The organism is Streptomyces hyaluromycini, assembly GCF_002217755.1.
Classification (GTDB): Bacteria; Actinomycetota; Actinomycetes; order Streptomycetales; family Streptomycetaceae; genus Streptomyces; species Streptomyces hyaluromycini.
The window spans coordinates 114,591-228,715 of sequence record NZ_BCFL01000016.1 but is presented as its reverse complement, the minus strand read 5'-3'; the positions used below and the strand labels follow the sequence as shown (position 1 = coordinate 228,715).

The following is a 114,125-nucleotide window of genomic DNA, read 5'->3' as shown; positions in this document are numbered from 1 at the left end:
TGGGCGGGGTCATCGTTCCTCCGGGCGGGACAGCAAGTCGGTCAGTCGTGCCGTCGGACGTGGCCGGTGGGGGGAATGTGGCGGCCGGACGGTGATTTGGTGAGGTGGGTTGGATCCGGGCGGTCAGTGGAGCAGACTGCCTTGCAGTTCGGCACGCAGGTCGGGCGTGAGTACCGCGCCCGCGCGGTCGACCAGCAGCGCCATCTCGTAGCCGACGAGGCCGATGTCGCACTCGGGGTGGGCCAGCACGGCGAGGGACGAACCGTCGGAGACGGACATCAGGAAGAGAAATCCGCGTTCCATCTCGACGACCGTCTGCGCCACGTTGCCGCCCTCGAAGATCCGGGAGGCCCCGGCGGTCAGCGAGGTGAGCCCGGACGCGACGGCCGCCAGCTGGTCGGCACGGTCGCGCGGGAAGCCTTCGGACATCGCCAGAAGGAGACCGTCGGCGGACACGACGACGGTGTGGGACACACCTGGGGTGTTGTCCACGAAGTTGGTGATCAACCAGTTGAGGTTCTGTGCCGCCTGGCTCATCGGACTCAACTAACGCTCCTGCTGGTGAGTGGGGCTCGGGAAGCTGCCGGTCTGCGGGCCGGTGCCGGCCTGCCTACCCTGCGCGATACCCCGACGGAGATTGGTCAGCCGGCCGCGGACGTCATCAGGCGCACGCGAGACCTGCGGACCGGTGTGGTGCTGTTGCTGCTGAGCCGTGCCCGGGACGAGGTTCGCCCGGGGCACCCGGCGCGGCAGACCGGAGGTGGTGACACCGCCCGCCGCCGGCTGCCGTACACGCTCCGCCTGCCGGACGAGGTCGTCGTTCGGGGAGGTGCGCCAGGCTGCCTGGGCGGGACGCTGGGGGGCCGCGGCGGCGGGGGCCGGCGGCTGGGAGGGCACCGGCGGGACCGGCGGAATCGACGCCGCCGAGCCGTTGCCGTTGCTCTGCTGGTGCTGCTGCTCCTGCTGGCCGCCGTGGAACCAGTTGGTCTCCAGCGTGTCGTACAGCGGGGTACGACCGTCACCGGGACCGCTGGCCGGCGGCAGCGCCTCCGGCTCCTGGCGGACCGGCGGCGCGGGCGGGACCGGCGGACGCTGCGGCGCGCCGAAGTCCATGCCGCGGCCGTTGGTCCCCGGACGCTCGAACTGGCCCGTGCCGTACTGACCGTTGCCGTTCTGGCTCTGGCCGTTGCCCGGGTAGCCGTTCTGCCGGCCGGGCAGGGAGTGCTGCCCGGTGGAGCCGCCGTCGAAGGACGGCGCGGCGAACTGGCCGGTGGAGCCGTTGTCGTAGGCCTGCGGGGCCGCGAACTGCCCGGTGTTCTGGGAGCCGTTCTGCGGCCCGGTCGGTCCGCCGAAGACATCGGAACGCACGAACTGGCCGTTGTCCTGCTGGCCGTTCACGTTCGGGCGGGGGAACGACCCGGTGTCCTGCGGGCCCGTCGTACCCGGCCGCGGGAACGAGCCCGTGTCGTGCTGGCCGTTGACGTTCGGGCGGGGGAACGAGCCGGTGTCCTGCGGGCCGGTCGTACCCGGCCGCGGGAACGAGCCGGTGTTGTGCACGCCGTTCGGCGCGTTGAAGTCCGGGCGCGGGAACTCGCCGGTCGACGGAGCCTGGGGGATCGCCGGCATCTGCGAGGTGGCGCCGAGTCCCTGCCGGTCATCGATGCGGGGCATCGGCGCCGTGTGGGTCGGGTCCTGCTCGTCGTGGCCGCGCGGGGTGTCCAGCGAGGCACGGGAGAGCGGCGGCTGGGCGTTGTCGTCGCTCCAGCTGGGCCGGCCCGCCGGCGGGTTGCCGCCGGGCAGCTCGGCCCGCGGGCCGCCGCGCGGCGGCAGCTGGGGCTGACGGCCCTGGTCGGAGGGGTTCGCGGAGCGCTGCGGCGGAACCGGGGCGCGGTTGCCGAAGGCGTCCTGGCCGCCGAAGGGGTCCTGCGAGTTGCCGAACGCGTCCTGGTTGCCGAAGGCACCGGCACCCGGGTTCGGCCGGCCCTGCTGGCCGCGCGCACCGCCCGGCGCACCGGGACGGCCGCCGTTCTGGCCCGCGCCGGGCAGCGCGGCCCGGGGACCCTGGCCGGCGCCGACCTGGCCGCGCGGACCCGCGCCGGCACCGAGCAGCCCGCCACCGGAGGGAGCGCCGGAACCGAGGGCACCACCGCGTCCGCCGGGCGCACCGGCACCGCCGAGCGCCGGGGCGGGGGCACCCGCACCGAGCGAACCGGGACCGCCGCCCTGGCCGTTGCCCCGCCGGGCCGCGGCCGCACCGGCCGCGGCCTGCGCGGCGGCCGGACCGCCGGACGGCGCCGGGGCACCGGGCTTGCCGGGAGCGGGCTTCTTGCCGCCCTGGGCGACGTCGACCGGCAGCATGACCAGCGCTGTCGTACCTCCGGAGTCGGACGGGCGCAGCTGGATCCGGATGCCGTGGCGCTGCGACAGACGACCGACCACGAACAGACCCATGCGGCGGGAGACGGAGACGTCCACGGTGGGCGGCGAGGCGAGCCGCTCGTTGATCGCCGCGAGGTCCTCGGGGGAGAGGCCGATACCGGTGTCGTGGATCTCGATCAGGACGCGGCCGTCGGGCAGCGCGTGACCGGTGACCTTGACCTTGGTCTGCGGCGAGGAGAACGAGGTGGCGTTCTCGAGGAGCTCGGCGAGCAGGTGCACGAGGTCGTTGACCACGCGGCCGGCCACTTCGGTGGTCGGCACGGCGGCCAGCTCGATGCGCTCGTACTGCTCCACCTCGGACGCGGCGGCGCGGAGCACGTCGACCAGCGGGACCGGGCGGGTCCAGCGGCGGCCGGGCTCTTCACCGGCGAGGACGAGGAGGTTCTCACCGTTACGGCGCATACGCGTCGCGAGGTGGTCGAGCTTGAAGAGGGAGGACAGCTGGTCCGGGTCGGCCTCGCGGGACTCCAGCTCGGAGATGAGCGAGAGCTGACGCTGGATGAGGCCCTGGGAGCGGCGCGAGAGGTTGGTGAACATCGCGTTGACGTTGCCCCGCAGGAGGGCCTGCTCGGCGGCGAGGCGGACGGCCTCGCGGTGCACGTCGTCGAAGGCCGCGGCCACCTGGCCGATCTCGTCCCGGGAGTGCACACCGACCGACTCCACGGACGTGTCGACGTCCTGCGGGTCGGACTCGGAGAGCTGCTTGACCAGCTCGGGCAGGCGGTCCTGGGCGACCTTGGTGGCGGTCTCCTGGAGGCGGCGCAGCGAGCGGATCATGGAGCGGGCCACGATGAAGGCGCCGACCAGCGACACGCCGAGGACCAGCAGGATCAGCGCGCCGGAGATGATCGCGGACTGCTCGGAGGAGGCGCGCAGCTCGCGGGCCTTCTGCTCCATGTCCTCAAGCAGCGTGTGCTCGATCTTCTGCATCTGCTCGATCTTGGTCGAGCTGTCGTCGACCCAGTCGAGGTACGAGCGCTTGCTGAGCTCGTTCAGACCGTTCTGGGCGCCGAGCGCACGCTTGGCGTAGGTGTCCGCGGCCTCGATCGTCGGGTTGTTGCCGTCGATCGGGCTGAGCAGGTCGGCCGCGTTGCCGGCGTAGATCTTCCGGAAGATCGTCAGCTCGGAGGTCTCGCTCTCCTGGGCGGACTCGCCGTACAGGCGGTCGTTCTCGGAGAGGTCGCCGGGGCTCGTGCCGTTGGCGGGCAGGGCCGCGGCGATGACGGCGCGCTGCACGGACGCGTACTCCTTGGCGGTGGAGAACGCCGCCAGGGCGCGGGTGCGCTGGATCATCTCCGGGTTGCTGGAGGCCTGCGCCATGTCCTGGGAGAGGTCGATCAGCTGGGTGATCAGCCGGTGGTAGGCCTCGACCGTCTGGGTCGAGTTCTCCTTCTGCTGATAGGCGTCCTTGCGGATCTTCGCCAGGTCGTCCAGCTGGCCGGCCAGACCGACGAGGCTGTCGCGGACGCCCTGGAGCTGACCGTTCTTGCTCGCGGTGTCGATTTCCTCGGAGGCGTTGAGGAAGTTCTCGCGGGCGCGGTCGGTGTCGTTCTCGAGGCCCGTGACCGCGGGGCTCGTGGCCGACCCGCCGTGCGCCAGCGGACCGGCCGTCTTGTCGCGCTCGGCCTGGAGCGCGGTGGCCAGCTCGGTCGCCTGCGTGGTCATGTCCGTCAGCAGCTGCATGTTGTCGAGCTGCTGGATGGAGTCGAGCGACTGGTTGATGCGCACCGCGCCCAGCGTCGTCGCCGCCACCACGGGGAGCGCGAGCAGCGACACCAGACGCGTGGAGATGCGCCAGTTGCGCAGGGCTATGCGCGAGCCCGGGTTGGACGGACCCTTCGCGGGCTTGACCGTAGGAGTCGGTGTGTTGGCCGGTTGGGGGCCCGAAGACGCCGACACGGCGGGGCGCCCGGAGCGCTCACCGCCGTCACCACCACCGCCGACCGGGGTCGGGCCCGGGTTCTGGGCGTGCTGGGGCGAGGAACCGCGGTCGGTCCCGCCGTGCGCCTCCGGCTCCGCCGGAGCGCTGCCATCCCTCTTGAAACGTCCCTGCACTAGCGTCGCAACCTCTGGACCAGGCGCCCCTCCGGGAACGGAAGGACACGGTGTCGGCGTTGTACCGGGAGCGCCCTGAATGCGCCCCCTGTTGGTCGTGAGTGTGACCGGCGCTGGCTCCCCCTGTCTCGCCGCCACTCGGCGCTGCGTTGCGCCCCCTGCGCGCCGGCTCGATCCTGCGGCGGTTCCGTGGAATTCCAGCACAGTGCCGGATCTCCAACAAGGGCCGTGGACCGAGCTGTGACCTGTGTGACAGCGTGTGAGTGACACGTTACGAGATGTGGAAGCCGATCGCGTACATAAAGGGCGTATCCCTGTCAGCTGCCGGTGAGCGGGCCGTGTCCCAGTCGCCATGATCAGGAGCGGAATGACAGGTTCAGTTCGTCAATGTCCGTTTCGTTGCGGTGAGTTGTCGGCCGGATATGACCGGTTTGCCCCTGACTCCGTGAGCAAACTCACATGTGGATCCAGGCCTCTTGGCGGCTTCGGCCGGGAATTCGATGTTTAGCCTGGCGCTTTACAAGAGGGAAGTCTCTGCCAACCCACACACGACGGGGTCCACTGCAACCGTGAAGACGACGATGATGTTCCGCAACATAGCCAACCCCCGCCGCACCACCCTCGCCCACCTCAAGGACGCCGAGGAACTGCAGACCCCCGAGCTGCCCGAGCACTCCCTCGACCTCCCCGCCCAGACCGCCAACCCCCGGCGCACCATCCTCATGGAGCTCCCGGCCGGGGCCTCGGTCGCGGAGTAGTACGGGACCCGGCCGCCGTTCACTCACCCACCCGGTCACCGGGTTATTCCGCGGCGGCCACCCCTTACCGCGTTAGCCTGGAGCGTCAGACTCCAGCCGGCTCAGTGAGGGGCGCAAGGATCCCGTGCGCATCGCCAGGTTCTCCATCGACGGGAACGTCGCCTTCGGCGCCGTCGAGGGCGACAAGCAGGACGAACTCGTCCTCGACATCATCAAGGGCATTCCGTTCGCGGACTTCGAGCTCTCCGGTACGAAGGTCCCGCTGAGCAAGGTCCGCCTGCTCCCGCCGGTGCTCCCCAACAAGGTCGTCGCCTACGGCCGCAACTACGCGGAGCACGCGAAGGAGCTGGGCAACGAGGTCCCGGACGCCCCCTTCGCCTTCTTCAAGCCGTCCACCTCGGTGATCGGCTCCGGCGACGACATCCAGTACCCCTCCTTCTCCCAGGACCTCCACCACGAGGCCGAGCTGGCCGTGGTGATCGGCCGCATGTGCCGCGAGGTCCCGCGCGAGCGTGTCGCGGAGGTGATCCTCGGCTACACCTGCGCCAACGACGTCACCGCCCGCGACGTCCAGAAGCGCGAGAAGCAGTGGGCCCGGGCCAAGGGCTTCGACACCTCCTGCCCGCTCGGCCCCTGGGTGGAGACGGACCTGGACCTCGCCACCGCGTCCGACCTGACGATCCAGCTCACGGTCAACGGGGAACAGCGCCAGCTCGGCCGGACGAGCGAGATGATCCACTCCATCGCGGACCTGATCGTCAACATCACCGAGGCCATGACGCTGCTCCCCGGCGACGTGATCCTCACCGGCACCCCGGCAGGGGTCGGCCCCCTCAGCGTCGGCGACGAGGTCGCCGTCACCATCGAAGGCATCGGCACTCTCACCAACAAGGTTGTCAAGCGTGGCTAGCGCACCCTCCCCCAGGCACTCGACTTCGCTCGCGCTGGGGGTACCCCCACGCGTACGTTTCTGTCCCTCGCCCACCGGTAACCCCCATGTGGGCCTGGTCCGCACCGCCCTGTTCAACTGGGCGTTCGCCCGGCACCACCAGGGCACGCTCGTCTTCCGCATCGAGGACACCGACGCGGCCCGCGACTCCGAGGAGTCGTACAACCAGCTGCTCGACGCGATGCGCTGGCTGGGCTTCGACTGGGACGAGGGCCCCGAGGTCGGCGGCCCGCACGCGCCGTACCGCCAGTCGCAGCGCATGGACATCTACCAGGACGTCGCCGCCAAGCTGCTCGACGCCGGCCATGCCTACCACTGCTACTGCTCCCAGGAGGAGCTGGACACCCGCCGCGAGGCCGCCCGCGCCGCCGGCAAGCCGTCCGGCTACGACGGCCACTGCCGCGACCTCACCGCCGAGCAGGTCGAGGAGTACAAAGCCCAGGGCCGCACCCCGATCGTCCGCTTCCGGATGCCCGACGAGACGATCACCTTCACCGACCTGGTCCGCGGCGAGCTGACCTTCACCCCGGAGAACGTCCCGGACTACGGCATCGTCCGCGCCAACGGTGCCCCGCTGTACACGCTGGTCAACCCGGTCGACGACGCCCTGATGGAGATCACCCACGTCCTGCGCGGCGAGGACCTCCTCTCCTCCACCCCGCGCCAGATCGCCCTCTACAAGGCGCTCATCGACCTCGGCATCGCCCAGCAGGTCCCGGCCTTCGGCCACCTCCCCTATGTCATGGGCGAGGGCAACAAGAAGCTGTCGAAGCGGGACCCGCAGTCCTCCCTCAACCTCTACCGCGAGCGCGGCTTCCTGCCCGAGGGCCTGCTCAACTACCTCTCCCTGCTGGGCTGGTCGCTCTCCGCCGACCAGGACATCTTCTCGATCGACGAGATGGTCGCGGCCTTCGACATCGGCGACGTGAACCCCAACCCGGCCCGCTTCGACCTGAAGAAGTGCGAGTCGATCAACGCCGACCACATCCGTCTGCTGGACGTGAAGGACTTCACGGAGCGCTGCGCCCCCTGGCTGAAGGCCCCCTTCGCGCCCTGGGCCCCGGAGGACTTCGACGAGTCGAAGTGGGAGGCGATCGCCCCGCACGCCCAGACCCGTCTGAAGGTCCTCTCGGAGATCACCGAGAACGTCGACTTCCTGTTCCTGGCGGAGCCGGTCGAGGACGAGGCGTCCTGGACCAAGGCGATGAAGGAGGGCAGCGACGCCCTGCTGGCCACGGCCCGCGAGAAGCTGGAGTCGGCCGACTGGACCTCCCCGGAGTCCCTGAAGGAGGCCGTGCTGGCCGCCGGCGAGGCCCATGGCCTCAAGCTCGGCAAGGCCCAGGCCCCGGTCCGGGTGGCCGTCACCGGCCGTACGGTCGGCCTGCCGCTCTTCGAGTCCCTGGAGATCCTGGGCAAGGAGAAGACCCTGGCACGGATCGACACGGCACTGGCGAAGCTGAGCGCGTAACACGCGGACGTACGTGAAGGGGCGCCCCGGAGTCTCCGGGGCGCCCCCCGCGCGTCCCCGAGCCGTCCCCGAGCCGCCCCCGAGCCGTCTCCGGGAGTTAACCCCTACGGCCAAGCCCCGCTTGCTGTGTGACCGTTGGATGTCCCCTGTGCGCGTGATGTGCATGCGCATCCGGTACAGGGGGTGGGGGACGTGACCCGTTCACGGCACGAATCGATCCGTTCGCGGAGACTGGCCACGGCCGTCGTCGCCGGAGCAGCGGCTCTGACCTGCGTCGCGGCGACCTCGCCCGCGCAGGCCGGGCCCGCGGTCCCCCTGCCGGTCGGGTTCGTCACGCTCAGGTCGTGGGAGCCGGCCTACGTGTACTACATGTGGGCGGGGGCGTCCGGGTTCCAGTGGGAACCCCGGACCTCCATCGGCCCCGGCACCTGGGTCGGCTACCCGGACTTCGTCCCGCCCGCGCACGCCGGCCCGGACGATCTGGCCACCGGCACCGACGTGGTCAGCACCTGGGACGAGGGTGCCAAGGTGACCCAGCAGCACCGTTCCACCGGCGTGACGGCCACCGTCACCATCCCGGCGGGCCAGACCTACCGGACCACGTCCGGCTGGAGCGTGCTCACCCAGGACACCTCCGGCACCCCGCACGTCCTGCGCGCCGCGGCCGACGGCTCCACCACCGACCTCCCCGTGACCGGACTCCCCGCGGGCGCCCGGCCCACCGGTTACGTCCCGGGCGGCTCGGTCCGCCGCGCCGCGATCGTCTACACCCTGGACGGCACCACCTCCGTCGGCCTCGTGGACCTGAGCGACGGCACCTTCCGCACCTACGTCACGGGAGTGGCCGCCGAACCGCCGGTCCGCTTCAACGACCGCTGGCTGGTCGCCGACTGGAGGTACATCCGCGTCGACGCGGCCTCGGGCACCCAGCCCACCGGGATGACGCCCTGGGGCGCCGAGCTGGTGGCCGTCGTCGGTGACCAGCTCCTCACCGGCAACCCGGCCTTCGTCCTGGGCGGCACCAAGCCCGCGCTGACGGCCCGCTCGCTGACCACCGGAGAGACCCGCACCGTCCTCGCGAACTCCTCCGGGGGAATGGGCCCGACCCCGGACGGCGGCGCGCTCGCCACCGCCGGCACCTCCAGCTTCGACTGGTACGTCCACCGCATCACCCCCACCGCGGACGGCGGTACCGCCACCAGGAAAGTGGCCCAGGTCCCGGCCGAGCCGATACGGGCCGAGGGGCTGGCCATGGCCGGCGGCGAGCTGTTCCTGGACGGCAGGCAGGGCAACGGCCACGTGATCTCCAGCTTCGCGCTCAACGCCGTCGGCGCGCCGGCCGGGCCCCAGACCCGGCGCAGCCCCACCCTGGCCGACCCCACCTGCCTCCCGGGCGACGCCGCCTGCCCCCAGCTGGAGGCCCTCGGCGACGGACACGTCACCCACCTGTTCACCGACTCCTCCGGCCGGGAGTACGTGATCGAGACCGGCCTCGACACCACCTCCCTGCAGAACGTCCCGACCGGCGACTCCAGGGGCCGCATCGCCGGCGGCACCGGCCGCTACGTCCTCTACAACGGCGGTACGCCCGGCGTCCAGAAGATCGTCGACTTCCCGCGCGGCGCCACGGCAGGCAAGATCCTGCAGAGCCGGAACCGCACCACCGCGGCCCTGTGGGGCCAGGTCCTGTGGACGCCCGGCAGCACCGAGGGGTCCATCACCGGCCACGACCTGAAGACCGGTAGGACCACGACCACGGTCACCACCGGCTCCCGGTGCGTCCCCACCGACATCCAGGCCGTCAACAGCCGCCTCTACTGGAGCTGCGGCGCCTCCGGCCCGGCCGGGGTCTACGACCGGGCGGCCAAGCGGAACATCCCCGTCCCCGCCGGCCCCTCCCCGGCCCGCCTCGGCGACGGCTTCCTGGTGCGCGAGAACCGGACCACCCACCAACTGCTGCTCACCGACGTCCACACCGGGACCGCGCAGACCCACGTCGTGGCCGTGCTGCCCACGACCGACCAGAACACCGGAACCAGCAACGGCCGTTGGGCCGTGGACCGGTTCGGCGGCCAGATCGCCTACCTCGGCTACTACAAAAAGGTGTGGATCGTCCCCAGCGGCGTCCCCACCTCGCCGCTCGCCCAGATGGACGCGCAGATCTACTCGCCGTCCGTCATCACCAGGTCGGCGCCCTGGTCCCCGGTGTGGCAGCTGAACAAGCCGTCCACCTGGACCCTGACCCTCGCCACCCCCTCGGGCACGGTCCGGCGCACCCTGACCGGCGCCTCCACGGGCGCGGCCGTCCGCCCGGCCTGGGACGGCACGACCGACAGCGGGGCCGCCGCCCCGACCGGCAGGTACACCTGGAAGCTCACCGCCCGTCCCCGCGACGGCCAGGGCCGGACCCTGACCCTGACCGGCACGATGACCCTTGGCTGACGGCGTCCGCGGAGTACGGTCGGTGTCATGACGATCAGGGCCGTGGTCTGGGACGTGGACGACACTCTCTTCGACTACACGAGTGCCGACCGCGAGGGCATGCGGGCACATCTGGTGGCGGAGGGGCTGCTCGCCGGCTGGGCGAGCGCGGAGGCGGCGCTGGTGCGGTGGCGGGAGATCACCGACCAGCAGTGGGCGCGGTTCGCGGCGGGCGAGCTCTCCTTCGAGGACCAGCGCCGCGACCGGGTGCGGGTGTTCCTGGAGAGGGAGCTGACCGACGCCGAGGCCGACGACTGGTTCCGCCGGTACCTGACGCACTACGAGTCCGTCTGGTCCCTCTTCCCGGACGTCGTGCCCGCCCTGGACGCACTCGCGGCCGGCTACCGGCACGCCGTGCTGTCCAACTCCAGCCTGCACGTCCAGGACCGCAAGCTGCGCACGCTCGGGGTGCACGACCGCTTCGAGGCCGTCCTGTGCGCCGCCGAACTGGGCGTCTCCAAGCCCGCGGCCGGCGCCTTCCTGGCCGCCTGCGAGGCGCTGGAACTCGCCCCGCACCAGGTCGCGTACGTCGGCGACCACCCGGAGATCGACGGGCGCGGCGCCGCCGACGCCGGGCTGCTGTCGGTGTGGATCGACCGCCGCGGACCGGCCGCCGCACCGGCCGCCGCACCGGCCACCGGGGCCGACGCCCCCGTCGGCCCGCACCGGATCGCCTCCCTCGCCGAACTGCCCGCGATCCTCCGCGCCGATACCCGTTTTGGAGCCCCGTCCACCTTCAGGTAATGTTCTTCCTGCGCCGCCGGGGAGCGGGCCGAAAGGCCGGAACCGGAGGCGCGAAACTAGAACAAGATCCCCTCAGGGGCTTGCGTTCCAGTGGCCTATGGTGTAATTGGCAGCACGACTGATTCTGGTTCAGTTAGTCTTGGTTCGAGTCCAGGTAGGCCAGCTCGCAGAGCTCATCTGCAACGCCCCCGTTGTGTAGCGGCCTAGCACGCTGCCCTCTCAAGGCAGTAGCGCCGGTTCGAATCCGGTCGGGGGTACGGAGATCTTCCACGGATGATCGCTAGGGCCCCCGTTGTGTAGCGGCCTAGCACGCCGCCCTCTCAAGGCGGTAGCGCCGGTTCGAATCCGGTCGGGGGTACGAACTGGTCTAAACCACATTGGTCTATGGTGTAATTGGCAGCACGACTGATTCTGGTTCAGTTAGTCTTGGTTCGAGTCCAGGTAGACCAGCTCGGATCTGCGGAAACGCAGATCTTCGCCCCCGTTGTGTAGCGGCCTAGCACGCCGCCCTCTCAAGGCGGTAGCGCCGGTTCGAATCCGGTCGGGGGTACATACAGAAGGCCCTCCGCTTCGGCGGGGGGCCTTTGCCGTACCGTACGGCGCCCTACCCGAAGCCGTAGCGCCGGGCCGTCTCCTCCTCCTGGGCCAGCCGGTGCAGTGCCTGGAGCATCGGCTCCACCAGCACCGCGCTGGCCACCGCGGCCTCCACCTTCTCCTCCTCCGACGGATGCGTCTCCAGGAAGTCCAGGTCGGCGACGGCCGCCTGGTACATCAACTTCGCGCGCGGCAGGAGGAGTTCGGCGTCCCAGTCGTAACCGAGCCGGCGGAACGCGGCCAGCGCGACCACCAGCCGGCGGTACGCGGGAGAGATCGTCGTCAGCTGCTTGGCGTTCTCCCAGCCGAGGGCGTCAAGGAGGGCGTCGGCCTCCCGGTGCGCGGCCCGCACGTACTCGTCGTCCTCGTCCGGCTCCGGCAGCTGCGGCAGTGCCCACAGGGCGGCGCCCACCCGGATCGTGCGGCCCAGCGAGTCGTCGTCGACATGCCCGAGCACCTCGCGGACCGTCGCCACGGGGATCCGCCCCACCTGGATCATCGCCCGCACCAGCCGCAGCCGCCGCAGGTGCTCCTCGTCGTACTCCGCGGTCGTGGCGTTGACCTGGCGGCCCGGCGGCAACAGCCCCTCGCGCAGGTAGTACTTGATCGTCGCGGCGGACACCCCGCTGCGCTCGCTCAACTGGGCAAGCCGCATGTCTTGCGCGCCTCCTTGGTAAGTGCCACTATCCAAACACCGACAGAAGGATAGTGCCGCTATCCGACAGGTCTCCGGGGGTGTCGTTCCTCATGTTCACCAAACCGATTCCGGGCCGTACGACCGCTGCCCGCGAGGGCGACGCGGTGGTCCTGCTCATCGGCATGCGCATCAACCACTTCTGGGCGGTCCACCAGTGGCTCCCGGTCATGCTGTCGATGTTCCGCATGCTGAAGGAGCTCGCACGGGACCCCGGCCGGGGGCTGCTCGGCCGCATCCTGCTGACGGCTTCGCCGCGGACGTACTACGTCGTCCAGTACTGGGAGTCGAAGGAGAAGCTGTACGCGTACGCGAGTTCGCCGGAGATGCTCCACCACGGGATGTGGAGCATCGTGAACCGCAAGGAGCGGGCGGGGAAGCTGCGGGGCCACGTGGGCCTGTGGCACGAGACGTACGTGGCGCCCGAGGGCGCGTACGAGTCGATCTACTTCGACATGCCGGAGTTCGGCCTGGGCGCGGCGAGCGGAGTGCTGCCGCTGGAACGCCGGGGGCGGTACGCGAAGGACCGGTTCGCTTACAGGAGCGCCGACAGCAGCGCCCCGTAAGGGGCGCGGGGAACTGCGCGACCAGCCACGACGGCGCGGCAGACGACCGGCGGCCGCAGACGCTCCGCCGTGGGGGCTCCGGTCACTGGGCGAGTGCGGGCAGTATGGGGTTGGTCGCGCCCACGCGGCGGAGCCGCATATCGATACAGCCCCGCGCCCCTGGGTGGGGACAGTCCCCTGCGGAAAAAGTCTCACCCCCTGAGAAAGGGCCCGCCGCGGCGTTGAGGCCGGCCTCTTTCTCCGGGGGTGTCGGCTCTCAGCCGGTGCGGCGCAGCGCCTCCGACAGGCGGGCCGCCGCGTCGATCACGGCCTGGGCGTGCATGCGGCCGGGGTGGCGGGTCAGGCGCTCGATGGGGCCGGAGACGGAGACGGCCGCCACCACGCGGTTGGACGGCCCCCGCACCGGCGCCGACACCGACGCCACGCCCGGCTCACGCTCGCCGATGGACTGGGCCCAGCCGCGGCGGCGGACACCCGAGAGGGCCGTCGCCGTGAAGCGGGCGCCCTGGAGGCCGCGGTGCAGCCGCTCCGGTTCCTCCCAGGCCATCAGGATCTGCGCCGAGGAACCGGCCTTCATCGTGAGCGTCGAGCCGACCGGGACCGTGTCCCGAAGGCCGGACAACCGTTCCGCGGCGGCCACGCAGATGCGCATGTCGCCCTGGCGGCGATAGAGCTGCGCACTCTCTCCGGTGATGTCGCGGAGGTGCGTCAGCACCGGGCCCGCCGTCGCGAGCAGGCGGTCCTCACCGGCCGCCGCGGCCAGTTCCGCGAGTCGCGGACCGAGAATGAAACGGCCCTGCATGTCGCGTGCCACCATGCGGTGGTGTTCCAGAGCCACGGCCAGCCGGTGGGCCGTGGGTCGTGCCAGTCCGGTGGCCCCGACCAGACCCGCGAGGGTGGCCGGACCGGACTCCAGAGCGCTCAGGACAAGGGCCGCCTTGTCCAGAACGCCGACGCCGCTACTGTTGTCCATGCAACGATACTCACGTCTCACTCTGTGAAACGCAAGTTCAATTTTCCGTGGAACGCGCCACCCTGGAATCACACAGTGGCCCGCAGACCAACGGGCCCGGCGGCGGACGCCCGGAACCACGACTTCAGGGGCCCGGTACAACGGGCAGCCGCCTCCTCAAGATCTCTAGTTGGGCCGGTGCACGTCTGCCGGCCGGAGGGAAAGCGATGGGTAGGACACTCGCGGAGAAGGTCTGGGACGACCACGTCGTCCGGCGCGCCGAGGGCGAGCCCGACCTCCTCTTCATCGATCTGCACCTGCTGCACGAGGTGACCAGCCCGCAGGCCTTCGACGGGCTGCGCCAGAACGGCCGCCAGGTGCGCCGCCTCGACCTCACCATCGCGACCGAGGACCACAACACCCCGACCCTGGACATCGACAAGCCCATCGCGGACCCCGTCTCCCGCGCCCAGCTGGAGACGCTGCGCAAGAACTGCGCCGAGTTCGGGGTGCGCCTGCACCCGCTGGGCGACGTCGAGCAGGGCGTCGTGCACGTCGTCGGCCCGCAGCTGGGCCTGACCCAGCCCGGCACGACCGTCGTCTGCGGCGACTCCCACACCTCCACGCACGGCGCCTTCGGCGCGCTGGCGTTCGGCATCGGCACCTCCCAGGTGGAGCACGTGCTGGCCACCCAGACGCTGCCGCTGGCCCGCCCCAAGACCATGGCCATCACGGTCGACGGCGAGCTGCCCGACGGCGTCACCGCCAAGGACCTGATCCTGGCGATCATCGCCAAGATCGGTACCGGCGGCGGCCAGGGCTACATCCTGGAGTACCGCGGCTCCGCCATCGAGAAGCTCTCGATGGAGGCCCGGATGACCATCTGCAACATGTCGATCGAGGCCGGCGCCCGCGCGGGCATGATCGCCCCCGACGAGACCACCTTCGCGTACCTCAAGGGCCGCGCCCACGCCCCCGAGGGCGAGGACTGGGACGCGGCGGTCGCGTACTGGAAGACCCTGAAGACGGACGCGGACGCGGAATTCGACGCCGAGGTGCACATCGACGCCGCCGCGCTCTCGCCGTTCGTCACCTGGGGCACCAACCCGGGGCAGGGTGCGCCGCTTTCGGCGGACGTCCCCGACCCGGCTTCGTACGAAGACGCTTCGGAGCGCTTCGCCGCCGAAAAGGCCCTGGAGTACATGGGGTTGGAGGCCGGCCAGCCGCTGCGCTCGATCAACGTGGACACCGTCTTCGTAGGCTCCTGCACCAACGGCCGGATCGAGGACCTGCGCGCCGCGGCCGAGATCCTCAAGGACCGCAAAGTCGCCGACGGCGTACGGATGCTGGTCGTCCCCGGCTCCGCGCGGGTCGGCCTCCAGGCCGTCTCCGAGGGTCTGGACGTCGTCTTCAAGGACGCCGGCGCCGAATGGCGGCACGCGGGCTGCTCGATGTGCCTCGGCATGAACCCCGACCAGCTGGCCCCCGGTGAGCGCTCCGCGTCCACCTCCAACCGCAACTTCGAGGGCCGGCAGGGCAAGGGCGGGCGCACCCACCTGGTGTCGCCGCAGGTCGCGGCCGCCACGGCCGTCCTGGGCCACCTGGCCTCGCCCGCCGACCTGTCCGACGCCGACGTTCGCACGCCCGCTGGAGTCTGATCAGCCATGGAAGCATTCACCACGCACACCGGCCGGGCCGTCCCGCTGCGCCGCTCCAACGTCGACACCGACCAGATCATCCCTGCTCACTGGCTCAAGAAGGTCACCAGGGACGGCTTCGAGGACGGTCTGTTCGAGGCCTGGCGCAAGGACGAGAGCTTCATCCTCAACCGCCCCGAGCGGCAGGGCGCGACCGTCCTGGTCGCCGGCCCCGACTTCGGCACCGGCTCCTCCCGTGAGCACGCCGTCTGGGCGCTGCAGAACTACGGCTTCAAGACCGTGATCTCCTCCCGCTTCGCCGACATCTTCCGGGGCAACTCGCTGAAGAACGGCCTGCTCACGGTGGTCCTGGACCAGAAGATCGTGGAGGCGCTGCAGGAGCTCACCGAGAACGACCCGCAGGCCGAGATCACCGTCGACCTGGAGAACCGCGAGGTGCGCGCCGAGGGCGTCACCGCCTCCTTCGAGCTGGACGAGAACTCCCGCTGGCGGCTGCTGAACGGCCTGGACGACATCTCCATCACCCTCCGGAACGAGGCCGACATCGCCGAGTACGAGGCCAAGCGGCCGTCGTACAAGCCGCGGACGCTCCAGGTCTGAGCCGGAGCCCGTTTCGGCTTGAACCCTCACATCTGAATACGGCTGGTTTCAGCCACCGCAACACCCCGCCTGTACCCCCGATCGCCACGATTGGGGGTACAGCCATGTCTGCACCCGAACGGGCGCTCGCGTTGTCGCAGGTCTTGCCAACTTCCCACGTTAGGGCGGATGTTGTCGGGGTACGTGAGTGCTGTGTCCGCGGCTTCCGCAAGTGCTCGGAAGGCCATTTGAGGCGCCAGTTGCACCCTGCGCAGGCGACAACTCGCCCCAGATGGCACAATCTGTGCATGGAACACGACGGCCAACTCCAGCTCTATGCGGCGGTCGCGGGCCAACTCAAGGAAGCGCACACAAGAGTGCGCGCACTGCAAGTCCCGGAGGGCGTACGGATGGCGCTGACCCGGAAGCTGCTGGTCATTACGGCCGCGGCCAAACACGACGTCGCCGACGCGGCAAGGCGGCTCGAACGGTTCAACGCGGACCTCGACGCGGGTCGAATCCCCGAAGAGGACCGCTGACCGGACCGTACGAGCAGGCCGAGTCCGTTGCGGCACAAGGGTGATAAGCCCGTTTCGTGTTTGATTTGCGGTATATATCTGCCTAACGTGCGAAAAAGCTTGAACACATTCGTTCTGGCGATGTCTCCGAAGGGGAAGACGTGAACAAGGCGCAGCTCGTAGAAGCGATTGCCGACAAGATGGGCGGCCGCCAGCAGGCCGCCGAGGCTGTCGACCATGTCCTGGACGCCATCGTCCGCGCGGTCGTCGCGGGTGAGCGGGTCTCGGTCACCGGCTTCGGGTCCTTCGAGAAGGTGGACCGCCCCGCCCGCTACGCCCGCAACCCTCAGACGGGCGAGCGGGTTCGGGTCAAGAAGACCTCCGTGCCGCGCTTCCGCGCCGGTCAGGGCTTCAAGGACCTGGTGAGCGGCTCCAAGAAGCTGCCGCGCGGCGGTGAGGTCGCGGTCAAGAAGGCGCCCAAGGGCAGCCTGACCGGCGGCGCTTCGGCGACGGTCAAGAAGGCGGTGGCGAAGAAGACCACCGCCAAGAAGGCCACGGCGGTGGCGAAGAAGATCACCGCGAAGAAGACGGTGGCCAAGAAGACCACGGCCGCCGCGAAGAAGACCACCGCCGCGGCGGCGAAGAAGACCACCGCGAAGAAGACCACGGCGACGGCGAAGAAGACGGCCGCCAAGAAGGCGCCGGCCAAGAAGGTCACCGCCAAGAAGGCGCCGGCCAAGAAGTCGACGGCGCGCAAGGCTCCCGCCAAGAAGGCCACGGCCCGCTGACGCGGGGAGCGTCGAGGTACTCACGCGACGGGCCGGATTCCCTTGGGGAGTCCGGCCCGCGGTGTGTTCAGGGGATGCGTGGGTTTCTGGGCTCAGAGCGTCTGCAAAGTCACCAGGGTGATGCGGAGGCCGTCTCCGGTCCCCTCGGTCTCGATCCGTACCCTCTGACCCGGCCTGAGCAGGCGCAGTCCGCCCGCCTCGAACGCCGGCCCGTCGAAGGGCACCGGTGTCCCGTCGTCCAGGAGGACCTGGCCGGCGTGCGTCTCGGGGTCGTACGTGTATGCGGTCGCCTGCATGAGCGCAGCCTACTGGTCCGGGATCAGCAGGCGGGCCGCCACCGTGGCCGTGCGGGGGCCCACGCCCAGGGCCAGGGCCGCGCGCAGGTCGGCGCCGGTGTCCACGTCCTGGCGTACCGAATCCACGCCCGCCAGTCGCAGTTCCTCGGCGCCCGAGGCGGCATGGCGGGCGCGGGAATCCAGGCCGAATGCGGGCGCCAATTCATGGCCGGGGGCCGCCGCCAGCAGGGTGGTGCCGATTGCCGCCGCGTCCGGAAGAAAAGCGCGGGGGAATTCCGCGGCCGCATCGAGCACCCGGGCCAATTCCAGCGGCCGCACCGCCGGCAGATCGGCGTTCAGGGCCGCCACGGGGCTTTCCGGACGCGATGCCCGGACGGCCGCCGCGCCGTGCCGCAGCGCGGCGTTCAGGCCCCTCGCCGGCGTGTCCGGGACGATGCGCGCGCCCAGCGCCGACAGTTCGCGCCCGGCCAGCGTGTCGTCCGTGACGACCGCCACATCCTTCACCGACTGGCAGGCCAGGGCCGCCGCCACCGTGTCCTGGGCGAAGGCGAGGGCGAGTGACGGACGCAAACCGTCCGCCGCGGTGTCCGCGAGCCTGCTCTTGGCCTGGGCCAGAGGCTTGAGCGGGATGACCAGGGTCCACTGCACAGTCGTACCGTCCCTCCCTTGTTGCCTCATTGTCACCCGGGCTCACGGGGTGGTCGCGATGCCGAGGCGTACGGTGTTCTCGACAGGCCGGCGGGCCGGGGCCACACTTCTTCCCGATCCCAGGCCGGGAAGAAGTCCTAGAGGAAGGTGTCCGCGTGCCCCGCCGGAGAATCGGCTTCTGGTACCGCTTCGCTGCGGTTCTCTGCAAACCTCCGCTGGTGGTTCTGATCAAGCGGGACTGGCGCGGAATGGAGAACATTCCGGCCGAGGGTGGATTTATCACCGCGGTGAACCACAATTCCCACATCGATCCCTTCGCCTACGCGCACTATCAGTACAACACCGGCCGCGTTCCGCGATTCCTCGCGAAGAGCGGGCTTTTCAAGAAGGGATTCGTCGGCGCCGTGATGCGGGGCACCGGCCAGATCCCCGTCTACCGCGAGTCCACCGACGCGCTCAGCGCCTTCCGGGCCGCGATCGACGCCGTGGAGCGCGGCGAGTGCGTCGCCTTCTACCCTGAGGGAACGATCACCCGCGACCCGGACCAGTGGCCCATGACCGCCAAGACCGGTGCCGCCCGGGTCGCCCTGCAGACCAAGTGCCCGGTGATCCCGGTCGCCCAGTGGGGCGCCAACGAACTCCTCCCGCCGTACGCGAAGAAGCCCGACCTGCTGCCCCGCAAGACCCACCACGTCCTCGCGGGCCCGCCGGTCGACCTCACGCGCTTCTACGACAAGGAGATGACCCAGGACGTCCTCAAGGAGGCGACCGAGGTCATCATGGCGGCCATCACGCGCCAGCTGGAGGACATCCGCGGCGAGAAGGCTCCCGAGACCCCCTACGATCCACGCCAGGTGCGGATCGAGCAGCGGCGCCGGACGCGTGCGCAGAGCGGTCTGGAAGAGGAGAGCGGCAAGTGAGCAAGCCTGCCAAGGCGGCGGTCTTCAGCGCGGGTTCGTGGGGTACGGCCTTCGGGATGGTGCTCGCCGACGCCGGGTGCGAGGTCACCCTGTGGGCGCGGCGCGCGGAGGTGGCCGAGGCCGTCAACTCCGGCCGTACCAACCCCGACTATCTGCCGGGCGTGGAACTTCCCGAGAACCTGCGGGCCACGACCGACCCCGCCGAGGCGGCCGCCGGCGCCGACTTCACGTTCCTGTCGGTGCCGTCCCAGACCATGCGGGCCAACCTCGCCGAATGGGCGCCGCTGCTCGCGCCCGAGACGGTCCTCGTGTCCCTCATGAAGGGTGTCGAACTCGGCACCGTCATGCGGATGAGCGAGGTCATCCAGGACGTCACCAAGGTCGGCGCGGACCGCGTCGCCGTCGTCACCGGCCCCAACCTCGCCCGGGAGATCGCGGCCCGCATGCCGGCCGCCGCCGTGGTCGCCTGCACCGACGAGACGGTCGCCCGGCGGCTCCAGGCGGCCTGTCACACCCCGTACTTCCGGCCGTACACCGAGACCGACGTGGTCGGGTGCGAACTGGGCGGCTCGGTCAAGAACGTCATCGGCCTCGCCGTGGGCATCGCCGACGGCATGGGGCTCGGCGACAACGCCAAGGGCTCGCTCATCACGCGCGGTCTCGCGGAGACCGCGCGGCTCGGACTCGCCCTCGGCGCCGACCCGCTGACCTTCTCGGGACTCGCCGGGCTCGGCGACCTGGTGGCCACCTGCTCCTCCCCGCTCTCCCGCAACCACACCTTCGGCACCAACCTCGGCAAGGGCATGACCCTGGAGGAGACCATCGCGGTCACCAAGCAGACCGCCGAGGGCGTCAAGTCCTGCGAGTCGGTGGCCGATCTGGCCCGCCGGCACGGCGTGGAGATGCCGATCACCGAGACGGTCGTGGACATCGTGCACGAGGGCAAGCCCCCGGTGGTCGCCCTCAAGGAGCTGATGTCGCGCAGCGCGAAGCCCGAGCGACGCTGAGCAAACCCCCTGTTTTTTGCTCGTTCGCCTTCGGGGCGCCGCAGTGCCGAATATGCGGCTGCCGCCGCGGGACGGTGTCGAGACCACGATCGTGCTCAGCCCTTCGGGCCTCCGCGCGCTCGCGCCCTCGATACCGGCGCGCCCCTTCGGCTCACTCGCGCCCTGCCGACGCTGTCTCGGGGCCCTACCACCGGGTACTCTCAACGCGATATGAGCACCGAGAACCTCCCCCAGAGCCCTGAGCAGCCCGCTCGCAAGCCGCGCGTGGCCGTCGTCTTCGGCGGCCGCAGCTCCGAGCACGGGATCTCCACGGTCACCGCCGGAGCCGTCCTGAGCGCCATCGACCGGACGAAGTACGACGTCCTGCCGATCGGCATCACCAGGGAAGGCCGCTGGGTGCTCACGGCCGACGAACCCGAACGCATGGCCATCGCCGAGCGCCGCACCCCCGAGGTCGGCGACCTCGCCGAGTCCACCGAGGGCGGCGTGGTCCTCCCCGTCGACCCCGCCAGCCGCGAGGTCGTCTACAGCGAGCCAGGCTCGGTGCCCAAGGCGCTCGGCGAGGTCGACGTGGTCTTCCCGGTGCTGCACGGCCCGTACGGCGAGGACGGCACCCTGCAGGGCCTCCTGGAGCTCTCCGGCGTCCCGTACGTCGGCTCGGGCGTGCTCGCCTCGGCCGTCGGCCAGGACAAGGAGTACATGAAGCGGGTGTTCGCCTCCTTCGGGCTCGCCGTCGGCCCGTACCTGGTGATCCGCCCCCGCGAGTGGCAGCAGGACGAGTCCGCGGCCCGCAAGCGGATCGTCGACTTCGCCGGCGAGCACGGCTGGCCGCTGTTCGTGAAGCCCGCGCGCGCGGGTTCGTCGATCGGCATCACCAAGGTCGACGACCTGTCCGGGCTGGACGAGGCGATCGCCGAGGCCCAGTCCCACGACCCGAAGATCCTGATCGAGGCGGCCGTCCGCGGCCGTGAGATCGAGGTCGGCGTCCTGGAGTTCGAGGACGGTCCGCGCGCCTCGGTCCCGGCGGAGATCCCGCCGCCCTCCGAGCACGCGTACTACGACTTCGAGGCCAAGTACATCGACTCCACCCCCGGCATCGTCCCGGCTCCCCTCACCCCCGAGGAGACCGCCGATGTCCAGCGGCTCGCGGTGGACGCCTTCGAGGCCGCGTCCTGCGAGGGCCTGGTCCGCGCCGACTTCTTCCTCGCCGAGGACGGCGAATTCGTCATCAACGAGATCAACACGATGCCCGGCTTCACCCCGATCTCGATGTACCCCCAGATGTGGCAGGCGACCGGTGTCACCTACCCAGACCTCATCGACCGCCTGATCCAGGCCGCGCTCAACCGGTCAACGGGCCTGCGCTAGAAAACGCCCCGAGCTGAAGCGCCCCGAAAGGGGCGCGGGGAACTGCGCGAGCAACCACTGACGACCCGCAGCCGACAAGCGACCTTGAGTCCTACGGCGCCTAGTCGGCAATCCCCTCCGGAATCGCCTTCTTGATGGCAGGCGCCAAGCCCACCAACGGCGCCATGCCATCCCCGGTCCGCCCCGCAGGGATCGTCACCTCGACATACGCCTTCCGCAACGTCGTGGTGAACCGGAACGATTTGTCGGCCTCCTGCTCCAGCAGCCACCCCACCCCGTTCACCTCAACCCCGTCGGCTTCCGGGTCGGCCATCTTCGCGGGTCGCGAAACACCGCAGCGCAGTATGATCGCCGGGTCTCCCCAGCCCGCGGTCAGCGCGGACGAGGGCTCGGGGTCACGTCGGCCCAGCTTGTCGACCTTCTGCGGCAGCACCTCGTCGAGGTGCCGGCACAGCTCGGCGACCGCCCCGCCCGGGCTGGGAACCGCCGCCGAGGGGGCGTCGTCTGCTGATGAGCAGCCCGCTGCCGCGATCATCAGCGCGGCGAGCGCGGGCAGACCGGATGGCCGGTGACGGAAGAAGTTCACCGGCCAAGGGTAGACGGGGGCTACAGATGGACGACCGGGCAGGTCAGGGTGCGCGTGATGCCGTCCACTTGCTGGACCTTCGCGACCACCATGCGACCGAGTTCATCGACTGTGTCGGCTTGCGCGCGCACGATGACGTCGTACGGTCCTGTCACATCCTCGGCCTGGATGACTCCAGGGATCTTGCTGATCGTCTCGGCGACGGTCGACGCTTTGCCGACCTCCGTCTGGATCAGGATGTACGCCTGTACCACGGAACCTCCAGGGCGGCCACGAGGATCATGTGGGGAAAAGGAACGCCACGGTATCGCGTCGCCGCTCACCGCGGGGAGACCTGCGCGGACAGGGGCTTGCGCGCCGGGGTGCAGGCACGACAGATGTTGACGGTCACCTCGACCGTATCCACGACGACGGTGACGCGCGAGCGGGCACGGCAAGGCAGAGAAGGGGCGTAAGGGCAATGAAGGGCACTGTTGGTGAGCTGGGGGAGTTCGGGCTCATCAGGGAGCTCACCTCCCGTCTCACCACCACTCCGGCGGTCCGGGTCGGCCCCGGCGACGACGCCGCGGTGGTCGCCGCGCCCGACCGCCGGGTGGTGGCGAGCACCGACATCCTGCTGGAGGGCCGGCACTTCCGCCGCGACTGGTCCACGGCCTACGACGTCGGCCGCAAGGCGGCCGCGCAGAACCTCGCGGACATCGCGGCCATGGGCGCCGTGCCGACCGCCCTGCTGCTCGGCCTGGTCGTGCCGGCCGAGCTCCCGGTGACCTGGCCCAGTGAGCTGATGGACGGCCTGCGCGACGAGTGCCAGGTGGCCGGCGCCTCGGTGGTCGGCGGCGACGTGGTCCGCGGCGACACGATCATGGTGTCGATCACCGCGCTCGGCGATCTGCGCAACCAGGAGCCGGTCACCCGGGCCGGCGCCCAGCCCGGCGACCTGATCGCCGTCACGGGCTGGCTGGGCTGGTCCGCGGCCGGCTACGCGGTGCTCTCCCGCGGCTTCCGCTCGCCGCGGGCGTTCGTGGAGGCGCACCGCCGCCCCGAGCCGCCGTACCACGCGGGCCCGGCCGCGGCCGCCCTCGGCGCGACCGCGATGTGCGACGTGAGCGACGGGCTGATCGCCGACCTGGGGCACATCGCCGAGGCCAGCAAGGTGCGGATCGACATCCGCTCCGGCGCGATCGACATCCCGACCCAGATGAACGACATCGGCCAGGCCGTCGGCGTCGATCCGATCCAGTGGGTGCTGACCGGGGGAGAGGACCACGCGATCGTGGCCACCTTCCCACCGGACGTGAAGCTGCCCGCCCGCTGGAAGGTCATCGGCGAGGTCCTCAACCCGTCCGCGCTGCCCCAGGTGACCGTCGACGGGGCGCCCTGGACCAGCAAGGGCGGCTGGGACCACTTCGGGGACATCGAGTCGTGAGCCTGCCGCGGGTACTGACCGTCGCGGGCTCCGACTCCGGTGGCGGGGCCGGGATCCAGGCCGACCTGAAGACGATGCTGGCGCTGGGCGTGCACGGCATGAGCGTGCTGACGGCGGTCACCGCGCAGAACTCCGTGGGAGTGCAGGGTGCCTGGGAGCTGCCGGTGGCGGCGGTGCGGGCCCAGTACCGGAGCGTGGTCGACGACATCGGGGTCGACGCGGTGAAGACCGGGATGCTCGCCTCGGCCGAACTCGTCGAGACGGTCGCGGAGTTGCTCGCCGGCACCGACGCGCCCGTGGTCGTCGACCCGGTCGGGATCTCCAAGCACGGCGACCCGCTCCTCGCCGCCTCCGCCCTCGACTCGGTCCGTACCGAGCTCCTCCCGCTGGCCACCGTCGCCACCCCGAACCTCGACGAGGTGGCCCAACTCACCGGGGTGCGTGTCGAGTCGGAGGCGGATCTGCGCCGGGCCGCGGCGGCCGTGCTGTCGTACGGCCCCACGTGGGTGCTGATCAAGGGCGGGCACCTGCCGGGCGAGGCCGTCGACCTGCTCACGGACGGCACGGAAGAACTCCTTCTGCGCGCCCCGCGGCACGACAACCGGCACACCCACGGCACCGGCTGCACCCTCGCCTCCGCGATCGCGTCGCAGCTCGCGAAGGGGCAGTCCGTGCCGGAGGCGGTGACGGCGGCCAAGGAGTACGTCACCGGGGCGATCGCGGCCGGGTTCGCGCTCGGCGCCGGGATCGGTCCCGTGGACCACGGCTGGGCCCTCAGGACCCCAGCAGGGCCGGGTACTCCCGCAGCCTGATGTCCGTGGCCGCCTTCTCGGTCATCTTCTTGAAGAACCTGGCCAGCGGGCGCGAGGCGAGCACCCGGTACATCCGGTCCCGGCTGCGGATGCGCCGCTCGGTCGGCGGGGCGAAGAACGGGCCCGCGTTCCCGGAGATCTTCTGGCAGCCCTTGGCGAAGTCCCGGATCCGGGACTCGTACTCCGCGAAGGCGGTACGGAAGTCACCGCCCGCGAGAGCGAGTTCACCGGCGAGGACATACGCGCCGACGATCGCCACGCCGGTCCCCATACCGCCCATCGTCGCCCCGTACCCGGCGTCCCCGAGCAGCGCCACCCGCCCCTTGACGAGGCGGTCGACGTGGATCTGGGCGATCGCGTCGAAGTACAGGTCGTCGGCCTCTTCGAGGGCCTTGAGGACGGCCGGGGTCTCCCAGCCCATCCCGGCGAAGCGGTCCGCCAGAATCCGCTTGATCGCCGCGACGTCCCGGCGGTCGTACGACAGCTCCTCGGACCGGAAGACCAGCAGCGCGCCGGCGCGGTCCGGGTCCCCGTCGTAGTTGCCGATGACGAACGCGCGGCCGGGCTCGCTGTAGACCCGGCCGGTGCGGTCCAGGCCCAGGTGGTTGGGGACGTCGAAGCCGGCCACGTAGTGGTCGAAGAAGCGCAGGTAGCGGGACTCGTCGCCGAAGACCAGCCGGCGGGTGTTGGAGTGCAGCCCGTCGGCGCCGACGACCAGGTCGAAGCGGCGGGGCGCGCCCCGCTCGAAGGTGACGCCGACGCCCTGCGGGTCCTCCTCGACGGAGGTGATCGAGTCGCCGAAGACGTACTCGACGTCGTCCTTGGTGCGCTCGTACATGATCTGCGCGAGGTCGCCGCGGAAGATCTCCACGTCGCCGCTCATCAGCTCGGCGGGCAGGTCGACGCGCGGGCTGCCGTCGGCGTCGACGACCGTCTGGCGGCCCATGTGGGTCTGGCGGGCGTGGATCTCGTCCCAGATGCCCATGGAGGTCAGGACCGTGCGGTGGACGTGCCCGCGGAAGTCGACCGCGAAGCCGCCCCCGCGCAGGTCCGGGGCCCTCTCGACGACGGTGACGCGGGCGCCGAGCCGAGCGAGGTTGAGGGCGAGGGCGGGTCCGGCGACGCTGGCGCCGGAGATCAGGACGCTGAGGTGCGCGAGGTTCTCCACCCGCTTCTTCGGCGGGTTGCTCGCTGTGTTCTTCGCCGTGTTCTTCGTCGTGTTCTTCGTCATGCGTTGAGCTTCGGCGGGGGCGCTGACCGTCCCCCTACCGTTCGCTGACCGCCGCTGACCGTTGCCGTCGGCCCTGCTCGAAGGCCTGGTCGTAGGCCTCGGCGGTCAGCTTCGCCCGTACCTCCCGCTCGACGCGTACGACGTCCGGGTCGCCCTCGGTCCGGCCGCCCCGCAGGCCCGTCGCCGCGCCCAGCAGCACCGCGGCCCGCTCGGCCGAGCCGGCGGCCGATGCCAGCGCCTCGGCCGCGTCGGCGAGTTCCAGGCCGCCCGGCCCCTCCACGGCCAGCTCGGCGGCCTGCCGGAACCAGTCGCGGGCCTCCTCGGGGTGCCCCTCGGCGGCGGCCGTGCGGCCGAGCCCGATGAGGCTGCGGACGGTCTCGCCGACACTGAACCAGTTGGCGGCGCACTCCTGGAGGGCGCTCTCGTAGTGCACGCGCGCGTGTGCCGTGTTCCCGGACAGCCGCGCCGCGTCACCGAGGCCCCGCCGGGCGGCCGCCACCTTGTCGGGGAGCCCGGCGCCCCGCGCGAGCGCCAGCGCCTCGTCGAAGTGGGCCACCGCGGCGGCCGTGTCGCCCCGGTGCAGCAGCACGGTGGCCCGGGTGCGCAGCAGATCGGCGGTCTCCTCCGGCGCGGCCAGTTCCCGCATGTACGCCAGTCCCTCGTCGAGCAGCTCCAGGGCGCGCTCGGACTCGCCGCGGGTGTGGGCGAGCATGCCGAGCGGGTCCAGGCAGTTGGCCATGCCCCAGCGGTCGCCGGTGACCCGGTATCCGGCCAGGGCCCGGGCGAAGCACTCCTCGGCCTCCCCGGGGCGGCCCGCGAACTGCGCCCGGAAACCGAGGCCCACGTCGAGCAGGGCACCCGCCCAGGGGGAGCCGCCGGCCAGGGTGAGCGCGTGCGCGTCGGTGGCGGGCCGCGGACCGGCCGCGACCGCCCACAGCACGAGGATGTACGGCAGCCGCAACGGCCCCCGGTACGCGTACAGAACGGCATCCACGCGCGCGATGAGCTCCGGTTCGTCGCCCGCGCCGGAGAGCGCGTTGACCGCGCACAGCACGTACTCCTCCGCCAGCCCGGGCGGCGGGGCGTCTCCGACGGCGGCCAGCAGTTCCCGTGCCGTCGCGACCCGGTCGCCGTGCACTCCGCGCAGCCGCCAGAACCAGGAGAGGGGGCCCATGAGCCGCAGCGCCCGGCCGGTGTCGCGGCGCACGAGGTGGCGCAGGGCCGTGTCCAGGTTGGCCTGCTCGGCGGCCAGCCGCTCCAGCCAGGGCAGCTGCCCGCCGCCGCGCAGCCGCGGCTCGGCCTCCTCGGCCAGCCGCAGGAAATAGCCGGCGTGGGCGTCCCCGAGAGCCTCCGGGTCGGGCAGGCTCTCGGCGGCGAAGACCCGGATCGTCTCCAGCATCCGGTAGCGGCCCTCGGACACCTCCAGGAACGACTTCTCGACCAGCGAGGCCAGCACGTCCTCCGGATACGGCAGTCCGCACACCGCCTCGACCGCCGCCGCCGTCGCGCCCCCGGAGAATACCGTCAGCCGCCGCGCCAGCTCCCGCTCCTCCTCGTCCAGCAGATCCCAGCTCCACTCCACGACCGCGCGCAGGGTGCGGTGCCGGGGCGCCTTGGAGCGGTCGCCGCGGGACAGGAGGCGGAAACGGTCGTCGAGTCGGTCGTCGAGTCGGTCGGCCAGTTCGTCGGGGGTGAGGGTGCGCAGCCGGGCCGCGGCCAGCTCGATGGCCAGGGGCAGCCCGTCCAGGGCGGTGCAGATGCCGGCCACGCGCGCGTGCCCGTCGAATCCGGGGCGTACCGCGCGGGCCCGGTCCAGGAAGAGCCGCAGCGCGGGTTCCGGCGGCAGCGGGGGCACCGGGACCAGGATCTCTCCGGTGATGCCCAGCGACTCCCGGCTGGTGGCGAGCACGCGCACCCCCGGGCAGGCGGCGAGGAGCAGGGCGCAGACCCTGGCGGCCTCCTCGACCAGGTGCTCGCAGTTGTCCAGGACGAGCAGCAGTTCGCGCTCCTCCAGGGCGGCCAGCAGCCGGTCCGTGGTGTCGGCGGCGGGACTGCGCAGGCCCTCGCGGACGCCGAGGGCGGCCAGGACGGCGTACGGGATCCGGGAGCCGTCGGTGAGGGGCGCGAGTTCCACGAAGCAGGCGGCGGGGCGGTGCTGGGCGGCCTCGATCGCGAGCCGTGTCTTGCCGGCGCCGCCCGGGCCGGTCAGCGTGAGCAGCCGGGACTCGGCGAGGCCGGCGGCGATCCGGGCGAGTTCGGGTTCGCGGCCGACGAAGCGGGTGAGCTGGACCGGGAGGCGGGGCCGCTCGGGTGCCGTGCCCCGCAGCAGCTCCAGATGGAGCGCGGACAGCTCGGGGGAGGGGTCGGCGCCCAGCTGGTCGGCGAGCGTGCGGCGGGCCTCCTCGTACACCGTGAGAGCCTCGGCAGGACGCCCGCCGGCGTGCAGGGCCCGCATCAGCTGCCCGTACAGCCGCTCGCTCAGCGGCCTGGCGGCCAGCAGCGCCCGCAGCTCCGGCACCAGCTCCGAGCCGCCGCCGAGCGCCAGATCCGCCTCGATCCGGTCCTGTACGGCGGCCAGCCGCAGCACTTCGAGCCGCGCGGCCTCGGCCTGCGCGTCCGGGAGGTCGGGCAGCGCGGGCCCGCGCCACAGGGCGAGGGCCTCGCGGAGTCGGGCCGCGGCCCTCCCGTGGTCGCCGGCGGCGAGGGCGGCGCGCCCGGCCGCGGACCAGGCTTCGAACTGGTGTGCGTCCACGGTGTCGGGGGCGACGGCGACCCGGTACCCGGTGGCGGTGGCCTCGATCTCCTGGAGCGCGTTGGCGGCCCCGGCGGGCGGCTCGGTGCCGTACAGCCCGTCGGTGAGGCGCTGGGTGGGGACCGGCCGGCCGGCGTCCAGGAGCAGCAGGGTGAGCAGGGCGCGGGGTCGGGGGCCGCCGGGGTCGAGGGGGATGCCGTCGTCGGTGCGTACGTCCAGGGGGCCCAGGATGCCGAAGCGCATGGGATCAGCTTGTCAGGGCGCGGATTGCCGGGGTTCGCATTTTCCGGCACGGCGCGGGCATGGCAAAAAGCCGGCCCACCCTGAGGTGGACCGGCTCAGTGCAGCGAACCAGCGTTGGCCGCGCGCTCAGCGACAGTGCGTCAGCGCGAGACCTTGCCGGCCTTGATGCACGAGGTGCAAGCGTTCACGCGCTTCGGCGTCCCGCCGACCACGGTACGCACACGCTGGATGTTCGGGTTCCAGCGGCGGGACGTACGGCGGTGCGAGTGCGAGATGTTGTTGCCGAAGCCCGGCCCCTTGCCGCAGACGTCGCAGTTGGCAGCCACGGGTCACTCCAAAGACTTCAGATGCACTTACGGTTGAATCCCGGCGTGCCGGGATCGAGAGCCTTCGGATCGAAGATCTTGAGTGGCATTGCCAGGGGAATGGCCCGATCGGATCGGGCAACCGGAGCAGCATACAACGGCTGCGTCCGTTAGACGAAACTAGCATGGCAGCTCAGGGGCCCGCCCCCGGCCCTCTTCCGGCGGACACCCCTCCGGGGTCTACGCTGCGTCCACGTTCGGCCGGCTCAGGGAGGCGCAGGTGGCGCAGGTGCCGCAGACATTCTTCGATGCTCTCGCGGTACGCACCTGGTGCGGACTGGCGCTCGGGGCGCTCGGGCGGGCGCGCGAGGAGATCGACGCGATCAACGTCTACCCGGTGGCCGACGGCGACACCGGTACGAACCTGTACATGACGGTGGAGTCGGCCGCGGGGGCCGTGGAGGCCGTCTTCGCGGGCTACGAGCTGGGCGAGGAGGTGCCGACCCTGGCCGACGCCGTCCGCGCGATGGCGCACGGCGCTCTCATAGGCGCGCGCGGCAACTCCGGCACGATCCTGGCGCAGCTGCTGCGCGGCATGGCCCACATCCTCACTGAGAGTGACGTGACGCACATCGATGCCGACGGGCTGCGGCTGGCCCTGCGGCACGCCGCCGACGCCGCCCGCCAGGCCGTCGCCCACCCGGTGGAGGGCACGGTGCTGTCCGTCGCGGCGGCCGCGGCGGACGCCGCAGACGCGGCGGAGGGCGACTGCGGGGCGGTCGCGCGGGCCGCCTACGAGGGCGCCTGCAAGGCACTCGCGGCGACTCCGGGACAACTGGCCGCGCTGGAGCGGGCCGGGGTGGTGGACGCCGGCGGGCGGGGGCTGGTCGCGGTGCTCGGGGCGCTGGTCGAGGCGTTCACGGGGGAGACGCCGACGGCTTTCGACCTGCACGCTGGCATGGCGGGCCTGGTCGGGCACGCACGCGTGGACGCCGTTTCCGACGCCCGGGCCGCGAGCTGCGCGGAGCTCGCCGGCGGCCCCGCCTTCGAGGTCATCTACCTCCTGGAGGCCGAGGACAACGCCGTGGACCGGCTGCGGGCCCGGCTCGACGCCCTCGGCGACTCCCTGGTGGTGGTCGGCGGCGACGGCCTGTGGAACGTCCATGTGCACGTCGACGACGCCGGCGCCGCCGTGGAGGCCGGAGTGGAGGCCGGACGCCCTTACCGGATCCGGATCACGCACTTCGGCGCCGGGGACGTGCACACCGGCGGGGAGCGGCCGCCGCGCGAGCGGGTGCAGCGGGCCGTGGTGGCCGTCGTACCGGGGGAGGGGCTGGCCGGGCTGTACACCGAGGCCGGCGCGACCACCGTGCTCGCCCGCCCCGGGGAGCCGCCCGCCAGCGGGGAGCTGGTGGACGCCGTACGACGCGCCCACGCGCGCGAGGTGGTGCTGCTGCCCAACGACGCCGACCTGCGGCACACGGCGGCCGCCGCGGCCGAGCAGGCCCGCGCGGAGGGCATCCGGGTCGCCCTCATCCCGACCCGCTCGGCGGTCCAGGGCATCTCCGCGCTCGCGGTGCACCAGCCGGACCGCCGCTTCGACGAGGACGTCGTCCAGATGACCTCGGCGGCCGGCGCCACCCGCTACGCCGAGGTCGTGGTCGCGGAGCGGCAGTCCTGGACCATGGCCGGCATCTGCCAGGCCGGGGACGTGCTGGGCCTGATAGACGGCGACGTGGCGGTGATCGGCTCGGACGTGACCGCCACCGCCGAGACCGTCCTGGACCGCATGCTCCAGGCCGGCGGCGAGCTGGTCACCCTCGTCCTCGGAGACGAGGCCCCCGACGGCGTCGCCGACCGCCTGGAGGCCCGCGTGCGCGAGGCGTACCTCGCCGTCGACACGGTGGTCTACCGGGGCGGCCGGCAGGGGGCTCCGCTCCTCATCGGCGTCGAGTGAGCGGCGTCTGAGCCCCTTTCCCCACCTCTTTCACTCCTCCGTGGGCTCCAGCAGCTGCCGGGCCTCCGCCCGCCGGGCCCGGACCGTCTCGTCGGCCGGGTCGGCGCCCTCGTAGGCGTCCAGCACCGCACGCGCGCGTGCCGCCGCGTCCGCCGGTCGGCTCAGGTCCGCCTCCAGCCAACCCGCGGCCAGTTCCGCACCGGTACGGCCGTGCAGCCCCTCCTCGCCCAGCACGGCGAACACCGAGATCGACGCCTTCATCTCCGCGAGCGCCGCCTCAAACGCCTCCTGGATCGCCGGGTCGTCGGCGTCCTCCGGCACCGAACGGGCCAGCAGGTCACCGAACTGCCGGTGGGTGTGCCCGAGTTCACCGGCGAGCCGGTCCGCCGCGGCCGGGTCCCCGACGGCCTCCAGCGCCGACTCGCACTCCCGGACCGCGTCCGCCATCAGCTTCCGCGCGCCCTCCGTCCCCGCCTCCGTCCGCAACGCCAGCCACGCGCGGGCACGCAGCGAACGCACCAGGAAGTGCACATTGCCCATCGCCCGCCACAACTCGCCCGCCCGCGTGTACGCCTGGTCCGCCTCGGCGGGCAGCCCCGCGTTGCCCAGTGACTCGGCGGCCAGATGGGCCAGGGTGGCGTGGTCGTGCTGTTCGGGCCAGTGCCGGGCGATCTCGGCCGCCTGCAGCCGCCGTTCGGCCGCCGCATGGTGCTCGCCCAGCTCGCTCAGACAGTCCCCGAGCCACCACTGGGTCTGGACGACCGCGCCGTCGCCGTGCGTCTCGGCGCTCAGGTCCGCCAGCGCCGACTCCAGCACCTCGGCCGCCTCCGCGAACCGCCCCTGCCGCAGCAGGAAGCCGCCCAGCTGGTGCCGGGCCCACGCGCCCAGCGTGCCGCTCTCCCCCGCCTCGTCGGCCCAGTGCGCGGCCTCCAGGGCGTGCTCGGCGGCCTCCTCGGCCGCCCCGCGGCCGCCGACGACCTCCGCGAGCTGGAGATGCAGCTGCGCCCGCCCGACCGGCTCCACGTACGGCCCGCCGTGCTCCAGCGCCGCACGCAGCGCCCGCTCCGCCTCGGCCGGGTCGCCCTGCTCATGGGCGAGCGCGGCCACCCGCACCTCGTACTCGACCGCGAACCAGGGCAGCTCGGCGCCCACGAACTGCGCCGTCGCCTGCCGGAACAGCTCGCCGGCCCGCTCCGTGTCCCCGGCGTGCTCGGCCAGTTCGGCGAGCATCGCCCGCCCCTCGGCCGCCCGGGACACCAGCCGCACGTCGGACCCGCCGCGCCCGCCGACCAGCGCCAGCAGCTCCCGTACGGCCTGCTCGGCGTCCTCGGCGCCCGCGGACCGCTCGTGCACCCGGCGCATCAGGATCCGCGCCCGGCTCATCAGCACGGACGCCGTCTGCCGCACCCCGGTCGCGTCGTCCGCGTACAGCGCGAGGATCCGGTCGTACGGCTCGCCGATCCCGGCCAGCGCCTCGTCCAGCTCCCCGGACAACGCGCGCACGTACGCGGCACGCGCGCGTGCCGCGATCGCCTCGCCCTCGTCACCCGCCTCCGCGTACAGCTCCGCCGCCCGCTCGAACAGCCCGACGCCCTCGGGGCCGCGCCCCATCGCCGTGTGGTCGGCGATCTCCGCGCGGACGTACGTGTCCACCTCGGTCTCCTCGGCGGCCTCCGCGACCGCCGCCCAGGCCTCCAGCGCGTGCGGCTGGAGCGTGTCCGACAGCCGCCGTGCCTCGGCCAGGAGCGCGGGCAGCGACGGCTGCTCCGGCGCGGGCGCCGGGGCGACCGGCGCGACGGGGCCGGCGGGCGCCGTCCGGGCCGCCCGCACGCCCAGCGGCAGCCGGTCCGCCAGCGGTTGCTGCGCCATCCGCTCGCGCAGCTGGTCGCCGACGTAGGAGGTGCCGTTGCGGGCGTCGAACCGCGCGGCCAGCTCCAGGGCCTCCGCGCGCGCGTGCCCGGCGAGCTCCCCGGCGGTCCACGCCCGCCCGGCGGGCCCCGGCACCCGCTGCCCGCCGAGCCCCAGCACGGTCAGCCGGTCCATCAGCAGCGCCACCACCGCCAGGAACTCCATCCGGCTGCGCGGCTGCCCGGTGTCCGTGAAGTAGGCGGGACGTTCCGCCAGCAGCTCAAGACCGCGCGCCTCGTTGCCGGTCAGCGCGCAGAACTCGACGTGGTCCGCGTAGGCGCCCCGCATGCTCTCCATCGGGCGGACGAGACGGAAACCGCGCAGATGGTGCGCGCGGGCCTCCTCGACCCGGCCGAGGCGCAGCAGCGGCACCAACGAGGAGGCCAGGACCGTGTGCGGCTCGTGGGCACAGCTGTACTCGCCGTCCAGCACCGGCCCCCACACCTCCAGGGCCTCCGCGTCCCGGCCGTTCCTCAGATGCCAGCCGCCCTGCCCGTGCAGCTCGCACGCGTGACAGTCGGCCATCCGGTCCCGGTCCGCCGCCAGCCAGGCCGCGTACGCCCGCTCCGCGCGCGGGAGGTCACCGATGTGTCCGGCGACACTGAACTCGGCGCCGCGCACCGCCCGCTCGGAGTGCCCGGCCAGCCGGTAGCGGTGCTCCATCTCGCCGAGCCACTTCTCGATCGAGGCGAGCGGGACGTGCGGCTGGTCGAGCATCCCGGCCGACATCCACTTGAAGACCCAGTGCAGCGAATGCGTCTCGTACTCGTCGAAGTCCTCGGGCCGCTCGTCCCACATCCGCAGCAGCCGCGCGAACGGGACGAACATCTTGTCCTTCTCGGAGCTGTAGTTGTAGACCTTCAGCTGGTGCCCGAGCGCCTCGACCACGGCGAGCGGGATGTTCAGCTTCTCGGCCGCCACCAGCAGCTGCTCCGCGCGCGCGTTGCGGGCGGGCCCCTCCGGCTCCTCGGAGTTCTCCGCCATCGCCCGGCGCAGCGAGTCGAAGTCAGCAATCTCCATCAGCGATCGCCTTCCCCATGAGTGGCCCACTCCAGGAGGCCGATGAACGAGCGGTTGAGCAGCGCCGAGTCGGCCGGCCGCAGCGGACGCTGGGCCATCAGCAGCGCCTGACCGTAGAGCGACTCGGTCGCGGTGCCGATCAGCTCCGGGTCCTTGAGGGCACTGATCCGCCGGACCAGCGGGTTGAGGTGGTTGAGCACCAGACGGGCCCGGGGCGCGCTGCCGCGCAGCGAGCCCAGAATGCCCGCCCACAGGTCGTCGGCCTGCTCCTCGGCCTCCGCACGGGCCTGTTCATGACGGGCGGCGCGGTCGTCGAGGTGGAGGGCGGGGACCGAGAGGGGGTGGAACGCTCTCAGTACAATGTCACATTGCAGCGGGTCCAGCTTCGCCCGCGCCACCCCCAAAAACCCCGCCACCGCCAGCTCCTCCGCCGGGTCCACGGCATCGAGATGCGCGGTCACGGTGTCCGCGTCCAGCTCCGCGACCACCGTCCCGGGCCGCACCGACGGCAGCGCCTCGACCAGCTCACTGTCGTACGTGTAGCCGCCGTTGATCACCCCGACGCCCTGCGCGGAGGCGATCGGCGCGACCTGCCGGTACTCCTCGACCGTCCGCGTGAAGTGCACCACCGGGTGCCGCTGCGCGAACTCCTCCAGGGACAGCTGTCCGTCGGTGGTCTCGAAGGGGAGCCACGCCAGCATGGTCCGCAGCATCTCCTTGTCGTGCCGCGCCAGCGACTTCACACCGAGGTGATGCACGGACAGGAACGCGGCAAGGCGTTCCGGATCACCGGCCGCCAGCCCGGTCAGCCAGGACCGAATCCTTTCGCCGAGCGCCTCCCGTACGGCGGCCAGCGTCTCGTCCTCGTACAGCGACTCGCGCGAGGCGGTCGGCCGCAGACTGTCCGTGTCCAGGACACAGCGCACGAAGAACGCCCAGTCCGGCAGCAGCTGTTCGGCCCGCTCGGTGAGCAGCATGCCCTTGAGGTGCACGCGGTGCGTGGCCCGCTGCGCCGGACTCACCGCCGACGGCAGCACGTACGCCACGCCCCGGATCCCGGCCAGCGGCACGTCCAGCGCGATCGAGTCCAACGGCGTGAACCCGAACAGCTCGTGACAGTGCCGGGCCAGCGCCACCCGCCGGGTGCTGGGGGAGGGGTACGGCCGGTCCCAGGGCGCCGGCAGATCGGTGACCGCCTCGTCGCCCACCCGGACGTCGTACGGCAGCAGCGACCCGAAGTCCCGCGCCAGCGCGAGCACCCGCCGCTCGTCCAGCCACTCGGCCGCGCCCGCCCGCGCCACCAGATGCACGGTGGTACCGGGCTCGGGACGGGCCTCGGGCGCCAACGTCCGCACGGTGTACGACCCGTCGTCGCGGGCCGTCCACTCCACGGGCGGCGCGTCCGGCGTCCGGGCGCTGCGGCTGACCACCCGGATCCGCTCGGCGACCACGAAACAGGCCAGCAGTCCGATGCCGAACTGGCCCAGGAAGTCGGAGCGGGCCTCCTGCAGCCCGTCTCCGCGTTTGGAGCTGCGCCCGATGGTCGCGAGCAGGCTGTGCACGTCCGACTCGGTGAGCCCGACGCCGCTGTCCTCCACCCGAAGGGCGCTGCCGTCGGCGTACAGCCGCACCCGCGCCGGGGCGTCGGGCTGTTCGGCCCGTCTCGCGGTGATCGCGTCCACGGCGTTCTGCAGCAGTTCGCGCAGGTAGACCTTGGGGCTGGAGTACAGGTGATGGGAGAGCAGGTCCACCAAACCACGCAGGTCGACCTGGAACGTATGAGGTGACTGTGATGCCTGGGATGACTGTGAGGTCTGGGAGTCCATCGTCGCTGCGCCGGAGGGGGGAAGACGTGGTCGGCGCGGGGTCGGGCGGTCCCTGGTGGGGTGGTGACCGCGGAAGGATGGCCGGAGCGCGCCATCCTATGACTCAAAACGGCCGTCTGACCAGGGGTTTCCCGAGACATATACGGCATTGTCAGTGGTGTGGTGTGCAATGGATCTCGTGCCCGCACTGGAAGAACCACTGAAGAAAGTGCTCGGCCCAGCCACCGCCAAGGTGATGGCCGAGCATCTCGGCCTGCACACCGTCGGCGACCTCCTGCACCACTACCCCCGCAGATACGAGGAGCGTGGCCAGCTCACCCACCTCGCCGACCTGCCCATGGACGAACACGTGACGGTGGTCGCCATGGTCGCCGACGCCCGCCTGCACACGTTCGCCTCCTCCAAGGCGCCGCGCGGCAAGGGCCAGCGCCTGGAGGTCACGATCACCGACGGCAGCGGCCAGCTCCAACTGGTCTTCTTCGGCAACGGCGTTCACAAACCCCACAAGGAACTCCTGCCGGGCACCCGCGCGATGTTCGCCGGCAAGGTCTCGGTCTTCAACCGCCGCCTGCAACTGGCCCACCCGGCCTATGAACTGCTCCGGGGCGACGACCCGGCCGAATCCGTGGAGACCTGGGCAGGCGCCCTGATCCCGCTCTACCCGGCCACCGCCAAGCTGGAGTCCTGGAAGATCGGCAAGGCGGTCCAGACGGTCCTCCCCGGCGCCCAGGAGGCCCTCGACCCGCTCCCCCCGGCCCTCCGCGAAGGGCGCGGTCTCCTGCCCCTCCCCGAAGCCCTCCTCAAGATCCACCGCCCGCACACCAAGGCGGACATCGCGGCGGCCCGCGACCGCCTCAAGTGGGACGAGGCCTTCGTCCTCCAGGTCGCCCTGGCCCGCCGCCGCCACGCGGACGCCCTGCTCCCCGCGGCGGCCCGCAAACCGACCCCCGACGGCCTCCTGACGGCCTTCGACGACCGCCTCCCGTTCACCCTCACGGACGGCCAGCAGAAGGTCTCGAAGGAGATCTTCGACGACCTGGCGACGGAACATCCCATGCACCGCCTCCTCCAGGGGGAGGTGGGTTCGGGGAAGGCGCAGCCTCTGGACTCCCTGGTGCTGACACCCGTCGGATTCCGTCGGATGGGGGACTTGAGCGTGGGGGACGAGGTCATCGTGCCCCACGGTGAGATCGCGCTCATCGACGGGGTCTTCCCGCAAGGAGAACGCGATGTCTGGCGATTGGTCCTTTCCGACGGAAGTTCCGTGGAATGCGATGACGAACATCTCTGGATCGTCGGAACCAGTTGCGGATGGCACCGGGGTCAGGCACCCAAGGTCATGACCACTCGAGAAATCCGCCTTGACACGTTTAAGGCAAACGGGTCCTCGAAGTGGTACGTCCCGGCGGCAGTACCTGTCGATCTCGGATACGACACGGGCCTGCCCCTGGATCCTTACCTGCTGGGCCTTCTCCTCGGGGACGGTTCCTTCCGGCACAACCTGCGTCTTTCGACGATGGACGACGAGATTCGCGATGCTGTGGCTGCCGCGGTGACACCGGAATGCCGATTGGTGCCCGTGAAGGGCTCCCGCTGTGACTACACGATCCAGCTCTCGCAGCGCGCCGGTGGACTGCGCAATCCGGTGATCCAAATTCTGCGGGACTTGAACCTGTGGGGCGAGACGTCACACGGAAAATTCGTTCCCGACGACTTCAAGAACACCTCGATCAAGAACCGACTCGCGTTGCTGCAAGGACTTCTGGACACCGATGGCACCGTCCAGGCCGATGGCATGAGCGTCTCGCTCTGTTCTGCCTCTCGCAGGCTCGCGGACGATGTTGCCTGGCTTGTGCGATCGCTGGGCGGTCGCGCGCGCGTGCTGTCGAAGCGGGCTGCGTTCAACGTCTCGGTGGCACTGCCTGACGAGTACCCCCCGTTCCGCCTGTCCCGCAAGGCTGCCCGAATCCGGCCCCGGCCGAAATACAACACCTTCCGACGCGGAATCCGCGCGGTTGAGTACGTCGGGCGAAAGCCGGTCCAGTGCATCAGCGTCGCTCACCCGAGCCATGCGTACGTAACCGACCATTTCACAGTCACCCACAACACCATGGTGGCCCTGCGCGCGATGCTCACGGTGGTCGACGCGGGCGGCCAGGCCGCCATGCTCGCCCCCACCGAGGTGCTGGCCCAGCAGCACCACCGCTCGATCACCGAGATGATGGGCGAGCTGGCCGAGGGCGGCATGCTCGGCGGCGCGGACCATGGCACCAAGGTCGTCCTCCTCACCGGCTCGATGGGTACGGCGGCCCGCCGCCAGGCGATGCTGGACCTGGTCACGGGCGAGGCGGGGATCGTGATCGGCACGCACGCGCTGATCGAGGACAAGGTCCAGTTCCACGACCTCGGCCTGGTGGTCGTGGACGAACAGCACCGCTTCGGAGTGGAGCAGCGCGACGCCCTCCGAGGCAAGGGCAAGCAGCCACCGCACCTCCTCGTCATGACCGCGACCCCCATCCCGCGCACGGTCGCGATGACGGTCTTCGGCGATCTGGAGACCTCGGTCCTGGACCAGCTCCCGGCTGGCCGCTCCCCGATCGCCACCCATGTCGTCCCCGCCGCCGACAAGCCCCACTTCCTGGCCCGCGCCTGGGAACGGGTCAGAGAGGAAGTCGGCAACGGCCACCAGGCCTACGTCGTCTGCCCCCGCATCGGCGACGAGGAGGAGGACCCCAAGAAGGCGAAGAAGTCCGCCGAGGACGAGGCGGAGAAGCGTCCGCCCCTGGCCGTCCTGGACGTGGCCGACCACCTCGCCAAGGGCCCGCTGAACGGCCTCCGGGTCGAGGTCCTCCACGGCCGTATGCACCCCGACGACAAGGACGCGGTGATGCGCCGCTTCGCCGCGGGCGACACGGACGTCCTGGTGGCCACGACGGTCATCGAGGTCGGTGTGAACGTCCCGAACGCCACCGCCATGGTGATCATGGACGCCGACCGCTTCGGCGTCTCCCAGCTCCACCAGCTGCGCGGCCGCGTGGGCCGAGGCTCGGCCGCCGGCCTCTGCCTCCTGGTCACGGAGATGCCGGAGGCGAGCGCGGCCCGCCAGCGCCTCACGGCGGTGGCCTCCACCCTGGACGGTTTCGAGCTCTCCCGCATCGACCTCGAACAGCGCAGAGAGGGCGACGTCCTGGGCCAGGCCCAGTCGGGCGCCCGCTCCAGCCTCCGCGTCCTCGCGGTGATCGAGGACGAGGAGATCATCGCGGAAGCGAGGGAGGAGGCGACGGCGCTGGTCGCCGAGGACCCGGAGCTGACCAACCTGACCGGTCTCCGCACGGCCCTGGACGCCCTCCTGGACGAGGAGAGAGAGCAGTACCTGGAAAAGGGCTAGAGGTGACCAACCAAGGGGCGCGGGGCTGTATCGATATGCGGCTGGCGCCGCGCGGGCGCGACAAGCCACAGCGGACCCGCAGCCGCCGTCGCACACCAGGCACCCACATCGGTAGGCCTGCCAAACTGAACCCGTAAAGCTGCCCCCGAAGAAGGACCCCCCATGACCCGCGTGATCGCCGGCCAGGCAGGCGGACGGCGCCTCTCCGTGCCGCCCGGCACAGGAACCCGGCCCACTTCGGACCGCGCACGCGAAGGCCTCTTCTCCACCTGGCAGTCCCTCCTCGGCAGCCCCCTGGACGGCGAACGCGTCCTCGACCTCTACGCGGGATCCGGGGCCGTGGGCCTGGAGGCCCTCTCCAGGGGCGCCGGCCACACCCTCCTCGTCGAGGCCGATGCGAGAGCCGCCCGCGTCGTACGGGAGAACGTGAAGAACCTCGGCCTCCCCGGTGCCGAGGTCAGGGCGGGCAAAGCGGAACAGATCATCAGGACACCGCCCCCGGCACAGCCGTACGACCTGGTGTTCCTCGACCCCCCGTACGCCGTCACGGACGACGATCTTCGGGAGATTCTCCTCACACTCCACTCGCAGGGCTGGCTCGCGCCCGATGCCCTCGTCACCGTGGAGCGCAGCACCAGAGGCGGCGATTTCCACTGGCCGGCCGGCTTCGAGGCCCTCCGGTCCCGTCGCTACGGCGAGGGAACGTTTTGGTACGGTCGCGCCGCCTCTACGTGCGAAGACGCACGATGACCGGACCGGAGAGCGAGGGATCACAAGTGCGCCGCGCCGTCTGTCCCGGGTCGTTCGACCCGATCACCAACGGACACCTCGACATCATTGCCCGTGCGTCCCGTCTTTACGACGAGGTCTACGTCGCGGTGATGATCAACAAGTCCAAGAAGGGCCTGTTCGAGATCGACGAGCGGATCGACCTGATCCGCACGGTCACCGCGGACTACGCGAACGTCCGGGTCGAGGCCTTCCACGGCCTCCTCGTCGACTTCTGCAAGCAGCGTGACATCCCGGCCATCGTCAAGGGCCTGCGGGCCGTCAGCGACTTCGACTACGAGCTGCAGATGGCCCAGATGAACAACGGTCTGTCGGGTGTCGAGACACTTTTCGTGCCGACCAACCCGACCTACAGTTTCCTCTCCTCCTCGTTGGTCAAGGAGGTGGCCCAGTGGGGCGGCGACATCGCCCACCTGGTTCCGCCGGCCGTTCTGGAGGCCCTCAACGAGCGTCTCGGTAAGGACTGATGGGGCTACAGTCGTCCCGTCCGTCTCCAACCCAGCTGTAGAGAGTGGCGAGCACAGGTGGACGTGCAGAAGAAGCTCGACGAGATCGTGACCTCGGTCACCGGCGCCCGGTCCATGCCCATGTCGGCGTCGTGCGTGGTCAACCGCGCCGAGCTGCTCGCGATGCTCGAAGAGCTGCGCCAGGCGCTGCCCGGCTCGCTCGCGCAGGCCGAGGAGCTGATCGGCGGCCGGGACCAGATGGTCGAGCAGGCCCGTATGGAAGCGGAGCGGATCATCGAGACCGCGCATGCCGAGCGCGGCTCGCTGATCTCCGACACCGAGGTGGCCCGCCGCTCCCAGGCCGAGGCCGACCGGATCCTCGCCGAGGCCCGCCAGGAGGCCGAGGAGGTCCGCGCCGACGCCGACGACTACGTCGACTCCAAGCTCGCGAACTTCGAGGTCGTCCTCACCAAGACGCTCGGCTCGGTCGGCCGTGGCCGCGAGAAGCTGCTCGGCACCGGCCCCGGCCTCGACGAGCAGGGCTACGAGGACGAGGACGCCCCCGAGCGCAGCCACGACCCGGAGACCCTGCGCCGGGACGCCGACGCCTACGTCGACGTCAAGCTCGGCGCCTTCGAGGCGGTCCTCGCCAAGACCCTGGAGGCGGTCGGCAAGGGCCGCGCCAAGCTGCACGGCCGGATCGCCTCCGACGCCCTCGGCGCCCTCGCCGACGACGACACGACCTTCCAGCACTCCAGCGACGCCGACTACCTCGCCGATCTCGCGGCCCTCGCCGACCGGGACGCCCAGGCGGCGCAGGCGCAGTCGCAGTCTCAGGCGGCCCAGGCCGAGCAGCCCCAGCAGCAGCCGCAGTACGACCAGCAGCCCGTGGCGCAGGATCCGTACGGCTACCCCCAGCAGCAGCCCGTCTACGCCCAGCAGGACGCGTACGGCTACCAGCAGGACCCCTACGGCTACCAGCAGGCTGATCCGTACGCCGCCGCCTACCAGGGCTACGACACCGGCCAGCAGCCCGTCTACGACCCCCAGCAGCAGCCGGCGGCCCAGCAGCACCAGCAGCACCAGCAGCACCAGTCGTACGCCCTCGACGAGACCAGCCTCTTCGACACCGGCATGATCACGCCGGAGCAGCTGCGGGCGTACGAACAGGGCCGGGGCCTGTAGAAACCCGGCGGAAGGCGGCCGGGAGGCAGGCGGATTGGGCCGACAGCGAAAGGTCCAGTATCCTGGCTCTTCGGTCGCGTCTACGTCCGCGATCCACGCTGCCCGGAGGCATCTCAGGACGGCGTCCCTCTGAGTTCGAAGATCGAAAGCAGGAATGGCTCCTCACACGCGCCTCGACCACCGCAACCCGTTCGTGTTCGACACACACGAGCTGGGGCGGCGTCCAGGTGCCCTGCAGCGCCTGACCCGCACGATCGACGCTCCCCAGGACTTCGGTATCAAGGGGGTCATCGGAGTGCCGGAAGGCGCCCCGGTGGAGCTCGAACTCCGGCTTGAGTCGGTCATGGAAGGTGTGCTTGTGACAGGCACCGCCCGTGCACAGGCCGAGGGGGAGTGCGTAAGGTGTCTGGAGCCGGTCGAGCAGGAGCTCGAAGCGGACTTCCAGGAACTGTTCTCGTACCCTGACGCCGACGACCGGGGCCGCGTGATCGCGGAACCGGGCGACGACGCCGAGGACGACGAGGACAGGTTCTTCATCGAGGACGGCCTGTTCGACCTCGAACCAGTGCTGCGTGATGCGGTGGTGCTCGCACTGCCGATGCAGCCGGTGTGCCAGGACGACTGCCTGGGCCTGTGCTCCGAGTGCGGAGTGCGGCTCACGGACGACCCGGACCACCACCATGACGCCGTCGACATCCGTTGGGCGGCTTTGCAGGGACTCGCCGGTTCCACGAAGGACGGCGAGAAGGACGAGATGTCCGGCGCTGACGCGGAAGCGGGCGTCGACGAGAAGCAGGAGAAGTAGCCGTGGCTGTTCCGAAGCGGAAGATGTCGCGCAGCAACACGCGCCACCGCCGGTCGCAGTGGAAGGCTGCGGTCCCCACCCTGGTTGCGTGCGAGCGCTGCCACGAGCCCAAGCAGCAGCACATCGCGTGCCCGTCTTGCGGCACCTACAACAAGCGCCAGGTCCTCGAAGTCTGAGCGGCCAGGTGAGAGGCACTGTGTCCAGTCCCAAGAAGGGCGAAGAGCCCAAGGCGGACCCAACCGCCAAGAAGAAGGCGGACAGCACGGCCTCGTCCCACACGCTTCTGGAAGGGCGGCTCGGCTACAAGCTCGAGTCCGCCCTTCTGGTGCGTGCGCTGACCCACCGTTCCTTCGCATACGAGAACGGCGGCCTGCCGACGAACGAGCGGCTGGAGTTCCTCGGTGACTCCGTCCTCGGCCTCGTCGTCACGGACACGCTGTACAACACCCACCCCGACCTGCCCGAGGGCCAGCTGGCCAAGCTCCGGGCAGCGGTGGTGAACTCGCGTGCGCTCGCGGAGGTGGGCCGGGGTCTCGACCTGGGCTCCTTCATCCGGCTCGGCCGCGGTGAAGAGGGCACGGGCGGCCGGGACAAGGCGTCCATCCTCGCCGACACCCTGGAAGCGGTGATCGGCGCGGTCTATCTCGACCAGGGCCTCGACTCGGCGTCCGAGCTGGTGCACCGGCTCTTCGACCCGCTGATCGAGAAGTCCTCGAACCTCGGAGCCGGCCTGGACTGGAAGACCAGTCTCCAGGAGCTCACCGCGACGGAGGGCCTCGGCGTGCCCGAGTACCTGGTCACGGAGACCGGCCCCGATCACGAGAAGACCTTCACTGCTGCCGCCCGCGTCGGAGGCGTCTCGTACGGCACCGGCACCGGCCGCAGCAAGAAGGAGGCGGAGCAGCAGGCCGCCGAGTCCGCCTGGCGCGCGATTCGCGCCGCGGCGGACGAGCGCGCCGAGGCCAAGGCAGCCGAACAGGCGGCCCGGGCCGAAGCCGAGGAGGACGACGGCCCGCCGTCGTCCGCCGCCTCCGCCTGACGAACAGCGCAGCCCGAGCGCCCGCCACCTTTCCACGGAGGCGGGCGCTCGGATCGTCCACGGTCCTTCCCGGGAGTCCCGATGCCTGAATTGCCCGAGGTGGAGGTCGTACGGCGCGGCCTGGAGCGGTGGGTCGCCCATCGCGTCGTGGCCGAGGCCGAGGTCCTGCACCCGCGTGCCGTACGACGGCACCTCGCCGGCGCCGACGACTTCACGCACCGGCTCAAGGGCCACCGCATCGGCACCCCGAGCCGGCGCGGCAAGTACCTGTGGCTGCCGCTGGAGGACACGGGCCAGTCGGTCCTCGCCCACCTCGGCATGAGCGGCCAGCTGCTGGTGCAGCCGCACGCGGCACCGGACGAGAAGCACCTCAGAATCCGCGTCGGATTCGCCGACACGCTGACATCAGCCGCTGCCGCGGCGGGCGCCACCGAACTGCGCTTCGTCGACCAACGCACCTTCGGCGGACTGTCGTTGCACGACAACACCCCCGACGGGCTGCCCGACGTCATCGCGCACATCGCCCGTGACCCCCTCGACGCGCTGTTCGACGACGAGGCCTTCCACCAGGCGCTGCGCCGCAAGCGGTCCACCATCAAGAGGGCGCTGCTCGACCAGTCGCTGATCAGCGGAGTCGGCAACATCTACGCGGACGAGGCCCTCTGGCGCGCCCGCATCCACTACGAGCGGCCGACCGCCGGCTTCACCCGCCCGCGCACCGCCGAACTCCTCGGCCATGTACGGGACGTGATGAACGCGGCCCTGGCCGTCGGCGGCACCAGCTTCGACAGCCTGTACGTCAACGTCAACGGCGAGTCGGGGTACTTCGACCGCTCGCTGGACGCCTACGGCAGGGAAGGGCTGCCCTGCCGGCGATGCGGTACGCCGATGCGCAGGCGGCCCTGGATGAACCGGTCCAGCTACTTCTGCCCGAAGTGTCAGCGGGCGCCGCGCGAGTCGTCGTAGCGCTCGCGGGCGGCCAGCACCTCGTCCATCCGGCTCTCCACGAAGTGGACGACGGCCAGCAGGTGTTCGGCGACCCCGCGGCCGAGCGGGGTGAGTTCGTAGTCGACGCGCGGCGGGTTGGTCGGCTGCGCCTCGCGGTGCACGAGGCCGTCGCGCTCCAGGGCCTGGAGCGTCTGGGAGAGCATCTTCTCGCTGACGCCGTCCACGCGCCGGCGCAGCTCGTTGAACCGGAACGGCCCCTCGTACAGCGCGCTCAGCGTGAGCCCGCCCCAGCGGCCCATCACGTGCTCAAGGGTGGTGCGCGAGGGACAGGCCCGAGCGAAGACGTCGTACGGAGGCAGCGGCTCCGCGACGCTGTCCTGGGTGAGGGTCATACGTCAAGCGTACGGGAGCACAGCGCTAACCGACAGGGTGCGCTAACTATTGGTTAGTGCACTCGACCGGCGGCCGGTACGACTAGTAGCCGAAGTCCTGCGTCCACCACGGCCCGCCCTCGCCGAAGTGCACCCCGACCCCGAGGGTCTTGAAGTCGCAGTTCAGGATGTTGGCGCGGTGGCCCTCGCTGTTCATCCAGGCGTCCATGACGGCCTGGGCGGTGGCCTGGCCACGGGCTATGTTCTCGCCGCCGAGGGTGGATATGCCGGCCGCCGCGGCCCGGTCCCACGGCGTCTTGCCGTCCGGGTCGGTGTGGTCGAAGAAGTCCCGCGCGGCCATGTCGTCGCTGAACGCCTCGGCCAGCTTGGTCAGCGAGGAGTTCGCCGACAGCGCGCTGCAGCCGACCTTGGCCCGCTCCTCGTTCACCAGCTGCAGCACCTCGGCCTCGACGACGGCCTCCTGGGAGGAGGTGATCGGCGCGGCGGTCTTCGCCGGCGCCTTCGTGGCCGTCTTGCTCGGGGTGGCCGTCGCCTGCTTGGACGGCGTGGCGGTGGGCGTCGGCTTCTCGGTCGCCGTCTTCGTCGGGGTGGGCGACGCGGAGGCCGACGCGGATGCGGAGGCGGACTTCGAGGCGGACGCCGTCGGGGTCGGCGAGGCGGAGCGCTGGGTGTCCCGGCTGGTCGAGGAGCCGGTGCCGCGGCTCTCGGCGCTGCCGGAGGTGCCGCCCTGCTCGGCGGCCGTATTGCTGGGCGCGCCGTCGGCCTGCACCCGCTCGCCGCCGGTCGTGCTGCTGTTGCCGCCGAGCTTGTAGTTCTCCAGGCCCGGCACCACGCCGGCGGCCACCGCGACCGTACCGATGGCGACCGCGGCGGAGACCCCGAGCAGCCCGGTGGCCACGGGCCGCCCCGACTTCTTCCGGCGCCGGTGCCCGCCGCCCGAGGAGGAGCCGCCGGCCGGGGCGAACTCCTCGGCCGGGAAGTCGGCGGTGTTCATGAAGCGGGCGTAGTCGTCCTCGGTGGCGAACAGGTAGGCCGAGCTGCGCGCGTTGGTGTCGGCGTACTCCTCCTGGCGCAGGTAGGCGGCCGTGCCCGTGCCGTAGCGGAGGCCCGCGTACGAGTCCTGCGGGTCGTGGCCGCCCGGGTGTGAGCCGTCGTGTTCCGTGACCCCCGTGGCGCGGCCCGTGGCGGCGCGGCCGGCGGCGTGGCGTCGGTGGCGTCCCATGTCCTTGCCCTCTTCCCTCGTCCTCGCGGTCGGGGTCGACCAGGGGCCGGTGTGGCCAGCGACTCCTTCTGGTCAACCAGACTCACTCGATCGAGTGAGTTTCATATGAGATTCGTTGGGTGGGGACGGTACCCCATGCCGCCGGAGGAGGAAGTGTCCCGAGGGACATTGGCCGGTTAGGTTGCACCCATGAGCGAGGATGTGCGACTGGTCGCCTGGGTCCGTGGACGTGTGCAGGGCGTGGGTTTCCGCTGGTTCACGCGGGCCAAGGCGCTGGAGATCGGGGGCCTGAGTGGTTTTGCTCTCAATTTGGGCGACGGCCGCGTCCAGGTGGTCGCGGAGGGCTCCCGGACGGGCTGCGAAGGACTGCTCGACTGGCTCCAGGGCGATGACACGCCCGGGCGGGTGGAGGGTGTCACCGAGATCTGGGACACACCCAGGGGCGGCTACGACGGCTTCGCCATCCGCTGAGCCCGCTCTGTAAAGCGACGCAGGCGGAAGCGGAGTGATCTGCCACCGGCATGTGCCCCGAGCAGAAATGGCCTGGTGGTTGCCAAGAACCGCGTGTCGTGGCAGGCTCCGCACTTACAGATGATCGCCACGCCCTGAGGGCCCCGCAGGAGTCGCAGCGCCGCCCGTCCAGGGTCGCCCGATCGCGGGTTCGCCCGCCAATACAGGGCGTGATCGTGTTGACCGTCAAACTTTTTGGTGAGACGCTGAAAGCCCCGCGCACCTTAGCTGTTTGGCATGGCGCAACAGTCGAGAAACACTCGGATGTGTCAAGCACCGCGGGTGCGAATCCCTCACGACCCACACCGCTTCGGTCGGTCACTCAGTGTGGAGGACCATCCATCATGGCAAAGGCGCTTCTCGGTTACGTCGGCGGCTCCGACCCGCGACTCCTCGCCGAGATGCGACGGCTCCAGCAGCGAGTCCAGGACCTCGAATCCGAGCTTGTACGGATCCAGGCCGAGAACGACGAGCTGACGGCTGCCGCTTCTCCCGACAGGATCATGGAGAGCATCGACGCACACCAGGCGGAGCCTGCGCTCACCTGATCGCTGCATCGCTCCACAACAGCACATGCGGCGGTTGGGCAGCCCTTTCAACCGCTTAAATTGTCAAGATTTGCAAGGGACGCCCCGGCGTCCCTTCTTTCTTGCGCACCCGTTCCCGCCCCGGTCCAGCCCCGCGCATCCTTTCACCTTCTTTAACGTCTGGTGTGCCCTGCATGTTCATGCGCGAAACCGCGAGGTTGCGAGGGGTCGTGGAGTGCGGTAGCGGCGCCGGGTAGAGTCCGGCGGCGTGCACCTCAAGGCCCTGACCCTCCGCGGGTTCAAGTCGTTCGCCTCGGCGACCACGCTCCGGTTCGAGCCGGGGATCACGTGTGTCGTCGGTCCGAACGGCTCGGGCAAGTCCAATGTCGTGGACGCGCTCACCTGGGTCATGGGCGAACACAGCGCCAAGTCGCTGCGCGGCGGCAAGATGGAGGACGTCATCTTCGCCGGCACCACCGGCCGCCCCCCGCTGGGCCGCGCCGAGGTGTCCCTGACCATCGACAACTCCGACGGCGCCCTGCCCATCGAGTACGCCGAGGTCACCATCACGCGGATCATGTTCCGCAACGGCGGCAGCGAGTACCAGATCAACGGCGACACCTGCCGCCTCCTGGACATCCAGGAACTCCTCTCCGACTCCGGCATCGGCCGTGAGATGCACGTCATCGTCGGCCAGGGCCAGCTCGACTCCGTCCTGCACGCGGACCCGATGGGCCGCCGCGCCTTCATCGAGGAGGCGGCCGGCGTCCTCAAGCACCGCAAGCGCAAGGAGAAGGCGCTGCGCAAGCTGGACGCGATGCAGGCCAACCTCGCGCGCGTGCAGGACCTGACCGACGAACTCCGCCGCCAGCTCAAGCCCCTCGGCCGGCAGGCCGCGGTCGCCCGCCGGGCCGCCGTCATCCAGGCGGACCTCCGCGACGCCCGCCTGCGCCTCCTCGCCGACGACCTCGTACGACTCCGCCAGGCACTCCAGACCGAGGTCGCCGACGAGGCCGCCCTCAAGGAGCGCAAGGAAGCCGCCGAGCAGGAGCTGAAGAAGGCCCTCCAGCGGGAGGCGCTCCTGGAGGACGAGGTACGGCAGCTCACCCCGCGCCTGCAGCGGGCCCAGCAGACCTGGTACGAGCTCTCCCAGCTCGCCGAACGTGTCCGCGGCACCATCTCGCTGGCCGACGCCCGGGTGAAGAGCGCCACCTCCACGCCGCCCGAGGAACGGCGCGGCCGCGACCCCGAGGACATGGAGCGCGAGGCCCACCGCATCCGTGAGCAGGAGGCCGAACTCGAAGCCTCCCTGGAGGCGGCCCAGCACGCCCTGGACGACACCGTCGCCCACCGCGCCGAGCTGGAGCGCGAACTCGCCGTCGAAGAGCGGCGCCTGAAGGACGTGGCCCGGTCCATCGCCGACCGCCGCGAAAGCCTGGCCCGGCTGAACGGCCAGGTGGGCGCCGCCCGCTCACGCGCCGCGTCCGCCCAGGCCGAGATCGACAGGCTGGCCGCCGCCCGCGACGAGGCCCAGGAGCGGGCGGTCTCGGCGCAGGAGGAGTACGAGGCGCTGAAGGCCGAGGTCGACGGCCTCGACGCCGGCGACGAGGAACTGGCCGCACAGCACGACCGGGCCAAGCACCGGCTCGCCGAGGCGGAGGCCGCCCTGACCGCGGCCCGCGAGGCGGTCACGGCAGTGGAACGCAAGCGCGCTGCGACCCAGGCCCGCCACGAGGCGCTGGCGCTGGGCCTGCGCCGCAAGGACGGCACAGGAATACTGCTGGGCGCACGGGATCGCCTCACCGGCATCCTGGGCCCGGCGGCGGAACTGCTCACGGTGACCCCGGGCCACGAGGTCGCCCTGGCGGCAGCCTTCGGCACGGCGGCGGACGCGATCGCGGTGACGACCCCGTCCTCGGCGGCCGACGCGATCCGCCTGCTGCGCAAACAGGACGGCGGCAGGGCAGCACTGCTGCTGGCGGGAGCCCCTGAGGCGCCCTTGCCTGAAGCGCCCCATAGGGGCGCGGGGAACGGCGCGACCAGCCACGACGGCGCCGCACAGGAAGAATCCGCCGACTCGGCAGCGCCCCATAGGGGCGCGGGGAACGGCGCGACCAGCCACGACGGCGCCGCACTCGACCGACGACCCTTCACGGCACCCCCTTCAGGGCACCTCGCTGCCGACCTCGTCCGCGGCCCCGCCGACCTCATGCCCGCCGTACGCCGCCTCCTGCACGGCATCGTCGTCGTCGACACCCTTGAGGCCGCCGAGGACCTCGTCTACCGCCACCCCCACCTCACCGCCGTCACCGCCGAAGGCGACCTCCTCGGCGCCCACTTCGCGCACGGCGGCTCCGCCGGCGCCCCCAGCCTCCTCGAAGTGCAGGCCTCCGTGGACGAGGCCGCCGCCGAGCTGGAGGAGCTCGCCGTCCGCTGCGAGGAGCTGTCCGAGGCCCAGGAGTCGGCCCAGGCGCACCGCAAGGAGTGCGCGGCACTCGTCGAGGAACTGGGGGAGCGGCGCCGCGCCGCCGACCGCGAGAAGTCGGCCGTGGCCCAGCAGCTAGGCCGTCTCGCCGGACAGGCCCGCGGCGCGGCAGGCGAGGCGGAACGTTCCACGGCCGCCGCCGCCCGTGCCCAGGACTCCCTGGACAAGGCCCTGGAAGAGGTCGAGATCCTGGCCGAGCGGCTCGCCGTGGCCGAGGAGATGCCCGTCGAGGAGGAGCCCGACACCTCGGCGCGTGACCGGCTCGCCGCCGACGGCGCCAACGCCCGCCAGACCGAGATGGAGGCCCGCCTCCAGGTCCGTACCCACGAGGAGCGGGTCAAGGGCCTCGCCGGCCGCGCCGACTCCCTCGACCGCGCCGCCCGCGCGGAGCGCGACGCACGCGCGCGTGCGGAACAGCGCCGGGCCCGGCTGCGCCACGAGGCGGAGGTCGCGGAGGCGGTCGCGGCCGGTGCACGCCAGCTGCTCGCACACGTCGAGGTCTCGGTCCGGCGGGCCGAGCAGGAACGTGCCGCCGCCGAAGCCGCGAAGGCCCGGCGCGAGCAGGAGCTGACGGCCGCCCGCACCACCGGCCGCGACCTCAAGGCCGAGCTCGACAAACTCACGGATTCGGTTCACCGGGGCGAGGTACTCGGCGCCGAGAAACGGCTGCGGATCGAGCAGCTGGAGGCCAAGGCGCTGGAGGAGCTCGGTGTCGAACCGGCGGGGCTCGTCGAGGAGTACGGCCCGCACCAGCCGGTGCCGCCCTCGCCTCCCGCCGAGGGCGAGGTGCTGCCGGACGACCCCGAGCACCCGCGCAACCAGCCGAAGTCCTTCCACCGGGCCGAGCAGGAGCGCAGGCTCAAGGCGGCCGAGCGGGCCTACCAGCAGCTCGGCAAGGTCAACCCGCTCGCCCTGGAGGAGTTCGCGGCCCTTGAGGAACGGCACAAGTTCCTCAGCGAACAGCTGGAGGACCTGAAGAAGACCCGCGCCGACCTGCTTCAGGTCGTGAAGGAGGTCGACGAGCGCGTCGAGCAGGTCTTCGCGGAGGCGTACCGGGACACGGCGAGGGAGTTCGAGGGCGTCTTCAGCCGCCTCTTCCCGGGCGGCGAGGGCCGGCTGATCCTGACCGACCCCGACAACATGCTCACCACGGGCGTGGACGTCGAGGCCCGCCCGCCGGGCAAGAAGGTCAAGCGGCTCTCCCTGCTGTCGGGCGGCGAACGGTCGCTGACCGCCGTCGCCATGCTGGTGTCGATCTTCAAGGCGCGCCCCAGCCCGTTCTACGTCATGGACGAGGTCGAGGCGGCCCTGGACGACACCAACCTGCAGCGGCTGATCCGCATCATGCAGGAGCTCCAGGAGTCGTCCCAGCTCATCGTGATCACGCACCAGAAGCGCACGATGGAGGTCGCCGACGCGCTGTACGGCGTCTCCATGCAGGGCGACGGTGTGTCGAAGGTCATCAGCCAGCGGCTGCGCTGACGCTGGGGCCTGGCCGACTTCTTCGGGTGCGGGTGCGTCGTGGCTGGTCGCGCAGTTCCCCGCGCCCCTTTGGGGCGCGTCACCTTCCCCTCTTCTTCAAGAAGTGAACGCATGTTCGTTGCGTGGTATCTGCAACTTCACACCTCACCGCCTATTGACTTCGAAACTTGAAGGCATAGTCTCTGCAACGTTGCTTTTACCTTCAGGTGTGAGCGGTGTGTTGATATGCGCCACTTAAACCTGAGAGGGCTCACCCCCCCACCCCCGGCAGCGTTGCCGGTGGCCCGAGGAGTTTCTTGTGACCAGCACTGCGCAGGCACCCCAGTCAGGAGCCGGGACGGCTCACCCCGATCACCTCGGGCATGTCATCTTCATCGCGGCGGCGGCCGCCATGGGTGGTTTCCTCTTCGGCTACGACAGCTCCGTCATCAACGGTGCCGTCGAGGCGATCCGGAGCCGTTACGACATCGGGTCCGCGGCCCTCGCCCAGGTCATCGCCATCGCCCTGATCGGCTGCGCCATCGGCGCCGCGACCGCCGGCCGCATAGCCGACCGCATCGGCCGTATCCGGTGCATGCAGATCGCGGCCGTGCTGTTCACCATCAGCGCCGTCGGCTCGGCGCTGCCCTTCGCCCTGTGGGACTTCGCCTTCTGGCGGATCATCGGCGGCTTCGCCATCGGCATGGCCTCCGTCATCGGCCCCGCCTACATCGCCGAGGTCGCCCCGCCCGCCTACCGCGGCCGCCTCGGCTCCTTCCAGCAGGCCGCGATCGTCATCGGCATCGCCATCTCGCAGCTGGTCAACTGGGGTCTGCTGAACGCCGCCGGCGGCGACCAGCGCGGCAAGCTGATGGGCCTGGAGGCCTGGCAGGTCATGCTCGGCGTGATGGTGGTCCCGGCCGTCCTGTACGGCCTGCTCTCCCTCGCGATCCCCGAGTCCCCGCGCTTCCTGCTCTCCGTCGGCAAGCGTGACCGCGCCCGCGCGATCCTCGAAGAGGTCGAGGGCAACAGCGCCGACCTGGACGCCCGTGTCGCCGAGATCGAGGACGCGATGAAGAGCGAGCACAAGTCCACGTTCAAGGACCTGCTCGGCGGCTCCTTCTTCTTCAAGCCGATCGTCTGGGTCGGCATCGGCCTCTCGGTCTTCCAGCAGTTCGTCGGCATCAACGTGGCGTTCTACTACTCCTCCACCCTCTGGCAGTCGGTGGGCGTCGACCCGACCGACTCGTTCCTCTACTCCTTCACGACGTCGATCATCAACATCATCGGCACCGTGATCGCGATGATCTTCGTGGACCGCATCGGCCGCAAGCCGCTGGCCCTCATCGGTTCGGTCGGCATGGTCGTCGGCCTCGCCCTGGAGGCCTGGGCCTTCTCCTCCCACCTGGTCGACGGCAAGCTCCCGTCCGCGCAGGGCTGGACCGCCCTGATCGCCGCCCACGTCTTCGTCCTCTTCTTCGCCCTGTCCTGGGGTGTGGTCGTCTGGGTCATGCTCGGCGAGATGTTCCCGAACAAGATCCGCGCCGCCGCCCTGGGCGTGGCCGCCGCCGCGCAGTGGATCGCCAACTGGGCCATCACCGCGAGCTTCCCGTCGCTGGCCGACTGGAACCTCTCCGGCACCTACGTGATCTACACGGTCTTCGCGGCCCTCTCCATCCCGTTCGTCCTGAAGTACGTCAAGGAGACGAAGGGCAAGGCCCTGGAGGAGATGGGCTGACCCCCACCGGGAGACCCCCGAACTCGAGGAGAAGGGCCAAGTCCCCGCTGCCCCTCTCCTCGTACCCCCCGCCGCCCCGCCCGGTCACTGCCCGGGCGGGGCGGCGGTTCGCATACAGATCCCCCTGATCCACCGCACACTTTCTCTCCGCCGCAACGGCGACCAGCCCCGACGGCGCTGTCCGGCGGTGCCCGCCCCTTCCGCGGCCGTTCGCCGGCATGCCTCGCTCCCGCTAGGCTGGCAGCGCCGGGAGCGTGGTCTTCGCGGTCGGCTGCGGATCTCCCGGTCCTGAACTCCGCCGCACACTTTCTCTCCGCCGCAACGGCGACCAGCCCCGACGGTGCTGTTCGGCGGTGCCCAACCCTCCCGCGGCCGTCCGCCGGCACGCCTCGCCCCCGTTACGCCGGCAGCGCCGGGAGTACGGTCTCCGCGAACAGTCGCAGGCTGCGCCACCCCTCCGCCACCGGCATCCCGCCGGCCAGTGGGTGCAGGACCAGGTTGTCCAGTCCCGCCGTCACGCACTCCTGCGGGGTGAGGATGCGGTAGACGCCCTCCTCGCGCAGCTCGCCGACCGTGGTCGCGGCGGACCGCACCGCCGAGCGGATGTCCCCGGACTGCCAGGACGCGTACGTCCGGGCCTCGTGCAGGAAGTGCTCGCCGTACTGAGCCCACGCCCGGTCCGGGTCCTCGGCGATGTGCAGCAGCGGTGTCTCGGCCGTGGGCATCATCGTCCAGCCCTCCGTGCCGTACTCGGTGAGCTGCTCCTTGTAGTACGCCTCCAGCTCCGGCAGATGCGCGCTCGGGAAGAACGGCAGGCCCAGGCGGGCGGCGCGGCGGGCGGCGGCCCTGGAGGAACCGCCGACCAGGAGGAGGGGGTGAGGGTCGGTGAGGGGGCGGGGTGTGACCCGTACCGTACGGCCCCGGTACTCGAACTCCTCCCCGGTCCACGCCTTCAGTAGCGTCTCCAGCAGCTCGTCCTGCAGCCGCCCGCGCCGCTTCCACTCCACGTCGAACAGGGCGTACTCCTCGGGCCGGTAGCCGATCCCGGCCACCGTGACCAGCCGGCCCCCGCTGAGCAGGTCGAGGACCGCGATGTCCTCCGCAAGCCGCAGCGGGTCGTGCAGCGGGCCGATCACCGCCGACACGGTCACCGCGATGGTCCGGGTCGCCCCGAACACCGCGCCCGCGAAGGCGAACGGCGACGGCAGCCAGTTGTTGTCGACGCCGTGGTGCTCCTCGGTCTGCACGGTGGTGACCCCGTGCTCGTCGGCGTACGCGGCCATGTCGAGGGCCGCCCGGTACCGGGCGCCCAGGGAGGCCGGGGAGGCGCCGGGCTCGACGAGGTTGAAGCGGACGACCGAGACGGGCATGGGAGTTCCCCTTCACCTTGGCCGGGCGGTGTGCGGGGACAGTAGCTGACGGTGCGTCAGACGGCCAGAGGTGCGGGCTTCCCGGCCGTCGCCGGGACCACCGCCGGCTTCGGCAGCACCGCGTACAGCAGGCCCGAGACGACGATCGTCGCGATCCAGCCGAGGCCGTACCGGCCGACGGGGTTGTCGGCGGCGAGCGGGCCGGTGAACCAGTCGCAGGTGGTGAAGACCAGGCCGGTGGCCAGGCCGAGCGCCCAGGCGGTGACGGCGGCGGGGGAGAAGCCGGCCCGGTACCAGTAGGCACCGGCCGGGCTGGTGTCGAGGAGGGCCGTGGCGTCGTACTCGCGGCGCCGGAGCATGTCGATCCCGAACACCCCCACCCACGCCGAGAACGCCACCGCCAGCAGCGACAGGAAGGCGATGAACGAGCCCATGAAGGAGGTCGCGGCCAGCATCAGGACGCCGCCGAGGACCAGCGAGATGACCGCGTTGATCGAGACCGCCCAGTGCCGGTGGATGCGGAAGCCCAGCGTCTGGGCGGTGAAGCCCGCCGAGTACATCGACATCGCGTTGATCAGCAGCATCCCGACCAGGGTGACGAGAAGGTAGGGGACCGCGAGCCAGAGGGGGAGGATCTCGCCGAGGAAGGAGACCGGGTCGGCGGCCTTGGCCAGACCCGGGGTGGCGGACGCGGTCACCGCGCCCATCAGGACCAGGGGGAGTACGACGATCCCGGCACCGCCGACCGTGTTGCGTACGATCGCCGCCGAGGACGCCGTATCCGGCAGGTACCGCGTGAAGTCCGGCGCGGTCGGCGCCCAGCTGATCCCGCCCGCCGCGATCAGCCCGGCCCCGGTGACCATCGCGGCCGCGGGGCCGGCGCGCTGCCCGAACACCGCGGCCCAGTCCGCCGCCACGATCAGCCGGCCGAGGACCAGCAGGGAGAAGGCGCCGAACAGCCAGGTCGCCCACCGGTTGCAGTACCGCACCGCCTTGATGCCCATGCCCGAGATCGCGAACGTGGTGATCACGAAGAGAAGCAGGGTGACGATGACCAGGACGGTGTTGCGCCCGATCCCGAACAGGATCTCCAGGACGGTCAGCAGCGCATAGGCGCCGGTCACCGCGTTGATCGTCTCCCAGCCCCAGCGCGCGACCCAGATCAGTCCGCCCGGCAGCAGGTTGCCGCGCTGGCCGAAGACCGCGCGGGAGAGGGCCATGCCCGGTGCGCCGCCGCGCTTGCCCGCGATGCCGATCAGGCCGACCAGGCCGAACGACACGAGCGGCGCCGCGACGCCGACCACCAGGCACTGCCAGAAGTTCAGCCTGAAGGACACCGTCAGGCTCGCGCCCATGGTCACCAGGAGGACGGTGATGTTGGCGGCGATCCAGGTGGGGAGCAGACCGCGGGGTGTACCGGTGCGCTCGGAGTCCGGGACCGGTTCGATGCCCCGGGTTTCGAGACCGTGGTGCTCCAGCGACTCTTCGAGATGTTCGAGCGCGCCATCGTGGTGGGCGGTGGTGCTCATGGGTAGTAATCCTACTTTGGTAGGACTAATGGCTTACAAGGTGACGCGCTGTCGATGTCGGCGGCGAGGGCGTGTCACGGCCCACAGCATGAGTCGTGACACGCCCTGGGTACGCCGCAGCGGACCCCACCCGTCGCGGATACTGGACGGGTTGTGACTCCGCCCGTGAGGGCTTCCCGCAGGCGCGCGGCCGACGGCGGGCCAGCCCGGCCCGGGGGCACGCGGGCCCCACCCTGAGAGCGACTGACCGCGCGGGGGGTCACGCATACTGAGCTTGTTATGGAAACCGTCATCCTTGCTGTAGTCATCGCCGTGGTCGTGCTCGGCGCGCTCGGCGGGCTCGTCATCGGCAGCCGGCGCAAGAAGTCGCTGCCCCCGCCGCCCCCCGCCGCGCCCGACATCACCGCGCCCCCGGCCGAGCCGCACGTCGGCGACGAGGCCGAGACGCCGCGCGACGAACCGCGCCGGACGATAGAGGAGGTCGACCTTCCCGACGGCTCGGCTCCCGTCGTCGTAGAAGAGCTTCCCGCTCCCGAGATCGAGATCCCCGAGCCCACCGCCGGCCGCCTGGTCCGGCTGCGCGCCCGGCTCTCCCGGTCCCAGAACGCCCTCGGCAAGGGGCTGCTCACGCTGCTCTCGCGTGAGCACCTCGACGACGAGACCTGGGAGGAGATCGAGGACATCCTGCTCACCGCCGACGTCGGCGTGCAGCCCACCACCGAACTGGTGGACCGGCTGCGCGAGCGCGTCAAGGTGCTCGGCACCCGCACCCCCGACGAGCTGCGCGGCCTGCTGCGCGAGGAGCTGCTCAAGCTGGTCGGCACCGACGTCGACCGCGCGGTGAAGACCGAGCCCGAGGACCGCAAGCCCGGCATCGTGATGGTCGTCGGCGTCAACGGCACCGGCAAGACCACCACCACCGGCAAGCTCGCGCGCGTCCTGGTGGCCGACGGCCGTACGGTCGTGCTCGGCGCCGCCGACACCTTCCGGGCCGCCGCCGCGGACCAGCTCCAGACCTGGGGCGAGCGGGTCGGTGCTTACACCGTGCGCGGCCCTGAGGCCGGTGACCCCGCCTCCGTCGCCTTCGACGCGGTGAAGGAGGGCAAGGAGATGGGGGTCGACGTCGTCCTCATCGACACCGCCGGGCGGCTGCACACCAAGACCGGCCTCATGGACGAGCTGGGCAAGGTCAAGCGGGTCGTCGAGAAGCACGCCCCGCTGGACGAGGTGCTGCTCGTCCTCGACGCCACCACCGGCCAGAACGGCCTGGTCCAGGCCCGGGTCTTTGCCGAGGTCGTCGACATCACCGGCATCGTGCTCACCAAGCTGGACGGCACCGCCAAGGGCGGCATCGTGATCGCGGTCCAGCGCGAACTGAACGTGCCGGTCAAGCTCATCGGCCTGGGCGAGGGCGCGGACGACCTGGCGCCGTTCGAGCCGGAGGCGTTCGTGGATGCCCTTATCGGTGACTGACCCAAGGGGGGTAACTTCACCCGCCCCAAGATCGCGAAGAAGCGCCCGATCCCCAAGGTGCAACCGGGGACGGGCGCTTCGGCGTATGAGGAGCCCCCTGCGGCCAAGCAGGTCGGGTGAAGTCTGCTGTTGCTCGGCAGCGCCCCGAAGGGGCGCGGGGCTGTATCGATATGCGGCTCCGCCGCGTGGGCGCGACCAGCCACGACGCCGTCGCGGACGAACGACGGCGCATCGCGGCAATTCCAGCGGAGCGCTCAGGCCCGCGACCGGTGCGCCACGTACGCCAGTGTCCCCAGCAGCAGCCTCGCCGCCGGCGGCCTCGTCGCCGAGTCCAGGGCCGGCGGGCGCAGCCAGCGCACCGGGCCGAGGCCGCCCCGGTCGGACGGCGGCGCGGTGATGTGCGTGCCCGGGCCGAGGCCGCGCAGGTCCAGGGAGGTCGGGTCGTCCCAGCCCATGCGGTAGAGCAGCTCGGGGAGTTCGGTGGTGGCGCCGGGGGCGACGAAGAAGTGGGCGCGGCCGTCCGGCGTGGCGGTGACCGGGCCCAGCGGGAGACCCATCCGCTCCAGGCGGGCCAGGGCGCGGCGCCCGGCGGGCTCGGCGACCTCGATCACGTCGAACGCGCGGCCGACCGACAGCATCACCGCCGCGCCCGGGAACTCTCCCCAGGCCTTGGTGACTTCGTCGAGCGTGGCGCCCGCGGACACCTGAGGGGCGAAGTCCAGCGGATGCGCTCCCGGCGCGGGGCAGCCGGCGTGTCCGCAGGAGCACGCGCCGGCCGCGGACCGGGCACCCGGCACCACGTCCCAGCCCCACAGTCCGGTGAACTCGGCGACGGCGGTGCAGTCCGATGAGCGACCGCGCCGGCGCGTGCCGGAGCGGATCTCGCGAATGCCGCCGATCGTGAAGCCCATGCCCCCTCCAACGGGTCCGGCGCGCCGGTGGTTACGACACGGAACGAGACGGAAACGGAACGTGACGCTACGGCTCCGCCTTCCCTCGCGCCCGCAAGGTCATGGCAGCGCCCTGAAGCGTCCCGGGTGGTGCACCTGGGGGTGTGCGCCCCTGAGTGCATCGCTCCGCCTACTCCCGGCCGTCCTATGTCAAGTGAATCGCGACAAGGGCATCGTGAGTTCATTCGAAGGGGTGGCGAATGGTGGCGTTTCCGGGATCGCCATGGCTGGAGCAGTGATCGTAGGATTACTTTGAGTGCACGAGGCCTGGGGGCACATGCACTCGTGGGTATGCCGGAGGCAACTCGGCATCCCGTTCGAAGGGTGAGAACTACCGGACGGGCGGCCGTATTTACCGGCATTCTGATAGGGCTTGGCGCATCCGGCATCAAGTGGTCTCAGGGATGGGGGCGTTCCAGTGGGCGGCAACGGCGGTAGCGGGACGACCGCGACCAGTACGGACAAGCGCCCCAACGAGCTGCTCAACTCATGGTTCGTGCGCAGCGGCTGGTCGAAGGGCGAGCTGGCGCGCCAAGTGAACCGCAGGGCACGCCAATTGGGCGCCAACCACATCTCCACGGACACGTCGAGAGTGCGTCGCTGGCTCGACGGGGAGAACCCGCGCGAGCCGATCCCCCGGATCCTCTCCGAGCTGTTCTCCGAGCGGTTCGGCTGCGTCGTCTCGGTCGAGGACCTCGGACTGCGGGCCGCCCGCCAGTCACCCTCCGCGACCGGCGTCGACCTGCCCTGGACGGGCCCGCAGACGGTGGCCCTGCTCAGCGAGTTCTCGCGCAGCGACCTGATGCTGGCGCGGCGCGGCTTCCTCGGAACCTCGCTGGTGCTGTCGGCGGGCCCGTCCCTCATCGAGCCGATGCAGCGCTGGCTGGTCCCCTCGCCCGCCGGACCGCAGCCGCCCCCCGAGTCCGCCGCCGACTCCCGCCGCCCAGGGCGCCTCTCCAAGCCCGAGCTGGAGCTGCTGGAGTCCACCACGGTGATGTTCCGCCAGTGGGACGCCCAGTGCGGCGGCGGCCTGCGCCGCAAGGCGGTCGTCGGCCAGCTGCACGAGGTCACCGACCTCCTCCAGGAACCCCAGCCCGAGGCCACCGCCCGCAAGCTCTTCAAGGTCGCCGCCGAGCTGGCCGAGCTGGCCGGCTGGATGTCGTACGACGTCGGCCTCCAGCCCACCGCCCAGAAGTACTTCGTGCTCGCCCTGCACGCGGCCAAGGAGGCCGGTGACAAGCCGCTGGGCTCGTACGTCCTCTCCAGCATGAGCCGCCAGATGATCCACCTCGGCCGGCCCGACGACGCTCTGGAGCTGATCCACCTCGCCCAGTACGGCAGCCGCGACTGCGCGAGCCCGCGCACCCAGTCGATGCTGTATGCGATGGAGGCCCGCGCCTACGCCAACATGGGCCAGCCCGGCAAGTGCAAGCGGGCGGTCCGGATGGCCGAGGACACCTTCGCCGAGGCCGACGAGTGGGACGACCCGGACCCCGACTGGATCCGCTTCTTCTCCGAGGCCGAGCTCTACGGCGAGAACAGCCACTCCTTCCGCGACCTCGCCTATGTCGCCGGCCGCAGCCCCACCTACGCCTCCCTGGCCGAGCCGCTGATGCAGAAGGCCGTGGAGCTGTTCGCCAAGGACGCCGAGCACCAGCGGTCGTACGCACTCAACCTCATCGGCATGGCCACCGTGCACCTGCTGCGGGGCGAGGCCGAGCAGAGCACGGTTCTGGCCTCCGAGGCCATGGGCATCGCCAAGAAGGTGCGCTCCGAGCGCGTGAACACTCGTATTCGAAAGACGGTCGACTCGGCCGTCCGCGACTACGGCGAACTCGCGGCGGTCGTCGACCTCACCGAGCAGCTCGCCGTCGACCTCCCGGAGACCGCCGAGGCGGTCTGAACCCCGGTAACCCCAAGACCCCGGCCGCGGCCGGCCCTCCCGAACTGCCCGACTCGGCTCCCCCACGCCAGGTCAGCGGAAGGCCACCGCGGCCGGTTCCATTCCTCCGAGAGAAGGTTGCGCCACGATAACGATCCAGTCGACGAACATCAGGCAGTTCACCGACGCGTAACACCCGCGACTCCTTCGTCACTCCGGCGAAACAACGAGGGGCACCGACCGAAACCGCGCTGCGCCAATCTCATGGCGCATAACCGGCCCACCCCCCGCTTGACCGGACCGCATTCAGGCAACGCCCGCACACGGGGCCGTACCAATTGACGAGGAGACGCCGATGGCACCAGCCGCCATCACGCTTGCCGCGGAGGCACCCAAGCTGTCCTCCGCGAACACAGGCTTCATGCTCATCTGTTCTGCCCTGGTGCTGCTCATGACGCCGGGACTCGCCTTCTTCTACGGAGGCATGGTCCGCGTCAAGAGCACCCTGAACATGCTGATGATGAGCTTCGTCAGCATCGGGATCGTCACCATCCTGTGGGTGCTCTACGGCTTCTCCCTGGCCTTCGGTACCAGCAACGGCTTCATCGGTTTCAACTCCGACTGGCTCGGCATGAGCAACGTCGGCCTGACGGAGCTCTGGGACGGCTACACGATCCCGATCTTCGTCTTCATGGTCTTCCAGATGATGTTCGCGGTCATCACCCCGGCCCTGATAAGCGGTGCCATCGCCGACCGCGTCAAGTTCTCGGCCTGGGCTCTCTTCGTCGCCCTGTGGCTCACGATCGTCTACGTCCCGGTCGCCCACTGGGTCTGGGGTGCCGACGGCTGGGCCTACAAGCTCGGTGTGATCGACTTCGCCGGTGGTACCGCGGTCCACATCAACGCCGGTGCGGGCGCCCTCGGCGTCATCCTGGTCATCGGCAAGCGCGTCGGATTCAAGAAGGACCCGATGCGCCCGCACAGCCTCCCGCTGGTCATGCTCGGCGCCGGTCTGCTGTGGTTCGGCTGGTTCGGCTTCAACGCCGGCTCGTGGCTCGGCAACGACGACGGCGTCGGCGCGCTGATGTTCGTCAACACGCAGGTCGCCACCGCCGCCGCCATGCTGGCCTGGCTCGCCTACGAGAAGATCCGGCACGGCGCGTTCACCACCCTGGGCGCCGCCTCCGGCGCGGTCGCCGGTCTGGTCGCGATCACCCCGTCCGGTGGTGCGGTCTCCCCGCTCGGCGCGATCGCCGTCGGCGCCATCGCCGGTGTCGCCTGCGCCGCGGCCGTCGGCCTGAAGTTCAAGTTCGGTTACGACGACTCGCTCGACGTGGTCGGCGTCCACATGGTCGGCGGCATCATCGGCTCCCTGCTCATCGGCTTCTTCGCCACCGGCAAGGGCCAGTCCGCCGCGACCGGCGTCTTCTACGGCGACCACTCCTTCACCCAGCTGTGGAAGCAGTTCGCCGGTGTCGGCGCGGTCCTCGGCTACTCCCTGGTCGCCTCCGCGGTCCTCGCCTTCCTCCTCGACAAGACCCTCGGCATGCGGGTCACCGAGGACGAAGAGGTCTCCGGCATCGACCAGGCCGAGCACGCCGAGACTGCATACGACTTCAGCGGTGCGGGCGGCGGTGTCGTCAGCTCCGTCTCCGCGGCGCTGGCCGGCACGAGCAAGAAGGTGGACGCATGAAGCTCATCACCGCCGTCGTGAAGCCCCACCGGCTCGACGAGATCAAGGAGGCCCTGCAGGCCTTCGGCGTCCACGGCCTCACGGTCACCGAGGCCAGCGGCTACGGTCGGCAGCGCGGCCACACCGAGGTCTACCGTGGTGCCGAGTACACGGTCGACCTGGTGCCCAAGATCCGCATCGAGGTGCTGGCCGAGGACGAGGACGCCGAGCAGCTGATCGACGTCGTCGTCAAGGCCGCCCGCACCGGCAAGATCGGTGACGGCAAGGTCTGGTCGGTCCCGGTCGAGACCGCGGTACGGGTCCGCACCGGCGAGCGCGGCCCGGACGCGCTGTAGAACAGAACCATCTGAATACAGGCAGGAGTCGCTGGGTGACGGGTACGGAAGTTCGGAACGACGCAGAGAACACGGGACCCAGCGGCTACGCGGCGGCCCGGCTGCGCCTCCTCACCGAGGGGGCGCGGTCCGGGCCGCCGCGCCGTACCGCCCTCGCCGAGCTGACCGACGAATGGCTGACCGGGCTGTTCGCGGCGGCCACCGAGGGCATCAGGGGCGGCGTCTCCCTGGTCGCCGTCGGCGGTTACGGCCGCAGCGAACTCTCCCCACGCAGCGACCTGGACCTCCTGCTGCTGCACGACGGCGGCGACTCCGGCGCGGTGGCCGCCGTCGCCGACCGGCTCTGGTACCCCGTCTGGGACCTGGGCCTGGCCCTCGACCACTCCGTGCGCACCCCCGCCGAGGCCCGCAAGACCGCCGGCGAGGACCTCAAGGTCCAGCTCGGCCTCCTCGACGCCCGGCACATCGCCGGCGACCTGGGCCTGACCTCGGGACTGCGCACCGCGATCCTCGCCGACTGGCGCAACCAGGCACCCAAACGCCTCCCCGAACTCCAGGAGCTCTGCGCCGAGCGCGCCGAGCGCCAGGGCGAGCTGCAGTACCTCCTGGAACCCGACCTGAAGGAGGCCCGCGGCGGTCTCCGGGACGCCACCGCGCTGCGTGCCGTCGCCGCCTCCTGGCTGGCCGACGCCCCGCGCGAGGGCCTCGCCGACGCCCGCCGGCGCCTCCTCGACGTCCGCGACGCCCTGCACCTGACCACAGGGCGGGCCACCGACCGTCTCGCGCTGCAGGAGCAGGACCAGGTCGCCGCCGAACTCGACCTCCTCGACGCCGACACCCTGCTGCGCCAGGTCTACGAGTCCGCGCGCGTCATCTCGTACGCCAGTGACGTCACCTGGCGCGAGGTGGGACGGGTGCTGCGCTCACGGGCCGTCCGTCCCCGGCTGCGCGCCATGCTGGGCGGCGGCAAGCCCGTCACCGAGCGCTCCCCGCTCGCCGAAGGCGTGGTGGAGCAGGACGGCGAGGTGGTGCTCGCCCGCGCCGCCCGCCCCGAACGCGACCCCGTGCTCCCGCTGCGCGCCGCGGCCGCCGCCGCCCAGGCCGGCCTCCCGCTCTCCCTGCACGCCGTACGGCGCATGGCCGCCACCGCACGCCCCCTGCCCACGCCCTGGCCCGCCGAGGCCCGCGAGCAGCTCGTCACCCTGCTCGGCTCCGGCCGCCCGACCGTCGAGGTCTGGGAGGCGCTGGAGGCGGAAGGGCTGATCACCCGGCTGCTCCCGGACTGGGAGCGGGTGCGCTGCCGGCCGCAGCGCAACGCCGTGCACATCTGGACCGTCGACCGGCACCTCATCGAGACCGCCGTCCGCGCCTCCGAGTTCGCCCGCCGCGTCCACCGCCCCGACCTGCTCCTGGTCGCCGCCCTGCTGCACGACATCGGCAAGGGCTGGCCCGGTGACCACTCGGTGGCCGGCGAGATCATCGTCAAGGACGTGGCCGCGAGGATCGGCTTCGACCGCGCCGACGTGGCGGTCCTGTCGACGCTCGTACGACACCACCTGCTGCTCATCGAGACCGCCACCCGGCGCGACCTGGAGGACCCGGCCACGGTCCGCCTGGTCGCCGAGGCGGTCGGCACCCAGGGCACCCTGGAGCTGCTGCACGCCCTCACCGAGGCCGACGCGCTGGCCACCGGCCCGGCGGCCTGGTCGTCCTGGCGCGGCTCGCTCGTCGCCGACCTGGTGAAGCGGGTCTCGGCGGTCCTCGCCGGGGACTCCGCCGACGAGCCCGAGCCGGGCGCGCCCACCGCCGAGCAGGAGCGGCTGGCCATCGAGGCCTTCCGCACCGGCGCCCCGGTCCTGGCCCTGCGCGCCCAGACCGAGCCGGCGGCCACGGACGGGGAGCCCGCCGGCGACCCCGAACCGCTCGGCGTCGAGCTGCTCATCGCCGTACCGGACCAGCCGGGCGTGCTCCCGGCCGTCGCCGGCGTGCTGGCCGTGCACCGCCTGGCGGTCCGCACGGCCGAGCTGCGCTCTCTGCGGCTCCCGGACGACGTCGACGACGGCACGGTCCTGCTCCTCAACTGGCGGGTCGCGGCCGAGTACGGCTCCCTGCCCCAGGCGGCCCGGCTCCGCGCCGACCTGGTCCGCGCCCTGGACGGCTCGCTGGACATCGCGGGCCGCCTGGCGGAGCGGGACGCGGCCTACCCGAGGCGCCGGGGCTGGGTGGCCCCGCCGCCGCGCGTGACGGTGGCCGCGGCGGCCTCCCGGCACGCGACGGTGTTCGAGGTCCGCGCCCAGGACGCGCCGGGGCTGCTGTTCCGGATCGGGCGGGCGCTGGAGGACGCCGGGGTACGGATGCGCAGCGCGCATGTCAGCACGCTCGGCTCCAACGCCGTCGACGCCTTCTACGTGACCGGCACCGACCACGCGCCGCTGCCGGCGGAGGAGGCGACCTCCGTGGCGCGCAAGCTGGAGGAGACGCTCAGGGCCTGACCGCACGGTCGTGCAAGGCGGGGACCACTTACTTGCGCGGCCGGATACCCTGGAAGACGCTCACCGCCCCCGACTCCGAGGACCGACGCCGCCGTGTTCGACACTCTCTCCGATCGCCTTTCAGCGACCTTCAAGAATCTGCGCGGCAAAGGGCGTCTGAGCGAAGCCGACATCGACGCCACGGCGCGGGAGATCCGCATCGCGCTGCTCGAAGCCGATGTGGCCCTCCCGGTCGTCCGCACGTTCATCAAGAACGTCAAGGAGCGGTCCCTCGGCGCCGACGTCTCCAAGGCGCTGAACCCGGCCCAGCAGGTCCTGAAGATCGTCAACGACGAGCTGGTGACGATCCTGGGCGGCGAGACGCGCCGGCTGCGGTTCGCCAAGCAGCCGCCCACCGTGATCATGCTGGCCGGTCTCCAGGGTGCCGGTAAGACCACCCTCGCGGGCAAGCTCGCCCACTGGCTCAAGGAGCAGGGCCACTCCCCGCTGCTCGTCGCCGCCGACCTCCAGCGCCCCAACGCCGTCAACCAGCTGAGCGTGGTCGCCGAGCGCGCCGGTGCCGCCGTCTACGCGCCCGAGCCGGGCAACGGCGTCGGCGACCCGGTCAAGGTCGCCAAGGACTCCATCGAGTTCGCGAAGTCCAAGGTCCACGACATCGTGATCGTGGACACCGCCGGCCGGCTCGGTATCGACCAGGAGCTGATGCAGCAGGCGGCCGACATCCGGGACGCCGTCTCGCCCGACGAGATCCTCTTCGTCGTCGACGCCATGATCGGTCAGGACGCCGTCACCACCGCCGAGGCCTTCCGGGACGGCGTCGGCTTCGACGGTGTCGTCCTGTCCAAGCTCGACGGCGACGCCCGCGGTGGTGCCGCGCTCTCCATCCGCCAGGTCACCGGCAAGCCGATCATGTTCGCATCGAACGGCGAGAAGCTGGAGGACTTCGACGCCTTCCACCCGGACCGGATGGCCTCCCGCATCCTCGACATGGGTGACCTGCTCACCCTGATCGAGCAGGCGGAGAAGACGTTCAGCCAGGAAGAGGCCCAGAAGATGGCCTCCAAGCTGGCGTCGAAGCAGGGCCAGGACTTCACCCTGGACGACTTCCTGGCCCAGATGGAACAGGTCAGGAAGATGGGCAGCATCAGCAAGCTGCTCGGGATGCTGCCCGGCATGGGGCAGATCAAGGACCAGATCAACAACCTCGACGAGCGGGACGTCGACCGCACCGCCGCGATCATCAAGTCGATGACCCCCGGCGAGCGCCAGGACCCGACGATCATCAACGGCTCGCGCCGCGCCCGCATCGCCCGGGGCTCGGGTGTCGAGGTCAGCGCGGTCAAGGGACTCGTCGAGCGGTTCTTCGAGGCCCGCAAGATGATGTCCCGCATGGCGCAGGGCGGCGGTATGCCGGGCATGCCGGGGATCCCCGGCATGGGCGGCGGCCCCGGCCGGCAGAAGAAGCAGCCGAAGCAGGCCAAGGGCAAGCAGCGCTCCGGCAACCCGATGAAGCGCAGGCAGCAGGAGCTGGAGGAGGCCCAGCGCCGCGAGGCCGCCGCACAGGGCGGGAACGCCTTCGGTGTGCCGCAGCAGGGCGCCGAGGACTTCGAGCTGCCGGACGAGTTCAAGAAGTTCATGGGCTGAGTTCACCTGTGCGCGTGCCAGGGGTTGGTCGGTGTCGTACCGTCCGCATATGACCAACCCCGCGCCGCCGCGCAAGTCACCCGACCAGCCCTGGCGTACCGAGGGCGCTCCCGAGGAGCCTCCGAAGCCGCCGAACGGCGGGCGGAAGATGCACGGCGGCTGGTGGCGGCTGATCGTCACGGCGCTGGTCGTGTACCTGCTGGCCAACCTGGTGCTGTCGTACTTCGACCAGGCGAACGAGCCGACGATCTCGTACACCGAGTTCAGCAAGCAGGTGGACGCGGGCAACGTCGAGAAGATCTACGCCAAGGGCGACTCGATCCAGGGTCAGCTGAAGAAGGAACAGAAGAACCCCGAGAGCGGCGGCGGGAACTACACCAAGTTCAACACCGAACGCCCGTCGTTCGCCGGCGACGACCTCTGGTCCAGCCTGACCAAGCACAACGTGACGGTCACCGCCGAACCGGTCGTCCAGCACCGCAGCTTCCTCGCGAATCTGCTGATCTCGCTGGCGCCGATCATCCTGCTGGTCGCGGTGTGGGTCTTCATCGCCCGCCGGATGAGCGCGGGACTCGGCGGCGCGGGCGGCATGCTGGGCCGCAAGGCGCCGCCCAAGCCGGTCGAACTGGAGCCCGGACAGCAGCGGACCACCTTCGAGGACGTGGCCGGCATCGACGAGGTCGAGGGCGAGCTCAACGACGTCGTCGACTTCCTGAAGAACCCCGACGCCTACCGCAGGATGGGCGCCAAGATGCCGAGGGGCGTACTCCTCGCCGGCCCGCCCGGTACCGGCAAGACGCTGCTAGCGCGGGCCGTCGCCGGCGAGGCGGGGGTGCCGTTCTTCTCGGCCTCGGCCTCCGAGTTCATCGAGATGATCGTCGGCGTCGGCGCCTCACGCGTGCGCGAACTGTTCGCGGAGGCCCGCAAGGTCGCCCCCTCCATCATCTTCATCGACGAGATCGACACCATCGGGCGGGCCCGCGGCGGCGGCGCCTCCATGGGCGGGCACGACGAGCGCGAGCAGACCCTCAACCAGATCCTCACCGAGATGGACGGCTTCTCCGGCTCCGAGGGCGTCATCGTCATCGCGGCCACCAACCGCGCCGACATCCTGGACCCCGCGCTGACCCGCCCCGGCCGCTTCGACCGGGTGGTCCAGGTCTCGCCCCCCGACCGCACCGGCCGCGAGGCGATCCTGCAGATCCACACCCGCCAGATCCCGCTCGCCGAGGGCGTCGACCTCGCCCAGGTCGCCCGTACGACCCCGGGCATGACCGGTGCCGAACTGGCCAACCTCGCCAACGAGGCCGCCCTGCTCGCCGTCAAGCGCAAGCAGGACAAGGTCACCCAGTCCGACCTCTCGGAGGCCCTGGAGAAGGTCCAGCTGGGCGCCGAACGGCCGCTGGTGATGCCCGAGGAGGAGCGCAGGCGCACCGCCTACCACGAGAGCGGGCACGCCCTGCTCGGCATGCTGCAGCCCGGTGCCGACCCGGTCCGCAAGATCACCATCGTGCCGCGCGGCCGCGCCCTCGGCGTCACGCTCTCCACGCCGGACGCCGACAAGTACGCGTACACCGAGGAGTACCTGCGCGGCCGGATCATCGGCGCCCTCGGCGGCATGGCCGCCGAACAGGTCGTCTACGACGTGATCACCACCGGCTCCGAGAGCGACCTGGAACAGGTCACCAACATCGCGCGCGGGATGGTGTCCCGCTGGGGCATGAGCGAGGAGGTCGGCCGCCTCTCCGCCCTCCCGAACGACGCCCAGCAGGCCTACGGACTCGCCGCCGCGCCCCAGACCCTCGACGTCATCGACACGGAGATGCGCCGGATCGTCGACGAGTGCTACGAGGAGGCGTGCCGCAAACTCCGCGACCACCGCGACCAGTTGGACGCCCTGGCCCAGGCCCTCCTGGAGAACGAGACCCTGGAGGAGGCGGACGCGTACCGCATCGCGGGGATCACCCGCCTGACCAAGGACTCGGATTGAGCGCCCCGTAAGGGGCGCGGGGCTCTTTCGATATGCGGCTCCGCCGCGTGGGCGCGACCAGCCCCAACGGCGCCGCACCCGAACGGTCGGCCGAGACCCAGTGTCAGCGAACCCGCGCGATCAGGTACCGGAAGACGTTCGGCATCCACACCGTCCCGTTCGCCCGCTGGTACGGGTGCAGCGCCTCGGTCAGCTCCTTGCCGACCTGCTCCTGGTCGGTCGCCGCGATCGCCGCGTCGAACAGCCCGGTCGACAGCAGCCCCCGCACCGCGCTGTCCGCGTCGGCGTACCCGAACGGGCAGGAGACCCGCCCGGAACCGTCGATCCGCAGACCGGCCCGCTGGGCGACCTCCTCCAGATCGTCACGACCGGCCGGACGCCAACTGCTCGCACTGCGCAAAGGATCGGCCAATTTCGCGGCCACCCGCAGCACGGACGAGGTCGCGCAGCGCTCCGGCGGACCCCAGCCGGCCAGCACCACGGCCGCCCCGCGCTCCGCCAGCGGCGTCGCCTCGGCGAGCAGGCCGCCGAGCCGCTCGGCGTCGCCGGCCAGGCAGCCGATCGGGTCGAAGGCGGTGATCAGGTTGTACGCCGGTGCCTGCGCGTCCGCCGCGGCCCTGGGCGAGCCCTCGACGATCCGGGCGGCACGGCCACGCGCGCGTGCGCTCAGGGCCGGGTCGGGCAGCAGGCGCTCACGGGCGAGGGCGAGCCGTTCGGGGGAGGAGTCGACACCGGTGACCGCGGCCCCTCTGGTCGCCGCCATCAGCAGGGCGAGACCGGAACCGCACCGCAGGCCGAGCAGCCGGGTGGCGGGGCCCACTTCGAGTCGCTCGTGGACGGTCTCGTAGAGCGGCACCAGCATCCGCTCCTGGATCTCGGACCAGTCACGCGCGCGTGCCCACAGGTTCACGCGGGGGGTGGAATCCGCGTGAGACCGGTGCTGCCGCACGAGCGTAGGTGTCATAGGTAAGCGCCCCAATCCGCCGAGAGTTACGCACTGACCGATTCCGTGGCCCCCGTGCCGTGCGCTCGCACTTCCCACCTATGCCACATAACTCCGGGCTCGCGGTGGCGTCCAGGGGTCGCGGGTCCCGGCTTGTACGTGGGCTGTGACTGTGGCGAGATTTCACATCCCGGCAACTTGGGGCTCTACCATCGGACCCACGGCACGGCGGTTCTGGCCATGGTCGGCCGGCACAGTGACCGCGCGGTGCCCGGTCGCCGGAGAGGGGCCGGCGCCGGATGAGGACGGGCTGCGGGGTAACGTCGGGGCCGCCGCGCACGCTGACCGGGATGGGACTCCCGCCACGAGAGCGACCGAAACGCCTCTTGCGCTTCCGCCGACCTTCGTCGTTCAGGTGTGCGGGCCAGGGGTACGTGGCGGGTCGTACGTCAGGCTACGCACCGGCTTGGTATGAGCTGTGAGGCTTCTCCGCAGATCAGCGCACCCGTACTCGTCTCCACGCATCAGCGGCAACTGACGGGTACGTGCAAATTATTTGGGATGCCCCGGAATAGGAACACAGGGGCACTCCCGCTCGTTCTCATTACGTGAGCACGACACAGACACCACCTGTTCTCGCCGCAGAGCTGGCGCAGGCGTGGGCCGACATTCAGCGGTACCACCCCGAGCTGCCGGACCTTGCCGCGCCAGAGTCCCTGATCGGGGAGTCGTCGTCCGCGTGCGGGCACGAACTCTCCTTCGAACGCCTGCTCCATGAGGCAGTCCACGGCATCGCCGCCTCCCGCGGAGTCCGCGACACCTCCCGGGCCGGCCGCTACCACAACCGCCGATTCCTCGCGATCGCCGAGGAGCTGGGCCTGGACCACCCCGACGAGCCGCATCCCAGCAGCGGCTTCTCGCTGGTCACGCTCAACCCCGAGGCGAAGCGACGCTACCGCCCGACCATCGAGAGACTGCAGCGCGCCCTCAAGGCGCACACGGTGGCCACGTCCGCCGACACCTCCCGCACCTTCCGCGGCCCGGCCGCCCGCCACGGCTCCTCCGGCGGCGGCGTCCGGGTCAAGGCGGTGTGCGACTGCGGTCGCAACGTCCGGGTGGTCCCGTCGGTCCTGGCCCAGGCCCCCATCGTCTGCGGCGGCTGCGGCAAGCCGTTCCGTATCCCGGAGGTCGTGGGAGCGGCATAGGCCACGGCTGCTCGTGGCAGCCGCAGCCATTGCTCATCGCCACACCCCTGGCCCCCCGTCTCCCCGCGGGCAGTAGTCCGCCGGGGCGGCACGGGTGGGCGCGGACGGCAACTTCACAGCACCGGTCGGCGCACCCGACGTGACCTCACCTCCACGCCGGGTGCGACTCGGGCATGCCCAGGCACCCCCACCCGACCGTCGGCCAAAAGCGACCCGCAGGGTGTGGCACAATGGCTAGCTGTACTCGACAGCCGCACAGGACCCCTCTCTCCTCCGGCTGACGCGTCCATCGGGCACTCGGGTACCGCAACCCCACGCGGCAGTCTCGCCGTGCCCAACCACGTCAAAACCAGGAGAACCCACTCCCGTGGCAGTCAAGATCAAGCTGAAGCGTCTGGGCAAGATCCGTTCGCCTCACTACCGCATCGTCATCGCCGACTCCCGCACCCGCCGTGACGGCCGTGCGATCGAGGAGATCGGCAAGTACCACCCGACCTACAACCCGTCGGTCATCGAGGTGGACGCCGACCGCGTGGCGTACTGGCTCGGCGTCGGCGCCCAGCCGACCGAGCCCGTGCTCGCCATCCTGAAGAAGACCGGCGACTGGCAGAAGTTCAAGGGCGAGCCCGCCCCGGCTCCGCTGCTCGTGGCCGCTCCGAAGGCCACGCGTCCGTCGTTCGAGGCGCTCGGCGGTGACGACGAGGGCAAGGGTGAGGCGATCACCCAGAAGAAGAAGGCTGAGAAGAAGGACGAGGCCGCGGCTGAGTCCGAGTCGACCGAGGCCTGAGCAGCATGCTCGAAGAGGCGCTTGAGCACCTCGTGAAGGGCATCGTCGACAACCCTGACGATGTGCAGGTCGCCTCGCGCGACCTGCGTCGCGGGCGCGTGCTGGAGGTCCGGGTGCACCCCGACGACCTCGGCAAGGTGATCGGCCGCAACGGCCGCACCGCGCGTGCCCTGCGCACCGTCGTGGGCGCCATCGGCGGCCGCGGAGTCCGCGTCGACCTCGTCGACGTGGACCACGTCCGCTGACGCTTCATCGCAACCGGCTCGGGCCGGGGAGGGCCCTCATGGGCCGTCCCCGGCCCGCAGTCGTATGACAGGAGACCAAGCACAGTGCAGCTCGTAGTCGCACGGATCGGCCGCGCCCACGGCATCAAGGGCGAGGTCACCGTGGAGGTACGTACCGACGAACCGGAGCTCAGGCTCGGGCCCGGCGCCGTACTCGCCACCGATCCCGCCGGCGTGGGACCGCTCACCATCGAGACGGGCCGCGTGCACAGCGGCCGTCTGCTCCTGCGCTTCGAGGGCGTCAAGGACCGCACCGGCGCCGAGGCCCTGCGCAACACCCTCCTGATCGCGGAGATCGACCCGGAGGAGCTGCCCGAGGGCGAGGACGAGTACTACGACCACCAGCTCATGGACCTGGACGTGGTCACCGAGGACGGCACCGAGGTCGGCCGGATCACCGAGATCTCGCACCTGCCCTCCCAGGACCTCTTCATCGTGGAGCGGCCCGACGGCAGCGAGGTGATGATCCCGTTCGTCGAGGAGATCGTCACCGAGATCGACCTGGAGGAGCAGCGGGCCGTCATCGCGCCGCCGCCCGGCCTGATCGACGACCGGGCCGAGATCGACTCGTCCAGGGACGACGACGCATGAGGCTCGACGTCGTCACGATCTTTCCCGAGTACCTCGAACCCCTGAACGTCTCGCTCGTCGGCAAGGCACGCGCGCGTGGGCAGCTCGGCGTCCATGTCCACGATCTGCGTGCCTGGACGTACGACCGGCACAACACGGTCGACGACACGCCCTACGGCGGCGGGCCCGGCATGGTCATGAAGACCGAGCCCTGGGGTGACGCCCTCGACTCGGCGCTCGCCGACGGCTACGAGACCGGCTCGCACGCGCCCGCGCTGATCGTGCCCACCCCGAGCGGCCGCCCCTTCACCCAGGAACTCGCCGTGGAACTCTCCGGGCGGCCCTGGCTGATCTTCACGCCGGCCCGCTACGAGGGCATCGACCGGCGCGTCATGGACGAGTACGCCACCCGGATGCCGGTCTACGAGGTGTCCATCGGCGACTACGTCCTCGCCGGCGGCGAGGCGGCCGTACTGGTCATCACGGAGGCCGTGGCCAGGCTCCTGCCCGGCGTCCTCGGCAACGCCGAGTCGCACCGGGACGACTCCTTCGCACCCGGCGCGATGGCGAACCTCCTGGAGGGCCCCGTCTACACCAAGCCGCCGGTGTGGCGCGGCCGGGACATCCCGGACGTGCTGCTCAGCGGCCACCACGGCAAGATCGCCCGCTGGCGCCGCGACGAGGCCCTGAAGCGGACCACCGCCCACCGGCCCGACCTGATCGAGCGCTGCGACCCCAAGGCCTTCGACAAGAAGGACCGCGAGATGCTCTCCATCCTGGGCTGGGCCCCGGATCCGGAGGGCGAACCCCACGGCCGATTTTGGCGCAGGCCAGAGGGCGTGGAAGAATAGACCGCTGTTGTGCGTCCGTCCGGCGTGCGCCCCTGCCACAGGGGGACACGACGCCCGCCCCGACCCGCACGGCAGTCCTCATGGCACACCTAGTTTCCGCTGATGACCTGTGGCATTTGCGAAGAAAGCAGACGAAATGTCTCACCTGCTCGACACCGTCGACTCCGCGTCGCTGCGCAGCGACGTCCCGGCCTTCCGCCCGGGTGACACCGTCAACGTCCACGTCCGCGTCATCGAGGGCAACCGCTCCCGTGTGCAGCAGTTCAAGGGCGTTGTGATCCGCCGCCAGGGCAGCGGTGTCCGCGAGACCTTCACGGTCCGCAAGGTCTCCTTCTCCGTCGGCGTCGAGCGCACCTTCCCGGTGCACACCCCGATCGTCGAGAAGATCGAGCTCGTCACCCGTGGTGACGTGCGTCGCGCCAAGCTCTACTACCTGCGCGACCTGCGCGGTAAGGCCGCGAAGATCAAGGAGAAGCGCGACAAGTGATGTCGCGTGCCGGCACCCGGAAGCCGTAGGCGAACGAGCCGGTAAGAAGGAGTCTCAGCGGGGCCGGATAGCATCTGGCCCCGATGGACACCGAAGCACAGCAGACGGAGCGCGACCGCTCCTCCCGCCCCGAACCAGAGGCCGCGGAGGACCGGTCGCGCTTCGCGTTGCTGGCGCGGGTCACCGACTGGCTGCCGGGCGGCTGGTTCACCCTCACCCTCTTCGCCTGCCTGACGTTTTTGCTCGTCCTCAACACTTTCGTGGCGCAACCATTCCAGATTCCCAGCGGATCCATGGAACAGGGATTGAGGATCGGGGACCGCGTTCTCGTAAATAAGTTGGCGTACCGTTTCGGTGCCGGGCCGCGCCGGGGAGATGTCGTGGTGTTCGACGGCTCCGGATATTTCGGGGACGCCGACTACATCAAACGCGTCGTCGGTGTGGGAGGAGACCATGTGGTCTGCTGCGACAAGAAGGGGAGGATCGAAGTGAACGGCCGGTCGGTCGACGAGACCGCGTTCCTCTATCCCGGGGACACCCCTTCCACCGTGCCCTTCAACGTCGACGTCCCCGACGGCACGGTCTTCGTTCTCGGCGATCACCGCGGCGACTCCAGCGACTCCCGCGACCACCTCGGCTCGCCCGGCGGCGGCATGATCCCCGTCAGCAGGGTCATCGGCCGGGCCGACTGGATCGTCTGGCCGTACGCGCACTGGACCCGCCTCACCCGTCCCGCCGCCTACGCGCGCGTGCCGGCGGCCGGAGCGTCACATGGGTAACCGGGGCAAACCGCGCGGCGTCCCCGTCGACGCGGCCGCCAACCTGCTGCCCACCGGGGCCCGGCGCTCCTCCGGCTCCTCCGGCGGCCGTTCCCGCGCGGAGCGGCGCAAGCTGCAGCGCAAGGTCAAGCGCAAGCGGCGGCGCGGAGCGATGCGGGAGATACCGCTGCTGGTCGGCGTGGCCGTCCTGATAGCGCTCGTGCTGAAGACGTTCCTCGTCCAGGCCTTCGTGATCCCGTCGGGCTCCATGGAGCAGACGATCCGGATCGGCGACCGCGTCCTGGTCGACAAGTTCACCCCGTGGTTCGGGTGGAAGCCGCACCGCGGAGACGTCGTCGTCTTCCACGACCCGGGCGGCTGGCTGAACGACGAGCAGACCACCCAGGCGAACGACCCGGTCGTGGTCAAGCAGGTCAAGGAAGGGCTCACCTTCATCGGCCTGCTGCCCTCCGCCAACGAGAAGGACCTCATCAAGCGGGTCATCGGCGTCGGCGGAGACCACGTCAAGTGCTGTGACGCACAGGGCCGGGTGACCGTCAACGGCGTACCGCTGACCGAGGGCGACTACCTGTATCCCGGGAACGCCCCCTCCACCCAGGAGTTCGACATCACCGTGCCGGAGGGGCGGCTGTGGGTGATGGGCGACCACCGAGGCAACTCGGCCGACTCCCGGGTGCACCAGGACACCGACTACGGCGGCACCGTCGCCGTCACCTCGGTGGTGGGCCGGGCCATGATGATCGGCTGGCCCGTCGGCCACTGGACCAAGCTCGACGAACCTAAAACCTTCGCAAGCGTTTCTGACTCCGGGTCGGGGTCGACCGCGGCTCCCCAGCTGTCGCATAGGGTTGCCTCCGACGATCCGAACGGATACATCCAACTCCCGAGCCCTGCGGAACTCCCGCTCGTTATGGGAGTGGTGGGCCTGCGCCGGGGATGGCGCGGGCGGCGGCACGGAGTAAGGAGTTGGCGTGGGGGATGTGGCGGTTGGCGCGCGGTCGGGTCACGACGGCGAGGAGCACAACGGGCGCCCTGCGGAGAATGTCCCCCCCGCAGACGGCGTCTCGACCTCCGGAAACGGTACCGGGCCCGGCGGGGACGGCGCCCCGGTGGACGGTCCGCACCCCGGCGGTGACGGCGGGGGTACGGACGGGGACCCGGGCGAATCGGCGGCGCCCGCACCGAAGAAGCCACGCTCCTTCTGGAAGGAGCTGCCGATCCTGGTCGTCATCGCGCTGGTGCTGGCGCTGCTGATCAAGACGTTCCTGGTGCAGGCGTTCTCGATCCCGTCCGACTCGATGCAGAACACCCTCCAGCAGGGTGACCGCGTCCTGGTCGACAAGCTCACCCCGTGGTTCGGCTCCAAGCCGGAGCGCGGCGAGGTCGTCGTCTTCCACGACCCGGACGACTGGCTGGCGGGTGAGCCCACCGCCCAGCCGAACGCGATCCAGACCTTCCTCAGCTGGATCGGCCTGATGCCGTCCGCCGAGGAGCGGGACCTGATCAAGCGCGTCGTCGGCGTCGGCGGCGACACCGTCTCCTGCAAGGGCAGCGGCCCGCTCATGGTCAACGGCCATGCGCTGAACGAGCCTTATGTGTATCCGGGCAACACCCCGTGCAGCGTCGACGACCAGGGCGGCCAGTTCACGGTGCACGTGCCCAAGGGCTACATCTGGGTGATGGGCGACCACCGCCAGAACTCCCGCGACTCGCGCTACAACCAGTCCGACAAGCACCACGGCATGGTCCCGGTGAAGGACGTCGTCGGCCGCGCCATCGTCAAGGCCTGGCCGATCAACCGCTGGGGCACGCTGCCGATCCCGGACACCTTCGACCAGAGCGGCATCAACACGCAGTCGTCCGCCGCGGCCTCCCTCTCGGTGGCACCGCAGGGCGTGGCCGTCGCCGCCGTCCTGCCGGTCGTGGTGTGGCGCCGTCGCCGGGGCGACCGGGTGGAGCGGAAGTTCGACAAGCGCGTGGCCGCCGGCAAGCGCTGACCGCATGGCGCGGGACATGGCCGCATCCCGTGTGAGCGCCTTCGGGTACGTCTGCTGACCTCCCCATGTGAAGCCCTTGGGGAGCTTGTGACCAGGCCCGCCGAAGAAGGGCTGCCCCTGCCCGGTACCGCCGGGTAGGGTGCGGCCTCATGGGCGACAGCACGATACGTACGGCCCCGCGCAGCGGCGGAGGCACCAGCACGAGCGCGGCACAGGCCGGCAGCAGGCTCGGACAGCGGTTGTCCGGGATCGTCGTCGCACTGGGCATCGTGCTGTTCCTCGGAGGATTCGGCTGGGCAGCGGTGGTCTACCGGCCGTACACCGTGCCCACCACGTCGATGACGCCGACGATCGACGCCGGGGACCGGGTCCTCGGCCAGCGCATCGACGGCAGTGAGGTGCGCCGGGGCGACGTCGTCGTCTTCCGCGACAAGAGCTGGGTCACCAACGCGGACGTCGTCAAGCGCGTGGTCGCGGTCGGCGGGGACACGGTCGCCTGCTGCACCAACGGCAAGCTGACCGTCAACGGCAAGCAGATCGAGGAGCCGTATCTGCCGGCGGGCAGCCAGGCCGAGCTCCAGGGCTTCCCGACCGTCACCGTCCCGAAGGGCCGGCTCTTCCTCCTCGGCGACGAGCGCCAGGGCTCCCTGGACTCCACCGCCCACCTCACGGACGCGGCGCAGGGCACGGTGGCGCGCAGCGCCGTGAGCGCCCGGGTGGACGCCGTGATCTGGCCGATGAAGGGTCTGCTCAAGCGCCCGACCGGCTTCGAGACCCTGGGGACCCTCTCGCAGCCGGGTCCGCTGCGTGTCATCGAGTTCATGATCGTGGCCGGTGCCGTGCTGGTCCTCGCAGGCGGCGCCTACGGACCGGTCGCGAACCTGCTGGGCCGCTCCCGCACCCGTGCCCGTACGGAGCCCGCCGGTGCCCGCTGAGGCGCTTTCGGAGGGCGGCCTGCGCAAGGTGGCCCGGGTGGTCCTGCTCGATCCAGAGGACCGCATCCTGCTCCTGCACGGCCACGAGCCGGACGATCCGGCCGACGACTGGTGGTTCACACCCGGCGGCGGCCTGGAGGGCGACGAGACCCGTGAGCAGGCCGCTCTGCGGGAACTCGCCGAGGAGACCGGCATCACGGACGTCGAACTCGGCCCGGTGCTGTGGCGGCGGACGTGCTCCTTCCCGTTCGCGGGCCGCCGCTGGGACCAGGACGAGTGGTACTACCTGGCCCGTACGACGCAGACGGCCATCGATGTCACGGGCCTGACCGACCTGGAGCGGCGCAGTGTGGCCGGAGCACATTGGTGGACGTGCCGGGAACTGACCCGGTCACATGAGACGGTGTATCCGACCAGACTCGCCGAGCTGTTCCGTAGGCTGCTCGACGAAGGTCCCCCCGCCGGGCCCGTCACCCTTGACACGGAAATCGTCTAGGGGCGCGCGGGACTGGCGCACAATGGTGGGATCGCACGGCTGAAGGGGAACATGCCATGAGCGCCGAGGACCTCGAAAAGTACGAGACCGAGATGGAGCTGAAGCTCTACCGGGAGTACCGCGATGTCGTCGGTCTGTTCAAATACGTGATCGAGACCGAGCGGCGCTTCTACCTCACCAACGACTACGAGATGCAGGTGCACTCGGTCCAGGGCGAGGTGTTCTTCGAGGTGTCGATGGCGGATGCCTGGGTCTGGGACATGTACCGGCCGGCCCGTTTCGTGAAGCAGGTCCGTGTCCTCACGTTCAAGGACGTGAACATCGAGGAGTTGAACAAGACCGACCTGGAACTTCCGGGCGGCTGAGCCCTGGGGCGTGGTCGCCGGTGTGGTCGCTCGTGTGGGTGACGGGGTTGTCCACAACCGCTGAGTAACTCACCAAGATCAACTACTTGGCGGGGAATGCGTGACGGTTGGCGCCGGAGGTGGTGCCGACATGAACACGAATCAGGCACGCACGAATCGGGCACGCAGTGCACTCGGCAGGTACGGCGAGACGCTGGCCGCGCGGCGGCTGGCCGAGGCCGGTCTGACGGTCCTGGAGCGCAACTGGCGCTGCGGCAGGACGGGCGAGATCGACATCGTGGCGCGGGACGGGGACGTCCTGGTCGTCTGCGAGGTGAAGACCCGGCGGGCGGGTGTCTTCGAGCACCCCATGGCCGCGGTCTCCCCGGAGAAGGCGCAGCGCCTGCGCGGCCTCGCCGAACACTGGATCCACGCACACGGAGGGGCACCGCCGGGCGGCGTCCGCATCGACGTGGTCGGCGTGCTCCTGCCGCAGCGCGGGGCGCCCGTGGTCGAGCACGCCCGGGGGGTGGCGTGAGATGGGGTTCGCGCGAACCTGCTCGGTGGCGCTGGTGGGCGTCGAGGGCGTGGTGGTCGAGGTCCAGGCCGACCTGGAGCCCGGGGTGGCGGCCTTCACACTGGTGGGGCTGCCGGACAAGAGCCTGACGGAGAGCCGGGACCGGGTCCGGGCGGCGGTGGTGAACTCCGGCGCCTCCTGGCCCTCGAAGAAGCTCACCGTCGGGCTGAGCCCGGCGTCCGTGCCGAAGAGCGGCAGCGGCTTCGATCTCGCGGTCGCCGCGGCTGTGCTCGGGGCGGCCGAGCGGATCGATCCCCGGGTGCTCGCCGAGATCGTGATGATCGGCGAGCTGGGCCTGGACGGCAGGGTCCGGCCGGTCCGGGGCATCCTGCCCGCCGTGCTGGCCGCCGCCGACGCCGGGTACGAGCAGGTGGTGGTGCCGGAGAGCGCGGTGCCGGAGGCCTCCCTGGTGCCGGGGGTGTCCGTCCTCGGCGTCCGCAGTCTGCGCCAGCTGATCGCGGTGCTCACCGACGAACCGGTGCCCGACGAGGAGCCCGTCCCCGGCGAGATCCGCCCGGACCCCTTCCTCGCCGGGCTCGCCCTCCCCGGCATGGGACTCGGCACCGGTATGGTCACCGGCGACCACGCACCCGACCTCGCGGACGTCGCCGGGCAGCACGTGGCCCGGGCCGCCCTGGAGGTGGCCGCGGCCGGACGCCATCACGTCTTCTTCAAGGGCCCGCCCGGCGCCGGCAAGACCATGCTGGCCGAGCGGCTGCCGGGGCTGCTGCCCGAACTGGGCCGGCAGGAGTCCCTGGAGGTCACCGCAGTCCACTCGGTCGCCGGCATGCTGCCACCCGGCCACCCCCTGGTCGACAAACCGCCCTACTGCTCCCCGCACCACTCGGCCACCATGGCCTCCCTGGTCGGCGGCGGAACCGGCCTGCCACGCCCCGGAGCGGTGTCCCTCGCTCACCATGGCGTGCTCTTTTTGGACGAGGCCGCCGAGTTCCACAGCAGCGTCCTGGACGCCCTGCGCCAGCCCCTGGAGTCGGGCCACGTCGTCATCGCCCGGGCCGCCGGGATACTGCGGATGCCCGCGAAGTTCCTCATGGTCCTGGCCGCCAACCCCTGCCCCTGCGGCCGGCACGGCACCCCCGGCGACGTCTGCGAGTGCCGGCCCTCCTCGATCAAGCGGTACCGGGCCCGGCTCTCCGGCCCCCTGATGGACCGCGTGGACCTCAGGGTGACCGTCGAACCGGTGGCCAGGGAGGAGCTGCTGCGGCTCCACACCGGTGCCGAGCCCTCCGCCGCCGTGGCCGACCGGGTGCGCACGGCCCGGGAGCGGGCCGCCCACCGCTACGACGGGCTGCCCTGGCGCACCAACAGCGAGGTCCCCGGCCACGAGCTCCGCACCCGCTGGCACGTCCGGCCGGGCGCGCTCGCCAAGGCCGAGCTGGACCTCGACCGGGGCCTGCTCACCGCCCGCGGCCTGGACCGGGTGCTCCGGGTCGCCTGGACCCTGGCCGACCTGGCGGGCCACGACCGGCCCTCGGCCAACGACGTCAACCTGGCCCTGGAGCTGCGCACCGGCGTCCGGCGCGGCGCGGTCCTGGAAGGGATCGCCACATGAGCGACGCCGAACTGCTCGCCCGGGTCTTCCTGGCCCGGGTCGTCGAGCCCGGCGACGAGACCGCCGGGCGGTGGGTGCGGGAGCGGGGCGTGCACGAGGTGGCCGGCCGGCTGCGAGCAGGCGGGCAGGCCCTGCCGGGCGTCGGCGGCAAGCGCTGGGCGGGGCTGCTGGCCCGGGCGCAGCAGAGCGACCCCCGGGCCGACCTCGCGGTCGCGCGGGAGGCGGGCGCGCGGTTCGTGTGCCCCGGCGACGCGGAGTGGCCCAGCCAGCTCGACGACCTCGGCGACGCCCGCCCGCTCGGCCTGTGGGTGCGCGGCCTGCCCAGTCTGCGGATGTGGGCGCTGCGGGCCGTCGCCGTCGTCGGGGCCAGGGCCTGCACCGAGTACGGCGCCCACATGGCGGCCGTCCTCGCCGCGGGGCTCGCCGAGCGCGGCTGGGTGGTGGTGTCCGGCGGCGCCTACGGCGTCGACGGCGCCGCCCACCGCGGAGCCCTCGGCGCCGGCGGGGCCACCGTCGCCGTGCTGGCCTGCGGGGTCGACCGGCCCTACCCCACAGGCCACACCGAGTTGATCAACAGGATCGCCGAACAGGGACTGGTGGTGGGGGAGTTGCCGCCCGGCGAGCACCCCACACCGAGCAGGTTCGTGCTCCGCAACCGGGTCATCGCGGCGCTCACCAGGGGCACCGTCGTCGTGGAGGCCGCCCATCGCAGCGGCTCGCTGGTCACCGCGCGGGCGGCGCAGCGGCTCGGCCGGTTCACCATGGGCGTGCCCGGACCGGCCACCAGCGGCCTCTCGGCCGGGGTGCACGAGCTGCTCCGCGGGGAGGCCGCGCTGGTCACCGACGCCGCGGAGGTCGTCGAACTCGTGGGCGACATGGGCGAGCTGGCCCCGGCCAGACGCGGCCCCGTCCTCCCGCGTGACCTGCTGGAACCCGCCGCCCGGCAGGTCCTGGCCGCCCTGCCCGGGAACCGGCCGGCCTCACCCGAAGAGGTGGCACGCGGCGCGCAGACGTCCGAGGACGAGGCCGTCGCGAGACTGTACGAACTCCGAGCACTTGGTTACGTCGAACGACACGGCGACGGCTGGAAGTTGACACGCCAGGCGATGATCTCGGTCCGGGCCGGTCGGAGCCGGTGCTGACCGAGCGTGTTCGGCCGTCCGGGGGAACCCCCGACGCCCTTGGGAATTCCCGGAGTTGACACTTCCGGTCGATCACGCAGAGCGACGCGCCGAGCGCGGTGGGGCGCGCCGTACAGGGGGTTCGCGCAGGGGTGGAGCCTCGCTGTTCGCGCACCGCGACTCCTCAGTCACGCTACGCTCACGAAAGGCTTGGCGCAGAACGTGCCAACCGGCACGAGAAAGACACTGAGCCCAACCATCGCTTTCATTCACTGCCCACCCCAGTTCACGGCACATCACGGCACTTCCTGGCACTTCACGGCAGAACGGCACAAGGCGACGAATGCCCCAGCACACCTCCGGGTCCGACCGGGCGGCGATCCCCCCAGCCGCCCGTGACGGTGGCAGCGTGCGGCCGCCCGCTCCCTCGACGCTCGACGAGCTGTGGCGGTCGTACAAGGCGACGGGGGACGACCGGCTGCGGGAACAGCTGATCCTGCACTACTCGCCACTGGTCAAGTACGTGGCCGGGCGAGTGAGCGTGGGTCTGCCGCCCAACGTGGAGCAGGCCGACTTCGTCTCCTCCGGAGTGTTCGGGCTCATCGACGCGATCGAGAAGTTCGACGTCGACCGCGAGATCAAGTTCGAGACGTACGCGATCACCCGGATCCGGGGCGCGATGATCGACGAGCTGCGGGCGCTGGACTGGATCCCGCGCTCGGTCCGGCAGAAGGCACGGAACGTCGAGCGGGCCTACGCCACGCTGGAGGCGCGGCTGCGGCGAACGCCCTCGGAGGGAGAGGTGGCCGCCGAACTGGGCATCGAGGTGGACGAACTCCACGCCGTCTTCAGCCAGCTGTCGCTGGCCAACGTGGTGGCGCTGGAGGAGCTGCTGCACGTCGGGGGCGAGGGCGGCGACGGGCTGAGCGTGATGGACACGCTGGAGGACACCGCCGCGGACAACCCCGTGGAGGTGGCCGAGGACCGGGAGCTGCGGCGGTTCCTGGCGCGGGCGATCAACACGCTGCCGGAGCGGGAGAAGACGGTGGTGACCCTCTACTACTACGAGGGGCTCACACTCGCCGAGATCGGGAACGTGCTCGGAGTCACCGAGAGCCGGGTGAGCCAGATCCACACCAAGTCGGTGCTGCAGCTGCGGGCGAAGCTGGCGAGTTTCGGCCGTTGAGCACGAGGCCGGCGGGGGTTTTCGGCCGTCGTCGGCGGCCGGGCGGGCCGCGTCCCGGTCGCGCTGTCTCCCGTCCGGGCCGACGCGTCCGTAAAGTGGTTGACGTGCCAAGGATTCGAGCGGCCTCCGTGGCCGAGCACCGGTCGATGCAGCGAGCCGCCCTGCTGGACGCGGCGCGGTCCCTCCTGTCCGAGGGCGGGACGGAGGCGCTGACCTTCCCCGCGCTCGCCGAGCGCACGGGGCTGGCCCGGTCGTCCGTGTACGAGTACTTCCGGTCCCGCGCCGCCGTGGTCGAGGAGCTCTGCGAGGTCGACTTCCCCGTGTGGGCGGCGGAGGTCGAGGCGGCGATGGAGCGGGCGGGTTCCGCCGAGGGCAAGGTCGAGGCGTATGTGCGGCAGCAGCTGGCCCTGGTCGGGGACCGGCGGCACCGCGCGGTGGTCGCGATCTCGGCGAGCGAGCTGGACGCGGGGGCGCGGGAGAAGATCCGGGCCGCGCACGGCGGGCTGGTCGCGATGATCGTGGAGGCGCTGGGAGAGCTGGGGCATGGGCAGCCCCGGCTTGCGGCGATGCTGGTGCAGGGAGTTGTGGATGCCGCGGTCCGGCGGATCGAGCTGGGGGCGGCGGAGGACCCGGTGGTGATCACTGAGGCGGCCGTGGCGATGGCGCTGCGGGGTGTGCGGGGCTGAGGTAGGCGGGGGCTGGGGTCGGGGTGGGGGCGCTTACCGGCGCTGGCCGGGTGCCGCTGCGCCCACCCGTGCCGCCCTGCGGCACGCCTGCCCGCAGCTGGGTAGCTGTGAGAGGAGCGGCTGGGCAGCGCCCCGTAAGGGGCGCGGGGCTGTATCTGATTTGCGGCTCCGCCGCGTGGGCGCGAGCAACCCCCACCGGCCGGCGGCCGCGCAACCCTCCGCAATCACCCCTCCGGCAGCGGAACCCCCAACACCGGCAACAGTCTCGGCGGCCCTCCGTCCAGCAGCCATGGCGGCAACAGCAGCAACGGGTCCACGTACACGTCCCCCCTGAGCAGTCCCCAGTGCACACATGAACGAGCACCGCAGTGCGCGCCCCCCGGCTCCACCCTGCCCACTACCTCCCCCGCCGCCACCACCTGCCCCTTCCCCACCGTCGCCGTCACCGGCTCGTACGTCGTACGGAGATCCGTGCCCGTCAGTTGCACCGACACCACGCCCCTCCCCGCCACCGGCCCCGCGTAGGAGACCCGGCCCGCCGCCACCGCCCGTACCGGCTCTCCGGGCGCCGCGCCCAGATCGACCCCCCGGTGCCCGGGGCCGTACACCGTCGCCGGCGGTTCCCAGCCGCGCAGGACCGGCGGGCGTACCCCCACCGGCCAGGCGTGAGCGATCGCCGGCACAGGCGGCCCGGCAGGGGGCGGCGGGCCGTCCGCCGCGACCCAGGCCCGGGCCGCAGTCGCTCCCAAAGCCAGCGGCAACGCCGTCGCCGCCCCCATCCATCGCATCGCGCGTCGCATGACCAACATGGTCAAACCGTCCCGCAGTCCCACCGATCATGGCCGGTACCTGTGGATTACTCCCGAGTTGTGGACAGTGGCGTCACCCGGTACCCCGCCGGTCCCGTACACTTCTGTTGGCGATCCGGGTCACCGGGTCGACTTCGCACGCCCCGACACCTGGCCATCAAAAGCAGGTGTCAGCGCTTCTCGGTCCTTCGCGGCACAGCGCACACGGGCGTCAGGCGCGGGAGCCGTCCGGCATCCGCGGCACAACCGAGAACACCAAGGAGTACGGCCATGGCCGTCGTCACGATGCGGGAGCTGCTGGAGAGCGGCGTCCACTTCGGTCACCAGACCCGTCGCTGGAACCCGAAGATGAAGCGCTTCATCTTCACCGAGCGCAACGGCATCTACATCATCGACCTGCTCCAGTCGCTGTCGTACATCGACCGCGCCTACGAGTTCGTCAAGGAGACCGTCGCCCACGGCGGCACGGTCATGTTCGTCGGTACGAAGAAGCAGGCGCAGGAGGCCATCGCCGAGCAGGCCACCCGCGTCGGCATGCCCTTCGTCAACCAGCGCTGGCTGGGCGGCATGCTCACCAACTTCTCGACCGTCTACAAGCGTCTGCAGCGCCTCAAGGAGCTTGAGCAGATCGACTTCGAGGACGTCGCCGCGTCGGGTCTGACCAAGAAGGAGCTTCTCGTGCTCTCGCGCGAGAAGGCCAAGCTGGAGAAGACCCTCGGTGGTATCCGCGAGATGTCCAAGGTCCCCAGCGCCGTCTGGATCGTGGACACCAAGAAGGAGCACATCGCGGTCGGTGAGGCCCGGAAGCTCAACATCCCGGTCGTCGCGATCCTCGACACCAACTGCGACCCCGACGAGGTCGACTACAAGATCCCGGGCAACGACGACGCGATCCGCTCCGTCACCCTGCTCACCCGCGTGATCGCCGACGCGGTCGCCGAGGGCCTCATCTCCCGTTCCCGTGTCGCCACCGGCGACAAGGGCGAGAAGGCCGCCGGCGAGCCGCTCGCCGAGTGGGAGCGCGACCTGCTTGAGGGCGAGAAGAAGGCGGACGACGCCGAGGTCCAGACCTCCGCCGAGACCGAGAAGGTCGCCGACGCCGAGCAGGCCGAGGCTCCGGCTGCCGCCGAGGCCGCTGTCGAGGCTCCGGCTGCCGCCGAGGCTGTTGTCGAGGCTCCGGCTGCCGCCGAGGCTGTTGTCGAGGCTCCGGCCGCGGACGCCGAGCAGGCCTGACCCCTCTGCTGAAGCGTTGACGGTGGGGGCGGCGGCATGAACTCCGCCCCCACCGTTCATCCGTAGGTCAGCCAACGGTCCGCGATCCACCCCTGCAGGTGGAATCCGCACATGGAATCCATGGAATTCATGTGGATCGCAGACGCGCAGATCTTCGATCTTCCAGACTTCGAGAAAGACTTACAGACTCATGGCGAACTACACCGCCGCTGACGTCAAGAAGCTCCGCGAGCTCACCGGCGCCGGCATGATGGACTGCAAGAAGGCCCTGGACGAGGCCGAGGGCGACGTCGACAAGGCTGTCGAGGCGCTCCGCATCAAGGGCCAGAAGGGCGTCGCCAAGCGCGAGGGCCGCTCCGCCGAGAACGGCGCCGTGGTCTCGATCATCGCCGACGACAACTCCTCCGGCGTCCTCGTCGAGCTGAAGTGCGAGACGGACTTCGTCGCCAAGGGTGACAAGTTCCAGGCCGTCGCCAACACCATCGCCGAGCACGTCGCCAAGACCGCTCCGGCCGACCTGGAGGCGCTGCTCGCCTCCGAGATCGAGCCCGGCAAGACCGTCCAGGCGTTCGTGGACGAGGCCAACGCCAACCTCGGCGAGAAGATCGTCCTGGACCGCTTCGCGCAGTACGCCGACGGCTACGTGACCGCCTACATGCACCGCACGATGCCCGACCTGCCGCCGCAGATCGGTGTCCTCGTCGAGCTGGACAAGCCGAACGCCGAGATCGCCAAGGGCGTCGCCCAGCACATCGCCGCCTTCGCGCCGAAGTACCTGGCCAAGGAGGACGTGCCGGCCGAGGTCGTCGAGTCCGAGCGCCGGATCGCCGAGGAGACCACCCGCGCCGAGGGCAAGCCCGAGGCCGCGATCGCCAAGATCGTCGAGGGTCGTCTGAACGGCTTCTTCAAGGACGCCACGCTGCTCGGCCAGCCGTACGCGCTCGACAACAAGAAGTCGGTCCAGAAGGTTCTGGACGAGGCCGGTGTCACCCTGAAGCGCTTCGCGCGCATCAAGGTCGGCATCTGAGTCCGTACCGCGATCGACGCGCGACCCGCGGGGAAATCCCGGTAGGGTCGGTCGACAGCAGTCGTCCGTACACACCGCCACAACCAGGGACGTGACGGACGGCGGCAGATCTGACGAGGAGGCCATTGCCGCGCATGGGCAGCGAAAAGCGACCCCACCGGCAATGGCCTTCTTCGTATGCGTATGTGCAACACGTGAAAGAGGCGGGATCTCCATGACCACCAAGGCCCAGAAGAGCGACGACGGCAAAGTACGCGGCCGGTTTCTGCTGAAGCTGTCCGGAGAGGCCTTCTCCGGTGGCGGGGGCCTGGGCGTGGACCCGGACGTGGTGCACAAGATCGCCCGTGAGATCGCGGCCGTCGTCCGCGACGGGGCGCAGGTCGCCGTCGTCATCGGCGGCGGCAACTTCTTCCGCGGCGCCGAACTCCAGCAGCGCGGCATGGACCGGGCCCGCTCCGACTACATGGGCATGCTCGGCACCGTCATGAACTGCCTCGCCCTCCAGGACTTCCTGGAGAAGGAGGGCATCGACAGCCGGGTGCAGACCGCGATCACCATGGGACAGGTCGCCGAGCCGTACATCCCGCTGCGCGCCGTGCGCCACCTGGAGAAGGGCCGCGTGGTCATCTTCGGCGCCGGTATGGGCATGCCGTACTTCTCCACCGACACCACCGCCGCCCAACGCGCCCTGGAGATCGACGCCGAGGCGCTGCTCATGGGCAAGAACGGCGTGGACGGGGTCTACGACTCCGACCCCAAGACCAACCCCGACGCCGTCAAGTTCGACTCCCTCGGCTACGGCGAGGTCATCACCCGCGAGCTCAAGGTCGCCGACGCCACCGCGATCACGCTCTGCCGTGACAACAAGCTGCCGATCCTGGTGTTCGAGCTGGTGACGGAGGGCAATATCGCGCGCGCCGTCAAGGGTGAGAAGATCGGCACGCTGGTGGGTGACCAGGGCAGCCGGGACTGACCGGCACCGCCTGACGCACCCTGACCGGGGGATGGACAATGTCCTGCCGGTCGGGAACCGTCAGGGAAAGAAGACGCGACGCAGCCGGCCGCCGCCCCGCAACGGAACCGCAGCCGGGCCTTACTCAAGACACGCAGGAGCAAGTGGTGATCGAAGAGACCCTCCTCGAAGCCGAGGAGAAGATGGAGAAGGCCGTCGTGGTCGCCAAGGAGGACTTCGCCGCGATCCGCACCGGCCGTGCGCACCCGGCGATGTTCAACAAGATCGTGGCCGACTACTACGGCGCGCCGACGCCGATCAACCAGCTGGCCTCGTTCTCCGTGCCGGAACCGCGCATGGCGGTCGTGACCCCGTTCGACAAGACGGCCCTGCGCAACATCGAGCAGGCGATCCGCGACTCGGACCTGGGCGTCAACCCGAGCAACGACGGCAACATCATCCGGGTGGTGTTCCCGGAGCTCACCGAGGAGCGCCGCCGCGACTACATCAAGGTCGCCAAGGGCAAGGCGGAGGACTCCAAGGTCTCCATCCGTTCCGTGCGCCGCAAGGCCAAGGACGCCATCGACAAGCTGATCAAGGACGGCGAGGTCGGCGAGGACGAGGGCCGTCGCGCCGAGAAGGAGCTCGACGACACCACCGCGAAGTACGTCGCGCAGGTGGACGAGCTCCTCAAGCACAAGGAAGCGGAGCTTCTCGAAGTCTGATGAACGACTCATCCTGGGGAGCCCCGCCGCACGCCGGGCCGCAGGCCGGGCAGGCGGGCTCACCCGCCGGGCAGGCCGGAGCACCGGCCGGGTACTGGGGACCGACCGATCAGGGCACCGGCCAGGGCTACGACCACGGCCACGGGCCGGACTCCGGCCAGGTGCCGGACTCGGGTCAGGGGTACGGCCAGGGGTACGGGCCCAGCCCTGCCCAGGGGTACGGCCACGGTCCCGGCCAGGGGTACGACCTCGGTCGTACCCAGGGCTATGACCAGGGCTATGACCAGGGCTATGGCCAGGGAGCCGTCCCGGCGGGTCCCGCGTACGATGCGCAGAACGCGCCTCAGACTCGCCCCATGCCCATCGTGCCCGACGACGTACCCGCGTTCGGCTCAGACCAGGACGACGACCGGGGGGCCGCTCGGCTGAGCGGCCCCTTGTTCCGAGACGAGACGTTCCGCAACGACACCCCGTCGGCGCAGCCCCTGCCTCACGCGGCGGCGCCGCAGAATCCGGAGCCCATGCCCGACGCCCCACAGCCGACGCCCGCGCCGCAGAAGAAGAGCGCGGGACGCGACCTGGGTGCGGCCATAGGCGTCGGCGTCGGACTGGGCGTCGTGATCGTGGCGTCCCTGTTCGTCGTCAAGGCGGTCTTCGTCGGCGTCGTGGCGGTCGCGGTCGTGGTGGGCCTGTGGGAACTGACCAGCCGGCTCCAGGAGCGCAAGGGCATCAAGGCACCCCTGGTCCCGCTGGCGCTGGGCGGCGCCGCGATGGTGGTGGCCGGCTACGCCCGGGGAGCCGAGGGTGCCTGGGTCGCCCTGGCGCTCACCGGGCTCGCGGTGCTGGTCTGGCGGATGACGGAACCGCCGGAGGGCTACCTCAGGGACGTCACGGCGGGTCTCTTCGCGACGTTCTACGTCCCGTTCCTGGCCACGTTCGTCGCGATGATGCTCACCGCCGACGACGGCCCCTTCCGGGTCATGACCTTCCTGCTCCTCACGGTGGTCAGCGACACCGGCGCCTACGCGGTCGGCTGGCGCTTCGGCACCCACAAGCTCGCCCCGCGCATCAGCCCCGGCAAGACCCGCGAGGGCCTGGTCGGCGCGGTGCTGTTCGCGATGGTCGCGGGCGCGCTGTGCATGCAGTTCCTGATCGACGACGGCACCTGGTGGCAGGGCCTGCTGCTGGGCCTCGCGGTCGCGGCCAGCGCCACGCTCGGCGACCTCGGCGAGTCCATGATCAAGCGGGACCTGGGCATCAAGGACATGGGCACACTGCTCCCGGGCCACGGAGGCATCATGGACCGCCTGGACTCGCTGCTGCCCACGGCTCCGGTGGTGTGGCTGCTGATGGTGCTGTTCGTCGGCAGCGGCTGAGCTACACAGACGTCGGCAGCGGTCGGCGTACAGCTGTCGTAGGGGAGCCCCCGTCCTTCGCAGGGCGGGGGCTCGGCGGCATGTCGGCCCCGGATGACGCAGCAGAAATCGCATGGTCATGCCGGTCAGAGGCAGACTCCCTGTGAGGACGCTGTGTCTTCAGGCGTGCAGGGAGTGCGCGTCTTCAGGCGTGCAGGGAGTGTGCCCATGCCCCTCGACCCGGCCCGGGCCGCCACCCCGTCCCCGACCTCGACTCCTCCGCCGGTGCGGTTCTGGCCCGTCGACGATCTGCCCGCGCTCGACCCGGACCCGTTCCTGGACGAACTGCTGCGCGACGAGCCGGTGACCCGGATCAGACTCGCGCACGGCGAGGGGGACGCCTGGCTGGTCACCCGGTACGAGGACGTCCGCTTCGTCACCTCCGACCCGCGTTTCTCCCGGGAGGCGGTCGTCGGCCGCGACATCACGAGCATGCGCCCGGCGCCCGTGGCCTCCCAGACGGCGGGCCTCCAGTACATCGACCCGCCCCGGCACAACCGGCTGCGCCGGGTCGTCGCCCGGGCCTTCACCGGGCGGGCCATGCAGCGGCTGCGGCCGATGGCGGAGCGCCGCGCCGGCGAACTCCTCGACACGATGGAGGCCGTGGGCCCGCCGGCCGACCTCATGGAGTATCTGCACGGCCCCTTCCCGATCGCCGTGATCCGTGACTTCCTCGGCGTCGACGAGAAGGACTGGCACCGCTGGGCGGCCACCGGCGAGGCGCTGCTCTCCGCGGGCCCCGACGCCGAGGAGCGCGCCCGGGAGGCCGCCCGGGTCACCCGGGCCCGGATCGCCGAGCTGCTGCAGAGCCGCCGGGAGGAGCCCAGCGAGGATCTCGCCGGGGTGCTGGCCCAGGCCACCGCGGACGGCGAGATCACCGGCGACGAGGCGATCTCCCTGGCCACCGCCATCCAGGTCAGCGGAGGGCACGCGGTCCGCAACAACAGCGGCTCGATGATGTACGCGCTGCTCACCCACCCCAAGCACCTGGACCGGCTGTGCCGCGAGCCGGAGCTGCTCCCCAAGGCGGTGGACGAGCTGTTCCGCTACGTTCCGCACCGCAACGGCGTCGGCATCCCGCGCGTCGCCGTCGAGGACGTCGAGGTCGGCGGCCAGTTGATCCGGGCCGGCGAGGTCGTCTACAACGCCTACGTCGCCGCCAACCGCGACCCCGCCGTCTTCGACGACCCCGACGACCTGGACTTCGACCGCACCAACGGTCCCCACCTGGCCTTCGGTCACGGACCTCACCACTGCATGGCCGCGATCATGGCCCGCATGGAGGCCGAGACCATGATCGGCTCGGTGCTCTCCCGCTTCCCCGGCATCCGCCTGGCCGTACCCCCCGAGCAGGTCGAGTTCCAGCACCGGGGCCTGATCCGCGGACCGCGTACGCTGCCCGTGACCTGGTGACCGAAGAGGGCCGAAGAGGGCCGAGGCGGACCGAGGAGAGACCCCACCATGCTGACGACCACATACGTTCCCGGCGCCCCGAACTGGCTCGACCTCGGGACCCCGGACAGCGGCGCGAGCGCCGCCTTCTACTCCGCCGTCTTCGGCTGGGAGCACCGGTCGGCCGGACCGGAGGCGGGCGGCTACGGCTTCTTCGAGCAGGACGGCAGCACGGTCGCCGGGATCGGCCCGCTCGGCGAGGAGGGCGCGAGCGCGTCCTGGAGGGTGTACTTCCACACCCCGGACGCCGACGCCACCGCCAAGGCCGTGGAGCAGGCGGGCGGCAGTGTCCGGATCGCCCCGGCGGACGTCTTCGCCTTCGGGCGGGCGGCCGCCTTCATCGACCCCACCGGCGCGCACTTCGCGGTCTGGCAGCCGGGTGAGACCCAGGGTCTGGACCTCGTGGCGGTCCCCGGCAGCCTGTCCCGGACGGAGCTCTACACCACCGACGCGAACGCGGCGAAGGCGTTCTACGAGTCGGTCTTCTCCTGGCAGACGCGGGACGTGCCGATGGGCCCGGAACTGACCTACACGATCCTCACCCCGGCCGGCGCCGGCCCGGCGGCGGCCCACGGCGGGCTGATGCAGCTGCCCCAGGCCAACCTCGACGCCGGATCGACGCCGGAATGGCATCCGTACTTCGAGGTGAGCGACTGCGACGCCACGTTCGCCAGGGCCACCGAGGCCGGTGCCACCGTCCTCATCCCGGTCACCGAGGCCCCGGGCATCGGCCGCTTCGCCATGTTCCTCGACCCCTCCGGCGCCCTCTTCGCCATCATCACGACGGCCAGGGGCTGATCCCCCGCACCCCCGCCGAACCTTCGGTCGCAGGCCACCTCAGTTGATCTGCGACACTGATAAGGCCATGCCTAATCCCGGAGAACTCACTTTCGTCGCGCCGCGCGGAGCCAAGAAGCCGCCGCGGCATCTCGCCGATCTCTCGCCCGCCGAGCGCAAGGACGCGGTGGCCGAGGTCGGGGAGAAGCCCTTTCGTGCCAAGCAGCTCTCGCAGCACTACTTCGCGCGGTACGCGCACGACCCCGAGCAGTGGACGGACATCCCGGCCGGCTCGCGGGACAAGCTGCGGGAGGCGTTGTTCCCCGAGCTGATGACCGTCGTACGGCATCTGTCGACCGACGAGGGGACGACCCGCAAGACGCTGTGGAAGATGTTCGACGGGACACTCGTCGAGTCGGTGCTGATGCGCTACCCGGACCGGGTGACCATGTGCATCAGCTCGCAGGCGGGCTGCGGGATGAACTGCCCGTTCTGTGCGACCGGGCAGGCGGGTCTCGACCGGAATCTGTCCACCGCCGAGATCGTGCATCAGATCGTCGACGGGATGCGGGCACTGCGGGACGGCGAGGTGCCCGGCGGGCCCGCGCGGCTGTCGAACATCGTCTTCATGGGGATGGGGGAGCCGCTCGCCAACTACAAGCGGGTGGTCGGAGCCATCCGGGCGCTGACCGACCCCGCCCCGGACGGACTCGGGCTCTCGCAGCGCGGGATCACCGTCTCCACCGTCGGACTGGTCCCGGCCATCCACCGGTTCGCCGACGAGGGCTTCAAGTGCCGGCTGGCGATCTCGCTGCACGCCCCCGACGACGAACTGCGGGACACCCTCGTCCCGGTCAACACCCGGTGGAAGGTGCGCGAGGTCCTCGACGCCGGGTTCGAGTACGTCGAGAAGAGCGGGCGGCGGCTGTCGATCGAGTACGCCCTCATCCGTGACATCAACGACCAGGCGTGGCGAGGGGACCGGCTGGGCCGGCTGCTGCGGGGCAAGCCCGTGCACGTGAACCTCATCCCGCTGAACCCGACGCCGGGTTCGAAGTGGACCGCGTCGCGGCCGGAGGACGAGAAGGCGTTCGTCGAGGCCATCGAGGCGCATGGGGTGCCCGTCACCGTCCGGGACACCCGGGGTCAGGAGATCGACGGCGCCTGTGGTCAGCTCGCGGCCACCGAGAGGTAACCGCCGTAGGCACCGAGCGGTAGGATCTGGCCAACACATCTTCATAATCCGACAGGGGAGCGCCACAGCGCTGAGAGTGCGGCAACCGGGCCGCAGACCCTCTGAACCTCGCCCAGGTCATTCTGGGTAGGAAGTTCGGTCATCACTCAAGCTGTTGCGCCCTGCCCGCACACCGTGGGCAGGGCCGCGTCTCTTCCTGGTCAACTCCAGGAGGAAAAACACCAGTGCACACCATGCACACCAGAACCTTCGTGGCCGCGGCGGTCGGGCTCGGGCTCGTGACGCTGTCCGCGTGCTCGTCGTCGGACAGCGGGGCCGACTCCAAGACCGTCACCCTCGTCAGCCACGACTCGTGGGCCGTCTCCAAGAACGTGCTCCAGGACTTCGAGAAGCAGTCCGGCTACAAGGTCAGGGTCCTCAAGGACGGCGACGCCGGGCAGGCCGTCAACAAGGCGATCCTGACCAAGGACAACCCGCAGGGCGACGTCTTCTTCGGCGTCGACAACACCCTGCTGTCCAGGGCCCTCGACAACGGTCTCTTCCAGCCGTACGAGGCGAAGGGGCTCGGCACGGTCGGCACGGCGTACCAACTCGACGCGGCCAAGCACCGCGTCACGCCCATCGACTACGGCGACATCTGCGTCAACTACGACAAGGCGTACTTCAGCAAGCACAAGCTGACCCCGCCGGCCTCGTACGCCGACCTCGTCAAGCCCCAGTACAAGAACCTCCTCGTCACCGAGAACGCGTCCACGTCCTCGCCGGGGCTCGGCTTCCTGCTCGGTTCGGCCGCGCAGTACGGGGACAGCGGCTGGCCGGACTACTGGAAGCAGCTCAAGGCCAACGGCGTCAAGGTCGTCGACGGCTGGGAGCAGGCCTACAACGAGGAGTTCTCCGGCTCGGCCGGCGGGAAGAAGGCAGGGGGCGACCGGCCGCTCGTCGTGTCGTACGCCTCCTCCCCGCCCGCCGAGGTCATCTACGCCGACCCGAAGCCCAGCACCGCGCCGACCGGCGTCGCGACCGGCACCTGCTTCCGGCAGATCGAGTTCGCCGGGCTGCTGAGCAACGCCGGGAACACCAAGGGCGGCAAGGCGCTCATCGACTTCCTGGTCTCCAAGGAGTTCCAGGAGGACATGCCGTTGAACATGTTCGTGTACCCGGTGGTGAAGGGGGCCAGCGTGCCCGCCGAGTTCACGAAGTACGGTCCCGCCGCCCAGAACCCCGAGACCATGGCGCCCGACAAGATCGCCGCCAACCGTGACCAGTGGGTCAAGACGTGGACGTCACTCGTACTGAAGTAGCCCCGCACAAGGGCGGTTCGGGGAGCGCGGCGCGGCTCGGGCTGATGCTCGTGCCCGTCGCGTTCTTCGCCGTGTTCTTCGCCTGGCCGGTCGCGGCGATCGTCACGCGCGGCCTGAAGGCCGACGGGGTCTGGCGGTTCGGGCGGATCGCCGACGTCCTCGGCCAGTCCGACATCCGGCACGTGCTCTGGTTCACCACCTGGCAGGCGCTCGCCTCCACCGCGCTCACCCTGCTGGCCGCGCTGCCCGCCGCCTATGTCTTCGCCCGCCTCGACTTCCCCGGCAAGCAGGTGCTGCGGGCCGTGGTGACGGTTCCGTTCGTGCTGCCGACGGTCGTGGTCGGTACGGCCTTCCTGGCGCTGGTCGGCCGGGGCGGGCTGCTGGACGAGCTGTGGGGCGTACGGCTGGACACCACCGTCTGGGCCATCCTGCTGGCGCACGTCTTCTTCAACTACGCGGTCGTCGTACGGACCGTGGGCGGGCTCTGGGCCCAGCTGGACCCCCGGCAGGAGGAAGCCGCCCGGATGCTCGGTGCCTCCCCGGCGGCCGCCTGGCGGAAGGTCACCCTGCCCGCGCTCGCGCCCGCCGTGGCCGCCGCCGCGCTGATGGTGTTCCTGTTCACCTTCACCTCCTTCGGTGTGGTGCAGATCCTCGGCGGGCCGACGTTCTCCACCCTCGAAGTGGAGATCTACCGGCAGACCTCCGAGATCTTCGACCTCTCCACGGCCGCCGTCCTGACGATCGTGCAGTTCGCGGCGGTCGGCGCGGTCCTCGCCGTGCACGCGTGGACCGTACGGCGGCGGGAGAGCGCGCTGCGGCTGGTGGACCCGTCGGTGACGGCACGCCGGCCGCGCGGGGCCGGGCAGTGGGCGCTGCTCGGCGGGGTCCTCGCCACCATCGCCGTGCTCCTGGTCCTGCCGCTGGCCGTGCTGGTACGGCGGTCGCTGGACGGGGGGTTCGGGTACTACCGGGCGCTGGGCGACGCCGACGGCGGGACCTTCCTGGTCGCGCCGATCGAGTCGGTGGTCAATTCCCTGGAGTACGCGGTCGCGGCCACCGCCATCGCGGTGGTGATCGGCGGACTCGCCGCCGCCGCACTGGCCCGGCGGGACGCGGGGCGGCTGGTGCGGGGCTTCGACGCGCTGCTGATGCTGCCGCTCGGGGTGTCCGCGGTGACCGTCGGCTTCGGGTTCCTGATCGCGCTCGACAAGCCGCCGCTGGATCTGCGTCAGTCCTGGATCCTCGTCCCGCTCGCGCAGGCGCTGGTCGGTGTCCCGTTCGTCGTACGGACCATGCTGCCCGTGCTGCGGGCCGTGGACGAGCGGCTGCGGGAGGCGGCGGCCGTGCTCGGGGCCGCGCCGTGGCGGGTGTGGCGGGAGGTCGATCTGCCGATGGTGCGGCGGGCGCTGCTGATCGCGGCGGGGTTCGCGTTCGCGGTGTCGCTGGGGGAGTTCGGGGCGACGGTGTTCATCGCGCGGCCGGACAACCCGACCCTGCCGGTCGCCGTGGCCCGGCTGCTGTCCCGCCCCGGTGATCTCAACTACGGCCAGGCGATGGCCCTTTCCACGATTCTGATGGTGGTGTGCGCGGTGGCGCTGCTGGTCCTGGAGCGGCTGCGGACCGACCGGACGGGGGAGTTCTGATGCTGCTGGCTCTCGACGCGGCCACCGTGCGGTTCGGCGGGCGGCCCGTGCTGGACGCCGTAGATCTCGATGTCGCCGAGCAGGAGCTGGTGTGCGTGCTCGGGCCGAGCGGAAGCGGCAAGTCGACGCTGCTGCGGGCGGTGGCGGGGCTCCAACCGCTCGACTCCGGGCGGGTGCTGCTCGACGGACACGACCAGGCGCGGGTGCCGGTGCATCGGCGGGGGGTCGGGCTGATGTTCCAGGACCACCAGCTGTTCCCGCAGCGGGACGTGGGCGGGAACGTGGCCTTCGGGCTTCGGATGCGTGGCGAAGGGAAAGCACAACAGGCCGAGCGGGTCGCCGAGTTGCTGGAGCTGGTGGGGCTTCCGGACGCGGCCCGTCGGGCTGTCGCCGGGCTCTCCGGCGGCGAGCAGCAGCGGGTGGCGCTCGCGCGGGCGCTGGCGCCCCGGCCCCGGCTGCTGATGCTCGACGAACCCCTCGGGCAGCTCGACCGTTCGCTGCGGGAGCGGCTCGTGGTCGAACTCCGGGAGCTGTTCGGGCGGTTGGGCACCACCGTGCTCGCCGTGACGCACGACCAGGGCGAGGCGTTCGCACTGGCCGACCGGGTGGTGGTGATGCGGGACGGGCGGATCGCCCAGTCCGGCACGCCCCTCGACGTCTGGCAACGGCCCGCGGACGAGTTCGTGGCCCGCTTCCTCGGCTTCGACAACGTGGTCCCGGCGACCGTGGAGGGAACGGTCGCGGTGACGCCGTGGGGGAAGGTGCCGGTGCCCGAGGGCTCCGGGCAGGGGCCGCGGACCCTGCTCGTACGGCCGGCCGGCGTACGGCTGGTCGCCGCCGACGCGGGGCTGCCCTGCACGGTGGCCGCCCGTACCTTCCAGGGCACCCATGTCACCGTCCACCTCCAGCCCCAGGACGGCCCCCGCCTGGCGGCCGCCTGCGCGCTGCGGGAGGCACCGGAGACCGGGGACGCGGTGGGCGTCGAGTTCGACGCGGCGGAGACCGTCGTACTGGACTGACCGGGTGCGCGGGTACGGCCGAGGCCCGTCCCCCGGGGATACGGGGACGGGCCTCGACGGTGTACGAGTGGGAGCGCGTCAGCTGCCGCTGTGCGCCCCGCGACGGCGCATGCCGAACCAGACGGCGCCACCGCCGACCGCCACGAGCGCGGCGGCGATACCGGCGATCAGGCCGGTGTTGGAGTTGGCACCGGTCTCGGCGAGGTTCGACTCACCGACGGCCGGGGACGGGGCGTTGTCCGACGTGGACGCCGGGGCGGTGCTGCTGCTCTCCGTGGCCGACGGGGTCGGGGAGTCCGACTCGGCCGGGGTGGACTCCGACTCCGACGGCGACGGGGTGGCCGACTCCGACGGGGAGGGGCTGGCGCTGTCGTCGGACTTGCACGCCGTCGACGAGGTCGTCAGGTTGGGCGTGATGTCCGTGTCGATCTGGGTCTTGCCACTGTCGACCTTGACGTGGACGCGGTACGTCGCGTCGGGCGCCCAGTCCTCGGAGAAGGTGATCTTCGTACCTTCCTGGGAGCCCTTGACGGTCTGCGCGTCGCCGACCTGCTTGGCGTCGGCGCCGTTGGTCTCCAGGAAGACGGTGATGGTCGCCGGAGTACCAGTGGCGTCCTGGTCGGTCACCGTGATGACACCGTTGGAGCCGTCGCAGGTGGCTTCGGCGGAGAACTCTTTGATGTTGCACGCGAGGGCGCTGCTGGAGAAGCCCAGGACCAGCGCGGCCGACGCGGAGGCAACACCCAGGATGCGCACGGAACTACGTGCACTGCGGCGGGATATGGACACGTTTGTCCTTACTGAGTGCATAACTGCGGGGGGTAGTGGGGGGAGTTGACGCAACGGTGAGGTGAGGCATCAGCATCCCCGGGAGGCTCACAGGTCTATAAGCGCTCCGTAAGTAGTGTCAATGCATATGCGGTCCACGTGCGTTGACTTTGCTTGCTTATTAATCACCGAGGCGTTTCAGTGCCTGTGAAGCTTGCTCGATCCGGTCAACGAGGGCGATACGGGACGCCATCGCGCGCTCCCCCGCGAGCGAGGTCAGCAGCTGCCAGGCCGGCAGTGTCCGGCTCCAGTGCGCCTCGTTCACGAGCACCATCGGGGTCGGCTCGCCCCGTGACTCGTAGTAGTTGGGCGTCGCGTTGTCGAAGATCTCCTGTACGGTCCCGGCGGCGCCCGGCAGGAACACCACACCGGCGTTGGAGCGGGCCAGCAGGCCGTCCTCGCGGGTGGCGTTGGCGAAGTACTTGGCGATGTGTGCGGCGAAGGCGTTCGGCGGCTCGTGACCGTAGAACCAGGTGGGGATGCCGACCGACGGGCCGCCGTCCGGCCAGCGCTCGCGTACCTCGAAGGCGGCGCGCGCCCAGTCGGTGATCGACGGCCGGAACGACGGTGCCTTGGCGAGGAGTTCCAGGGCCTCGTCGAGCATCCCGTCGTCGAAGGGTGCCGCGTACGCGCCGAGGTTCGCCGCCTCCATCGCGCCCGGGCCGCCGCCGGTCGCCACCGTGAAGCCGGCCCGCGCCAGCTCCCGGCCGAGCCGGGCGGCACCGGCGTACTCCGCGGTGCCGCGCGCCATCGCGTGGCCGCCCATCACGCCCACCACCCGGGCGCCGGCGAGGAGTTCGTCCAGCGCGTCGGAGACCGCGTCGTCGTGGATCGAGCGCAGCATGGAGCCGAATATGTCGCCGTCCGCCTTGGTCTGCTGGAACCAGGCGTACGAGCGGGCGTCCGGGGTCGCCTCGTAGCCCGCGTCGAGCGAGTCGAACAGCTCGTCGGGCGTGTAGGCGAAGGCGCGGTAGGGGTCGAAGGGGAGGTCCGGGACCGGCGGGAACACCAGGGCGCCGGACGCGCCGACCCGGGCGGCGGCCTCGTGGGACATCGGGCAGCCGAGGAAGACGGCGCCGGTGGTGTCGGTGGTCAGCAGGACGTCGGTACGGTCCGTCAGATCGACGGCCTGGAGCCGGTACCGGTCGAGCGTCCCGTGCGCGGCGACCACCTCGTCGAACTCGGCGAGGGACTCGATCTCACGGTCGCGGGCGGCGCGGTGCGGCTGCGGTTTCGCCGACTGCGAGGGCTGCACGGGCTGCGGCTGGGCGGGTGTCGGATGCACCCGCCCATGCTAGGCGTCAGCCCTGCACCGCGGCCGGGTCCATCCACACGACCTCCCAGCTGTGGCCGTCGAGGTCCTCGAAGGAGCGGCCGTACATGAAGCCCTGGTCCTGGACGTCGTCGTTCGCCGTGCCGCCGGCCGCGACCGCCTTCTCCACCAGCTCGTCGACCTTTTCGCGGCTCTCCGCGCTCAGACAGATCAGCACCTCGCTGGTGGTCGTGGAGTCGGCGATCTCCTTCTTGGTGAAGTCGGCGTAGCGCTGCTTGCTGAGGAGCATCGCGATGATCGTGTCGCTGATCACGACACAGGAGCAGTCGTCGGTGCTGAACTGCGGGTTGATCGAGTAGCCGAGCTCCGTGAAGAACTTCCGTGACGCGTCGACGTCGTTGGTGGCCAGGTTCACGAAGATCATCTGCTGGTACATGTGGGGTCTCTCCCTCGGGTGTCGTGCCGTTCGCGGGGACAGACCGGGGGACCCGGCGAAAGTCATCGCCGGGTCCGGATTTTCTTCGTACGGCCTTTCAGCGGGCGAGCGGGAGTGCGGCGAGCTCGGCGATCAGCAGGGTGAGGGGGCCGAAGAAGGCCAGCAGGGCGCCGGTGCGCAGGGCCGCCGCGCTGCGCAGCATGGTCGCCGGGGCGCCCAGGCGGAGCAGGGCCGCGGTGGTGTCGGCGCGGGACTGACGGGCCTCCACGGCGGCGGTGAGGAGGGTGGCGACCGTGCAGCCGGTCACCAGCAGGCCGCCGAGGGTGGTGAGGGGGCCGAAGGCGGGGGTGCTGCCGTCGTAGCCGTCGAGCGTGGCGGCCGCGAAGGCCGCCGACGCCACCGCGCAGACGACGCCGAGGGGGCGGCCGAGGCGGGTGGCCTCCGTCATCAGGACGCGGCCGGCGAGGAGGCGGCGGGCGCCGGGGCGGGCGGACTGGAGGAGGCGGCCGCAGAGGTGGGTGAGGCCGGGGGCGGCGAGGATCAGGCCGAGGGCGGTGAGGGACCAGCCGGCGAGGACACCGACGGGGCCTACGGCAAGGCCGCCGGGGAGGGCGGTGCGGGGGGTGGTCTCGGTGACGCCGGCGTAGGACTCCACGGCGAGGCCTGCGGCGAGGACGGCGACGCCCCAGGGGAGGCCGGTGGGGGAGGCGGCGAGGGGTGGGGCGGCGGGGAGGTCGGGGACCTGGTCCGGGGTGCCCTCGGTGCGGTCGGCGGGGGCCGGGGGGTGGGTTTCGCTCACCGGCGCTTGCACGGTGCCGTCCGCGCCCACCCGTGCCGCCCCAGCGGCACGACTGCCCGCGGGCTGATGCGGTGGCTGGGTGCCGTCCGTGGGCTGATGCGGTGGCTGGTCGCCGTCGGCGGGCTGATGCGGTGGCTGGGCGTCGCCCGTGGGCTGAAGCGGTTCGGTGCCGTTCGTGGGGTGGTGGGGTGGTGGGGTGCCGTCCGCCGGCTGATGCGGTGGCTGGGTGCTGGCTTTGGGGGTGCGGAAGATGCGGGCGCCGAAGCGGCCGTAGGCGCCGAAGGTCTCGCGCTTCGCCGTTCTGTCGTAGGCGCCGAAGCGGCCGTACATGCGCGAGCGGGTGCCGTGGTGGGGCAGGTCGCGGGGGCGGAGGGTCACCGCGACCGTCGTGGACGCCAGCAGCGGGGGGATCGCCAGGAGGGTCAGGGCCGCCGGGACGGGCAGGGACCTGTTCGCCGCCAGGAAGTCCTTCGCCGCGCCGTCGAAGGGCATGCCCGTGAGGTCGCCGCGCAGGTGGAGGTAGACCAGGAGGGCCAGCAGGGAGCCCAGGGTGCAGGCGAGGGCCGTGTTGAGGGCGGCGATCGCCATCAGGCGGGCCGGGCCCAGGCCGAAGCCCGAGAGACCGGTGCGCGGCTTGGCACCGGGGTCGGTGCGGGCCACCGCGACCGCGAGGTACACCGTGGCGGCGAGCGGGATCGCGCACCAGGACAGGCGCAGGAGCGCCGCGGTGGAGTGGGCCGGGTGGGCCAGCGCGTAGCCGAGGGCGGAGAGGAGGAGGAAGCCCGTGCCCGCCGCCGCCGTGGCCACCAGGAGGCGGCGCAGGTGGACGGCCGGGTGGGCGGCGCGGGTCAGACGGAGAGCGAGCACTCGGCCCGGCCCTCCGCTTCGGGGACCGGCGGGAGGTGGACCGTGTTCACCCGGCGGCCGTCCAGGAGCGCGACCTTGCGGTCGGCGAGGGCCGCCGTCTCCGCGTCGTGCGTGGCGAGGACCACGGTGATGCCGTGCGAGCGGGCCGCCGTGGTGAGCGTGCGCAGCACGTGGGCGCGGTCGGCGCGGTGCAGCGGTGCCGTCGGCTCGTCCGCGAAGAGGACCGTGGGCGCCGGGGCGAGCGCACGGGCGATGGCGACGCGCTGGCGTTCGGCCTGCTGGAGCTCGGCCGGGTGTTTGCGGGCCTTGTCGCCGACGTCGAGGCGCTCCAGCCACTCCAGCGCGGCCACCTTGGCCCGGCGCCTGCCGGTGCCGCGCAGCATCAGGGGCAGCGCGGTGTTCTCCCAGACGTTCAGCTCGGGGACGAGCGTCGGGGCCGGGTCGATCCAGCCGAAGCGGTCGCGGCGCAGCCGTTCGCGGGTGAACGGGCCCATCCGGTGCACGGCCTTGCTGTTGAACCAGACCTCGCCGCCCTGCGCCGGGACCAGGCCGGCCAGGCATTTCAGCAGCGTCGTCTTGCCGCTGCCGCGCGGCCCGCTGACGGCGAGGATCTCGCCCTCCCGCACGCCGAGCGAGATGCCCGTGATCCCGGGTGAGCCGTCCTGGTGGCGGAAGTGCAGGGAGCGTGCCCACAGCACGTCGTTGTCCGGCGGGGCCTCCATGGGCGTACACCTCGGTTCTGATCCGTTTTGCCGTGCCTTCCCACGTCCGGGGGAACGAAAGGCTGGGCCGATCGGTCACGTGCACGCTAGGCAGGCCGGAGGCGGAGCCCGGACAGCACACGGCCCCGGGCCGCCGTTCTCACTCGAACGGGCGGCGCCGGGGCCGGACGGTCAGACCGCTGATCCGACGATCAGAGCTTGGTCCACGCCTCCGTGAGGGTGGCGCGCAGGATCTGCTCGATCTCGTCGAAGGTCTCCTGGTTGGAGATCAGCGGCGGGGCGAGCTGGACGACCGGGTCGCCGCGGTCGTCGGCACGGCAGTACAGGCCGTTCTCGAACAGGGCCTTGGAGAGGAAGCCGTACAGGACGCGCTCCGTCTCCTCGTCGGTGAAGGACTCCTTCGTGACCTTGTCCTTGACCAGCTCGATGCCGTAGAAGAAGCCGTTGCCGCGGACGTCGCCGACGATCGGCAGGTCGTGCAGCTTCTGCAGGGTGGACAGGAACGCGCCCTCGTTGTCGAGCACGTGCTGGTTGAGGTTCTCGCGCTCGAACAGGTCGAGGTTGGCGAGGCCGACCGCAGCGGAGACCGGGTGGCCGCCGAACGTGTAGCCGTGCAGGAAGGTGTTGTCGCCCTTGTAGAACGGCTCGGCCAGGCGGTCGGAGACGATGCACGCGCCGATCGGGGAGTAGCCCGAGGTCATGCCCTTGGCGCAGGTGATCATGTCCGGGACGTAGCCGAACTTGTCACAGGCGAACATCGTGCCCAGGCGGCCGAAGGCGCAGATGACCTCGTCCGACACGAGCAGCACGTCGTACTGGTCGCAGATCTCGCGGACCCGCTGGAAGTAGCCGGGCGGCGGCGGGAAGCAGCCGCCGGCGTTCTGGACCGGCTCCAGGAAGACCGCGGCGACGGTGTCGGGGCCCTCGAAGAGGATCTGCTGCTCGATCTGGTCGGCGGCCCAGCGGCCGAAGGCCTCCGGGTCGTCGCCGTGGATCGGGGCGCGGTAGATGTTGGTGTTCGGGACCTTGTGGGCACCGGGGACGAGGGGCTCGAAGGGAGCCTTGAGGGCCGGGAGGCCGGTGATCGACAGGGCGCCCTGCGGGGTGCCGTGGTAGGCGACCGCGCGGGAGATGACCTTGTACTTGGTGGGCTTGCCGACCAGCTTGAAGTACTGCTTGGCGAGCTTCCAGGCGGTCTCGACGGCCTCGCCGCCGCCGGTCGTGAAGAAGACCTTGTTCAGGTCGCCCGGGGCGTGGTCGGCGAGGCGCTCGGCCAGCTCGACGGCCTTCGGGTGGGCGTACGACCACACCGGGAAGAACGCCAGCTCCTGGGCCTGCTTGAAGGCGGCCTCGGCGAGTTCGACGCGGCCGTGACCGGCCTGGACCACGAACAGACCGGCGAGACCGTCGAGGTAGCGCTTGCCCTTGTCGTCGTAGATGTAGGTGCCCTCGCCCCGGACGATGGTCGGGACGGGCGAGTTCTCGTACGAGGACATGCGGGTGAAGTGCATCCACAGGTGGTCGTACGCGGTGCGGCTGAGGTCCTTCTGGGTCACGGTTATCGGGTTCCCCACATGTAGGTCTGCTTCTTCAGCTTCAGATAGACGAAGCTTTCGGTGGAGCGCACGCCGGGCAGCGCCCGGATGCGTTTGTTGATGACGTCCAGCAGGTGGTCGTCGTCCTCGCAGACGATCTCCGCGAGGATGTCGAACGAGCCCGCGGTCATCACCACGTACTCGACTTCCGACATGGCCGTCAGCGCGTCGGCTATCGACTCGACATCGCCCTCGACGTTGACGCCGACCATCGCCTGCCGGCGGAAGCCCACGGTGAGCGGGTCCGTGACGGCGACGATCTGCATCACGCCCTGGTCCAGCAGCTTCTGGACGCGCTGGCGCACGGCCGCCTCCGACAGGCCCACGGCCTTGCCGATCGCGGCGTACGGACGGCGGCCGTCCTCCTGGAGCTGCTGGATGATGGCGAGGGAAACGGCGTCCAACTGGGGGGTGCCGTTCCTGGACTCGCGGGACGAGTCCCTCTGGTCTGCGCTTCGACTGGCCACGACCTCACTGTGCACGACGTCTCGACGGTTCCGCAAGGCCGCATCGATGAAATTCGTTGTTTCAGGTGTCGCAGATTGCGGATTTCGCAGACGCGGCGGCCGTGGGGGTGTTGAAAACGTGGGGGCTCGGATTAGTGTGGGTGTCTCAGTCAATGGACACCCGAACTTGGAGGGCCGGCAGTGAGCACCGAGCTGCGTCGTCTGCGCAATTACATCGACGGTGAGTTCCGGGACGCCGCCGACGGACGGACCACCGAGGTGGTCAACCCCGCGACCGGCGAGGCGTACGCGACGGCCCCGCTGTCCGGGGCGGCGGACGTCGACGCCGCGATGGCGGCCGCGGCCGCGGCCTTCCCGGGCTGGCGCGACACCACGCCCGCCGAGCGGCAGAAGGCCCTGCTGAAGATCGCGGACGCGTTCGAGGAGCGGGCCGAGGAACTCATCGCGGCGGAGGTGGAGAACACCGGCAAGCCGACCGGGCTCACCCGCTCCGAGGAGATCCCGCCGATGGTCGACCAGATCCGGTTCTTCGCGGGCGCGGCCCGGATGCTGGAGGGCCGGTCGGCCGGCGAGTACATGGAGGGGATGACCTCCATCATCCGCCGCGAGCCGGTCGGCGTCTGCGCGCAGGTCGCGCCGTGGAACTACCCGATGATGATGGCCGTGTGGAAGTTCGCCCCGGCGATCGCCGCGGGCAACACGGTCGTGCTGAAGCCGTCGGACACCACGCCTGCGTCGACCGTCCTGATCGCGGACATCATCGGCGGGATCCTGCCGAAGGGCGTCTTCAACGTCGTCACCGGCGACCGTGACACCGGCCGGCTGATGGTCGAGCACCCGACCCCGGCGATGGCCTCCATCACCGGTTCCGTGCGGGCCGGCATGTCGGTCGCCGAGTCCGCGGCCAAGGACGTCAAGCGGGTCCACCTGGAGCTGGGCGGCAAGGCGCCGGTCGTCGTCTTCGAGGACACGGACATCGCCAAGGCCGTCGAGGACATCTCCGTCGCGGGCTTCTTCAACGCCGGCCAGGACTGTACGGCGGCGACCCGGGTGCTGGTCCAGGAGTCGATCCACGACGAGTTCGTCGCGGCGCTCGCGAAGGCCGCGGCCGAGACGAAGACGGGCCAGCCGGACGACGAGGACGTGCTGTACGGGCCGTTGAACAACCCGAACCAGCTGAAGCAGGTCTCCGGCTTCATCGAGCGGCTTCCCGCCCACGCCAAGGTCGAGACCGGCGGGCAGCGGGTCGGTGACAAGGGGTACTTCTACGCGCCGACCGTCGTCTCGGGCCTTAAGCAGGACGACGAGATCATCCAGAACGAGGTCTTCGGGCCGGTCATCACCGTCCAGTCCTTCACGGACGAGGACCAGGCCGTGGAGTGGGCCAACGGCGTCGAGTACGCGCTGGCGTCCTCGGTGTGGACCAAGGACCACGGGCGCGCGATGCGGATGTCCAAGAAGCTGGACTTCGGCTGCGTGTGGATCAACACGCACATCCCGCTGGTCGCGGAGATGCCGCACGGCGGGTTCAAGAAGTCCGGGTACGGCAAGGACCTGTCGGCGTACGGGTTCGACGACTACACGCGGATCAAGCACGTGATGACGTCGCTGGACGCGTAGGTCGTATGTCGGGTGCCGGTGCGTGGGGGCTGGTCGTGCCCACGCGGCGGCAGCCGCACATGGACAGGGCCCCGCGCCCCTTAGGTATGTGGCGCTGCCCGGGGTTGGGAAGTCCCCGGGCAGCGCTTTCGTGTGTCGGTGACCGGGTGTGTAACGCCGTGTTGACCTAGGTCATCGACAAGGTGTCCGGTCCGCGTCAGGCGGCTCGACGCAGCGTCGATTGCCCGGTGACAGGCGGGCGCGACATCCTTCAGGTGTGCCCCAGACCTCTTCTCAGACGCCCGCGCTCTCCCGTCGCTCCCTGTTGCGCGCGCTCGGCGGCACCGCCGCGCTCGGCACGCTGGCGGGCTGCGGGGTGCCCGCCGCCTACGTCAGGGCCGGCGACCGCGCCGTGACCGACCGGTCCGCCACGGACCACAGGCTGGTCTTCGCGAACTGGCCGCTGTACATCGACGTGGACGACGACAACCCGAACAAGCGACCCACCCTCGACGCCTTCGAGAAGCGCACCGGGATCTCTGTCGACTACATCGAGGAGATCAACGACAACGACGAGTTCTTCGGCAAGATCAGCCCCGCGCTGATGAACCACCAGTCCACCGGCCGGGACCTGATCGTCATCAGCGACTGGATGTGCGCGCGGTTCGTCCGCCTGGGCTGGGTCCAGAAGATGGACCGCGCCCACCAGCCGAACGTGGCGAAGTACCTGGACCCGCTGCTGCGCTCGCCGGCCTTCGACCCGGGCCGTCTCCACACCGTGCCGTGGCAGTCGGGCATCACCGGCATCGCGTACAACCGCAGGAAGCTCGGACGCGAGATCCGGCACGTCAAGGACCTGTGGGCGAGCGACCTCAAGGGCCGGGTGACCCTGCTCTCCGGCCTCGACGAGGCGTTCGCCCTGCTCATGCAGGGCAACGGCGTGGACATCACCAAGTGGACGGCCGACGACTTCCACAACGTCTGCGACGAGGTGCAGAAGCAGGTCGACCGGGGCCAGATACGCCGCTTCACCGGCAACGACTACACCAAGGACCTGGTCAGCGGGGATGTCCTGGCCTGCCAGGCCTACTCGGGCGATGTCATCCAGCTCCAGGCCGACAACCCCGACATCCGCTTCCTCGTCCCCGAGGAGGGCGCGGAGCTCTGGTCGGACTCCCTGATGATCCCGGACCGCGCCGCCCACAAGACCAACGCGGAACGCCTCGTCGACTACTACTACGAGCCGGAGGTCGCCGCCGAGCTGGCCGCCTGGGTCAACTACGTCTGCCCCGTCCCGGCCGCCCAGCAGGTCCTCGCCGACTCCCAGGACAAGGACACCGCGGCGCTCGCCGACAACCCCCTGATCTTCCCGAACACGGCCATGCGCAAGCGCCTCGCCATCGCCCGCGACATCACGTCGACGGAGCGGGTCGAGTTCGCCAAGCGGTGGAACCAGATCGTGGGGCTGTAGGACTCCTTCCTCGCGGATGTGACGAGGGTTCTTGGGTGGCGCAAAAAAGGGGATGGTTGACACCGGTCAGACGTTCGATCCGCGAGGAGCGGAACCCGAGGTTTGCTGGAGAGGAACCGCTATCGCGTCGATGCCGATCTCCATGGGTTCTGTTGGTCGTCGGCCTGGGTCGGCGCGGCAGCGTGGCGTTCTGGTAACTCCCTTGCCGGGGCCCAGGGTTAGGGTGCGACGTGTGTGCGTGGGAGTCGTGAGGAGTTCCCGCATGGTTCTGGGGATTCGGTCACGGGAACGGAAGGATCCGGGGGGCTTTCTCGGCGCCTGCGAACAGGTCGGGCGCCGCTCCATGCGATGGGAGACCGATCAACGATGTTCACTCCGGTGCGGAGCAGAATACGGACGGCCGCGCTCGCGCTCTCGGCCATTACGGCCCTCGCCTTAGGCGCGACCGCCACGACCGGCGCGGCAGCGGCCCCCGCTCCCGCGAAACAGGGACCAACCTCGGTGGCGTACGTCGAGGTGAACAACAACAGCATGCTGAACGTCGGCAAGTACACCCTCGCCAACGGCGGCGGCAACGTCTTCGACGTCGCCGTGATCTTCGCGGCGAACATCAACTACGACACGGGCACGAAGGCGGCGACCCTGTACTTCAACGCGAACGTGCAACGCGTCCTCGACAACGCCGCCACGCAGATACGGCCGTTGCAGCAGAAGGGCATCAAGGTCGTCCTCTCGGTGCTCGGCAACCACCAGGGCGCGGGCTTCGCCAACTTCCCGTCCCAGCAGGCGGCTTCGACGTTCGCGAAACAACTGTCGGACACCGTGGCCACATACGGCCTCGACGGCCTCGACTTCGACGACGAGTACGCCGATTACGGCAACAACGGCACCGGCCAGCCCAACGCCGGCTCGTTCGTGTATCTGGTGTCGGCACTGCGTGCCAACATGCCGGACAAGATCATCAGCCTCTACAACATCGGCCCGGCCGCGTCGCGCCTGTCCTACGGCGGCGTCGACGTCTCGTCCAAGTTCGACTACGCCTGGAACCCGTACTACGGCACCTGGCAGGTCCCCGGCATCGCACTGCCCAAGTCGAAGCTGTCGCCGGCGGCCGTCGAGATCGGCGGAACCTCACAAAGCACGGCCGCCGACCTCGCCCGCCGCACGGTCAGTGAGGGGTACGGCGTCTATCTGACGTACAACCTCGACGGCGCCGATCGCAGCGCCGATGTCTCCGCGTTCACCAGGGAGCTGTACGGCAGTGACGCCCACTACACGCCGTAGGCCGACCACACTCCCCGGCGTCAGGTGTCCCCTCGGGGCGTGCTGCATCCCGTAGGGCCGCGCCTCGGGCAGGCCGCGCTTTCGACAACGATGTCGGAGGCGCGGTCGCCACAGGTACCGTGACCTGCGCTGTGCCAAAGTGCCAACCATCTACGTCGCCCGATGTCAACCAGCAATCTTCGTCACAGCCGGTCGCCTCTCACCGGATGTCGGAGGGGTGCCGGGCCAGTGGTGTGACCGTGATGTCCATGTGGGGGAAGAGCGGCAGGCCCCACAGGATGTCGTTGAGGCGGTTGTTGTCGGTGACGTCGAAGACGCTGAGGTTCGCGTACTGACCGGCGCAGCGCCACAGGTGCAGCCACTCGCCGGAGCGCTGGAGGCGCTGCGCGTACTCCTGCTCGGCGGCGAGGGTCGCCGCCCGGACGTCGGTGTCCATGTCGGGTGGCAGGTTCACGGTCATCCGGACGGCGAAGAGCATGGGGACTCCCGGTGGTCAGAGGGCGGCGGGGGCGAGGGCGAAGTCGTAGGTGACCTCGTTGCCGCCGGTGCCGGCCGGCCGCGGGTCGAGGACGAGTTCGGGCTTCACGGCGGAGGCCACGTCGGCTTCGGGGTAGGCGCCGTCCTTGAAGTAGAGCTGCGTGGTGAGCGGTGCGTGTCCGGGCGCCGAGACTTTCAGGTGCAGGTGGGCGGGGCGCCAGGGGTGCCAGCCGGCCGCGGCGATGAGCCGGCCGCAGGAGCCGTCGGTGGGGATCTGGTAGGGGGCGGGCTGGATCGTGGTCACCGCGAACCGGCCCTCGTCGTCGGTGACGATGCCGCCACGGAGGTTCCACTCGGGGATGCCGGGGGCGAACTGGGCGTAGAGCCCGTCGTCGTCGGCCTGCCACATCTCCAGCACGGCTCCGGGGAGCGCCTGACCCGTGGCGTCGGTGACCTGCCCCTGGAAGACGAGCGGGGTGCCGGCCTCGCCGTCGCGCATCGGCAGGGTGGCCACGCTGGGCAGCGCCGGGGCGTCCGGCACGTAGTACGGACCCTCGATGGTGCCCTTGCTGCCCTCACGGGACCCGGTGACCACCTCCTCGACGACGTGCTCCACCCACACGTCGAGGAAGAGCGGCCACTCGCCGTCCTGCCCGACGGAGATCAGCCACGACTTGAGGGCGTTGTACTCCTCGTACGTCACCTGGTGACGGCGGATGACGTCGTGCACGGCGGTGATGACCGCGGCGGCCAGGGTGTCGACGCGTGCGGTGTCGACGTCCTCGGCGGGCATGCCGGTCTTGTCGGTCAGGAAGCGTTCGGTGGCCGAGGCTCCGGACGCGGCGGCGGTGGCTGTGGGAGTGGTTTCGGACATGGTGGGGCGGCTCCATTGCCTGGGGGTCGGTTGTTTCAGCGGTCCTGGCGGTAGCGGCCGAGTTTCTCCGGGTCGATCGCCACGCCGAGGCCGGGGCCGTCGGGCACGGCGAGCGTGCCGTCGGTGATGGAGATCGGTTCGGTGAGCAGGTCGCCGCTCATGTCCAGGAAGTTGGAGAGTTCGCCGGCGCGGCGGGACGAGGAGGCGTGGGCGGCGCCGAAGACGACCGTGCACACCGTGCCCAGCTGGCCGTCGATCTGGTTGCCCATCACCACCTCGGCGCCCAGGCCCTCGCACTGGAAGAGGACCCGCTGGGAGTGGGTGAATCCGGTGCGGGCGGTCTTGATGCTGATCGCGGTCGCGGCGCCGTCGAGCAGTGAGCGGGTCACCTCGGCCGGCGTGGTCGCGGACTCGTCGGCGACGAATGGCACGGGGCTCTGCCGGACCAGCCGCCGGCGGCCGAGCACGTCGTCGGCGGGGCACAGCTCCTCGGCGAGGGTGATGCCGAGGCCGTCGAGCTCGCGCAGCGCCGCCGCTGACTCGGAGGCGGTCCAGCCGCGGTTGCCGTCCACGTACAACTCGGCCTCGGCACCGAGTACTTCGCGCAGGGCCCGGCACACGTCGAGGTCGAGCCGGGCGGGGCGGCGGCCGACCTTCACCTTGAAGACGGTGATGCCGTACGTGTCCCGCATCCGCTCGGCCTCGGCCGTCATCCGCTCGGGGGCGTCGAAACCGAGCATGTGCGCCACGCGCATCCGGTCGCTCCAGCCGCCGAGCAGGGTGGAGACGTTCAGGCCGAGAGCCTGTCCCGCGATGTCCCAGAGGGCCATGTCGATCGCGGACTTGGCCGCCGGGTTGCCGACCGTGCGGTGCAGCAGCGCGTGGACCTGTTCGCGGGCGAGGGCGTTCGTGCCGGTGAGCTGCGGGGCGAAGATCTTCTCGATCACGCCGGTCACGGACGCCTGTGTCTCGCCGTACGTGAACGGCCGGGGCGGGGCGTCGGCCACGCCGGTCAGGCCCTCGTCGGTGTGGACCCGGACGAGGACGTGTTCGGCGGTGTGCACCTCGCCGCTCGCGAAGCGCAGGGGCTTGGTGTAGGGGATCGCGTACGGGACGGTCTCGATCGCGGTGATCTTCACCGTACGGCCTCCTCGACGGCACGGGCCACGCCCAGCAGGCGCCCGACCCGGTCGGGGTGTCCGACGAGTTGCAGGCCGAGGGGCAGGCCCTGCGGGTCGCGGTGGCCGGGGACGGTGACCACGGGCAGGCCGAGCAGTTGCCAGGGGCGGCTGAGGAGGGGGTTGCCGGTGGCGGCCAGGCCCTTTGGCGCGGGACCGGGAGCGGCCGGGCCGAGGATCGCGTCGACGCGGGTGAGGAGGTCTGATGACGCGGCGGGCAGCATGGCGGTGCCCCACGCGCTGCGGCGGGTGCTGGGGCTGGTGGTGTCCGGAGCCGCGACCAACCGGGCCGAGATCGCCCGGCGCAGCGGCCTGGCCCGGTCGACCGTGGGACAGCAGGTGGATCATCTGGTCGGCACCGGAATCCTGGAGGAGGTCGAGTCCAGACGGTCCGTGCGCGGCCGGCCCCCTCGGGTACTGGAGATCAGTTCGCAGGCCGGAACCGTCGCCGTCGTGGACGTCGACACCGCGGAGTCGCAGGTCGCGATCGCCGATCTCAGCCGCCGGGTGATCGCGCGGGACACCGTGGCCATCCCGATCGGCTCCGGCCCCCGGCCGGTGCTGGACGCGGTGACCGGCAAGCTGCGGGAACTCCTGGAGAGGCATCGCCGTGATCCGGCGCGGGTGCGCGAGGTGGTCGTCGGCCTGCCCGGCCCTGTCGACTTCCAGCAGGGCTGCTCGGTGCAGCCGACGGGCATGCCCGGATGGGACGGTTACCCGGTCGCCGAGCATCTCCGGGGGCGCTTCGGTGCCCCGGTCGTCGTCGACAACGACGTCAACCTGATGGCGCTGGGCGAGGTCGCACAGGCGGGCATGGAGACACCGCTGCTGTGCATCAAGATCGCCGGCGGAATCGGATCGGGCCTCGTCACGGCGAGCGGTGACGTCTACCGGGGCGCTGACGGGGCCGCCGGCGACATCGGCCACATCCGGGCCCCCGGCGGCGGCAACGTCCTGTGCGGGTGCGGGAACGTCGGCTGCGTCGGCGCGATCGCCTCCCACCGGGCCGTGCTGCGCGGCCTGGGCATCCCCGAGTCGACCGACGAGGACCCGCTGTACGGGACCCGTGAACTCGCCCGGCGCATCGCCGACAGCGACCCGACCGCGCTGCACGCCGTGCGTCAGGCCGCCACCGAGATCGGCGAGGTGGTGGCGATGCTCGTCCACATGTTCAACCCGCGCACCCTGGTCCTGTCCGGCCCGCTCAGCGAACTCCGCGACGACCTGGTCTCCGCCGTACGGGCCGCCGTGTACCAGCGCGCCCTGCCCCTGGCCACCCGCAAACTGACCATCACCGCGACCCAGCTCAAGGGCACCTCCGGACTCCACGGCGGCATCGCCCTCGCCACCCAGGACGTGTTCAGCCCCGCCGGCATCGCCGGACTCCTGGCCGGCGAGCCGCGCATCGAAGGTTCGCCGGGCTGATGGCGGCTTCGTGCTTCCCTGGTCGCGGTCCGGCTACGCGGAACGCTCGGCCACCTGCGCGGCCTTGGTACCGGTGTCCCGGCCCGGACCTGGCCACGACGTCCGCCTGGCCGGCACAGACCCCCACCTGTGCGGTTGATCAGGGCTGGACAGGCATGCTGGAGCAGTTGGAGGTGGCCGTCCTGCCCGCGAGCCGGTCGGCCAGCCAGCCGATCGCGTCGCTCTGGTCGGTGAGGAGCGGGGCGAAGTGGTTGAGGAGCGCGCTGACGAGATTGGGCAGTGCGACGGCCTTGTAGGTGATATCGCCTCCCTTGTGACACCAGTCGACGGCGAGTTGCCGCGCCTGGGCGTGCGGAACGAGGTTGTCGCTGACGCCGGTTGCGATGCGGACGGGCCCGGACGGTTCGAGGGTGCCGATGCGCTGGCCGTCCAGGAACGACTGGAGCGCGGGTGTGTCGGCGATGATGTCGCTGATGGACCGTCCGTCGGTCGTCCACTTGGTGCTCTTCGAGTAGGCGTAGCCGAAGATCGCGTCTCCGACGCACATGGTCGACAGGTCGGCGAGGGCGGCCTTGCCGGCGGCGTTGAGATGCGCCTCGGCGATCGGCTTCAGAGCGGGGTCGGACTGGAGGAAGCCGTTGAGTGACCAGCCCAGCGCACCGGCCAGCTCGCTTCCGTCGATGGCCTTGGTGACCGAGGTCAGGTCAGCGGGCGGAGCGCCTGCGTAGGTGCCGGCGAGCGTGACGTCGGGGGCGTACGACGCCTGGAGTTCGGCTGCGGCGGCGGTCGCCCCGCCGCCCTGGCTGTAGCCGAACAGCCCCACCCGGGACGCCTTGGTGACGGAGGCTCCGCCGACCGAGCGGGCGGCGCGGGCGGCGTCCAGCACCGCGTGGCCCTCGTCGACGCGGTTGACGTAGGTGTGCAGCCGGTCGGTCGCGCCGAGGCCGGCATAGTCGGTGACGACCACGGCGATGCCCTTCGCGAGCAGCCGGTAGATCGCGAGATCCTCGTAACCGACGGACACCGTCTGGCCGTTGACCGTCAGCGGGTGTTCGAGCCCCATGGACGCGGCGCACTGGTCGCCCTGTCCCATGGTGCCGGGCGCCACCACGACCAGGGGACGTGCCCCGCCGCCCCGCCATGCGGCGGTCGGTTCGATGTAGGCGCCGGTGACGGCCACCGGCTGACCCCCCGAGTCCGTGGACTTGTACATCAGACGTGTCGCGGTACCGGGGAGCGGCCCGTCGAGGCCGGGCAGGCTGAGGGCGAGCGTGAGCGCCTCGCTGCGGATCAGAGTGCCGTCGGCGCTGGGCAGGTCGGTGGGCGGGTTGTAGAACCCGGGGATGGTGACTCCCCTGGAGACCACCTCGTCCGCCGCCGATGCGGGGGAGGACGACAGGGCCTGGACGCCCAGGCAGGCGGCAGCGGTGACTGCTGCGACCAGAAGTCGACTGCGTGCGGGCATGGCAAACCTCCTGTGAAGCGGCCGGCAGTGAGGTGCACAGGTGAAAGCGGCACGGGAACGCGGCCGTCCCATGGCGCGTTCATGCCGCTCGGCAGCGGTTCGCCAGAACCTTACGCGTGAGTAAGTTACTCGTGATAGCAGCCGGTAGGTTACGGTTCAGTAATGTGATGGCGTGTCTGACACGGAGGTGTGGCGGTCGTCGACCGTCCTCGGGTCGGGTCTCTGACGTGCGCGTTCTCGGATGTCGGAGACCCGTCGGCGTCGACGAGGGGCGGCGCACCGCCGCAGCCGGACCGGGCGCTCCGCGATCACGCCGGTCGGCGGAGTTCAGCGGTTCGAGGGCCGTCGGCCGTGTCGACGGCGTTGGCCGGTGGCCGCGCTGCCGCAGATCGCACGCGCAGCGGGTTCAGCCGACGATGGGGTACGGACGCGGTCCCGGGCGGCATGTTCAACGGCGTGACGACCTGGATGGTCGAGGGCAGGGCGGGGCCGTCTTCCGGGAGTGCTCTGTGGGCCCGCATGATGATCCGGCAGGCGCGGCGCATGTCCTGGCGCAGGTCGTGGTGGAGGACCGCGGACAGGCGGTGCTCGCGCAGCAGACGGATGTTGTCGTGGTCGAGGTCGTGGGCGATGAAGACCGCGCATTCGCGTCCGAGGGCTTCGAAGGCCTCCAGGGTGGCGTGGTTGCCTCCGCCTGCGGAGTACGCGGCGGCGATGTCCTCGTTGTGCTTGAGCGCGCCGAGCACGAGGTCGTACTGGGTGGCATTCAAGCCGTCGCTGTCGGTGACCTCCGCCGGCATCCGCCGCGGCTCGTCGAGGCGCATGGCGCTGCGGAAGCTCATCTCGCGCTCCTCCTCGCCGCGGAAGGAGCTCCGCGTCGACATCGACATGGTCGAGGCTGCCGACCTGGCAGACGGTTCGCCCGCACGCACTGCCTGGCACCTTCTTCGCGACCGGCCCGGAATCGGGTGCGGTTGGTGCCTGTTCACGACCAGGTCGTCCGATGCGTCCTCGGCGACCCCGAGTCGTTCCGACTCGACCTGCATGCTGCGCTGCACAGCGACAACTGGGCCCTCCACCACGAGCTGTCGGATTCTCACCGTGTCGCATGCGGCGTGTGTCGGTTCTCATCCCGTCGAGGCATCCGCTCGGACC

The 114,125-nt window shown here is 70.9% G+C and carries 101 protein-coding genes, 5 tRNA genes and 1 pseudogene (2 of these 107 cut by a window edge); 73 read left to right on the top strand and 34 right to left on the bottom strand.

Annotated elements, in window-relative coordinates:
* From SSP29_RS01090 to SSP29_RS01080, 3 genes are all read right to left on the bottom strand, one after another.
* Positions 1 to 13: the start of a DUF742 domain-containing protein gene (locus SSP29_RS01090; protein WP_019058642.1), read on the bottom strand. The gene continues 386 nt to the left of window position 1, outside the view; only the first 13 of its 399 coding nucleotides appear in the window; it begins with the start codon at positions 11 to 13; its stop codon lies beyond the left edge, outside the window.
* A 110-nt stretch (positions 14 to 123) separates the two neighbouring features.
* Positions 124 to 537 (bottom strand): roadblock/LC7 domain-containing protein, encoded by a 414-nt coding sequence (locus SSP29_RS01085; RefSeq protein WP_003973453.1) that lies wholly within the window; start codon positions 535 to 537, stop codon positions 124 to 126.
* Positions 538 to 546: 9 nt separating this feature from the next.
* Positions 547 to 4,494, bottom strand: coding sequence for a sensor histidine kinase (locus tag SSP29_RS01080; RefSeq protein ID WP_089098547.1), 3,948 nt, complete (start codon positions 4,492 to 4,494; stop codon positions 547 to 549).
* 569 nt (positions 4,495 to 5,063) lie between these two features.
* Between SSP29_RS01080 and SSP29_RS01075 the strand changes: the two genes are divergently transcribed.
* The 10 genes from SSP29_RS01075 (at position 5,064) to SSP29_RS01030 (ending at position 11,444) form a co-directional block, all read left to right on the top strand.
* Positions 5,064 to 5,252 (top strand): hypothetical protein, encoded by a 189-nt coding sequence (locus SSP29_RS01075; RefSeq protein ID WP_089098546.1) that lies wholly within the window; start codon positions 5,064 to 5,066, stop codon positions 5,250 to 5,252.
* Between the two features lie 124 nt (positions 5,253 to 5,376).
* Positions 5,377 to 6,162, top strand: a complete 786-nt coding sequence (locus SSP29_RS01070) for a fumarylacetoacetate hydrolase family protein (protein ID WP_089098545.1) — start codon at positions 5,377 to 5,379, stop codon at positions 6,160 to 6,162.
* Positions 6,155 to 7,669: a glutamate--tRNA ligase gene (gene gltX, locus SSP29_RS01065; RefSeq protein ID WP_245882994.1), complete on the top strand. Its 1,515-nt coding sequence runs from the start codon at positions 6,155 to 6,157 to the stop codon at positions 7,667 to 7,669. Before SSP29_RS01070 ends, gltX begins: the two co-directional genes overlap by 8 nt.
* A 192-nt stretch (positions 7,670 to 7,861) precedes the next feature.
* On the top strand, positions 7,862 to 10,111 hold the full coding sequence (locus SSP29_RS01060; protein WP_145968835.1) for a FlgD immunoglobulin-like domain containing protein: 2,250 nt from the start codon (positions 7,862 to 7,864) through the stop codon (positions 10,109 to 10,111).
* Positions 10,112 to 10,138: 27 nt separating this feature from the next.
* Positions 10,139 to 10,894 (top strand): HAD family hydrolase, encoded by a 756-nt coding sequence (locus SSP29_RS01055; protein ID WP_089098543.1) that lies wholly within the window; start codon positions 10,139 to 10,141, stop codon positions 10,892 to 10,894.
* Between the two features lie 91 nt (positions 10,895 to 10,985).
* A tRNA-Gln gene (locus tag SSP29_RS01050) sits at positions 10,986 to 11,057 on the top strand.
* Positions 11,058 to 11,078: 21 nt separating this feature from the next.
* Positions 11,079 to 11,151: transfer RNA gene (locus SSP29_RS01045), tRNA-Glu, on the top strand.
* A 28-nt stretch (positions 11,152 to 11,179) separates the two neighbouring features.
* Positions 11,180 to 11,252: transfer RNA gene (locus SSP29_RS01040), tRNA-Glu, on the top strand.
* A 20-nt stretch (positions 11,253 to 11,272) separates the two neighbouring features.
* Positions 11,273 to 11,344, top strand: a tRNA-Gln gene (locus SSP29_RS01035).
* Positions 11,345 to 11,371: 27 nt separating this feature from the next.
* Positions 11,372 to 11,444, top strand: a tRNA-Glu gene (locus SSP29_RS01030).
* Positions 11,445 to 11,498: 54 nt separating this feature from the next.
* Here SSP29_RS01030 and SSP29_RS01025 read toward each other — a convergent pair.
* Positions 11,499 to 12,143: a MerR family transcriptional regulator gene (locus tag SSP29_RS01025; protein WP_089098542.1), complete on the bottom strand. Its 645-nt coding sequence runs from the start codon at positions 12,141 to 12,143 to the stop codon at positions 11,499 to 11,501.
* A gap of 92 nt (positions 12,144 to 12,235) precedes the next feature.
* Here SSP29_RS01025 and SSP29_RS01020 point away from each other — a divergent pair, with 92 nt between their 5' ends.
* Positions 12,236 to 12,748 carry a DUF4188 domain-containing protein gene (locus SSP29_RS01020; RefSeq protein ID WP_089099740.1) on the top strand — a complete coding sequence of 171 codons (513 nt, stop codon included), beginning with the start codon at positions 12,236 to 12,238 and terminating at the stop codon, positions 12,746 to 12,748.
* Positions 12,749 to 13,004: 256 nt separating this feature from the next.
* On the opposite strand, the gene ndgR is transcribed toward SSP29_RS01020, so the two are convergent.
* Positions 13,005 to 13,721, bottom strand: a complete 717-nt coding sequence (ndgR, locus tag SSP29_RS01015) for an IclR family transcriptional regulator NdgR (RefSeq protein ID WP_089098541.1) — start codon at positions 13,719 to 13,721, stop codon at positions 13,005 to 13,007.
* A 206-nt stretch (positions 13,722 to 13,927) separates the two neighbouring features.
* On the opposite strand from ndgR, the gene leuC reads away from it, so the two are divergent.
* The 4 genes from leuC to SSP29_RS00995 all read left to right on the top strand — a co-directional run bounded on the left by leuC (position 13,928) and on the right by SSP29_RS00995 (position 17,243).
* Positions 13,928 to 15,358, top strand: coding sequence for a 3-isopropylmalate dehydratase large subunit (gene leuC, locus SSP29_RS01010; RefSeq protein ID WP_089098540.1), 1,431 nt, complete (start codon positions 13,928 to 13,930; stop codon positions 15,356 to 15,358).
* 6 nt (positions 15,359 to 15,364) lie between these two features.
* Positions 15,365 to 15,958, top strand: coding sequence for a 3-isopropylmalate dehydratase small subunit (leuD, locus tag SSP29_RS01005; protein ID WP_089098539.1), 594 nt, complete (start codon positions 15,365 to 15,367; stop codon positions 15,956 to 15,958).
* 287 nt (positions 15,959 to 16,245) lie between these two features.
* On the top strand, positions 16,246 to 16,476 hold the full coding sequence (locus SSP29_RS01000; protein WP_089098538.1) for an SCO5555 family protein: 231 nt from the start codon (positions 16,246 to 16,248) through the stop codon (positions 16,474 to 16,476).
* Between the two features lie 140 nt (positions 16,477 to 16,616).
* Complete coding sequence (locus SSP29_RS00995) at positions 16,617 to 17,243, top strand: HU family DNA-binding protein (RefSeq protein WP_089098537.1); 627 nt, start codon at positions 16,617 to 16,619, stop codon at positions 17,241 to 17,243.
* 92 nt (positions 17,244 to 17,335) lie between these two features.
* On the opposite strand, the gene SSP29_RS00990 is transcribed toward SSP29_RS00995, so the two are convergent.
* Together SSP29_RS00990 and cofC are read right to left on the bottom strand one after the other, a co-directional pair.
* Positions 17,336 to 17,539, bottom strand: coding sequence for a hypothetical protein (locus tag SSP29_RS00990; RefSeq protein ID WP_089098536.1), 204 nt, complete (start codon positions 17,537 to 17,539; stop codon positions 17,336 to 17,338).
* Between the two features lie 9 nt (positions 17,540 to 17,548).
* Positions 17,549 to 18,187, bottom strand: coding sequence for a 2-phospho-L-lactate guanylyltransferase (cofC, locus tag SSP29_RS00985; RefSeq protein ID WP_089098535.1), 639 nt, complete (start codon positions 18,185 to 18,187; stop codon positions 17,549 to 17,551).
* 155 nt (positions 18,188 to 18,342) lie between these two features.
* Between cofC and SSP29_RS00980 the strand changes: the two genes are divergently transcribed.
* The 3 genes from SSP29_RS00980 to SSP29_RS00970 all read left to right on the top strand — a co-directional run bounded on the left by SSP29_RS00980 (position 18,343) and on the right by SSP29_RS00970 (position 21,482).
* On the top strand, positions 18,343 to 19,107 hold the full coding sequence (locus SSP29_RS00980) for a lysophospholipid acyltransferase family protein (RefSeq protein WP_089098534.1): 765 nt from the start codon (positions 18,343 to 18,345) through the stop codon (positions 19,105 to 19,107).
* Complete coding sequence (locus SSP29_RS00975) at positions 19,104 to 20,114, top strand: NAD(P)H-dependent glycerol-3-phosphate dehydrogenase (protein ID WP_089098533.1); 1,011 nt, start codon at positions 19,104 to 19,106, stop codon at positions 20,112 to 20,114. The genes SSP29_RS00980 and SSP29_RS00975 overlap by 4 nt, the downstream gene beginning before the upstream one ends.
* 210 nt (positions 20,115 to 20,324) lie before the next feature.
* Positions 20,325 to 21,482 carry a D-alanine--D-alanine ligase family protein gene (locus SSP29_RS00970; protein ID WP_089098532.1) on the top strand — a complete coding sequence of 386 codons (1,158 nt, stop codon included), beginning with the start codon at positions 20,325 to 20,327 and terminating at the stop codon, positions 21,480 to 21,482.
* Between the two features lie 100 nt (positions 21,483 to 21,582).
* On the opposite strand, the gene SSP29_RS00965 is transcribed toward SSP29_RS00970, so the two are convergent.
* The gene (locus tag SSP29_RS00965; protein WP_150133336.1) at positions 21,583 to 22,068 is read right to left on the bottom strand and encodes a DUF3515 domain-containing protein; all 486 of its coding nucleotides are present in this window, start codon (positions 22,066 to 22,068) and stop codon (positions 21,583 to 21,585) included.
* Positions 22,069 to 22,088: 20 nt separating this feature from the next.
* Positions 22,089 to 22,322 carry an Lrp/AsnC family transcriptional regulator gene (locus SSP29_RS54820; RefSeq protein ID WP_028802415.1) on the bottom strand — a complete coding sequence of 78 codons (234 nt, stop codon included), beginning with the start codon at positions 22,320 to 22,322 and terminating at the stop codon, positions 22,089 to 22,091.
* 206 nt (positions 22,323 to 22,528) lie between these two features.
* Here SSP29_RS54820 and SSP29_RS00955 point away from each other — a divergent pair, with 206 nt between their 5' ends.
* Positions 22,529 to 23,494, top strand: coding sequence for a thiamine-phosphate kinase (locus SSP29_RS00955; RefSeq protein ID WP_089098531.1), 966 nt, complete (start codon positions 22,529 to 22,531; stop codon positions 23,492 to 23,494).
* Positions 23,491 to 24,306 carry a bifunctional hydroxymethylpyrimidine kinase/phosphomethylpyrimidine kinase gene (gene thiD / locus SSP29_RS00950; protein ID WP_089098530.1) on the top strand — a complete coding sequence of 272 codons (816 nt, stop codon included), beginning with the start codon at positions 23,491 to 23,493 and terminating at the stop codon, positions 24,304 to 24,306. Before SSP29_RS00955 ends, thiD begins: the two co-directional genes overlap by 4 nt.
* Here thiD and SSP29_RS00945 read toward each other — a convergent pair.
* From SSP29_RS00945 to rpmB, 3 genes are all read right to left on the bottom strand, one after another.
* Positions 24,269 to 25,537, bottom strand: a complete 1,269-nt coding sequence (locus tag SSP29_RS00945; protein WP_150133333.1) for an FAD-dependent monooxygenase — start codon at positions 25,535 to 25,537, stop codon at positions 24,269 to 24,271. The genes thiD and SSP29_RS00945 overlap by 38 nt on opposite strands.
* 34 nt (positions 25,538 to 25,571) lie before the next feature.
* Positions 25,572 to 28,532, bottom strand: a complete 2,961-nt coding sequence (locus SSP29_RS00940; protein WP_089098529.1) for an ATP-binding protein — start codon at positions 28,530 to 28,532, stop codon at positions 25,572 to 25,574.
* A 140-nt stretch (positions 28,533 to 28,672) separates the two neighbouring features.
* The gene (rpmB, locus tag SSP29_RS00935; protein WP_003993230.1) at positions 28,673 to 28,858 is read right to left on the bottom strand and encodes a 50S ribosomal protein L28; all 186 of its coding nucleotides are present in this window, start codon (positions 28,856 to 28,858) and stop codon (positions 28,673 to 28,675) included.
* Positions 28,859 to 29,117: 259 nt separating this feature from the next.
* Here rpmB and SSP29_RS00930 point away from each other — a divergent pair, with 259 nt between their 5' ends.
* Positions 29,118 to 30,794 (top strand): DAK2 domain-containing protein, encoded by a 1,677-nt coding sequence (locus SSP29_RS00930; protein ID WP_089098528.1) that lies wholly within the window; start codon positions 29,118 to 29,120, stop codon positions 30,792 to 30,794.
* Positions 30,795 to 30,824: 30 nt separating this feature from the next.
* On the opposite strand, the gene SSP29_RS00925 is transcribed toward SSP29_RS00930, so the two are convergent.
* Together SSP29_RS00925 and SSP29_RS00920 are read right to left on the bottom strand one after the other, a co-directional pair.
* Positions 30,825 to 33,725, bottom strand: coding sequence for a tetratricopeptide repeat protein (locus tag SSP29_RS00925; RefSeq protein WP_089099737.1), 2,901 nt, complete (start codon positions 33,723 to 33,725; stop codon positions 30,825 to 30,827).
* On the bottom strand, positions 33,722 to 35,548 hold the full coding sequence (locus SSP29_RS00920) for an HSP90 family protein (RefSeq protein WP_089098527.1): 1,827 nt from the start codon (positions 35,546 to 35,548) through the stop codon (positions 33,722 to 33,724). The genes SSP29_RS00925 and SSP29_RS00920 overlap by 4 nt, the downstream gene beginning before the upstream one ends.
* 169 nt (positions 35,549 to 35,717) lie before the next feature.
* On the opposite strand from SSP29_RS00920, the gene SSP29_RS00915 reads away from it, so the two are divergent.
* The 8 genes from SSP29_RS00915 to mutM all read left to right on the top strand — a co-directional run bounded on the left by SSP29_RS00915 (position 35,718) and on the right by mutM (position 44,166).
* Entirely contained in the window at positions 35,718 to 38,936 is a 3,219-nt protein-coding gene (locus tag SSP29_RS00915; protein ID WP_089098526.1) for a helicase-related protein, read from the top strand.
* 162 nt (positions 38,937 to 39,098) lie between these two features.
* The gene (gene rsmD, locus SSP29_RS00910) at positions 39,099 to 39,686 is read left to right on the top strand and encodes a 16S rRNA (guanine(966)-N(2))-methyltransferase RsmD (RefSeq protein ID WP_089098525.1); all 588 of its coding nucleotides are present in this window, start codon (positions 39,099 to 39,101) and stop codon (positions 39,684 to 39,686) included.
* A 26-nt stretch (positions 39,687 to 39,712) separates the two neighbouring features.
* Complete coding sequence (gene coaD, locus SSP29_RS00905) at positions 39,713 to 40,192, top strand: pantetheine-phosphate adenylyltransferase (protein ID WP_217547487.1); 480 nt, start codon at positions 39,713 to 39,715, stop codon at positions 40,190 to 40,192.
* Positions 40,193 to 40,249: 57 nt separating this feature from the next.
* On the top strand, positions 40,250 to 41,356 hold the full coding sequence (locus SSP29_RS00900; RefSeq protein ID WP_089098523.1) for a F0F1 ATP synthase subunit B: 1,107 nt from the start codon (positions 40,250 to 40,252) through the stop codon (positions 41,354 to 41,356).
* Between the two features lie 154 nt (positions 41,357 to 41,510).
* Positions 41,511 to 42,161, top strand: coding sequence for a YceD family protein (locus tag SSP29_RS00895; protein ID WP_089098522.1), 651 nt, complete (start codon positions 41,511 to 41,513; stop codon positions 42,159 to 42,161).
* A gap of 2 nt (positions 42,162 to 42,163) precedes the next feature.
* Entirely contained in the window at positions 42,164 to 42,337 is a 174-nt protein-coding gene (rpmF, locus tag SSP29_RS00890) for a 50S ribosomal protein L32 (RefSeq protein ID WP_003951102.1), read from the top strand.
* A gap of 8 nt (positions 42,338 to 42,345) precedes the next feature.
* Positions 42,346 to 43,200 (top strand): ribonuclease III, encoded by an 855-nt coding sequence (gene rnc / locus SSP29_RS00885; RefSeq protein ID WP_167449833.1) that lies wholly within the window; start codon positions 42,346 to 42,348, stop codon positions 43,198 to 43,200.
* An 81-nt stretch (positions 43,201 to 43,281) separates the two neighbouring features.
* A complete protein-coding gene (gene mutM / locus SSP29_RS00880) occupies positions 43,282 to 44,166 on the top strand; it encodes a bifunctional DNA-formamidopyrimidine glycosylase/DNA-(apurinic or apyrimidinic site) lyase (protein WP_089098520.1) in 885 nt (294 codons plus the stop codon).
* Here the strand turns inward: mutM and SSP29_RS00875 are convergent.
* On the bottom strand, positions 44,139 to 44,540 hold the full coding sequence (locus SSP29_RS00875; RefSeq protein ID WP_089098519.1) for a winged helix-turn-helix transcriptional regulator: 402 nt from the start codon (positions 44,538 to 44,540) through the stop codon (positions 44,139 to 44,141). The genes mutM and SSP29_RS00875 overlap by 28 nt on opposite strands.
* Positions 44,541 to 44,622: 82 nt before the next feature.
* Positions 44,623 to 45,762, bottom strand: coding sequence for a CAP domain-containing protein (locus SSP29_RS00870; RefSeq protein WP_089098518.1), 1,140 nt, complete (start codon positions 45,760 to 45,762; stop codon positions 44,623 to 44,625).
* A 189-nt stretch (positions 45,763 to 45,951) separates the two neighbouring features.
* Here SSP29_RS00870 and SSP29_RS00865 point away from each other — a divergent pair, with 189 nt between their 5' ends.
* The 4 genes from SSP29_RS00865 to SSP29_RS00845 all read left to right on the top strand — a co-directional run bounded on the left by SSP29_RS00865 (position 45,952) and on the right by SSP29_RS00845 (position 52,483).
* Complete coding sequence (locus SSP29_RS00865) at positions 45,952 to 46,233, top strand: acylphosphatase (RefSeq protein WP_089098517.1); 282 nt, start codon at positions 45,952 to 45,954, stop codon at positions 46,231 to 46,233.
* Positions 46,234 to 46,616: 383 nt separating this feature from the next.
* Positions 46,617 to 46,820 carry a hypothetical protein gene (locus SSP29_RS00860; RefSeq protein WP_089099736.1) on the top strand — a complete coding sequence of 68 codons (204 nt, stop codon included), beginning with the start codon at positions 46,617 to 46,619 and terminating at the stop codon, positions 46,818 to 46,820.
* 247 nt (positions 46,821 to 47,067) lie between these two features.
* Positions 47,068 to 50,766, top strand: a complete 3,699-nt coding sequence (locus SSP29_RS00850; RefSeq protein ID WP_089098516.1) for an SMC hinge domain-related protein — start codon at positions 47,068 to 47,070, stop codon at positions 50,764 to 50,766.
* Positions 50,767 to 51,064: 298 nt separating this feature from the next.
* A complete protein-coding gene (locus SSP29_RS00845; protein WP_089098515.1) occupies positions 51,065 to 52,483 on the top strand; it encodes a sugar porter family MFS transporter in 1,419 nt (472 codons plus the stop codon).
* Positions 52,484 to 52,881: 398 nt separating this feature from the next.
* Here the strand turns inward: SSP29_RS00845 and SSP29_RS00840 are convergent, their stop codons facing one another.
* Both SSP29_RS00840 and SSP29_RS00835 read right to left on the bottom strand, forming a co-directional pair.
* Positions 52,882 to 53,853, bottom strand: coding sequence for an LLM class flavin-dependent oxidoreductase (locus tag SSP29_RS00840; protein WP_089098514.1), 972 nt, complete (start codon positions 53,851 to 53,853; stop codon positions 52,882 to 52,884).
* A 56-nt stretch (positions 53,854 to 53,909) separates the two neighbouring features.
* Positions 53,910 to 55,382 carry a cytosine permease gene (locus tag SSP29_RS00835; RefSeq protein ID WP_089098513.1) on the bottom strand — a complete coding sequence of 491 codons (1,473 nt, stop codon included), beginning with the start codon at positions 55,380 to 55,382 and terminating at the stop codon, positions 53,910 to 53,912.
* Positions 55,383 to 55,661: 279 nt separating this feature from the next.
* On the opposite strand from SSP29_RS00835, the gene ftsY reads away from it, so the two are divergent.
* Positions 55,662 to 56,855 carry a signal recognition particle-docking protein FtsY gene (gene ftsY / locus SSP29_RS00830; protein ID WP_089098512.1) on the top strand — a complete coding sequence of 398 codons (1,194 nt, stop codon included), beginning with the start codon at positions 55,662 to 55,664 and terminating at the stop codon, positions 56,853 to 56,855.
* Between the two features lie 254 nt (positions 56,856 to 57,109).
* Here the strand turns inward: ftsY and SSP29_RS00825 are convergent, their stop codons facing one another.
* Positions 57,110 to 57,766, bottom strand: coding sequence for a bifunctional DNA primase/polymerase (locus SSP29_RS00825; RefSeq protein ID WP_089098511.1), 657 nt, complete (start codon positions 57,764 to 57,766; stop codon positions 57,110 to 57,112).
* A gap of 457 nt (positions 57,767 to 58,223) precedes the next feature.
* Here SSP29_RS00825 and nsdA point away from each other — a divergent pair, with 457 nt between their 5' ends.
* The 6 genes from nsdA to ftsH all read left to right on the top strand — a co-directional run bounded on the left by nsdA (position 58,224) and on the right by ftsH (position 67,841).
* Positions 58,224 to 59,708, top strand: a complete 1,485-nt coding sequence (gene nsdA / locus SSP29_RS00820; protein ID WP_089098510.1) for a transcriptional repressor NsdA — start codon at positions 58,224 to 58,226, stop codon at positions 59,706 to 59,708.
* A gap of 334 nt (positions 59,709 to 60,042) precedes the next feature.
* Positions 60,043 to 61,380 (top strand): ammonium transporter, encoded by a 1,338-nt coding sequence (locus tag SSP29_RS00815; protein ID WP_089098509.1) that lies wholly within the window; start codon positions 60,043 to 60,045, stop codon positions 61,378 to 61,380.
* Complete coding sequence (locus tag SSP29_RS00810) at positions 61,377 to 61,715, top strand: P-II family nitrogen regulator (RefSeq protein ID WP_089098508.1); 339 nt, start codon at positions 61,377 to 61,379, stop codon at positions 61,713 to 61,715. The genes SSP29_RS00815 and SSP29_RS00810 overlap by 4 nt, the downstream gene beginning before the upstream one ends.
* A 35-nt stretch (positions 61,716 to 61,750) precedes the next feature.
* A complete protein-coding gene (locus tag SSP29_RS00805) occupies positions 61,751 to 64,207 on the top strand; it encodes a [protein-PII] uridylyltransferase (protein WP_089098507.1) in 2,457 nt (818 codons plus the stop codon).
* 93 nt (positions 64,208 to 64,300) lie between these two features.
* On the top strand, positions 64,301 to 65,851 hold the full coding sequence (gene ffh / locus SSP29_RS00800) for a signal recognition particle protein (RefSeq protein WP_089098506.1): 1,551 nt from the start codon (positions 64,301 to 64,303) through the stop codon (positions 65,849 to 65,851).
* Between the two features lie 49 nt (positions 65,852 to 65,900).
* Positions 65,901 to 67,841 carry an ATP-dependent zinc metalloprotease FtsH gene (ftsH, locus tag SSP29_RS00795; RefSeq protein ID WP_089098505.1) on the top strand — a complete coding sequence of 647 codons (1,941 nt, stop codon included), beginning with the start codon at positions 65,901 to 65,903 and terminating at the stop codon, positions 67,839 to 67,841.
* A gap of 103 nt (positions 67,842 to 67,944) precedes the next feature.
* On the opposite strand, the gene SSP29_RS00790 is transcribed toward ftsH, so the two are convergent.
* Positions 67,945 to 68,805, bottom strand: a complete 861-nt coding sequence (locus SSP29_RS00790) for a class I SAM-dependent methyltransferase (RefSeq protein ID WP_089098504.1) — start codon at positions 68,803 to 68,805, stop codon at positions 67,945 to 67,947.
* Between the two features lie 587 nt (positions 68,806 to 69,392).
* On the opposite strand from SSP29_RS00790, the gene SSP29_RS00785 reads away from it, so the two are divergent.
* The 17 genes from SSP29_RS00785 to SSP29_RS00705 all read left to right on the top strand — a co-directional run bounded on the left by SSP29_RS00785 (position 69,393) and on the right by SSP29_RS00705 (position 82,662).
* Positions 69,393 to 69,989: a hypothetical protein gene (locus SSP29_RS00785; RefSeq protein WP_089098503.1), complete on the top strand. Its 597-nt coding sequence runs from the start codon at positions 69,393 to 69,395 to the stop codon at positions 69,987 to 69,989.
* A gap of 367 nt (positions 69,990 to 70,356) precedes the next feature.
* Positions 70,357 to 70,776: a 30S ribosomal protein S16 gene (gene rpsP / locus SSP29_RS00780; RefSeq protein WP_089098502.1), complete on the top strand. Its 420-nt coding sequence runs from the start codon at positions 70,357 to 70,359 to the stop codon at positions 70,774 to 70,776.
* A 5-nt stretch (positions 70,777 to 70,781) separates the two neighbouring features.
* A complete protein-coding gene (locus SSP29_RS00775; RefSeq protein WP_005479813.1) occupies positions 70,782 to 71,021 on the top strand; it encodes an RNA-binding protein in 240 nt (79 codons plus the stop codon).
* An 84-nt stretch (positions 71,022 to 71,105) separates the two neighbouring features.
* Complete coding sequence (rimM, locus tag SSP29_RS00770; RefSeq protein WP_089098501.1) at positions 71,106 to 71,651, top strand: ribosome maturation factor RimM; 546 nt, start codon at positions 71,106 to 71,108, stop codon at positions 71,649 to 71,651.
* A complete protein-coding gene (trmD, locus tag SSP29_RS00765) occupies positions 71,648 to 72,481 on the top strand; it encodes a tRNA (guanosine(37)-N1)-methyltransferase TrmD (protein ID WP_089098500.1) in 834 nt (277 codons plus the stop codon). The genes rimM and trmD overlap by 4 nt, the downstream gene beginning before the upstream one ends.
* 136 nt (positions 72,482 to 72,617) lie before the next feature.
* Positions 72,618 to 72,968, top strand: coding sequence for a 50S ribosomal protein L19 (gene rplS, locus SSP29_RS00760; protein WP_089098499.1), 351 nt, complete (start codon positions 72,618 to 72,620; stop codon positions 72,966 to 72,968).
* An 83-nt stretch (positions 72,969 to 73,051) separates the two neighbouring features.
* Positions 73,052 to 73,747: a signal peptidase I gene (gene lepB / locus SSP29_RS00755; RefSeq protein ID WP_089098498.1), complete on the top strand. Its 696-nt coding sequence runs from the start codon at positions 73,052 to 73,054 to the stop codon at positions 73,745 to 73,747.
* Positions 73,740 to 74,882: a signal peptidase I gene (gene lepB, locus SSP29_RS00750; RefSeq protein WP_123060319.1), complete on the top strand. Its 1,143-nt coding sequence runs from the start codon at positions 73,740 to 73,742 to the stop codon at positions 74,880 to 74,882. The genes lepB (SSP29_RS00755) and lepB (SSP29_RS00750) overlap by 8 nt, the downstream gene beginning before the upstream one ends.
* Entirely contained in the window at positions 74,857 to 75,744 is an 888-nt protein-coding gene (lepB, locus tag SSP29_RS00745) for a signal peptidase I (protein ID WP_123060318.1), read from the top strand. The genes lepB (SSP29_RS00750) and lepB (SSP29_RS00745) overlap by 26 nt, the downstream gene beginning before the upstream one ends.
* 149 nt (positions 75,745 to 75,893) lie before the next feature.
* Positions 75,894 to 76,679: a signal peptidase I gene (gene lepB / locus SSP29_RS00740; RefSeq protein WP_089098496.1), complete on the top strand. Its 786-nt coding sequence runs from the start codon at positions 75,894 to 75,896 to the stop codon at positions 76,677 to 76,679.
* Complete coding sequence (locus SSP29_RS00735; protein ID WP_089098495.1) at positions 76,669 to 77,175, top strand: NUDIX hydrolase; 507 nt, start codon at positions 76,669 to 76,671, stop codon at positions 77,173 to 77,175. The genes lepB (SSP29_RS00740) and SSP29_RS00735 overlap by 11 nt, the downstream gene beginning before the upstream one ends.
* Positions 77,176 to 77,231: 56 nt before the next feature.
* On the top strand, positions 77,232 to 77,540 hold the full coding sequence (locus tag SSP29_RS00730) for a DUF2469 domain-containing protein (protein WP_008745401.1): 309 nt from the start codon (positions 77,232 to 77,234) through the stop codon (positions 77,538 to 77,540).
* Between the two features lie 130 nt (positions 77,541 to 77,670).
* Complete coding sequence (locus SSP29_RS00725) at positions 77,671 to 78,057, top strand: YraN family protein (protein WP_150133325.1); 387 nt, start codon at positions 77,671 to 77,673, stop codon at positions 78,055 to 78,057.
* Position 78,058: 1 nt separating this feature from the next.
* Positions 78,059 to 79,669: a YifB family Mg chelatase-like AAA ATPase gene (locus SSP29_RS00720; RefSeq protein ID WP_089098493.1), complete on the top strand. Its 1,611-nt coding sequence runs from the start codon at positions 78,059 to 78,061 to the stop codon at positions 79,667 to 79,669.
* A complete protein-coding gene (gene dprA / locus SSP29_RS00715) occupies positions 79,666 to 80,811 on the top strand; it encodes a DNA-processing protein DprA (RefSeq protein WP_089098492.1) in 1,146 nt (381 codons plus the stop codon). The genes SSP29_RS00720 and dprA overlap by 4 nt, the downstream gene beginning before the upstream one ends.
* Before the next feature lie 322 nt (positions 80,812 to 81,133).
* Positions 81,134 to 81,976 carry an RNA polymerase sigma factor WhiG gene (gene whiG / locus SSP29_RS00710; RefSeq protein WP_089098491.1) on the top strand — a complete coding sequence of 281 codons (843 nt, stop codon included), beginning with the start codon at positions 81,134 to 81,136 and terminating at the stop codon, positions 81,974 to 81,976.
* Positions 81,977 to 82,104: 128 nt separating this feature from the next.
* The gene (locus SSP29_RS00705; protein ID WP_089098490.1) at positions 82,105 to 82,662 is read left to right on the top strand and encodes a TetR/AcrR family transcriptional regulator; all 558 of its coding nucleotides are present in this window, start codon (positions 82,105 to 82,107) and stop codon (positions 82,660 to 82,662) included.
* Positions 82,663 to 82,886: 224 nt separating this feature from the next.
* Here SSP29_RS00705 and SSP29_RS00700 read toward each other — a convergent pair whose 3' ends face one another.
* Positions 82,887 to 83,462, bottom strand: coding sequence for a murein hydrolase activator EnvC family protein (locus SSP29_RS00700; protein WP_438363769.1), 576 nt, complete (start codon positions 83,460 to 83,462; stop codon positions 82,887 to 82,889).
* A 279-nt stretch (positions 83,463 to 83,741) separates the two neighbouring features.
* On the opposite strand from SSP29_RS00700, the gene rpsB reads away from it, so the two are divergent.
* From rpsB to SSP29_RS00645, 11 genes are all read left to right on the top strand, one after another.
* Positions 83,742 to 84,704, top strand: coding sequence for a 30S ribosomal protein S2 (rpsB, locus tag SSP29_RS00695; protein ID WP_089098489.1), 963 nt, complete (start codon positions 83,742 to 83,744; stop codon positions 84,702 to 84,704).
* Between the two features lie 190 nt (positions 84,705 to 84,894).
* Entirely contained in the window at positions 84,895 to 85,731 is an 837-nt protein-coding gene (gene tsf / locus SSP29_RS00690; protein WP_089098488.1) for a translation elongation factor Ts, read from the top strand.
* A gap of 214 nt (positions 85,732 to 85,945) precedes the next feature.
* Positions 85,946 to 86,704, top strand: coding sequence for a UMP kinase (gene pyrH, locus SSP29_RS00685; RefSeq protein WP_089098487.1), 759 nt, complete (start codon positions 85,946 to 85,948; stop codon positions 86,702 to 86,704).
* 146 nt (positions 86,705 to 86,850) lie between these two features.
* Entirely contained in the window at positions 86,851 to 87,408 is a 558-nt protein-coding gene (frr, locus tag SSP29_RS00680; RefSeq protein WP_089098486.1) for a ribosome recycling factor, read from the top strand.
* Complete coding sequence (locus SSP29_RS00675; protein ID WP_150133320.1) at positions 87,408 to 88,784, top strand: phosphatidate cytidylyltransferase; 1,377 nt, start codon at positions 87,408 to 87,410, stop codon at positions 88,782 to 88,784. The genes frr and SSP29_RS00675 overlap by 1 nt, the downstream gene beginning before the upstream one ends.
* A gap of 207 nt (positions 88,785 to 88,991) precedes the next feature.
* The gene (locus SSP29_RS00670) at positions 88,992 to 90,236 is read left to right on the top strand and encodes a cytochrome P450 (RefSeq protein WP_089098485.1); all 1,245 of its coding nucleotides are present in this window, start codon (positions 88,992 to 88,994) and stop codon (positions 90,234 to 90,236) included.
* Between the two features lie 48 nt (positions 90,237 to 90,284).
* Positions 90,285 to 91,073: a VOC family protein gene (locus SSP29_RS00665; RefSeq protein ID WP_089098484.1), complete on the top strand. Its 789-nt coding sequence runs from the start codon at positions 90,285 to 90,287 to the stop codon at positions 91,071 to 91,073.
* Positions 91,074 to 91,140: 67 nt separating this feature from the next.
* A complete protein-coding gene (gene rlmN, locus SSP29_RS00660; RefSeq protein WP_089098483.1) occupies positions 91,141 to 92,247 on the top strand; it encodes a dual-specificity RNA methyltransferase RlmN in 1,107 nt (368 codons plus the stop codon).
* A gap of 233 nt (positions 92,248 to 92,480) precedes the next feature.
* On the top strand, positions 92,481 to 93,548 hold the full coding sequence (locus SSP29_RS00655; RefSeq protein ID WP_089099733.1) for a thiamine ABC transporter substrate-binding protein: 1,068 nt from the start codon (positions 92,481 to 92,483) through the stop codon (positions 93,546 to 93,548).
* Positions 93,549 to 93,592: 44 nt separating this feature from the next.
* A complete protein-coding gene (locus tag SSP29_RS00650; RefSeq protein ID WP_089098482.1) occupies positions 93,593 to 95,191 on the top strand; it encodes an ABC transporter permease in 1,599 nt (532 codons plus the stop codon).
* The gene (locus SSP29_RS00645) at positions 95,191 to 96,210 is read left to right on the top strand and encodes an ABC transporter ATP-binding protein (RefSeq protein WP_089098481.1); all 1,020 of its coding nucleotides are present in this window, start codon (positions 95,191 to 95,193) and stop codon (positions 96,208 to 96,210) included. Before SSP29_RS00650 ends, SSP29_RS00645 begins: the two co-directional genes overlap by 1 nt.
* A 78-nt stretch (positions 96,211 to 96,288) precedes the next feature.
* Here SSP29_RS00645 and SSP29_RS00640 read toward each other — a convergent pair whose 3' ends face one another.
* The 7 genes from SSP29_RS00640 to SSP29_RS54800 all read right to left on the bottom strand — a co-directional run bounded on the left by SSP29_RS00640 (position 96,289) and on the right by SSP29_RS54800 (position 103,212).
* On the bottom strand, positions 96,289 to 97,020 hold the full coding sequence (locus SSP29_RS00640) for an LAETG motif-containing sortase-dependent surface protein (protein ID WP_150133317.1): 732 nt from the start codon (positions 97,018 to 97,020) through the stop codon (positions 96,289 to 96,291).
* A gap of 139 nt (positions 97,021 to 97,159) precedes the next feature.
* Positions 97,160 to 98,293, bottom strand: coding sequence for an LOG family protein (locus SSP29_RS00635; RefSeq protein WP_167449869.1), 1,134 nt, complete (start codon positions 98,291 to 98,293; stop codon positions 97,160 to 97,162).
* A gap of 46 nt (positions 98,294 to 98,339) precedes the next feature.
* Positions 98,340 to 98,747, bottom strand: a complete 408-nt coding sequence (locus tag SSP29_RS00630; RefSeq protein ID WP_089098478.1) for a VOC family protein — start codon at positions 98,745 to 98,747, stop codon at positions 98,340 to 98,342.
* 97 nt (positions 98,748 to 98,844) lie between these two features.
* Entirely contained in the window at positions 98,845 to 100,413 is a 1,569-nt protein-coding gene (locus tag SSP29_RS58305) for a hypothetical protein (protein WP_089098477.1), read from the bottom strand.
* Entirely contained in the window at positions 100,395 to 101,135 is a 741-nt protein-coding gene (locus SSP29_RS00620; RefSeq protein ID WP_089098476.1) for an ABC transporter ATP-binding protein, read from the bottom strand. Before SSP29_RS00620 ends, SSP29_RS58305 begins: the two co-directional genes overlap by 19 nt.
* Positions 101,136 to 101,326: 191 nt before the next feature.
* The gene (locus SSP29_RS00615) at positions 101,327 to 102,709 is read right to left on the bottom strand and encodes an aspartate aminotransferase family protein (RefSeq protein ID WP_089098475.1); all 1,383 of its coding nucleotides are present in this window, start codon (positions 102,707 to 102,709) and stop codon (positions 101,327 to 101,329) included.
* Positions 102,694 to 103,212: an Lrp/AsnC family transcriptional regulator gene (locus tag SSP29_RS54800; protein WP_089098474.1), complete on the bottom strand. Its 519-nt coding sequence runs from the start codon at positions 103,210 to 103,212 to the stop codon at positions 102,694 to 102,696. Before SSP29_RS54800 ends, SSP29_RS00615 begins: the two co-directional genes overlap by 16 nt.
* Before the next feature lie 165 nt (positions 103,213 to 103,377).
* Here SSP29_RS54800 and SSP29_RS00605 point away from each other — a divergent pair, with 165 nt between their 5' ends.
* The 3 genes from SSP29_RS00605 (at position 103,378) to SSP29_RS00595 (ending at position 107,551) form a co-directional block, all read left to right on the top strand.
* Positions 103,378 to 104,817 (top strand): gamma-aminobutyraldehyde dehydrogenase, encoded by a 1,440-nt coding sequence (locus SSP29_RS00605; protein ID WP_089098473.1) that lies wholly within the window; start codon positions 103,378 to 103,380, stop codon positions 104,815 to 104,817.
* 256 nt (positions 104,818 to 105,073) lie between these two features.
* Positions 105,074 to 106,267 (top strand): polyamine ABC transporter substrate-binding protein, encoded by a 1,194-nt coding sequence (locus SSP29_RS00600; protein ID WP_089098472.1) that lies wholly within the window; start codon positions 105,074 to 105,076, stop codon positions 106,265 to 106,267.
* Between the two features lie 366 nt (positions 106,268 to 106,633).
* Positions 106,634 to 107,551 carry an endo-beta-N-acetylglucosaminidase H gene (locus tag SSP29_RS00595; protein ID WP_089098471.1) on the top strand — a complete coding sequence of 306 codons (918 nt, stop codon included), beginning with the start codon at positions 106,634 to 106,636 and terminating at the stop codon, positions 107,549 to 107,551.
* A gap of 199 nt (positions 107,552 to 107,750) precedes the next feature.
* Here the strand turns inward: SSP29_RS00595 and catC are convergent, their stop codons facing one another.
* The 4 genes from catC to SSP29_RS54795 are packed head-to-tail and all read right to left on the bottom strand — an operon-like array spanning position 107,751 to position 110,304.
* On the bottom strand, positions 107,751 to 108,029 hold the full coding sequence (gene catC, locus SSP29_RS00590) for a muconolactone Delta-isomerase (RefSeq protein ID WP_089098470.1): 279 nt from the start codon (positions 108,027 to 108,029) through the stop codon (positions 107,751 to 107,753).
* A gap of 15 nt (positions 108,030 to 108,044) precedes the next feature.
* Positions 108,045 to 108,902 (bottom strand): catechol 1,2-dioxygenase, encoded by an 858-nt coding sequence (catA, locus tag SSP29_RS00585; protein WP_089098469.1) that lies wholly within the window; start codon positions 108,900 to 108,902, stop codon positions 108,045 to 108,047.
* A gap of 35 nt (positions 108,903 to 108,937) precedes the next feature.
* Complete coding sequence (locus tag SSP29_RS00580) at positions 108,938 to 110,041, bottom strand: mandelate racemase/muconate lactonizing enzyme family protein (protein WP_089098468.1); 1,104 nt, start codon at positions 110,039 to 110,041, stop codon at positions 108,938 to 108,940.
* Positions 110,038 to 110,304 carry a hypothetical protein gene (locus SSP29_RS54795; protein ID WP_245882993.1) on the bottom strand — a complete coding sequence of 89 codons (267 nt, stop codon included), beginning with the start codon at positions 110,302 to 110,304 and terminating at the stop codon, positions 110,038 to 110,040. The genes SSP29_RS00580 and SSP29_RS54795 overlap by 4 nt, the downstream gene beginning before the upstream one ends.
* On the opposite strand from SSP29_RS54795, the gene SSP29_RS00570 reads away from it, so the two are divergent.
* Positions 110,303 to 111,505: an ROK family transcriptional regulator gene (locus SSP29_RS00570; protein WP_089098467.1), complete on the top strand. Its 1,203-nt coding sequence runs from the start codon at positions 110,303 to 110,305 to the stop codon at positions 111,503 to 111,505. The genes SSP29_RS54795 and SSP29_RS00570 overlap by 2 nt on opposite strands.
* Positions 111,506 to 111,644: 139 nt before the next feature.
* Here SSP29_RS00570 and SSP29_RS00565 read toward each other — a convergent pair whose 3' ends face one another.
* Together SSP29_RS00565 and SSP29_RS00560 are read right to left on the bottom strand one after the other, a co-directional pair.
* On the bottom strand, positions 111,645 to 112,970 hold the full coding sequence (locus SSP29_RS00565; RefSeq protein WP_089098466.1) for a lipase family protein: 1,326 nt from the start codon (positions 112,968 to 112,970) through the stop codon (positions 111,645 to 111,647).
* A 437-nt stretch (positions 112,971 to 113,407) separates the two neighbouring features.
* Positions 113,408 to 113,836: pseudogene (locus SSP29_RS00560) on the bottom strand (type 1 periplasmic-binding domain-containing protein); the annotation flags it as partial.
* A 102-nt stretch (positions 113,837 to 113,938) separates the two neighbouring features.
* On the opposite strand from SSP29_RS00560, the gene SSP29_RS59515 reads away from it, so the two are divergent.
* Positions 113,939 to 114,125 carry the 5' portion of a DUF6308 family protein gene (locus SSP29_RS59515; protein ID WP_245882992.1) on the top strand. Its footprint extends 50 nt past the window's final position, so the window shows 187 of its 237 coding nt (coding positions 1-187); the start codon lies at positions 113,939 to 113,941; its stop codon lies off the right edge, out of view.

What these genes read in the sequence shown, in the direction of transcription:
- SSP29_RS01085 (WP_003973453.1), bottom strand. Translation starts at nt 537, where the DNA reads ATGAGCCAGGCGGCACAGAACCTCAACTGGTTGATCACCAACTTCGTG.
- SSP29_RS01055 (WP_089098543.1), top strand. Translation starts at nt 10,139, where the DNA reads ATGACGATCAGGGCCGTGGTCTGGGACGTGGACGACACTCTCTTCGAC.
- SSP29_RS01025 (WP_089098542.1), bottom strand. Translation starts at nt 12,143, where the DNA reads ATGCGGCTTGCCCAGTTGAGCGAGCGCAGCGGGGTGTCCGCCGCGACG.
- SSP29_RS01020 (WP_089099740.1), top strand. Translation starts at nt 12,236, where the DNA reads ATGTTCACCAAACCGATTCCGGGCCGTACGACCGCTGCCCGCGAGGGC.
- ndgR (WP_089098541.1), bottom strand. Translation starts at nt 13,721, where the DNA reads ATGGACAACAGTAGCGGCGTCGGCGTTCTGGACAAGGCGGCCCTTGTC.
- leuC (WP_089098540.1), top strand. Translation starts at nt 13,928, where the DNA reads ATGGGTAGGACACTCGCGGAGAAGGTCTGGGACGACCACGTCGTCCGG.
- leuD (WP_089098539.1), top strand. Translation starts at nt 15,365, where the DNA reads ATGGAAGCATTCACCACGCACACCGGCCGGGCCGTCCCGCTGCGCCGC.
- SSP29_RS01000 (WP_089098538.1), top strand. Translation starts at nt 16,246, where the DNA reads ATGGAACACGACGGCCAACTCCAGCTCTATGCGGCGGTCGCGGGCCAA.
- SSP29_RS00990 (WP_089098536.1), bottom strand. Translation starts at nt 17,539, where the DNA reads ATGCAGGCGACCGCATACACGTACGACCCCGAGACGCACGCCGGCCAG.
- SSP29_RS00970 (WP_089098532.1), top strand. Translation starts at nt 20,325, where the DNA reads ATGAGCACCGAGAACCTCCCCCAGAGCCCTGAGCAGCCCGCTCGCAAG.
- SSP29_RS00955 (WP_089098531.1), top strand. Translation starts at nt 22,529, where the DNA reads ATGAAGGGCACTGTTGGTGAGCTGGGGGAGTTCGGGCTCATCAGGGAG.
- SSP29_RS00945 (WP_150133333.1), bottom strand. Translation starts at nt 25,537, where the DNA reads ATGACGAAGAACACGACGAAGAACACGGCGAAGAACACAGCGAGCAAC.
- SSP29_RS00940 (WP_089098529.1), bottom strand. Translation starts at nt 28,532, where the DNA reads ATGCGCTTCGGCATCCTGGGCCCCCTGGACGTACGCACCGACGACGGC.
- SSP29_RS00920 (WP_089098527.1), bottom strand. Translation starts at nt 35,548, where the DNA reads ATGGACTCCCAGACCTCACAGTCATCCCAGGCATCACAGTCACCTCAT.
- SSP29_RS00915 (WP_089098526.1), top strand. Translation starts at nt 35,718, where the DNA reads ATGGATCTCGTGCCCGCACTGGAAGAACCACTGAAGAAAGTGCTCGGC.
- rsmD (WP_089098525.1), top strand. Translation starts at nt 39,099, where the DNA reads ATGACCCGCGTGATCGCCGGCCAGGCAGGCGGACGGCGCCTCTCCGTG.
- SSP29_RS00895 (WP_089098522.1), top strand. Translation starts at nt 41,511, where the DNA reads ATGGCTCCTCACACGCGCCTCGACCACCGCAACCCGTTCGTGTTCGAC.
- mutM (WP_089098520.1), top strand. Translation starts at nt 43,282, where the DNA reads ATGCCTGAATTGCCCGAGGTGGAGGTCGTACGGCGCGGCCTGGAGCGG.
- SSP29_RS00875 (WP_089098519.1), bottom strand. Translation starts at nt 44,540, where the DNA reads ATGACCCTCACCCAGGACAGCGTCGCGGAGCCGCTGCCTCCGTACGAC.
- SSP29_RS00870 (WP_089098518.1), bottom strand. Translation starts at nt 45,762, where the DNA reads ATGGGACGCCACCGACGCCACGCCGCCGGCCGCGCCGCCACGGGCCGC.
- SSP29_RS00865 (WP_089098517.1), top strand. Translation starts at nt 45,952, where the DNA reads ATGAGCGAGGATGTGCGACTGGTCGCCTGGGTCCGTGGACGTGTGCAG.
- SSP29_RS00860 (WP_089099736.1), top strand. Translation starts at nt 46,617, where the DNA reads ATGGCAAAGGCGCTTCTCGGTTACGTCGGCGGCTCCGACCCGCGACTC.
- SSP29_RS00840 (WP_089098514.1), bottom strand. Translation starts at nt 53,853, where the DNA reads ATGCCCGTCTCGGTCGTCCGCTTCAACCTCGTCGAGCCCGGCGCCTCC.
- SSP29_RS00835 (WP_089098513.1), bottom strand. Translation starts at nt 55,382, where the DNA reads ATGAGCACCACCGCCCACCACGATGGCGCGCTCGAACATCTCGAAGAG.
- ftsY (WP_089098512.1), top strand. Translation starts at nt 55,662, where the DNA reads ATGGAAACCGTCATCCTTGCTGTAGTCATCGCCGTGGTCGTGCTCGGC.
- SSP29_RS00825 (WP_089098511.1), bottom strand. Translation starts at nt 57,766, where the DNA reads ATGGGCTTCACGATCGGCGGCATTCGCGAGATCCGCTCCGGCACGCGC.
- SSP29_RS00815 (WP_089098509.1), top strand. Translation starts at nt 60,043, where the DNA reads ATGGCACCAGCCGCCATCACGCTTGCCGCGGAGGCACCCAAGCTGTCC.
- SSP29_RS00810 (WP_089098508.1), top strand. Translation starts at nt 61,377, where the DNA reads ATGAAGCTCATCACCGCCGTCGTGAAGCCCCACCGGCTCGACGAGATC.
- ftsH (WP_089098505.1), top strand. Translation starts at nt 65,901, where the DNA reads ATGACCAACCCCGCGCCGCCGCGCAAGTCACCCGACCAGCCCTGGCGT.
- SSP29_RS00790 (WP_089098504.1), bottom strand. Translation starts at nt 68,805, where the DNA reads ATGACACCTACGCTCGTGCGGCAGCACCGGTCTCACGCGGATTCCACC.
- SSP29_RS00775 (WP_005479813.1), top strand. Translation starts at nt 70,782, where the DNA reads ATGCTCGAAGAGGCGCTTGAGCACCTCGTGAAGGGCATCGTCGACAAC.
- trmD (WP_089098500.1), top strand. Translation starts at nt 71,648, where the DNA reads ATGAGGCTCGACGTCGTCACGATCTTTCCCGAGTACCTCGAACCCCTG.
- rplS (WP_089098499.1), top strand. Translation starts at nt 72,618, where the DNA reads ATGTCTCACCTGCTCGACACCGTCGACTCCGCGTCGCTGCGCAGCGAC.
- lepB (WP_089098498.1), top strand. Translation starts at nt 73,052, where the DNA reads ATGGACACCGAAGCACAGCAGACGGAGCGCGACCGCTCCTCCCGCCCC.
- lepB (WP_123060319.1), top strand. Translation starts at nt 73,740, where the DNA reads ATGGGTAACCGGGGCAAACCGCGCGGCGTCCCCGTCGACGCGGCCGCC.
- lepB (WP_089098496.1), top strand. Translation starts at nt 75,894, where the DNA reads ATGGGCGACAGCACGATACGTACGGCCCCGCGCAGCGGCGGAGGCACC.
- SSP29_RS00730 (WP_008745401.1), top strand. Translation starts at nt 77,232, where the DNA reads ATGAGCGCCGAGGACCTCGAAAAGTACGAGACCGAGATGGAGCTGAAG.
- SSP29_RS00725 (WP_150133325.1), top strand. Translation starts at nt 77,671, where the DNA reads ATGAACACGAATCAGGCACGCACGAATCGGGCACGCAGTGCACTCGGC.
- SSP29_RS00720 (WP_089098493.1), top strand. Translation starts at nt 78,059, where the DNA reads ATGGGGTTCGCGCGAACCTGCTCGGTGGCGCTGGTGGGCGTCGAGGGC.
- dprA (WP_089098492.1), top strand. Translation starts at nt 79,666, where the DNA reads ATGAGCGACGCCGAACTGCTCGCCCGGGTCTTCCTGGCCCGGGTCGTC.
- whiG (WP_089098491.1), top strand. Translation starts at nt 81,134, where the DNA reads ATGCCCCAGCACACCTCCGGGTCCGACCGGGCGGCGATCCCCCCAGCC.
- SSP29_RS00700 (WP_438363769.1), bottom strand. Translation starts at nt 83,462, where the DNA reads ATGCGACGCGCGATGCGATGGATGGGGGCGGCGACGGCGTTGCCGCTG.
- rpsB (WP_089098489.1), top strand. Translation starts at nt 83,742, where the DNA reads ATGGCCGTCGTCACGATGCGGGAGCTGCTGGAGAGCGGCGTCCACTTC.
- tsf (WP_089098488.1), top strand. Translation starts at nt 84,895, where the DNA reads ATGGCGAACTACACCGCCGCTGACGTCAAGAAGCTCCGCGAGCTCACC.
- pyrH (WP_089098487.1), top strand. Translation starts at nt 85,946, where the DNA reads ATGACCACCAAGGCCCAGAAGAGCGACGACGGCAAAGTACGCGGCCGG.
- SSP29_RS00675 (WP_150133320.1), top strand. Translation starts at nt 87,408, where the DNA reads ATGAACGACTCATCCTGGGGAGCCCCGCCGCACGCCGGGCCGCAGGCC.
- SSP29_RS00670 (WP_089098485.1), top strand. Translation starts at nt 88,992, where the DNA reads ATGCCCCTCGACCCGGCCCGGGCCGCCACCCCGTCCCCGACCTCGACT.
- SSP29_RS00665 (WP_089098484.1), top strand. Translation starts at nt 90,285, where the DNA reads ATGCTGACGACCACATACGTTCCCGGCGCCCCGAACTGGCTCGACCTC.
- rlmN (WP_089098483.1), top strand. Translation starts at nt 91,141, where the DNA reads ATGCCTAATCCCGGAGAACTCACTTTCGTCGCGCCGCGCGGAGCCAAG.
- SSP29_RS00655 (WP_089099733.1), top strand. Translation starts at nt 92,481, where the DNA reads ATGCACACCAGAACCTTCGTGGCCGCGGCGGTCGGGCTCGGGCTCGTG.
- SSP29_RS00650 (WP_089098482.1), top strand. Translation starts at nt 93,593, where the DNA reads ATGCTCGTGCCCGTCGCGTTCTTCGCCGTGTTCTTCGCCTGGCCGGTC.
- SSP29_RS00645 (WP_089098481.1), top strand. Translation starts at nt 95,191, where the DNA reads ATGCTGCTGGCTCTCGACGCGGCCACCGTGCGGTTCGGCGGGCGGCCC.
- SSP29_RS00640 (WP_150133317.1), bottom strand. Translation starts at nt 97,020, where the DNA reads ATGCACTCAGTAAGGACAAACGTGTCCATATCCCGCCGCAGTGCACGT.
- SSP29_RS00630 (WP_089098478.1), bottom strand. Translation starts at nt 98,747, where the DNA reads ATGTACCAGCAGATGATCTTCGTGAACCTGGCCACCAACGACGTCGAC.
- SSP29_RS00620 (WP_089098476.1), bottom strand. Translation starts at nt 101,135, where the DNA reads ATGGAGGCCCCGCCGGACAACGACGTGCTGTGGGCACGCTCCCTGCAC.
- SSP29_RS00595 (WP_089098471.1), top strand. Translation starts at nt 106,634, where the DNA reads ATGTTCACTCCGGTGCGGAGCAGAATACGGACGGCCGCGCTCGCGCTC.
- catC (WP_089098470.1), bottom strand. Translation starts at nt 108,029, where the DNA reads ATGCTCTTCGCCGTCCGGATGACCGTGAACCTGCCACCCGACATGGAC.
- catA (WP_089098469.1), bottom strand. Translation starts at nt 108,902, where the DNA reads ATGTCCGAAACCACTCCCACAGCCACCGCCGCCGCGTCCGGAGCCTCG.
- SSP29_RS00570 (WP_089098467.1), top strand. Translation starts at nt 110,303, where the DNA reads ATGGCGGTGCCCCACGCGCTGCGGCGGGTGCTGGGGCTGGTGGTGTCC.
- SSP29_RS54795 (WP_245882993.1), bottom strand. Translation starts at nt 110,304, where the DNA reads ATGCTGCCCGCCGCGTCATCAGACCTCCTCACCCGCGTCGACGCGATC.
- SSP29_RS00565 (WP_089098466.1), bottom strand. Translation starts at nt 112,970, where the DNA reads ATGCCCGCACGCAGTCGACTTCTGGTCGCAGCAGTCACCGCTGCCGCC.